Source organism: Paraglaciecola aquimarina (assembly GCF_032464635.1).
Classification (GTDB): domain Bacteria; phylum Pseudomonadota; class Gammaproteobacteria; order Enterobacterales; family Alteromonadaceae; genus Paraglaciecola; species Paraglaciecola aquimarina.
Genome location: NZ_JAWDIO010000002.1, coordinates 2,825,901 through 2,941,243 on the forward strand (window position 1 = coordinate 2,825,901; position 115,343 = coordinate 2,941,243).

The following is a 115,343-nucleotide window of genomic DNA, read 5'->3' on the forward strand; positions in this document are numbered from 1 at the left end:
TTTGCTTGCATGATTTGGATGTTTTAGGAAATAATGTTTTTCATTATTTCTATTTATTCATAAAAAATAAAGCAGTAAATTAGTGACTGGCTACTTTTGAATATTGTCTGTTAAAAAAGCTGTTGTATTTATTGGTCAATCACAACGGCTTAATTTAAGGATCCTACGAGGAATAAAATGATTATTGCAGCATCAACTGATTACCGTAAAGCAGCAAAAGCTAAACTGCCTCCTTTTTTGTTTCACTATATTGATGGCGGAGCATATGGGGAATATACCCTCAAACGGAATACCGAAGATCTAGCTGAGGTGGCATTGCGTCAGCGGGTTTTAAACAATATGTCAGATTTGAGTCTGAACACTAATATTTTTGGTGAAAAGCTGGACCTACCCATTGCGTTAGCACCAGTGGGGTTAACAGGCATGTACGCGCGTAGAGGCGAGGTGCAAGCAGCAAAAGCAGCCGAAAATAAAGGGCTACCATTTATTATGTCGACTGTGTCTGTTTGCCCTATTGAAGAAGTGGCACCCAAAATTGACCGCCCTATGTGGTTTCAACTTTATGTGTTGAAAGATCGCGGTTTTATGAAAAATGTATTGGAACGTGCCAAAGCGGCTGGCGTAACAACCTTAGTTTTTACCGTAGACATGCCAGTGCTTAAGGTGCTCGTTATCGAGATATGCACTCCGGTATGAGTGGTCCTAACGCCGCGACTAGGCGAATTTTTCAATCAATGTTACACCCGCAGTGGGCGTTTGATGTTGGACTGTGTGGTAAGCCACATGATTTAGGCAATATCTCAACTTATCGCGGTGAACCTACAAAGCTTGAGGATTATATCGGCTGGCTAGGTGCGAATTTTGATCCCTCTATTTGCTGGAAAGATCTAGAGTGGGTGAGAGAGTTTTGGGACGGACCTATGGTGATTAAAGGTATTTTAGATGTTGAAGATGCCAAAAGCGCGGTGAGTTTTGGTGCTGATGGTATTGTGGTGTCAAATCATGGCGGACGGCAACTTGATGGGGTTTTGTCTTCCGCGCGGGCTTTACCTAGTATTGCTGACGCGGTCAAAGGGGATATCAAAATATTTGCAGACTCAGGAATTCGAACAGGCTTAGATGTCGTTAGAATGTTAGCTTTAGGCGCTGATTGTACTTTACTGGGTCGATCATATATTTATGCCCTAGCTGCACAAGGCCAAAGGGGAGTTGAAAACTTACTCGATTTATACGCAAAAGAAATGCGGGTAGCGATGACGCTAACCGGCGCCAAAAGTATTGCAGAATTAAATCGAGATTCTCTGGTTAATCTTTGAGCGTAGGGCTAAACATACTTTTGATGGTAGTTTTGATTGATTTGGCCTTTGCCTAATTGTTGATACTACCGTCTTTATTTTTGATAAGTGTATGATTGGAGGCTGTAAACGGAATAATAAATCGTTTAATCTACCCCTTGTGATAACATAAGTGGCAAGCTGAATAGATAAGCTATTTAATAAAAAATATACTAATTAGATTCATGAATTCGATACTTACTTTTGACCCTTTTGGTCGTTACCCCCTTCAAACGCTACTTAATGTTACAAGTTCTGCCCCCCTAAAGATTTTGATGATTTTTGGGCTTGTGCCTATCGAAATGCGCTATGCGAGAAACCAAACGCGGAGTTATTCGACACCGGGCAATCTCATAAAAGTTGGAAAATTTATCATGTCGCCTATCAATCAACTGATTCAGTCAAAATTGGAGGTTGGTTGTTAGTGCCTATTGACAAAGAAGTACGCCAAGCGTTGATCGTGGGACATGGTTATGGTGGCCGAGATGGTCCAGATTTTGATTTGCCTTTTGCAAACGCTGCGATATTTTTTCCTTGTAGCCGAGGTATTTCTCGAAGTGCTGCGCCACCTATATCAGAAGATCCCTATTGGCATGTGATCCACAATATTGATAAGAAGTACCAATATATTTTACGAGGTTGTGTTGAAGATGTGTGGTTGTCTGTTTCTGTGCTCGAAGGCTTGTATCCACATTTAGCCGGCTCAGTGGGGTTATTAGGTATCAGCTTTAGCGGCGGAGTGGGGATGTTAGCGCCTGGCCCAAGATAATAGGATTGCAAGGGCACATTTTAATGTACCTACCTTTGGTCATCATCAACTTCGTTTGCGAATACCAACCAAAGGCAGCGGTCGCTCATTACAAGATTTCTACTGTCGTGAACCCTATAAACTCATGCGGACATTGCCATACTATGATGCTGCTTATGCGGCTTCTAGGGTGACCGCGCCGGTGCATTTTGCCTTGGCGTTACGAGATCCAGTGGTAACACCGCTCTGGTCAATTTGCAATTTATAATCAAGTGAATAGCGAAAAGCACTTATATGTCTTAGAAGCTGGGCATGATAGTTACCCAAGTCAAGAGCGACAGAATAAAGAGTTGATTGATGAACTGTCGCAGTTTTTTCAAGCTAATTAATGTTCGGATAATCAGATAATCCAGTGGATTTTCTTGGCTATGACAAATGTACGATACTCTAAGCGTGGCTATACTAAGGGTTTGAGGAGAAGGAATGTAGCCAACAAAGCTACATGTTTAGTAGTGAAGTGAAAAGAGTCACACTACAAAGATTGAAGATATAAAAAGTGAAGATATAAAGAGTTATTCCTGAAAACTGTCTACAGGGTAAGTGTTCTATGAAACGCGAGTATCATTGTTGGTGGAGTCCTCGTTTACAGCGAGATATGGAAATGTTGGTGTTTGGTCATTCCGGCGCCAGAGTGCTGGTTTTTCCCACTCGATTTGCTCGGTTTTATGAATATGAAGATTTGCGGATCCTCGAGCAAATTCGCGGTAAAGTCGAAGCAGGGCAGATGCAACTATTTTGCGTTGACAGCGTTGATTTAGAAAGTGTTTATTGTGGTGGGGCTTCGCCATATTGGCGAATTCAGCGACACATTCAATACGAAGAGTATATTTTGAATGAAGTGTATCCATTCATGGATCAGCTAAATTCTCATCCTTGTACAATTAGTCACGGGTGTAGTCTTGGCGGATTTCATGCTGCAAACATTGCGTTCAGGCATCCGCACTTGTTTAACAAATTGTGTGTGTTTAGTGGGCGTTTTGATCTCACCTTGCAGGTTGAATATTTCTCTGATTTATTCTCTGGCTTTTATAACGACGATATATACTTCCATACGCCTTCCCACTTCATACTCAGGCTTAGCTTGCCAGCAGAAATTAGAGCAATTGAAAAATATGGATATTGTATTAGTGATAGGTCGAGAAGATCCTTTTTTAGACAATAATTTACATATGAGTAAAATGCTATATGCCAAGGGGATAGATCACAATCTCCACATTTGGGATGAAAGAGCGCATCGAGCGTATTATTGGCGAAAAATGGTCAAGTTGTATTTGTAGTTGGAATGGTATCAATTGCAAGGCTTAAAAAAGGCTAACATTAAAAAAGTTAGCCTTATGCTCACTGTTGATATTGGGGTAAGTGAAGGAGAGTCTTCTGTTGTCTCTACTTTTCTTGCCAATTCATTATGGCATCATCTGCAACACGCTCCAATGGATAAACTACCGCCTCATTATCAACGAAAGGTTTGTTACTTTCGGCACAATAAGCCATGATGATCGTCCAACGAGGATCAGCAGAACGGTTTTGGTTAGACTTGTGCAAAAGGTTACAATGGAAAAATAACGTATCTCCTGGATCTAATTCTACGTTGACCAATTCTAAATGTTTTGCCGCTTCTTCAACAAAAGCCAGCTCAGCTCCTTTTTGGTCTCCGGTTTTATTGTGGTTTAGTCGACCTAAATGATGAGAACCTTTTAATACCTGCAAACAGCCATTTTCGATAGTGGCTTTGTTGATAGCAATCATTGTACTCACGAGCTTGGGGTATAGGTGATAGTTATCATTATGCCAATAACCATAGTCCTGATGCCATTCCCAGGCACCCCCTACAAAGGGTTCTTTCATCATTATTTTAGTGCTTGTATGGTACACAGGCTCACCTAACAACAGATCTACAGAGTCAGACAAACGACGCCCTCGAGAGAACATACTATATAAATCGTCGCCTAATTTTTGCCATAGGCAAACCTTACTTACGGTACCACTAGCATCTTTTTTGTCCCATGCTTTCTCATACAAAGAATCATCGTTAAAGGCTTTATCTTGTAATCTAGCTATTTCAGCGTCACTGTAAAAACCACGAGCAATGACATAGCCGTCACGATGAAAGTCACTGATTTGTTCAGCGGATAAAATTTTAGTTGTCATATTGTCCTCTTTAATTGATTTATTTCTATATGAATTTATTATTCAAATAAGAATATTGGTGAATAATAGATAATCAGTGTTAATTGTCAATAATATTTTTAGGTATTTTTGATTATGTCTCTGTGTTGATTCCCAAGATCATATGGATTATCTTAGTCGGCTTAATATTTAGCTGTGAAATTAGGCTCCCCGCGTGACAGAAACAACCAAAAACAAGTATGCCGTCCCTGCATTAGATAAAGCGTTAGATGTTTTGGAATATTTGGTTAGCCAAGAAATTGCAAAATCACAAACGGAAATAGCACAAGCTTTAGGTAGAGGGCCAAATGAAATTTATCGAGTTTTGGTAAATTTAGAAGGGCGCGGATATTTGGTGCGCGATCAGCTTTCTGGACACTACCGCGCCTCATTGAAAATGTATAACCTCTCTAGGCGGATTTCTCCAATTGACCAATTGCGCCAATGTGCCATGCCCCATATGGAAGATTTAGCCGTTAAGATTGGTCATTCTTGTCACTTAACCATGCTGTATCAAAGTCAAACAATGGTCATAGTGCAAGCGCGAAGCCAAGTGCCTGTGTCGGTGAATGTAACAGAAGGTGCCTTGTTCCCAACTATCTCTACCACTTCTGGTAAAGTGCTATTGGCCAATAGTAATCCAGAGGTTCGAGCTATGGTGTTAGAGCGTAGTGAACGTTACCAGCAATTTTCAGACGAGAAAAAACGGTTAATAGATGAAGAGTTAAGACAAACCCGAGAAAAAGGCACCTTGATCGCGAAGAGCTTCTTCATAGAAGGCGTGTCTGATTATGCGGCTTTGGTGGGAGAGCCTGATGGTAAGGTCATTGCCTGCTTAGTGGTTTCTACCTTAAATACGTATAAATCTGAAAATGAAGATAAAGCGGATATTATTGATTTGGTAAAAGCGACGGCGGAGAAAATAACGGTACAATTAGGCTGTTAAAATTAGCTGATGGCTGAGTTGCTAGCAACGAGACGTGCCGTGATTCATCCCTAGCAAGGCGCTTACAACTCTTAGCCGACTAAAAGCTGGTGATTGATATCTACTTGGTCTTTATTCTAGATAAATAGGCCATGTGATCTAAGGGTTTACTGGCATTGTGCTCCAGCGCTACTTTCGAGCTGAGCAATGCTTGTTCAATTTTTGTAAAATCAGACGAATCAATAACAGGATCATATTCATCGGGGCGCACACCCATTCCTTCGTATACTGAGTACCAACTGTCTGAGGCGAACAAATCATCTGTGTCGTGGTAAAGCTGACCTTGGGCGCGAAACAGTTCGAGTTTAGTCTGTAAAGAATCAGGTATCGCAAGGTTTTGCCACATGCGCCAAAAGTCAGAATCGGTACGTTTAGTTTCGCAATAATGTAAAATAATAAAGTCGCGAATGCAGTTGTATTCGTGATCCATCCTACGATTAAATTCATTGATCGGGGCTTGATGTAGTTTTTTACTGGGCAGAGTTTGCACAAAATTTAGCATCGCTTTCATTATTAGATAAATGCTGGTGGATTCTAGCGGCTCTAGAAATCCGGATGACAATCCAATGGCTAAACAGTTCTTGTGCCACATTTTCTGTCGCTTACCTGTAGTAAATGAAATTGTTCTAGGCTCGGTAATAAACTCACCAACGTGTTTGCTTAATAAATCTTGGGCTGCGGAATCAGTACAGTATTGGTCGCAATATACGTATCCATTGCCAGTTCTATTTTGCAGAGGTATTTGCCATCTCCAGCCATGCTCGTGAGCAACCGAGCGAGTATAAGGTGGTAGTGGGTCAAGCGCTGCAGATTGTGCGGCTACGGCCTTATTGACGGGTAAATAGTGTTGCCAATTCTCATAACCGATACGCATAGCTTTACCCATCAGAATAGATTGCTGGCCGCTACAGTCGATAAAAAAGTCCCCGTTTACCTGTTCGCCATCTTCTAACAGTAAATGGCTAATTTGGCCTTCCGGATTAAGCGCTACGTGCTGAATATGGTTTAGGCTATGTTGCACATTTTTGTCGAGACAATAATGAGTTAAATACTGCGCCACTAGGGTGGCATCGAAATGCAAAGCGTAGGTAGAAGATGATAAATTAGTTGGGTGTTTAGGATCTGGGATAAAAAAGCGATTCTGTTTCGATAAGGCAATGGCTGGTGAAAAATCGGTAAATTCAGTTTGCCCGCCATGTTTTTTGTGTTTCAGCCAGTGTTGGTAAAAAGGTCGGCCATCTATTTTACTGCCCACATAGCCAAAAGGGTGCCAATAGTCCTGTCCTATAGTGTGCCAATCAGAGAATTTAATCCCATACTTAAAGGTGGCATTAGTTTTGACAATGAAGTCCGCTAAGGGAATTTTCAGATATTCCAACATATCCACTATCGAGGGGATAGTGGCTTCGCCCACACCTACAGTGGGGATGTGCGGAGATTCAATTAGGCGAATTTTGCAAGGCATATGAGCCAGTGCTCTTGACAGTATGGATGCGGCAATCCAACCTGCGGTTCCGCCACCCACAATAACAAAAGTATTGATTTGTTGCTCAGTCGACATCTCATTCCTCTTCAAGCCGATGTTATCTTGTATAAGCCAAATAAAAAACAAGCTCTATGCTAACACATAGAGCTTGTTGATTGGTTGGCTGTATCTATATGTTTAGAACTTAGCAGATACACCGAGTTGATAACGACGCCCTGAATAAGCAAGGTTTACTACGCGCTCACGTACATCTGCAAAACGTAAGTTACTTTCGTTAGTTAAGTTGATAACTTCAGCATTAACCGTGATATTTTCATTAATATCGTAAGATGCACTAAAGTCATACTGACCGTAATCTTCGACGTGTTGAGGAATACCATTGCTGCCAAGTACAGGTCCTTGACGATACTCTAAGAAACGTTCTCGCCAGTTATAAGCGATACGTGCTTGGAAGGCATCTTTGTCGTAGAAAGCAATAATGTTATAAGCGTTTTTAGACAACCCTTCTAAACCATTGCTAGGATTCTTAACGCCACCTTGCACAAAGGTATCTACATTATCGTCACTACTGTCTGTAATGGTGTAGTTAGCTTGAATACCAAAGCCACTTAAATAGCCTATGCAGATAATCAAAATAATGTAACGCGGCAACTTCAAAGCCGTTTACTACTCCACCTTTACGGTTACTCTTCTCGGTGATGCTTTCTACAAGTGGCACTTGAATAATGTTGCCGCCAGCATCTAGTTTATCAATCATGAAACGGTCTGTTCTTTGCACAGTCGTTGTTGATATATAAGTACCGATACTTTTACGGAAAACAGCTAAGCTAAACGCATCACCGTTTTCAGCATAATACTCTAAAGACATATCAAACTGGGTCGCTTCGTAAGGCGTAAGGAATGGATTACCACCCGATTGGAATGTATCCGTTGAGCGCACGTAGTTGAAGTTACGGTTAACACCAACATCTTCAATCGCTGGGCGAGTGATAACTTTAGCTGCCCCCGCTTTTAAGAAATATCCATCGCCAAAGTCAAGACTAACGTTAGCACTGGGTAAAAAGTTTGAATAGTCATTGGATTTAGTTAAGAAAGAAGGATCAGAAAACGTCGCTTCGATTAAGCCTCCTTCTGAGCCACCTAATATTGCCTCAACACTAAGTAACTCTACGGCATTACCAACCGAGGCTACTTCCGTCTTCACTTGACGGAAACCCGCGTTACCGGTCCAGGTAAATGCATCGGTTTCACCTTCCATATTCACTTGTACATAAAAAGCAGTAGTATCTTCGGAATTAGAAACGGTTCGCTCGGGACGAGGCAACAATTCATTCCAATCGGGCTGATTACGAATTTGGCCAATACCTTCAATGAATGCATCTAATTGTGGGATTAATACGAAGTCCCGTGGGAAATCTCCGGCGACATCACTTAAGAAGCCGTTGTTACTGTTGATCGCAAAGATGTTGTCGTCGAAATCTATACCTGAATTACAGGTATTGGCATTGGCTGCAATGGCGGCATTACCGTCCTCAAACTGGTCTACATCAAAACAACCATTTGCAATTTGCAATGCATCTTTGGATTTCTCTCGTTGGCTTATTGCAATACCAGCGTCAATTGAAGTAATAACGCCATGTTCAAACTCGTAGTTCGCATCAAATTTGATTGATTTAACTTCATCTTCTAATACATCTTCTGATACGTCATTCCAGTGGGCACGAATTGAAGCTGGATTTGCCCAATCAATAGTTGATTCAACGTTAATCACATCGCTGTTACGGCTATCATAACGAATATAATCTTGTCCTACTATTAGGCCGAACTCTTGGTTAGGTTGATACCCTGGATCGTCAAGGCATGACACTTTGGTCAACGGTATGATTAACAATATGTGGAATATAGGCGCCACGATGCACCACAGAATCTGCTTTTGAATAGGCTAAATCTAGTTCAAATGTCCATGCGTCTTTATAAATTAACGTGTTAAAACCTGTAGCGATTTGTTCAGATTTTTGTCCTTCTACTTGAAAGCGTCCATCGATAGGGCTGGCCGCTTTAGTTGCCGCTAAAGCGGTACCGTATTCGGAAACGATCACGTCAGTAAAACCATCACGTTGGGTAGGAACTTGCAGGCCATTACCAAATGCAGAACGATCTAATTCAGAGTATAAGAAATCAAAAGTGTGGGTGACGTTGTCACTTTGCGCCCACTGCAATGTTAAATTTGCACTTGTTCGTTCTCTTGCTTCGGTGTCCATTGAATACCAAGCTCTACCTGGGAACCATATATTTCCACTAGTGACAGCGTTACCACTTTCGTCGGTGATAGGGCCTTAGTGCAAAAGCCGTATCTGCGGCATCAAAGAATGCCCAGCGGTTTGCGCCAGCGCTATCTATGCGGTTAGTAATGTCTAATACTGACACGCCAAATAACACACCGATAGAATCGTCAGCAAAAGTATTACTGACAATCGCCGATATTTTAGGATCGAACTCTTCTGCCAAGTCATTGTATTTTGCGTTTATTGAGCCAGCGGCTTGAAAACCAGGGTTATCTAACGGCCGCGCTGTGCGCACGTTGATATAGGCTCCCATACTACCTTCAGAAATATTTGCGCGGGACGCTTTCACTACATCAGCCCCAGATATAAGTTCTGATGGCAGGGATTGGAAGTCGAATTCTCGTCCTACATCTGTGGTGGCAATAATGCGATCATTTAAATGTACCGCATTAAATTTAGGACCAAAGCCACGTACTGTGACTTTAGACCCTTCACCATTTGTGCGGTCAATCATTACCCCAGTGATCCGTTGCAAAGACTCTGCTACGTTTTGATCTGGGAACTTACCAATGTCTTCAGCCACAATACTATCCTGAATAGATGAAGCATTTTTCTTCAAATCCATGGACTCAATAAGACTGCTACGAATACCAGAAACTTGGATAACTTCTGTATTGTCTGCTTGTTGGGCAAAACTTGGATTGGCTGATAGTGCGCTAGAGATAGCTAATGCAATAGGTAAAACTTTTGTGTTGTTAAGTGTGTTTTTCAAGTGAAATCCTTAAATATCTATTTTTATCATGCAACATTTCCTGCGTTTGTAGAGCGAGTAAACTTAGGAATGTTATTTTTTCGGGTTTCTAGTTAACAATTCCATTGCGCTTTATTAACCTTGGGTTAACGCTTTTATTAAAGGGCAAACGTTGCCATTTTGCAAGGGTTTATATTTCACTTTTTTAAATTAGAGCAGAGAAAGGCGAAAATCTTGGTTTACGGCAGCTATTTTGGGTTGGTGATAGTGAGCTTGGATGTAGGTCTCTATTACAAATAGAGACTGGCTAACCTAAACTCTGGATAAGCCGAACGTTTTGATAACGCTCCTTTTGTGGATAGCGGTGTTGGATTGTTTAGCAATAACACGTTATTACGTACAACACTCCACCTTACTTTATAGGAAAAATTTCGTTACCGAGGAATATTTTGCGGAGATTATGTAGACAAAAAATTTTAAATTATTGAATTATATTGATATTGTTTATCCAGAACTCAGGTTAGCGACTACTTTTTAGGGCAACAAGTTTGTAATGCTTGAATTCGGTTTTAGCTAGCAGTGTGACGTGAAGTAGTGGAATGTTTACCAATGAAAGGCCTTACCTTAATAAGGCCTTTTAGATTTTTTGCTGATTAGAACTTAGCGGTTAGTCCTAGCTGGTAACGGCGGCCTGAATATTGAACCAGTGTTACACGCTCTCTAACATCGGCGTATTCAAGAATATTTTCATTGGTTAGATTGATTGCTTCAAAGTTTACAGTGAATCGTTCGTTGATATCGTATGAGGTACTGAAATCAAACTGCCCATAAGCATCTACATGTTCAGATAGAATACCACTTGAGCGTGCGCCCTGACGTGCCGATAAGAAGGCGTCTCGCCAGTTGTAAGCTAGGCGAGCTTGGAAGTCTTCTTTTTCATAGAATGCAATAATGTTAAATGCGTTTTCAGAAAAGCCTTCTAAGCCTCCACCTGCAGCTTTCACTCCATCTAATTGTAATTGCTCAGCCGCTGCTTCTTTGTCTTCACTGGAGGTATAGGTGTAGTTCGCTTGCACCCCAAAACCGTCTAGGAAACCGGGCAGGTAGTCAAAATAATGAAGGCCCGCAATTTCAAATCCACTGACCGTACCACCTGAACGATTACCTTTTTCGGTAATGGTTTCGATTAAGTCTCCCCAGCCTTCGATATCAACCAGCGTGTCTTCTCTATAGGTGATTGTTGAGATAAAGCTGCTGATGTCTTTGTGGAAAAAGTTCAATGAATAGGCACTACCAGATTCGGCATAATATTCAAATGATAAGTCAAATTGTGTTGCTTCATATGGGTCTAAGAAGGGATTTCCTCCTTGTTGACTGAAGCTTTCTGCGCGGTCATTAAAGTATGTTCTGTTTACCCCGGTATCTTCCAAAGATGGACGAGTAATCACTTTAGCTGCCGCCCCTTTAATAAAGAAACCATTACGATAGTCTAGGGCTACGTTTAGACTTGGTAAAAAGTGATTATAGTCATAACCTTCGGTTACAGGGCGAGGATCTGTATATTCCACTTCCAGTACTACACCATCACCTGTATCTGGGCGGGTAGGGTCGATGTATTTCTCTACGCTTATTCTATCTTGACGATGACCAGTTGATGAGACCTCCGTTTGTACATAGCGCGCCCCGATATTACCGGTTAAATCAAAGTTTGAAAATTCACTTTCAAAGTTAGCTTGTGTATAGAGCGCTAAAATCTCTTCTGTATTCTCGACTGAAGCCGCTTCATTTAACAATTCTTCCGCCCAATCTGGCTCGTTACGCAGATTACCAATATCGGTGATAAACTGGTCTAGGTCATTAATTGTGCTAAAGTTTCTGGGAAAGTCTCCCGGAACATCCGACAAAAAGTCACTGTCGGTATTGACCGAGAATAAACCTTCACTCATTAGACGGGATGTGCCGCAAGTATTGGTTGCCGCTTGAGCAATAGGATCTTCAATGTTTTGATTGGAACAGCCGTTTTCAATGATATAAGTCACTTGTGACTTTTCACGATCTGTATAAGAAAGACCAAAATCAACGGATTGAATAAAATCGATATCACCCTCAAAATTATAGCTACCGTCAAATTTGGCTTCTAAAATTTCGTCTTTTAATTCGTTGTGGCGTAAGTCATTCCAATGGGCTCGAACACTCGCGGGATTGCCAACATCGATAGTCGTGTCTATGGCAATTACGTCACCATTTGATGAGTCAAATTTAATGTAATCATCGTCGGTTAGTCCTAGCTCTTGTCCTGAGTACACTTTGATCCACAGTATGATTGATATAATGAGGAACAAAAGTATTACCTCTTGGATTAGAACTAGATTTAGAGTAGGCGACATCACCTTCAAAGGTCCAGCGGTCTTTATATATTTGCGCGTTAAAGCCTAGTACTTCAGTGGTTGAATCTTGCCCAACTTGCTTAAATAAACCATCGATAGGGCTACTACCTTTAGTGCCTGAAATAGCGGTTTGATTTTCAGAAATAACCACATCCTGCCAGCCTTCATACTGTAAAGGTATTTGCATACCGTTACTAAACTCTTGACGACTTAAATCAGAATACAAATAGTCAATCGTATAGGTTACATCGTCGCTAGCTGCCCATTGTAACGTGACATTAGCACTAGTTCGATCGCGTTTTTCCTCAGACAAGTTATATTCCGCGCGACCTGGATAGAATATAGAGCCAGACGAGACTGGATTGCCGCTTTCATCGGTAATAGGACCTATAGTGCGTAAACGTCATTGTCTGCTTGAAAGCTAGCCCACAAATTTGTTGCCGCTGAATCTATTCTACTGGTGGACTCAACACGAGAAAAGCCGACTAATAAGCCGATAGTGTCATCCTCGAAGGTGTTACTAAATATACCGGAGAACTTTGGATCGGCTTCTGCTGAAAGATCATTGTATTTCATGTTGACGGAGCCAACGGCATGCATGCCTGGGTTATTCAATGGTCGTGCAGTGCTCACGTTTACATATGCGCCTAAACTACCTTCTTGAATATTAGCTCTTGACGCTTTTATGACATCTGCCCCAGAAATGAGCTCTGAGGGTAATACTTGGAAATCAAAATCACGTCCCCGATCGGTAGTTGCAATCGTTCTATTGTTAACTTTTACGGCGTTAAACTTGGGACCAAACCCACGTACGGTAACCTTTGACCCTTCACCGTTTGTGCGAGAAATCATTACTCCAGAGATACGTTGTAATGATTCTGCCACGTTTTGATCTGGGAATTTACCAATGTCCTCTGCAACAATACTATCTTGAATCGATGCTGCATTTTTTTTGATATCCATAGATTCGGTTAAACTGCTGCGAATGCCAGATACTTGAATGACCTCCGTTCCATCCACTTCTTGTGCAGCAGCAATATTTGAGCAAAGTGCGGTTGATATGGCGATGGCGAGAGGTAAAACGTTATGATTTAGGTTGCCTTTCATTAATAATCCTGTGTAATTATATTTAAATATCTGAGTGTTTATTATTTAGCTTGTAACTGAGGATATGTCAGCTGCTTGTAAGTGATGCTTTAACGATCAAACATGCTGTTAACATCATGTGGGCAGGTACTTGCAGTTTTAAAGTACATAAGTTTCTGTATTTTAAGTATAAATATATTACTCATTGCATTCGTATGGTGAAATTATTTCACATTAATCCGCGACACATCTGCTTTTTGAATTATGTTTACTTAATGTTAACCATTTGATTTAAATGTAATGCGTATGTATTTGCAAGTAAAAATTTCACTTTGCAAGTAAATGATTTGGATAAGGCAGTAACGAGAGTAGTGTAACGATAAAAAGTCAATAAAACACAAATATTGTCGGTTAATAAAGCGACAATATTTGTGTTTATAAATGGGAGCGAGGAATACTTAACTAGATATTAATGTCTCTGAAGTTTAGATTTTTTCTAACTTAATTGGATAGCTTTGATTGGCTCGCCACTGACCCACATAGAGATTATCATCTTTATCGATGCACACTGTGTGGCAATGCTTAAATATATCCCAGGTTGAACACATGGGCTGTAATCTACCATCTATATATTCAGGTTGAGTACCACCTAAATTAACAATCACCTTATTGTCTTTGTCTAGAATGCTGATAAACCCTGAGTCAACAGCTGTGCCGCCGTTCACATGAGACCAACATACAGGAGCGAAGCCATAATCACCTTTTATTACCGGCGCACCAATGTAGGCGCCAGGAGTCGCAATAGTGTCAATGTATTGCCCTTGCATAGTAAATAATTTTAGTGCCATCTCTGCGCGGGAACTAACAATCAAATGGGGCTCTCCAGCGTGGCGTGTGTCTATTCGAATACCATGAGTATTAGATAGGTTTAGATTAGGATCTTGATTATCGTGTCCTCCCCAAGAACGAATAAAACGGCCTTGCGAGTCGTACTGTAAAACGTAGTCAGAGCCATAGCCATCAGTCACATATAAATCACCATTGTCGGCAATAGCAATATCTGTGGGTCTAAAAGGTTGGTCTGGGGTATACACGCCAATTTGTTGTGGATGGCCAATACTATATATCAACCGGCCTTCAATGGTTAGCTTGGCGATAAAGCCGCTTTGTGCGACGACTTTATTAAATGGTGAATCCCAGTCATCGGTAGATACGCCATCCCACTTGGGGTTGACTAGCCATCCACTATCAACAACATATAAAAAATCCTGACCATTTTCGTTGACGACCTTAAGAGAATGCCCGCCAGGGAATTCAGTCCCCCAAGCTTCCAGCAGCTCTCCACTTTGACTATAAATAATTATATTATTTTTAACGTTGTCGGTGATCATTAAAATCCGACCTTGAGAGTCGATGGCCAAATCATGACAATTTTCTACTGGTACTTTTGTTGGGTCTAATTGTCCCCAATGCATATTAACTCGATAGCAAAAATCACCACTGCCGATAATTTTACCATGTGGATCTGATTGAGGTGCGCTCATAGTGGTCTCTCGATTTAATTAGCCAAGTAAATTGTTAGCGTCTAATTTACAGCCAATATGTGACTTTATGTTAATAACTAGCCGAGTTAGATGGCTATATTTTTGACTGAATAGGGGTAGAACGGAATGGCGGAATTGTAGCAAGTTTGAATAGTAAGTAAATGGTAGATTGTTTACAATTTCTTGCGGGTCATCTACCGAACATTATTAGTTTAATTGGATATTTAACGAATATTGGCTTTTAACGCTTTAATTGCCTTACTTGCGTCGTCACTGCGTAGTGCTTCAATAATAGCTTTATGCTCATTTACACAGGCATCACCAGAGGTAATGCGTTTGTAATTTAGGCGCATACGCATAACAAACGGATACCAAATATTAACGAGTTCATCACCACCCGCTTTGAATATCAAATAACGGTGGAACGAAATATCTACTTTAGTGACTTCGGTGAAATCTTCTCTTTCAAACGCACCTTGTAGCTCGTCTAATATTTTTTCTAGCTCAGCAAAATCTTTTTGGGTAAGTGAGTCATGTAATTGTTCAATTGCATAAACCTCAATGTTTCGTCTTAAGCTAACCATCAGTTTCTGCATACTAGTATCTAAAACACAATTAACTGAAGCGCCGACGTTATTCTTAGAAATTAACAAGCCTTCTTTGGTTAATTGTAAAATCACGTCTCGAATAGGACCACGAGATAAACCAAAACGGTCGGCTAATTCTTTTTCGTTCAGCTTAGTATTAGGCGCTAAATCTCCTGAAATTATATCCGAACGCAATTGTTCTGCTATTTGGTCTTTAACAGATAGAATTTTAGTGGGTCTTGGTCCGCTCATGTTTATTCCTATTTTTATTTTGACTCTGGATTCTATGGTGAATCAAATAGTTATTTCAATAATTTTATGATTTATTGTAAACAATATGAAAAAAATTCATATGTGCTATATGTTATTTTTATATGAATAATTATAGAGGGAATTGTGTGTAAACTGGAATAAAATCTAAAATTACTGCATAAATTGTTATAAGAGAATATGGTATCTCGTTAGAACGTTATAAAGCAAGCCTTACAAGTGTATTTGTTGTAGAAATCATACAACGAAAATTTGCTATTTATCATTTTGTTATGAATTAATTGTTAACAATAAAGGTGTTCTAGGATAGTATGCTAAGAAAAATTGTTAAATCTACGTTAGTTGACGAAACAGCCGAATTCTTGCAGTTTACCTATCAATTGGTGGGTAGGGTATGCAAGCGAAGATGATTGTTGCAGGCGGCCTAAAGACAAGCACCATATATTTGATTCAATTAATAAGGTTAATATTGGGTGTAAGGGTAGGCTTATTTTACGCTGCTTTTCGAATAATACATGGTACAGGTATCTACAGTGCACGACAAAGTGTGCATGAGTGAATGGTTAATAAATGATTAAGGTAAAGTGGTATGTCACAAGATAAAATGAGTTTAGCGACTAAAAGAGCCATAGAACGCGGATATGATCAGCAAGGTCCAGAGTGGCTAACTGAATTCGATGTAATGGACTTGAAAGGAGATTTCGCTTTTGAAGAGGGGGTCATTCGCCGAGATCCAACATCCGTTATATTGGTGGATGGTGTGTATCACTGTTGGTACACCAAAGGTCAGGGCGAAACTGTTGGTTTTGGTTCTGATAATCCAGAAGATAAAGTGTTCCCTTGGGATCTAACAGAAGTTTGGCATGCTACCTCAAACGATACTATTACCTGGAATGAGCAAGGGCCAGCCATTCAACGTGGTGCTGGCGGAGAATTCGATGATAGAGCCGTATTTACGCCAGAGGTGTTAGTATACGACAATAAGTATTATTTAGTTTATCAAACCGTGCAGTTTCCTTACACCAATCGCCAATATGAACACGTGGCTATTGCATGGGCGGACTCTCCAGCTGGACCTTGGCATAAGAGTACTGCGCCTATTCTTAGTCCTTCAATGGATGGTGAATGGGATGGGGATGAAGATAATCGTTTTCACGTTAAATCTAAAGGTAGTTTCGACAGCCATAAAGTTCACGATCCATGCGTCGTTGCCTTCAACAATAAGTTCTATCTATATTACAAAGGTGAAACCATGGGCGAAGAAATGAACATGGGAGGCCGTGAGATAAAACACGGTGTGGCGATAGCCGATAACATTTTAGGGCCCTATACCAAGTCTGAATATAATCCAATTTCTAATAGTGGCCATGAAGTGGTTGTGTGGAATTATCAAGGCGGTATTGCTTCATTGATCACCACTGATGGGCCAGAAAAGAATACGGTGCAATTTGCCCCAGACGGGATCAATTTTGAGATCAAGGCGCATGTCAAAGGTGCACCTGAAGCCGTCGGATTGTTCCGCGAATTGAAAGAAAATACACTGCCACCTCCCGGTATCGCATGGGGATTGACCCACAAGTATGATGCCAGTTGGAATTGGAATTACATTTGTAAATTTGTACCACGTAAGCAAGTGCTAGATGCTGGTACATTCCAAAACAGCCATTAATTCAAACTAAGGCCTCCCCATTGACGGCGTTATTCTTGTTGATGGGGTTGTTGTCGTAGATAAATACTTCTAAACGTTGCGACTAATTAGAATGATTAATGGAACGTTTAACTCTCAATATTACTTTTTAATTTAGGGTGCAACAATGATCGAAATTAATCGTAGCAGCATATTACGGCATTTTTTTGGTTGTCTAATGTTAACTGTCTGTACGGCTTCGGCTGTTGCGGCAGAGCAGCCTAGTATTTTGTTCATTTTGAGCGATGATGCGGGCTACGGGGATTTTGGCTTTCAAGGTAGTAAAGAATTTCGTACGCCAAACTTAGATAAACTGGCAAAAGAAAGCGTTAAGTTTGAGCAGGCTTACACCACTGCTGCCGTATGCGGCCCATCAAGAGCGGGGTTGTTAACCGGTAAATATCAACAGCGTTTTGGTTTTGAAGAAAACAATGTTCCCGGTTATATGAGTTTTTCAGGGCGTACCGGTAATGAAATGGGCTTGCCTTTAGAACAGAAAACCATCGCTAATTATTTAAAAGAAAGAGGATATAGTACTGGGCTGTTTGGTAAATGGCACCAAGGCGATGCGTTACAATATCATCCTATGAATCGTGGTTTTGACAAATTTGTAGGGTTTAGAAGTGGTGCCCGTAGCTATTACGAAATGTCAAATGAAGAACAAACCGCTGAGCCTGAAAAGCGTTTAGAAAGAGGCATTGGTCAGTTTGAAGAGCCGACAAAGTATTTAACAGACTTGTTAGCGGATGAAACTATCGCTTTTATGACAGAAAACAAATCCACACCATTTTTTGCCTATTTGTCTTTCAATGCGGTACATACGCCTATGCAAGCAAGGCCGGAACATCTGAAGCTTTATCCGAATCTAACGGGGAAAAGACAAACCTTGGCTGCTATGACACATGCCATGGATTTGGCGATCGCTAGAGTATTAAAAAGTCTACAAGATTTGGGCCTAGATAAGAATACTATCGTGGTTTATACCAATGACAATGGCGGACCTTCAGATACGAATCATTCAAATAATTTCCCTTTAAGCGGCAGTAAAGCTAACCATCTTGAAGGGGGGATCCGAGTGCCTATGTTGATCCGTTGGCCAAATGTTTTGCAGGCCAATTCTACGTATCCCTACCCAGTCAGTTTTTTAGATTTTGTTCCTACTTTTGTTGATTTGGCGGGCGGTGATGCCGACGCTATTAACGGGCTTGATGGGGTGAATCTAATACCTTATCTAACTGGAGAAAAGACAAGTAGACCTCATAAAACGCTGTTCTGGAAAAAAGAGAATCGTGGCGCGGTACGAGATGGCGACTGGAAACTGTTACGTTTTCCAGACCGTCCAGCAGAGCTATATAACATCGCACAAGACCAATCTGAATTGAACAATTTAGCTAACCAATATCCAGATAGGGTTAAAGCTATGTATCAACAATTGTTTAATTGGGAGCTAACCTTAGAACGCCCACTATGGCAACTAAGACGAGAGTATGAAGGCAAGGCGATGAAACGCATGGATAAATACAAGCAAACCAAAGAGAGTATGAGCCAATGATTGACTGTGTCTTTAAACAGGCACTTATTAGTTTAGGGTTTGTTGGACTTTTAAGTTTTTCAAGCCATGTCATTGCCACTGAACGGCCCAATATAGTGGTGATATTCGCCGACGATTTGGGGTACGGTGATCTGGGGTATACTGGCTCTAAAGAAATATTTACGCCAAATATTGATAGTTTGGCGAACAATGGTGTGATTTTTAAAAATGGCTACGTGACTCACCCATATTGTGGACCTTCTAGGGCTGGATTATTGACCGGTCGACACCAAGCTCGGTTTGGAATGGAAGTGAATGCAGCCCATTCTCCAGATGATCCCTATATGGGCTTACCTTTAGAGCAAAAAACCTTTGCTAAACGATTACAAAAGCAAGGCTATCAAACCGCTGTAATTGGTAAGTGGCACGTTGGATCTCACCCGAATTTTCATCCTAACAATCGTGGATTTGACTATTTCTATGGCTTTTTGCCTGACGGCCATAACTATTTTCCTGAATCAGTAAAAGTGAGTTCAAACCCATACGACGCGCCTTTAGTGCGTAATGGTAAACCTGCTCAATTAGAGGAATATTTAACCACCGCTTTAAGCAGAGACGCTGCTCGCTATATAAAAAATAGTGGCGAACAACCTTTTATGTTGTATTTGGCTTACAACGCACCCCATTCGCCTATTCAAGCACTGGAAGAAGATATCGCTAAGTATTCGCACATCAGCGATCTTAAGAGGCGTACTTATGCCGCTATGATTGATTCTATGGATCAAGGAGTCGGTAGGGTGATTGACGCCCTTAAACAGGCGGATAAATTTGATAATACCTTGATCTTTTTCTTATCTGATAATGGTGGAGTGTATCCCGAGGATTGGTGGCCACAGCAAAATTGGGCGAGAAATACACCTTTTAGAAGAGGCAAAGTGGCGTTAACTGAAGGGGGGATACATGTGCCATTTATTGCTCATTGGCCCAAAGGCTTTAGCAACGCTATGGAGTTTGACGGTTTAGTGTCTTCGTTAGACATTGCTGCCACGTCTTTGGCTTTATCTGGGGCCGATATTGCGACTATGCCCCTAGATGGTGTAGATCTCACCCCTTATATTCAAGGTAAATTACAGGGCTCTCCACATAAAGCCTTATATTGGCGTTTAGAAGAAGCCGATCACCTTTGGGCGGTACGCACCCCTCAATACAAATACCTCCACCAACCGTTACTGACTGTGGGAAAAAGCTTTTTTGATATGCAAGACGATCCCTATGAAGCCCATAATTTGTATGGTCAAAAGCCAGAATTACAAAGAGAACTCGCTGAATTATGGAATGAATGGAACGCCGATAACAAGGCGAATGTGTTATTGCAAAACGTGCATTATTTGAAAAGAAGAAAAGCGTTTTATCAGGGCTTATACAACGAATTGGTAGATAAAGCCGCCGTTCGTCCGACTTATACTGTTGAATAAGAACATTAATATCTAAAGTAACTGATTGATTTACTACTACATTTTAGGAGAACACCATGTATCAAAAAAACACTAAGGCTGGTTCTGTGATACTTGTCACTATCGTTAGTGGCTTGTTAACCATGGGCTGCAATGACTCAGATTCGAACGATGTCGTGGTCAAAAACGTGCATGAGGTGAGTTCTGCAAAGCAAGCACAATTAGAAACAATCGCACCCTTATTAGACTTTGAAAGTGCCGATCAGCTGTCTAAAATTAAATTTGAAAATGTTGACACAGAATTTGTCACGTCTGGCAAAGGAGTTACCCAAGGTAAACAAGCGTTAGCATTGACCTTAAGAGCAAAAGACAATTATAAAACGTCATTCGCCTTCACACCAAAAGACAAGTGGGATTGGAGTAATAAAGGATTGTTTAAAGTTGCCTTAGATATTGCTAATCCTTTAGACATGTCAGCGCAGATATACGTGACAGTGACCGATGGAAAAGGTCAAACCCATAATCGCAGTGTAATAGTACCAAAGCGTTCAAACGATACGTACACTATTGAGTTAGCGGGCGGTGATTTAGGCATGGAAACTGGCATACGTTCTAACCCTATAGGTGCAAATGATCCAACCACGCCGGTTACCTGGCGCTGGGGCGTGAAACAACTTGATTTGAGCCAGATTGCCAGTATTAAAATTTCAATGACTAGTTTGCTACACGACAGAAAGCTCATTATCGATAACTTGCGTCTTATCAAAGGCAGTGAATACGGCTTAGACAATTTGACCGGAATAGTGGACAAATTTGGTCAAAACGCCAAAATGGAATTCCCTGACAAAGTACATTCTTTGGCTGAGCTATTGGCCAATAAGCAACAAGAAGAAAAAACCTTAGACGGTAAATTAATGGCTGATCGCTCCAAGTTTGGTGGTTGGAAAGACGGCCCTAGACTAGAAGCTACGGGATATTTTAGAACCAGCAAGGTCGATGGCCAATGGTCTTTGGTGGACCCAGAAGGTTATCTTTTTTCTCACATGGCCTAGCCAACGTACGTATGTCGAATACCTCAACCATTACCGGTTATGATTTTGATAAAAATATGATTGCTCAGCGTGATAAGAATGATCTAACCCCTGAAGATTCTAAAGGATTAGGAACGATTTCGGGACCGGCATTAGACACGCGCTATCAAGCGTCTACCTTACGCAGCAACATGTTTACTTGGTTGCCAAGTTACGATGATCCACTCGCTAACCATTTTGGTTATCGAAGAAGTGTGCATGTTGGTGCAGTAGAGCATGGTGAAACATTTAGCTTTTATCGGGCCAACTTAGAGCGTAAATATGGTGAGTCTTCTCCAGACTCTTTCATGCAAGATTGGCAACAGACCACTTTGGACAGAATGAACAATTGGGGATTCACCTCTTTTGGTAACTGGATAGATCCAAGCTTCTACGCCCAGCAACAAGTACCGTACTTTGCCAATGGCTGGATCATTGGCGACTTTAAAACCGTAAGCAGTGGTAACGACTACTGGTCGGCGTTGCCGGATCCGTTTGACCCAGTATTTACTGAGCGGGCGCGTGTTACCGCCCAAGCCATTGCAGAAGAAGTAAAAGGTAACCCTTGGTGTGTAGGAGTGTTTATCGATAACGAGAAAAGTTGGGGCAGTGCCGGTAGTCTACAAAGTCAATACGGCATTGTCATCAATACCTTGTCTAGAGCAGATAAGGAAAGTCCTACTAAGGCGGTATTTAGCCAATTATTAATGGATAAATACCAGAGTATTGAAGCCTTAAATCAAGTGTGGAAAACAGACTTTGCGAGTTGGCAAGACATTACAGAAGGCGTGCAATTAGCTGAGGTCATTGATGCCATGCAAAGTGATTTCGAAAGCATGTTGTTTACCTATGCAGAGAAGTATTTTGCAATCGTAAAAGCCGAAGTAAAACGTGTCATGCCCAATCATATGTATATGGGCGTGCGTTTTGCCGATTGGGGGATGACTCCAGAAATAGTCAAAGCAGCAGCAAAACATGCTGATGTGGTCAGTTATAACTATTATAAAGAAGGACTGCAAAAGGACTATTGGGCCTTTTTAGAAGAAATTGACATGCCAAGTATTATTGGTGAGTTTCATATAGGTGCAACCGATACAGGCTTGTTTAATCCGGGCTTAGTTCATGCGCAAAATCAAGCAGATAGAGGCCGCATGTATCAAGATTATATGCACTCGGTTATTGATAACCCTTATTTTGTTGGTGCTCACTGGTTTCAATATATCGACTCACCAATCACAGGGCGAGCCTATGATGGTGAAAATTACAATGTGGGTTTTGTAAGCGTGACCGATACGCCATATACAGACATGATAGAAGCAGCGAAGCAGTTAAATGCTGATATATATCCTCGTAAATTTAAAAAATTAGTCGATCAATAAAGACTATTCAACTTGCTCTAATACCTTGTTAGCAACATAGATGCTAACAAGGTTAACTACGCAGTGGTCTCGAAAATATGAGGCGGCTATAAACATAGTGTATAGGTAGTAGCCAAAGGCCGTTTGATGACGCGGCCTTTGTGTCAGTCAAATATTCTGGTGTTAAGCAACCCTGTATTGTGCAATTAGCGCTTTGTTAACGGTATTTAAATGGGAGCACCATTCCTGCACGCCGTCGCCTTGTTCAAAATCACTGGATGCATTCAAAGAGATCAGCTATCAATGCGAATTGGTATTATTCTGCGAAATGAGCCGCATCAAACCAAGGATGATAACCGACTTGTGGTGTTGCAATATCTTTTGCGCAGCGGGCTCTATTCTCGCGATATGCCACAATCCTGTCGAGTTTAAAGTTATCGGACATGGGAGCGATTTGAATACGATTCGCACCAGCAACAAAATACGTACTTGTCTTTGTTGATTGGCTATCGGTCACGCCAAACTCCCAGCCATTTGCTTTGTCATTGTTCGCTGAGTAATAGGCTTTCCAAGGGCCGTCGCTAATCTTCATCCAAAAGCCATTTTGCCTATTTAAGTTTGTATGATCATGACGATGGCGTACATCAAACAACCAGCGGCCCTCAGATGATATATTCATATTGAAAGAAATGAGGCCTTTTTCAGGTTTTTCTGGTTGCGCTCGTAATGCTCGTAGGTAACCTGCTCCAGTAAAACCTGGAATGTGGTTTTGTATTATCCAAGACTCGTCTAACGCAAAGCCGACACTTTCAGCCTCCATTACGACACACCCCGTAAAATCTTCAAACATGTATTCTTTAAGAAAGGCCATACGCTTCGCTTCTCTTGGCATAGTGCTAGGGTCGTAAATTGGATAGGGCTTCATTGCATCAAGCACTGCTTGCAGCGCTAAGCGAACTTTTTTCGTGGTTGCTGAGTCATTTTCAGGCATGATTTCATGCTCTTCGTATAGATCCTTTGCAGGTTGATACATACGTCCGTCTTGATACAGTTTGTAATGCTTATCACGTGCAAATCGTTGTAGAGAAAAACGATCTTTGGCCTTTCCTGCCTAGGATCGTGATGAATATATACCCAATCTCGAGTGAGCCCTTTTTGACCTTTTATTTGTGGTAAAAAGCTCACACCGTCCATGTTTTGTTGTTTGGCTATGGTTGGCTTTCCAGCGATATCTAATAAGGTGGGTAAAAAGTCCGTCGAGTCGATTAGATCATTATTTGTTTGCCCAGCAGGCGTTTTGTTTTTCCAACTTACATACATAGGCACCCGTGTCCCTAGGTCAGTCGTTGAAGCTTTGCCGCCTTGTACCATTTGGCCATTTAAGTCAGATATCACATTCCATTGCGTGCCATTATCGCTATAAAAAATGATAATAGTGTCTTCGCGTATTCCTAATTCATCCACCTTATCGATTAACTTACCTAAGATAAAGTCGGCATATTCCACCATGTCAGCAAAGTATGTTTCTTTCTCATCGAAGCGCTTAGTTTTATCAGCCCAATCCCGACTATGGGGCGTTGGGTTAAAAGGTGAATGGGGTAAAGACATTGCGTAGTAGGCAAAAAATGGTTTGGGATCGTCCTTTTTACGTGTCATATAATCAGCCAAAAAATCAAACCATATATCGGGACCGTACTTACCCTCTGTGTGCTTGATAAATTGTCCATTTTGATTGATCAGTGGATCTGGGTAACGTGAACCTTTATCTTCTGTATGTGCGGTATGCCATAAACTGTATTCGTCAAACCCCGCATTTTCTACGCGCATCCCTTTGTCTCGGCGATTTTCTGCGCCAGTAAAGCCTTCTGGGTCGTAACTTTGCAATTGCCACTTACCAGCCATTGCCGTGTTGTAACCAGCTTCTTGCATATAATGACCAAAGGTTTTCTCTTTAGGATCTAAAAGGCCAAAACCTAGCCAACTGCGAAAATTGTACTTTCCTGTCATTAATTGAACGCGTGTAGGGGAGCATAGCGGCGTGGCATAAGCTTGATTAAATTGCATACCTTGCTCAGCAAGTCTTGTCATATTGGGGGTTTTGTAATCTCGGCCACCATAACTTTCGACAGCCTCAAAGCCCAAATCGTCAGCCATTATTAATAAGACATTGGGCTTTTTAGCATGTAAGTCAGCGCTGAGAATACAGAACAATAGCGGTAAAAAATAATAAGAAAGCCGACACAGGTTACGCATGGTTAGATCCAGTTTAACTTATATTTAAATGGGTGAATTCAAATATAACACATAATATTTCCACTATTATAGATAATAACAATATTTTTACATCTGAAATGCTGGATAATTTATACGCCATTGCATCGACCATTGATGAGGTCATTTCGCGCAATGACTGATAACAGTGCTTGCCCCACGTTTAACTGCGTTTTTCTTTATGACAAGTTTTTACGCTAGGCAATCCCTATCAATATAAAGTAGAAACTGTGAGTAAAAAACTTTGCAAAGTTTCTTTGTTTTAGGCACAGTTCATAGCCTGTTTAACAGGGAATGAGGCGAGGATAAACATGAGCTTAGTTAAATGCGTGGTGTGTGAGTATGAAATATCAGACCAGGCTGCGTACTGCATTAAGTGTGGACACCCATTAAACAACAATCAAACCTCATCTAGCGATATTAGTGGAATTTGGCATACTGTTACCCAAACTCGCACGCCAATAAATATTTTTGCATTAGCGATGATGGCGTGCGCTTCGGTGCTCGGCGCTAGCGCGACGCAAATTTCAAATTGCTATTCTCTTACGGCTTTCACTTATTCTATTCACTCTTTTATTGCCGTTTCAGGGATGTTCTTTTAGCTATTTTATTTTCTCGAAAGGGGATCTATCACCCAAAGGAACTCGATAAAGTGAGCGTGAAAACGTTAGCTGATCTTGGTAAAGATAAGCCGATAATTGCCGCACTTTTGATCGTGACTATGATGTCAGCCTACGGGTATTACCAATACACTATTTCTGATCCATGTGTAGTTGGCACTGCGGCATCTGGCAAATAAATATGCACCAGTAATGGTAAAGGTGGGCTCAAGTAACGGTGAGATGTGTCGTTATGCTTGTAGGGTAGAAGAATTGGTTGGCAGGCAGTGTTGCGCTGAGATGTCAGTGACTTTGTATGAGCACAGTGTTAAGCCTCTTATCAATAGATGGGGTGATTGTTGTTTGATGTCATTTTATTATTGCTAGATGGCTAGTGATTATCATTATTTTTTTGAGGGAAACATGGCTATATTAAAGCGGGTTCAAAAAAAGGATTGTTGTCTATCCGGTTGACCGTAGTCGCGATATTTGTCATTGCAGTATCCTTTACGGCATTTATCGCTATTAGTTTACAGTATTATTTTAGTTATAACATGGCCGTGGAGTCGACCACAAAAGTGTTTAATATAACGACTCAAAATACTTCAGAGAATTTAACTTTACTGAACAGTAATGTAGAAAATACATTGCAAGTTTTGTCACATAATCCAGAACTAAAACAACTGTTTTTTAGCCGCCAAAATAAAAAAGAACTAATTGACGTCATGCTAATGAATCCTAGTTTTTATGCCATTTATATAGGGTTGAGCAATGGTGATTTCAGTGAGATTATTAACTTAGATGCCAGCCCCATTATACGTTCACAAATTGGTGCAAAGGCAATCGACCGATGGGTGGTCATCGATATCGTCAGTGAACAAAGTGGCAAGAAAAAATACACCCATTTTTATAATGAGGCCTTCAAGAAAAGAGAAACTACCGTTGTACCTACTACTTACGAGCCTAAAACGAGGATGTGGTTTTCCCGTGCATCAGAAGATCAGGTATACAAAACAGCGCCTTATCTATTTCAGAACTTACAGGCTCCGGGCCAAACTTATTCTCTCAAACTACCTAATGAAAATAGCGTATTAGCGATAGACATTGCGTTGTCTTCATTATCGTCTTTATTACGTTTTGAAGACCGTCAAGCAACGACTCAATTAGACGTTGAAATGTATTTGTTCCAGCAAGATGGGGAGCTAATTTCGTCAAACCAAGAGCGGCTTGCCGAAGAGATAGCCATCCCTAAACCCGTTGCATTACCACTCACTGATGAGCAACAAGCATTGATTAATAAGCTTAAAACGGTAACGGTGTCTAATGAATTAGATTGGGCGCCAATTGATTTTGCTATATCGGGTAATCCTAGTGGCTACAGTATAGATATTTTAACCTTAGTATCGCAAATGACGGGATTAGAGTTTAACTACATCAATGGCTATACATGGCACGAGTTAGTTGAATTGTTTAAAAACAATAAGATTCAAGTGTTAAACTCCGCTTATCAAAATGAAGATAATCGTCAACTAGGCTTGATGTCGGAACCTTTTCTAAGTTCACCTTTTTCGATTATTACCATGAAAGGCAAAGCGGAAATAACGGCTTTACAACAATTGCATGGTAAAACCTTAGCCATTTCGGCTGATTGGGCTATTGCTAAGCACATTCAACAACAACATCCTGAAATAAAATTGGTGATTTTGCCGTCGGTTAACGATGTATTGCGGTCGGTAAAAAATGAACAATATTATGCTGGCATTGATAATACCTTTATTTTGCAATATTCAGCGAAACAACTTTTTATTGATGACCTTCAATATCATACGAAAGTTACAGACAAGGTCGTTGAGTTGACTGCAAACTTACACTTCGTTTTGGCCAATGATCAACAACAGTTAACAGACATTTTTAATTTAGCAATAAGCCACATCACCCCAGCGCAAAAACAAGCTATCACCAAAAAATGGTTGTATAACTCACAACAATTTTCAGAGTTAGATCATATGGGGGTCGTTCCTTACAAAGAGCTTGTGTCCTATGCAAAAGCAGGGCAGAAACTGGATAGCTTGTATTCGGTGACAATCGATGGTCAAGATAAACACCTTTATTTGAGTAAGTTAAATGGTCATGATGAGTATTTTGCATTGCTCATACCTGATGACGTTTTGTTTAGTGATATTAAAGATAAAGTAAAAATATCCATTATTGTTACCGGTGTTATGTTGTTGATATTACTGCCGCTGTGTTGGTTCTTCTCGATTCCTATCGTGAATCCAATCAAGCATCTCGCCAAACAAAGTACTAGGATCAAAAACCGTCAGTATGATCAGTTTGAAGCAACCAATAGTTATATTTTTGAAATTGATGAGTTGGCAAAATCTATGCAAGAAATGTCTGATTCAATTCAAAGATTTCAGCAAGATCAAAGTAATTTGATTGATGCTTTTATCGAGCTAATTGCGCAAGCTATCGATGATAAATCTCCGTATACGGCAGGGCACTGCAAAAGGGTCCCCGAGCTTGGTATGTTGTTGGCTCAGGCCGCGTCAGACTCGCAAATAGACGCTTTTGCTCAATTTAAATTTACTAGTGAAGAACAAATTAGAGAGTTTAAAGTGGCAGCTTGGCTACATGATTGTGGCAAAATTACCGTGCCCGAACACATTGTGGACAAAGGTACCAAACTAGAAACTATCTATAACCGTATCCATGAAATTCGTATGCGCTTTGAAGTGTTGTGGCGAGATACTGAAATTACTTATCTAACAGCGTTGCAAACTAATCCAGACGCTCAAGCTGAGCTGTTAGTCGCAAAGCAAAACACCCAAAAGCAGTTGCAGGAAGATTTTGCTTTTATTGCTAAAAGCAATGTTGGCGGGGAGTTTATGCATGCAGACGATATTCAAAAATTGACCGAGCTGTCAAAAATTACTTGGCAACGATATTTTGATAATTCGTTAGGCTTATCGCCTTTAGAAGAATTGCGTATTCACGGATCAGATACCTTGCCGGTAACTGAATTTTTGCTGATGGATAAGCCAGAACATATTATTCAGCATGATAAACCTATTCACTATAAATCTAGTTTGGGAATCAAAATAACTCCTCCCGAATATCGCGCCAACATGGGAGAGCTGCATAATTTATCTATCTCTAGGGGGACCTTAACGAAAGAAGATAGGTTTAAAATTAACGAACATATTATTAGTACTATAAAAATGTTAGATAATTTACCTTTCCCAGAAGAGTTAGCCAATGTGCCCAGATATGCATCGACTCACCACGAAACTCTAATTGGTACGGGTTATCCGCGCAAATTGACTGCAACCGACTTAAGTATTCCAGAACGAGTTTTGGTTTTAGCCGATGTTTTTGAAGCATTAACCGCGGCAGATAGACCCTACAAAAAAGCCAAGCCGTTAAGTGTCGCGATTAACATACTGCACCAGATGGTGTTAGATAAACATGTGGATGCAGATATATTCAAACTCTTTTTGCGTTCAAAAATTTACCTCGATTATTGTCAGAAATTTTTGCCAACTGTGCAAATAGACGAAGTAGATATCGGCTTTTACTTGGATCACAATTATACATAGTGTGGCAATGACAAGTCTTACTTTTAAGGAGCGTAGCGAAGGGCTAATTCGCTACGACTTAGAGTGAATAGCGGCGACTATTGCAGTCTATTCGCCGCTCTGCTCATTGCAAAGGCTTGAATTGAGGCTGTTGCGACAAAGCCGCCAGTATCCGGAGAACTCAACTGTGACGGTATTATTTGCCTGCAGATATTCGTAAGGCACGGGTATCTCAATCACACCAAAAAAGTTGTCCCGAGCTTTACCATTTAAGTTTTGGTCATAGCCCCTAAAGTCACTCGGTATTGTCAGAGCGTTACCATTTATGCTCACTGTGGGTTGTAATGACTTTCCATGTTCTCGGCCTATCCCCAAACGTAACATAGCTTCTCCTGTAGAGCCTTTGCTTATGCCGTTTATACTAAAGTTAATGGCCGAATCAGCGGTGATAGCTTGTTTATATGAAGTGGCATAATGCTTGGTCTCGCTGTTGGTTTGATCAATCGTGATAGCTGCATCAAGCGTTAGCTTAATAACCATAGTTGAGCCCCCGTTCAGGGTAATACTGCTACCTAAGTTAGGTAAAGTCGATTCCTCTAGCGTCATCACTTTGTCACTATCAGTCACTAGGTGTTTGATATTTATGGCGTTAATGCTGTTGCCATCAATACCTAGGGTGTGCAAATTAAACTCTGTGTTTTCCACTTCTAGATTATTTAAAATGATATAAGCGGTGTCGTCAGCAACATATGCATCTACCAGAATATCTGCTTCTGCAGACCAAGTGTCGACTCTTGTGCCGTTCACGTCCGACCAAAGTTGATAAAATTTCACTAAGTCAGAGTACACCCAGTCGGTATCACCGGTTTGTTCTGTGGTGCCATCTCGTTCGAACTGTTGGATCATTAAACGTGGGCCATATGGGTGGGCTGTTCGCCCCCATTCCGCTTTGACTACAATAAACGGAATCGCTTTCTCGATGACATCTGGTCGTTCCAAAAAGCCCATTAACATTGAGTTAAAGGCTTGAGTTTGTAGGGTATTACGAGAGGCGGTCCAATCATTATTGAACTCGCAATGCACGGCCGCACCATATTCAGAAATAATCACGGGTTTCACTTCGCCTAGTTTTATCATGCTATAACCTTCTAGCATGTCCATCGTCGCTTCCATATTACTGCCGCGACGGTATTTCTGTTTATTGTCGTGACATGGAAAGTCATATAGATGAATTGAGTAAACATCCATATATTCGCCTGATGTATCAATGAATAATTTGTCTCGTTCTTCCCAGCGCTGAAAGTTATCTTTATCAAAGTCTGGGAACGCCACTGTGTAGCCTGCAATTTTGACATCGTCAAGGGCTCGGACTTTACGCACTTCCTTGGCGACAGTATTGTGAAACTCAAAGATCTCTAGCGCTGGGACTTCATCGGCGTCATCTTCGCGTTCTGTGATTAATGGGTACAGTGGTTCATTCATTACTTCAAAATAGCTAGGCATGGGTTTGCCAATATCACTGCCACTGGTTTTATAAAATGTAGACATAAATTGCGCGGCATAATGGCCTGTTGCGGTACCTAATGGCTCACCTGTTGTGTTGGTTGTAGAAAATATCCAGGGTTAATACCGGTCACTGGATTGTTATCTTTGTCGCCTTCTGGATAGTAAGGGAATTGTTGTAACCCGACTACCATATCTAGCCCTCGAGACTCATGTTGCCTAGCATCAATGTACTTGTCGTTGGTGTTGTTACTGTATATCCACTTATCGTTGTCGCCTCTTGTTTTACTCGCTACTTCATCAACAAATCCTAGTCTAGCAGGATCTTCTGGTAAGTTTCTTAAGGCCCAGCCAAAACTACCGGTATCACGACCAAAATAGACATCATAGTCAGTGACAAAATTAGGCATTAAATCAGGATCTTTATTCTTCGCATGACGAGAATGTGCATCGTTTTCACCCCAACCATTTTCTGTGGTGGATGCATGTATGGTAATAAACTTCTGTCGGTCAAATGTAGCAATGCCACCGACACTGTGTTTCATATCAAGGTTAACTTGCACCATGGGTAAAGTAGGGGCTGGTTGTTCCATAGTGGTAGCTGAAAATGTGTCTTTGATGCCTCCAATCGTGAGCTCGGCCTGAGTCTCTGTGGCATAGTTGTTGGAGGTGGTTAACCTAACCGTTACAGTTTGCCCGTTAATCACTGTGCCTGTAGCACTAGTATAACTGCCGTTAGCTATTTTATATTCACCCCCACTGATACTAATGTTCGACGGGGCATCTATACCGCTGACGACAATACTATTCGATTCTAATGAGGCGGATAGGGCTGAGTGGGTTAAGTCGTTAAAGTGATAACTATTTGGTGTAGTGTCATTCACTATAGGTGGTTTAGTCGTGGCGGGTGTATTACTCCCACCTCCTCCACAACTGGCTAGTCCGGCAACGAATAGGGTACTTGCTAGTGTTTGGCTAATGTTATTTTTATAGAATATCGACTTCATACTGGCTACCTATTAACTATATTCCTACTAGCATGCGCAGAAATTTGTAAATTAATTGTTGCTAGTGTATTACGAATTTATATTTTTATATACAGTTAATTGTTGACAATTCATGTGGTATGGCTATCAGTAGGACATGCTAGGTTACTTTTGGTTTGATAATAGTGTGACGGTTGTTGCTAACAGAGCGATCGTGTGCTGATTATCTTCGCCACTTTGTACTCTAATAATTGCACCGTCAATAGCCATGACAATTGCTTGCGCCTGTGCATGACGAGAGGTTGATGCAGGAAGCTTTGTCATAATTAATGCGGCCACATCCCGTTTATGCTCGGCGACTTTTTGTTTCACTGTAGGCAACGTCTGGGCAATCTCTGACAAGCTATTGATAAAAGCGCAGCCCCTGAAATAGTCTTGGCTAAACCATTCTGTGATGGCGGACTCTATACCGTTGACTAACTCCTTGGCCGAGTTTATGTGCTGGCTAAACCATGTAAGCCAGATCTGATGACGGTAGTCTAAGTAAGCTAAGATGAGCAAGTTCTTGCTAGCAAAGTGGCGGTAAAATGTTGTTTTTGTGACCTTGGCTTGAGCAATGATGAGGTCAACACCAGTGGCTCTAATACCTTTCGAATAAAATAAATCATGTGCTGCAAAGAGTATTCTTTGCTTGGCACTGCTCGGTGGTTGGCTAGCGGTTAGTAGCATTCACTCTACCTTGTGAAATAAATCAGTTAACTAAGTAACCTGAATCTTGGATAAGCCAGAACCTCTGAATAACGCTATTTTTGTGTCTAGTAGTGTTGGATCGTTTAGCTTAAACGATAATTCTTATCCTGAACTCAGGTTAAGTAGACAAGTCGGTCTACTGTGTGTAATCTATTTATGTAGACTGACTTGTCTACATAAGTTTTTGCATTATGGCATTTAATTACTGACCTTAACAAGGATTAAACATGAACCCTACACGCCCACCCCTCCCTCCGTTTACTCGAGAAACTGCGATCCAAAAAGTGCGTATGGCTGAAGACGCTTGGAATAATCGAGATCCAGACAAAGTGGTACTGGCCTACAGCGAAGATACGATTTGGCGAAATCGTAACGAATTTCCAGTGGGTCGTGCCCAAGCTCACGCATTTTTAACTAAAAAATGGGCGACTGAACATGAGTACAGATTGATAAAAGAGCTTTGGGCTTATACAGAAAATAGAATTGCAGTGCGTTTTGCTTATGAATGGCATGATGATCAAGGGCAATACTATCGTTCTTATGGCAACGAGAATTGGCAGTTTAACGAACAAGGCTTAATGACGCATCGTTTTGCCAGTATTAATGATTTGGCGATCGATCAGTCACAGCGAAAGTTTCTTTGGCCACAAGGAACACGTCCGGCAGATCATGCAAGTTTGTCTGATTTAGGATTATAGGGATGTAGGCTTGGCAACCTTATTTGCTCTGTCCTATGGGGAGCTGGCTCACAATCGCTGCCACACCTAAGCCAATTAAAATGGTAATAGTGAAGCTGGTTAGGGTGCCAAGCATTACGTACTCGGTCATTTTTTTGTCTCTGTCTCGACTTAAGTCACCGAACCTAAACACGGATTTAGCGGCTAATAAAAAACCAATGGCTGAAAATTGATTCAACAAAATAAAGGTTATTATCAGTATTCTTTCTAAATAACCAATACGTTTTCCTGCTGATTGTAAGTCGCTATGCGTGGTAGTCGTCGATTGAGTTTGCGTTGTCCCGTCGGCTTGCTGTTTTATTGATGTGCTCCAAGGACTTAACAATATAGTGATGACGATGGATGTGGGTTTGAGGATCAGTAAATAGCCGATGATAACCGCGGCTTGTTGATAACTAATATGGTTAGTAGACAGTAATGACGACACTTCTGATAGCGTGTTGGTAGCCATTGCCCAAATGATGATGAGAATTACCAAGTGGGCCAGTTGATCGAGTATAAACGTCACTGAATTTTGTTTGCTATATGATTTGACAATATCTATGACCAAGTGGCTGCTCATGACGATGAAGCTATACAGCAAGCATGCTAGTACACTTTGTTTACTCAGTAACACAAAGATACATAGGGTAATTACGCCATGTACAGCTACGTGGTAATACAAGTCTGGTGACTTATAATGTTTGGCTAAACGCTGTTTGACCCATACGTTAGGTTGCAAGTAAAAATCGCCCAATATATGGCCGATAATAAGTCCCATCAATAAGGTTAATTCAGACATCTGTAAACTCCTCGGCCAGACAGTTTTCGAAGTGACGAATGTAGTCCACTATTAATTGATATCGGCAGGCATTAAGAAGCCGAGTGACGTTGCTTCGTGTTTTGTTAAGTGTCTTGGCAATGGCGTCATGTGACTTGTCCTCTGATCTTAGATAGCAGAGCAGTACTTCTGATTGAGTCGTGGTTAGGTCGGCCAAGTGATTATCTAAAAACTTAGTGAGTAAGCCTATTTTAGTTTGAAAGTTGGCTTGACTAGTATGTATCGTCAGTAGATTTCCTTTGATTTGATCTAATCCAGTTCCCGACAGTAAAAATGCTTCGCCGGTAGATATTTTCGTTTTAGCTCGAAGAGCAGTGGCTGTGCCAATTCCTATACTTTGTCGAGCTGAAAAACTAGGTTGGCAAATTTTAAGGGCTAACCTGAGTATAATTGCCGAGCTTATTGACATGCTAGGAGTCGTAAATACGGCTTGAAATGCATCGCCTCTGAATAGATCAAAATTAATTTCTGTTTTAGTGGCAAACCAAGAAAAGGTTGTTTCTATGGTCTGTAGCATGGTGTCGTAATACTGCGGAGCTATTTTCTGTGAACCTACTATGTCACCAGTTAAAACAGCAATCAGTTGTTTAGTCACTATCTTTAATCCTACGCTATACAAAATCGAACGATTATCGATGTTGCCAGATTTAATCACATTTAGCAATGTGATTGAATTTAGTAACATTGGTGTATGTTATCCATTTCACTCACATCGAGGGGCTTTAATGTGCAAGTGGGCTGGGCGAATTGTCATCTAAATAACCTGTCATTGTGAGACAACCCGAGGTCACTGTGCACAAAAAGTGCGATAGCAAAGTATAGAGCTAACTATGACGGGATTTCAATTGGCTAATTTCTTGTTGCGCTTTTTTCAATTCACGTTCCATTTCTTGCCGGGCATCGATCATTTCATTTGCAATCATGGCTAAATATTTAAACTCGGCAAAACCTTGTTTGCGTTCATCTATATGCTGATACTCACGTTTGCAGCGATAAAAAAACATCACAAAAGTTGCAAAGGCTTTTTGTAGTGAGATAAAACTCTTAACCAGCAAAATGATCAACGTCACTAAGGTTATGCTCATGATTAAAAAGCTAATTCGTTCGATTTTACTTTCTTCTGTGGCGATACTCTGCTCAATATTCTTGTTAAGTAACGTCAGTTTATTTTCCACTTGATGAGCTTGTTGACGAAATTGACCTCTAAGTCCAGCGTTATGATCGAGGCCGATCATTTTTTGGGTTTCAACCAATTGCATGAACTTTTGCTGATAGTTATCTAATAACAGTAACTCTTTATGTTGATTGTTGGAGGGCTTGGATAACTCATCCCGTAACGTTTGATAAGTCCGTATTTCTTTTGCTACATATTGCATGTCATGGCGCAGTAAAAAGTCTTTTTCGTGGCGTCTAAGTTGCAATAGTAATATCTGTAAATAGCTTTGCTTGCTGGGATCTAGTTGTTGCTCTAATTCATGAGTGGCTTGACGGAACTCACCTTGATACCCTTGATTTTCATCTAAACCTATATCTTGCATTAAAATGGTTAAGTCTTTGAAAAGTCTGGTGTAGCTATCGAAATAAGTTTGTACTTGGGCAAATTCTTGGCTGGTATCGGCTGAATAAGTGAAAAACGCTTGCAGTTGGGTGGTACCTTGATTGAATTGCTCTGCCCGTAACACAAATTTCTCTAGGTACTGATTATTATGTCGCAACAGAAAGTCTTTTTCATGACGCCTTAATTGTAGTAACTCATTGTTTAGACTTAACAATAAGCGGTTTTGGTTATTTAGTTTTATTAAGCGCTGCGTATTGTACAGTTGGTTAGCTGCCAAAATTGACATACCCACAATACACACTGAAATGATTATGATTAAACGGGATTTAATAGAGCCTTGATTCTTCTTCATCACTTTTTCACATTTAAAAAACCATAATATAGCTTGCCATAAAAAGATGAAGGATTTGTTACTATTTAACCTGAATCCTGGAAAAGCCGAACCTCTCGATCATGCTCTTTTGTGTGCCTAGTGGCGTTGGATTGTTTAGCGATAACACGTTGTTATGTACAACACTCCGCCTTGCTAAACACGAAAAATTTCGTTACCGGATAACATTTAGCTGAGGTTATTTACAACCCACGATCCCCAGTCAACGTCTCAGAAATATTGCTCATTTTATGCCGTCTCCATCTTGAAACGTAAAACCAGTGGTGGCTAGCAAAAATAAATTTTTATGACCGAATGACAAGGCACTTGCATTGTGGGGTTATCTAGGCAAAATCGGCAATTGTTATGTTTTGGAGTAGGTGATTAATGTTGTTTAGGTTATGTTTGTTATGTTTAGCGTTGCCCAAATTAGTGTTTGCTCAGCAACATAGTGCATCCACTGAGTCAGAAAAAAGTAACGTAGATGCATGTTTACTAGTGGCGGTGATGCATGCTCGCCCAGAACAAACAGTGGGAGAGCTTAGAGAAGGTTGCGCTAATAACAAAACCAATCGGGTCAAAAAACGCTTGGTTTTAGAAAAAGAAGCGGCGCAAAATCCGTTTGCTATTTTACCTCACAGACCGAATTACTTATTACCCGTTACGTTAACGTCGATTAGACGTGCTCCCTATCAAGATGTAGCAGTGGGGCCTAAGTTAGATAACTTAGAAGCCAAGTTTCAAGTATCAATAAAATACTTGGCTTGGGAAGACTTCATATTTAGAGATTTAGATATGTCTTTTGCTTTTACAGCCACTAGCTGGTGGCAATCTTATAATGACGATATTTCGGCACCATTTCGTGAAACCAATTACGAACCAGAAATGATACTCAATTATAATCACTCTTGGTCGTTAATGGGCTTGCCCGTAGAACAAACCTCCTTGTCTTTCAATCACCAATCAAATGGTCAAACGGGCTTGTTGTCTCGAAGTTGGAACCGCATTATTGGCAGTTTAGTATTTGCCCAAAGTGACAATATAACTTGGGGCGTGCGAGCTTGGTATCGCATACCAGAAGACGAAAAATTAGACCCTATGGCTCCCGAGGGGGACGATAATCCAGGTATTGAAAATTACATGGGATACGGCGAAATTGGCGGTTTGTGGAGTTTGTCAGATAAACACTCGTTAGAATTTATGTGGCGAAACAACATGCGTAGTGATAATCGAGGGGCCGTTGAGTTAGGTTGGTCTTTTCCCATTAACGGCAAATTACAGGGGTATGTGGAGTATTTTAATGGGTACGGTGAAAGCTTAATTTATTTCGATCAGCATACCCAAAGAATTGGTTTGGGTTTCAAATTAACCAATTGGTTATAGCCACTTTTTCCATATCATCAGTACACAAGCAACTAATGCCACTGCTGCCATGCATATCATTAAATGGATAAAAGCGTTGGGCTCTTCCGTACCCGGTAAGCCCGCGACATTCATACCAAATACGCCGGTAAGGAATGACAAGGGCAAAAATATTGCGGTGACCAGAGACAATACGTACATTCTCATGCCTTGCAATTCGGCAATTCTATTACGTAACTCGTCTTGTAACACCATGGCTCGCTCACGGGCTAAATCTAATTCTTCCACATACCGAGTCATTCGGTCGGTTTGATCTCTTAAGTCAAATGCTTGTTGCTGGGAGAGGGATTTATTGAATCGATAAATGGCATCTAAGGCGTCTCTTTGTGGTGATAAATAACGTCTAAGTGCAGCTGATTTTCGGCGCACCAAAGACAGTTGATATCGATCTTGTTGGTTTATACCTTCACGGGATTCAAAGCTGGTTAGGTCTTCATCTAATTCATCTACAGCTTCGCTGATCCGATTGGCTATCTTAGTAATCAGGTCTAGCACTAAATCCATAGGATTATCGGGTATGATACTTTGTTCAATTTCATCTTTTACGTCTTGCACCGAGAGCAATCGACGATCTTTTTCTTCTTGCAGAAATAAGTCTATTTGGCGTGACCCATAGTCGTAATGAGACCATGTCTTCTGGATCGGTGTTAGGGTTGCGATTAATACCTCTAAGATAAATCAACATGCCTTCACCAAACTGCAACGCCTTAGGACGAGTTTCTGTGGTGCACAAAGCGTCAATAATTTCGGGCTGCACATTTAACTGTGTTAGACAGTATTCTGCATCTTGCGCATCAGCTTGTATATGTACCCAATTAAAGCTCTCTGGGGGGATTCTTTGAGCAGCCCTTGCATATCTAGCGATTTTGCGGGTTCATTAGGGTTAAGGCTTAACGCCCATAACAAGGCTTCGTGGTGTGCAACGCTCATCGATTAAGTCTCCTCTTTGGTGTCAGCCTGGTCCGTGGAAATAACTCGCAATTGCCCATCAAGGTGTACATCTCTTTGTGGGTAGGCGATGACAATGTTGTGCTCAGTAAACAATTCGTCAATTCTAAAGCGAATGTTACTTTTAACTAGGCGCATGTCACCTTCAACATTGGCGTTTAACCAAAAATAGGCAACAAACATTAGGGCGTTGTCACCGAAGTCGTCAAATATAATGGTGGGTTTGGGGTTGGTCAGGACTTCAGGTTGTTCTTTGACACTTTGTTCGAGTAGCGCAGCCACTAATTTTACTGGTGAGCCATAAGCCACACCAATGGATAAAGTAGAACGGGCTCTTGTATCGATTAAGGTCCAGTTAATAACGGTGTTTTCCAAAAGTTTACTGTTTGGGATCAGCATATGCACCCCATCAGTACGCCTCACACGGGTAGAACGAGTGTTAATTTCTTCCACTATACCTTTTGCATTCTCTACTTCCAAAAAATCGCCTATTTTAATCGGTCGTTCCCAAATGAGTATCCAACCACTGATAAAGTTATTAATAATGTTCTGTGCGCCAAAACCAAAGCCAATAGCAATTGCACCCGATAAAAAAGCAAAAGCGGTGATTGGCACATTGAGAAAATCTAAAATGGTGATAGTTAATAATATGATGGCCAATACAGAGGCGACTCGTCTAACTAAGTGCACCATATCAGCATTAGATCCATTGCTGATCAGCTTTTTCACTATCATATTAATCAGTATTTTAGTTAGCAATATGCCCGCTAATACTAAGGCTGGGGCAACAATTAACTCACCTAAGGTAAAGTCATGTTCTAAAAGGGTAAACAACTTGAGGTTAAATACATCTATAATTTGTTGCATGTAAAGTAGACACTCTCTGTGCTTTTATGGGATCAGCTAATCATGCCTTTCAATAGAATAATTGCCAATGTAATTTTTCTTTTTACAACGCAGCTTGTTTAGCATGACTCAATGCATCTAACGCTCTTTGTCTTGTCGCCTTTAAATCAACCATTGGCAAAGGATAGGTTTGCCCTAAAATAACATTGGCTGATAACAATGTATCTTGGCTGGCTTCCAGGGACTATGGATATATTTGTTCGGTACTTTGGCAAGCTCAGGACAATATTGCCGCACGTAATCGCCATTCTCATCGAACTTTTGCCCTTGAGTGACGGGATTAAAAATTCTAAAGTAAGGTGAAGCATCGGCTCCAGTGCCTGCAACCCATTGCCAGCTAGCACTATTCGACGCCAAATCAGCGTCTAACAAACAATCCCAAAACCAACGTGCACCTTCACGCCAATCGATTAATAAGTTTTTGACCAGAAATGAGCCCACTAACATACGTACTCTGTTATGCATTGTGCCTGTTTGCCATAACTCTCGCATGCCAGCATCTACCATAGGAATACCCGTTTGACCTAGCTGCCAAGCTTTCAGTGCGTTTGGATCAGATCGCCACTGAAAGTGCGTAAATTTAGGGCTAAAGTTTTGTTCATCAATAGTAGGGAAGTGATACAACAAATAGTAAGAAAACTCACGCCAGCCTAATTCACTGAGATAACAATCTAAGCCGATATGTTCAGTGTTGCCGTTTAATGCGTGGATCGCGGCATACCAAATTTGGTTAGGAGATATCTCCCCAAAATGTAAATGAGCAGACAGTTTTGACGTACCAGACATACTTGGCGTGTCTCTCTTCGCTTTGTATTGGCTAACCGGCTCTGGTAAAAACGCCATCAACTTTTCCGAGGCACCCTGCTCGCCAGGTTGCCACATTGTTTCCATTTGATGATCCCAGCCGATAGTCGGTAGCAGCGATAATCCGTCAATGCCTGTATCGTCTTGTGCATGATATTCGACAGATAACTGACTCGGTGCGGCGATAGGTATTCTAGGCGAAGGCTGAGATAAACAGCCTCTTCGATAGTATGGGGTAAACACTTTGTATGGCGTATCGTCTTTTTTTAATACCTGCCACGGCTCCCATAATAACGCGCCGTTAAAACTCTTTACTTCAATGCCTAGTGCGAGTAAAGCATGCTTAATTTCAGTATCGCGGGTTATTTGCCAAGGCTCATAACATCGATTCCACACGACTGTTTTAATATTATGTTGTATAACCGAAGCTAAGATGAGTTGCTTAGGATCACCCTTTTGACAGTGTAATTTTTGCTCTAATGATTGATTTAATGCCGTTAATGAATGATGCAACCACCATTTGGAAGCACCGCCCAATTGGTAATTAGCCGGGCATGTCTCGTCTAAAATGTATAAAGGTAAGACGCTGCCTTTTTCGGCGGCATAGCTCAATGCCGGATTATCTCGTAAACGTAAATCCTGTCTAAACCAAACGAGTGTTGTACTGTTAATAATTTTGGCCTTTAAAAATGAAAATACTCTGTACTTACGTAATAGCGAAAATTTAGATCACTCATGCTGGCTAAAATTGAGGTGATACATCATTCACAAAACTAGGTTACCATTCACTGTAGTGAAGAATAAAGATTTGAATAACAGTATGAAGAATTATAACGTTGCGATTGCTGGGGCTGGGATAGGTGGGTTATGTGCAGCTATTGCTTTAACCCAACGAGGCAGCAAAGTTGCTGTTTATGAAAAAGCAGAAGTACTGACAGAGGTGGGGGCCGGTTTGCAACTTAGCCCAAATGCGATGCAGGTGTTAGATGAGCTTGGCGTAGCAGATCCATTAAAAGCTTTAGCTTTTGCACCTCAAGCAGCGGTCATGCGACATTTTAGCAGCGGCGATGAATATTTATCGATACCTTTGGGCGCAAGCTGTAAGCAACAATACGGAGCTGACTATTTACATATTCACCGTGCTGATATACATAGCGTATTGCTTCAAGCCTGCATTGATTTAGGGGTTCACATTCATCTTGGGCAAGGTATAACAGGTTATCAAAACCTTGCTAATAAGGTGTCTATTGAGTTTGAAAATGGTGACGAACAGTACGCTGATATTTTGCTTGGAGCCGATGGTATTCGTTCAAATGTACAAGCGTGCATGCTAGGGTCTCAGCCCGCAGATTTTACTGGGCAAGTGGCTTGGCGGGGAACGGTGGCCACCGAGGACTTACCCAAAGACTTAATTAAACCGAATGCTAATTTGTGGGTTGGACCAGGTAAACATTTCGTAAGTTATTATTTACGAGGTGGTGATTTGGTAAATTTTGTCGCGGTTGAGGAGCGCTCTGATTGGCATAACGAGTCATGGCATGAAGCGGGAGATGTTGAACAGTTACGCAATACGTTTAAAGGCTGGCATCCTGAAGTCACGACCATACTCAATGCTACCGACGCTTGTTTTTTATGGGCGTTATACGGGCGTAAGCCGTTAGATAGATGGGTTGACCAAAATGTGGCTCTGTTAGGTGATGCTTGTCACCCCATGTTGCCATTTTTAGCGCAAGGAGCTGCAATGGCAATTGAAGATGCCTATACCTTGGCTCAATGTTTACATACACATGAAAGTCGTCAGCAAGCATTGCTAAACTATCAGACAATAAGGAAAGGCCGTGCCAGTAGGATCCAACAAAACGCAAAGAAAAATGCGGCTATGTATCATATGTCAACGCCTGTAGAGCGAGTAAAACTAGCGGTATTAAGAGGATTGTCTGCGGTAGGGATAAGTCAATTTATAGCGGCTAACAAACTGGATTATATCTATGGATACAATCCAGTTAAGTTATGAAATTAAATGTTATAGGCGGTCTTCTAATGCTGCAAAAAGCGGTGAGCCATTTAAACCATTTTCGGTAGCCCATGCTACGACTGTTTTGCCGTCTTTTTCAGGAGAACCTAAATCACTTTTAGGCATTTTTTTGATCATTAATGTGCCTGTTTCTACCGCGTTATTTAGCATAGCAGTGCGAATTAAACTATTACCTCCGCATGATACACCAGAGTAGTAGTCTTTTATTCGTAAGCTGAAGTCAGATTGAACACGTTTCATTTTTTTCCGCAATTCGCCTTTGTCGTCAGCTTTAACAATGGTGCAAATATTTTGTAGCGCTTCACCTACATTGGCTTGAGCGTTATTCGCAATAACAAAAAGAGTAGTTGCAATTAAAATAGAAGTTTTAATATGTTTTAGCATGATCCCGTCCTCGGTGTTTAAATCGGTATTCAGTATCTCCAGAAACCATGACAGGTTTGTCTGCTTGGTTTCGATGGAACAATTAAACACCGCTTTGGCGAATTAAAAAATCTATCTGTTAATACTTAAGTATATATTGCAATAATTGAAAAACATTAATGACGTATTCTTTACAATTCTTCTGATTTAATTGAGCCTTTGTACTTGCGGCCTAGTTAACCGGAGGTTAAATTCACTAGCTTAGTACTTTCAACTTAAGGAGAACCTGTGTTAAACGCTATTCACCATGTAGCCATTATTTGCTCAAATTATCAAAAATCTAAATTTTTCTATGTGGACATTTTAGGGTTAAAGGTGATTGCAGAAAACTACAGAGAAGCACGTCAGTCGTTTAAGTTAGATTTAGCATTACCCAATGGCAGCCAACTTGAGTTGTTTTCCTTCCCTAATCCTCCTGCCAGACCAAGTACGCCAGAGGCTCAGGGATTAAGGCATTTAGCCTTTTGTGTCGACTCAGTCGAACAAGTCGTCGTTTATTTAGAGTCTAAGAATATTGCTGTAGAACCCATTAGGGTCGATGAATTTACCCAAAAAAGTTCACTTTTTTCAAAGATCCCGATGGCTTACCATTGGAGTTGTATGAAGCGTCAAGTTAGATTGTTGCACTGCAGACTAGTGAGAGAAGACATTGTAAAAAACGTGTAAGGATTATTGCTTATTTGTTAGCTCGGCATACAGTAATATCCTTGTTTTTTTACTCTGAAGAGTGTAAACGATGTCTAGGACCCACGCTTTTATTGCAGCTAATCGTTTTGGATACGGCGCGAATGATAGAACAATTCAGCAAATTAAGGACCAACCGCAAGGGTGGCTGTTGGCTCAATTGAGCGCAGATATCGCAACCCATGAACTACAATCTCTCAATACGCCATGGAGTAGTCAGCTTGCCACCAAGCAATTGAATGTCTATATACAACAAAAAAAACAAGAGAAAAAGTCTCGCCTGTTAGAACAGACAAATATGATGGCATTGGCCAGCCAAACCACGCAAAAAGAAATAGACAAACAAATTCGAACAACGACTAACAATACAATTTCACATCTAATTCAAAGTGACAACCCATTTTTTTGGCGTTTAACCGACTTCTTTTCCAATCACTTTAGCGTAACGGGTAATGGTCCTTGGATGCGGGCGCTGGCACCTACTTTAGAACTAGAAGCCATTGTGCCTAACATTTCAGGTCGATTTGAAAATATGTTATTGGCAGTAGAGAGCCACCCAGCCATGTTAGTTTATTTGAATAACGATCAATCCGTTGGCCCCAACTCAAAAGTGGGTAAAAGAAGTAAAGGTAGGAAAGGCTTAAACGAAAACTTAGCAAGAGAGATCTTAGAGTTGCATACTTTGGGGGTCAATGCTGGGTACAGTCAAACTGATGTGATCGAATTGGCTAGGGCCATCACAGGTTGGGGCATAGTGAGAAATGGCGATGGCAGATTTTCATTCAAATCTGTTTTACATGAACTATAGGTCGTCGTAAGGTGTTTGGCAAAACCTATAAAGCAAGTGGAGTAGAACAGGGGATTCAGATTTTTAAAGATCTGGCATCCAATCCAAACACTGCACAGTTTGTTTGTAAAAAACTGGTCAAACATTTTATTAGTGATGAACCGCCCCAAGAACTGGTCGATGCTATGGTAAAGGTGTGGCTGAAAACCCAAGGGGCGTTACCTCAAGTGTTGGCTGTGATGCTAACAGATCCGCTAAGTTGGTCACACCACAATGCCAAATTTAAAACTCCACGAGAGTTTTTGATTTCAACATGCCGTGCCTGTGGAATGAATAGACTGAGGCCTGATTTTGTCAAGAGCTTAGGGATTTTAGGACAGCAACCTTTTGCCGCTGGTTCGCCAGCTGGATACGAAGATAGTCAAGAGTACTGGGCTGGGCCTCGGGCAATGATGGGCCGAATTGAATGGGCTGAACATGTCAGTAAAATGGCGAAGAAAGCGCCAAATGAGTTAGCACAGCAGGCCTTAGGACCGCTAATGCAAGAGCGCACTAGATTGTCGATTGCTCGGGCGGAAAGCAAGCAACAGGCGATAACATTATTTTTGATGAGTCCGGAGTTTCAAAAAAGATGAGTATGCAAAGGCGAGATTTTATAAAAGCAAGCGTGGCAGGTTGGATTATTTCTCACACAGCGGTGCGACAAGTACTGGCTAAAACACCTGGATCAAATAAACCAAGTAAAAAAATAGTTTGGGTAATGTTAAGGGGGGCAATGGATTCATTGCATGGGGTATTGCCTATAGGTGATCCTGACTTTATGACACATCGTAACTCATTGGTGGCGCCTATTGCCGATCAATTATTGCCTATAGGTAAGGGCTTTGCGTTACACCCAGCTTTAAAAAATTGCCATAGCTGGTATCAAAATAAAGAATTGTCGCCTGTGATCGCTGTTGCATCAGGTTATCGAAAACGCTCACATTTTGATGCCCAAGATCACATGGAAAGTGGCTTAAATACAACAGACTATGATAGCGGTTGGTTGGCCCGGGCAGTTGCCGCATTAAATGGGTATGGTTTGGCTATTTCTCAAACCATACCCATTGGCTTGCGGGGAGAAAATAGTACACAAACCCTGGTTTCCGGCGCATTTTAACTCATCAGAAGATGACATGATTGATCGGTTGCGCTCACTTTATACTGGTAATCAAGAGTTTACTGATTTGTTAGAAAGCGCAATCAGCAACCGAGATATGTTAAGTATGGATAGTGAACGTCGCAAAAGGCCTAATTTTTCATATTTGGCAAAGCATTGCGGCAAAATACTTAGTCGAGACGATTCTGCTAATTGTGCCATGTTAGAGCTAGGAGGGTGGGATACACACAATAACCAAGCGCAGCGTTTGAATAGACAATTCAAAATACTTGATGATGGTTTAGCTGAACTTAAACTTGCTTTAGGCGATACGTGGAAACATACAGTGGTGATGGTGACCACTGAATTTGGTCGCACTGTCGCCGTAAACGGCACCAAAGGTACAGATCATGGCACGGGCTCTACTATGTTTATGTTAGGGGGAGCGGTGAAAGGTAAACAAGTGTTAGGCCAGTGGCCAGGACTCGCTAAAGCCAACTTATATGAGGGGCGAGATTTGATGCCGACCAGCGATGTAAGAAGTTGGATGGCGAGTGTTTTATATCAGCATTGGAATGTGTCCTTAGCGAACATTGAGAAAATTTTTCCTGACGTTAAACCTATTGCTCAGGCTATAATAAGGGCATAGTACAACCGACCGATAAGAGCAATGAACGAACACTATGAGAAAATGTGGCGCCAAGGGATGGCTGCTTTTGAACAACAGAAATTTAATCTAGATAAACAAATTGGCAGTCTGGCTGATACTCGTCGTGGTATTACCTTACTAGCGCGTTTATCTCAACCAGTTAAAAACACCGCCACGCAATTTTTAACTGAGTTGAATGAGATTTGTCCCGCACAGTATTGTTACCCTCAAACCGACATACACTTGACCATTATGTCTATTGTGTCTTGTCATTCTGATTATATTTTTGATGCCGCAACAGCTAATCAGTATTTAGTGGCGCTACAACAGCAGCTAGTCGGTATGCCTATTATGACTGTGGACTTTACAGGTATTACTGTGTCTGATGCTGCGGTGCTGTTAACAGGCTATACCAGCCAAGAATATTTAATGGGGCTTCGTAGCAAAGTTAGAGAAACGGTATTGAATGCTGGGCTGCATCACAGCATGGATAGCCGTTATCGTATCGAAACGGCACACTCAACAATATTTCGATTTTGCAAACAGCCCGAAAACAGTCAAGACCTCATTCAGTTTTTACAACGTAATAAGCATCGCAAGTTTGGGGACATGCGAGTGGATTCGTTAGAATTAGTCTTCAACGATTGGTATCAAACAGAGGCCCACACCAAACTGATTGGAAAAATTAAGCTGTAGCGACGTTGTCGATGCAGCGGTTAATAAACGCGACAAATACTAGGGCATGCTTTAGCATGTTTTATATCACTATGTATTCGCCATTTTCAATTCCGTCAATTGTCCAATTTCCAACACGGTAACGAATTAATCTAAGGGTAGGGAAGCCAATATGGGCAGTCATACGTCTTACTTGGCGGTTGCGGCCTTCGGTAATGGTAATAGTTAGCCATGTAGTGGGAATATTCTGTCGAAAGCGCACTGGCGGTGTTCTTTCCCACACATCTGGGGCATCCATAATATTTACTTTAGCGGGTGTAGTCAGGCCGTCTTTTAAAGTTACCCCTTTTCGAAGTTGTTCAAGGGCTGATTCAGTGGGTGCTCCTTCAACTTGTACCCAATAGGTCTTTGCCGTTTTATGTTTAGGAGACGCTAACTTGTTTTGTAATTTACCATCGTTAGTTAAGACCAATAGTCCTTCGCTGTCTTTATCCAATCTTCCTGCCGCATAAACTTCGGGTACAGGAATGAAGTCTTTTAATGTTTGCCGGCCTGCTTGATCAGTAAATTGCGTTAATACGTTAAAAGGTTTGTTAAATAATATGATTTTACGGGCAAGAGTTGGGGGCTGCGTTTTGTTTGCATCGCTTTTTATGGCTTTTTGTCTAAAATTTTTCGACATCGTCTAATACTAAAAGTAAATTTTTGCTAAAATACCGGCCGACTAGTGTGATTTAGAATATATATTATGCAAGCAAAACTTGTACTTAATAAATTTAGCCATATATTATTTACCACCTATTTAGTCAGATCTTTTAATTTTCGGTACTAAGCTACTATTCATTTTATCGCCATTTATTGATTGATAAATAACGATATTGATGCTTGACCATTAACATGAGGCCCATAATGACGATTTCTAAGTCAAAGATTATCTACACCAAAACGGACGAAGCACCTGCTCTAGCAACTTACTCTTTACTACCGATTGTGCGTAGTTTTGCGGCCAGTGCTGATATTGAAGTAGAGCTTAGCGATATTTCTTTAGCCGCTCGTATACTAGCCGGGTTTGCTGATAAATTACCTGCTGAACAAAAAGTGCCAGATGCATTAGAAGAACTTGGCCAGTTAACGCAAGATGCGTCGACTAACATTATTAAATTACCTAACATCAGTGCTTCTATTCCACAATTGGTTGCGGCGATTAAAGAGCTACAAGCCAAAGGATTTGCGTTACCTGATTTCCCAGAAGTAGCTAAAACAGACGATGAAAAAGACATTAAAGCTCGTTATGCAAAGGTACTAGGTAGTGCGGTAAATCCGGTTTTGCGTGAAGGTAACTCAGATCGAAGAGCGCCGGCAGCGGTTAAAAACTATGTTAAAAATAATCCTCATTCAATGGGAGCTTGGGCTAAAGACTCGAAAACTCACGTTGCACATATGCAAACAGGATGTTTTTACTCATCAGAAAAATCAGTGACTGTTGCCAAAGCTGGCCATGCAAAGATTCAACTGACAGATAAGAGCGGCGCAACGACTGTGCTAAAAGATAAAGTAAATTTATTGGCCGGTGAAGTGCTTGACGCAAGTTTCATGAGTAAAAAGGCTCTTTGTGCGTTTTTTGAAAAAGAAATTGCAGACGCTAAACAGTCAGGTGTTTTGTTTTCATTACACATGAAAGCCACCATGATGAAAGTATCTGATCCGATTATTTTTGGTCACTGTGTAAAAGTATTTTTTAAAGATGTATTTGCAAAACACGGTGATTTGTTTGAAGAGCTTGGCGTAGATACTAAAAATGGTTTTGGTAGCGTGTATGAAAAAATTGCAAGTTTACCGGCTGACAAGCAAGCTGAAATAGAACAAGACATTGCAGCTTGTTACGCAACGCGTCCTGCTATGGCGATGGTTAATTCCGATAAAGGGATTACTAATTTACACGTGCCAAGTGACATCATTGTAGATGCATCTATGCCAGCTATGATCCGTAGCTCTGGTCACATGTGGGGGCCTGATGGCAGTGAAGCTGATTGTAAAGCGACTATTCCCGACACAACTTACGCCACTATTTATCAAGAAACAATTGATTTCTGTAAAGAGAATGGGGCGTTTGATCCAACCACAATGGGGACAGTACCAAACGTTGGTTTAATGGCTCAGAAAGCCGAGGAATATGGGTCTCACGACAAGACTTTCGAGGTTCCTGCGGATGGTACAGTACAAGTTATTGACCAAGACGGTGTTGTGCTACTTGAGCATGAAGTGGAAGAAGGGGATATTTGGAGAGCATGTCAAACCAAAGATGCACCTATTCGCGATTGGGTTAAGTTAGCAGTGACACGGGCTCGTCAGTCGAATACACCAGCGGTATTTTGGCTAGATGAAAACCGTGCTCATGACGCCCAGCTTATTGCTAAAGTAACTACATACTTAAAAGAGCATGATACTGACGGGTTAGATATTTCTATTAAAACGCCAGTTGCTGCGATTCGTTTCTCAATGGAGCGTGCGGCTAAAGGCGAAGATACTATTTCAGTGACAGGTAATGTCTTACGTGACTACCTAACTGATTTATTCCCAATCATCGAGTTAGGCACAAGTGCTAAAATGTTATCGATTGTTCCGCTTATGGCTGGCGGAGGTTTATTTGAAACGGGCGCTGGTGGATCTGCTCCTAAGCATGTTCAACAATTTGTTGAAGAAGGGCATTTACGTTGGGATTCATTAGGTGAGTTCTTAGCGTTGGCTGTTTCTTTAGAAGATTTAGCAATTAAAACAGATAATGCTAAAGCTAAAGTTTTAGCGGCGACTTTAGATAAAGCAACGGAAACCTTGCTGACTAATGGTAAGTCTCCATTACGTAAAGTGGGACAACTTGATAACCGAGGTAGTCATTTCTACCTAGCTTTATATTGGGCAGGTGAGTTGGCATCGCAAAGTGATGATCAAGCATTGGCGGACAAGTTTGCGCCTTTGTTTGAGAAACTAAGTGCCAATGAAGCAACAATTGTTGCAGAAATTGATGCAAGCCAAGGTAAACCCGCTGATATTGGTGGTTATTATTACCCAGATGACACGTTAGCTACTAAAGCAATGTGCCCTAGTGCAACATTAACAAATGCCCTTAACGCTTGATAGGGAGTGTTTGAAAGCACCTTTTAACTACTTAATGGTTAAAAGGTGTAGGTAATAAAAAAGCAGACTGTAAAGTCTGCTTTTTTGGTTTACATACATGGTAAGTTATCTTTCAGGTTCGCCGTTAAAATCGATATTTTCAGCATGAAGCCCTTTCGGACCTTGTTCAATATCATATTTTACTTCTTGCCCAGCTTTGAGTGAACGATATCCTTCCATTTGGATTGTTGAATAGTGAGCGAAGATATCTTCACCACCATCATCAGGCACAATGAAACCAAACCCTTTTGCATTGTTGAACCATTTTACCTTGCCAACTGCCATACTTCTGCTTCCTTAAAATCCCTTGAACTATCACTACTTTGTCCCCACACTAGTGTGTAAGAACAGACAAATTGTCTAACTTCTTACAATCGTCAAATAAAATGTAGGATTTTTAACCTGTTTTTGTCAAGGTTAATTTTATATTTAGTGAAGTGGTAAGATTAGCTCTAGCAATTTTAATAAAGTTAATTGAATATAAAATAGTATTTGAGTAAAGGTAAGTGGCTTATTTATGAGTAAAGACAACACTATTGATATTGAAAAGCAAAAATCAACAGTTAGACAAAAAGCCGTGCCTCCTCCAATGTATAAAGTTTATTTGAATAACGACGACTATACGCCTATGGATTTTGTGATTGATGTGTTGGTTAGGTTTTTCAATTTAGATGGCGAAAAGGCGCAGAATATAATGTTGACTGTGCATTACAAAGGTAGAGCAGTATGTGGCATATATACTGCAGAGATTGCAGAAACAAAAGTTATGCAAGTGAGTAATTATGCAAGAGAGCATCAGCATCCGCTCATGTGTACAATGGAACAAGCATAATTTTTGAGTAGAAATGTACCGAATTTAAAGGTCAGTAGTCAGAGGGTATTCTTATGTTAAATAAAGATTTAGAGCAAACGTTAAACGAAGCGTTTATTTTTGCTAGAGAGCATCGTCATGAATTTATGACGGTCGAACACCTATTGCTTGCCTTGTTAGATAATTCTTCAGCCAAAGAGGCATTAAAAGCCTGTGGTGCAGATATTGAATTAATACAAAAAGAATTAACCGACTTCGTCAAAGATACGACGCCATTATTATTGGATGAAGAAGGCAATGAAAGAGAAACTCAACCCACATTGGGCTTCCAACGAGTATTGCAAAGAGCTGTGTTTCATGTGCAATCATCTGGTAAGGAAGAAGTGACCGGGGCAAACGTATTAGTCGCAATTTTTAGCGAACAAGAGTCTCAAGCCGTTTACTTATTAAAAAAATCTGATGTTACACGCCTAGACGTGGTCAATTATATTTCTCATGGTGTGTCAAAAATTGATGATGAGTCTGTAGAGCATACCGACCAAGATGCCGAGGTATCTGATCAAGAAGAAGCGCAATCAATGTTGGATAAGTATTCTACTAATTTAAATGTCAGTGCTAAAGAGGGCAAGATTGATCCTCTTATCGGCAGAGAAAGTGAAGTAGAACGTAGTATTCAGGTGTTATGTCGTAGGCGAAAAAATAATCCCTTACTCGTAGGGGAAGCGGGCGTTGGAAAAACGGCGATAGCAGAGGGACTGGCTTACCGTATTGTTAATAACGAAGTACCGGAAGTGATTGCTGATGCCACAGTTTACTCGTTAGACATGGGCGCATTGTTAGCTGGAACTAAATATCGAGGGGACTTTGAAAAGCGTCTGAAGGGAATTTTGAAAGAACTATCTGATGATCCCCAAGCGATACTATTTATTGATGAAATTCATACCATTATTGGGGCTGGAGCGGCATCTGGTGGCGTGATGGATGCATCAAATTTGCTCAAACCCAAGCTTTCAAGTGGAGAATTGCGTTGTATTGGTTCAACAACCTATCAAGAGTATCAAGGAATATTTGAAAAAGATCGTGCGTTAGCACGTCGTTTCCAGAAGGTTGATGTAATTGAACCTACTGTTTCGGATACTACTAAAATATTGATGGGGCTTAAGTCGCGTTACGAAGCTCATCATAATGTGCGATATACCCATAAAGCAATGCGAGCGGCGGCTGAATTGTCCGCTAAATATATTAATGAGCGTTTCTTACCTGATAAAGCGATTGATATTATTGATGAAGCCGGTGCCAGCCAAAGGCTGATGCCTGCGTCTAAGCGCAAGAAGACGATTAATGTAACAGACATTGAACAGATTATTTCTAAGATTGCGCGCATTCCAGAGAAGTCTGTATCAGCCTCTGACAAAGAAGTATTGAAAAACATAGACAGAGACCTAAAGTTAGTTGTATTTGGTCAGGATAAGGCCATAGATACGCTTACAGACGCTATTCGTCTTTCCCGCTCTGGGTTAGGTAGCGAATCGAAGCCTATAGGTAACTTTTTGTTTGCAGGCCCAACAGGTGTAGGCAAGACAGAAGTGACAGCGCAGTTAGCGAAAATAATGGGCGTTGAATTAGTTCGTTTTGATATGTCGGAGTATATGGAACGTCATGCGGTAAGTCGCTTAATTGGTGCGCCCCTGGCTATGTTGGTTTTGATCAAGGTGGCATGTTAACAGACGCTGTGATTAAGCATCCGTATTCTGTGGTGTTATTGGATGAAATTGAAAAGGCTCACAGTGACGTTTACAATATTTTGTTGCAAGTTATGGATCACGGCACTCTGACGGACAACAATGGCCGTAAAGTTGATTTTAGAAACGTGGTGCTGGTAATGACTACCAACGCCGGTGTGCAAGAGACAATCCGCACATCTATTGGTTTCAAACAGCAAGATCATAGCCATGACGCGTTATCGGAGATCAATAAAGTATTTACACCAGAATTTAGAAACAGACTTGATTCTATTGTTTGGTTTAATCATCTTGATAAAGATGTGATTTTACAAGTGGTCGATAAGTTCATTGTTGAGCTTCAAGTACAGTTAGATAATAAAGGAGTCTCTCTTGAAGTGACGAATCAGGCACGTGAGTGGTTGTCTGATAAAGGCTATGACAAGAATATGGGAGCTCGTCCCATGTCCAGAGTGATCCAGCAAGAAATTAAGAAAGAGCTGGCGCACGAATTGTTGTTTGGTCGTTTAAGCCAAGGTGGTAGTGTGAAAATCACCTTGAAGAAAGATAAATTGGCATTTGAAATTTTATCTGACAGTAAAGAAAAACCTACTGCGTTAAACTCATAGGCAAAGCGCAGTCAATATAAAACAAAAAAGCCGATATCAATAGATATCGGCTTTTTTGATTTTTACCTTACTGTTTTACAGTGCTATATGTTGATATGTAGGCTGTACGTTTCTAATTTTTACATATAACAAAGCAAATAATCTAATTATCTTGCACGGTAGATGATGCGACCTTTCGTTAGGTCGTAAGGGGTCATTTCTACCGTTACTTTGTCGCCAGTTAAGATACGGATGTAATTTTTACGCATCTTGCCTGAAATATGAGCAGTAACTACGTGACCATTCTCTAATTCAACACGAAACATAGTATTTGGAAGGGTATCCAACACAGTGCCTTCCATTTCAATACAATCTTCTTTCGCCATCTAACTCTGCTACCTCTAATCAATAAATAAGTGTCTAAAAATGCCGCGCAGATTTTGCCCAATAAGGACGCGAGTGTAAAGCTTTACCCTACATTTTTTGCAATTAGTTGCCATTTTTCTGCAAAAAAGCGCTCATGGGGTAAAAAATTCTGTTTATATCGCATTTTTTCACAGGCATCTATTTGATATCCGAGATACAAATAATCTTTGTTTAGCCTCTTAGCTAGTTCAATTTGTTGCAAAACTGCGAAGGTACCTAAAGAGCGTTTGTCTTGGTCTGGTTTAAAAAAGGTATACAGTGCAGAAAGGGAATTGGGTAAATTGTCGGTGACGGCCACAGCAATTAGTCCATTTTCATCGTGTAATTCTAAATACAGCGCTTTATCCCAAGGATTAATGATGAACCCTTGGTATTGTTCTTTATTAGCTGGATACATACTGCCGTCTGCATGTCGCTGATTGACATAGTTTTCATACAAAGGGTAATACTCTGGCTTGTTAGTTTTGCTGACCTTTATATGAAGGTCTTGATTGCGACTGCGTATACGTTTTTGGCTTTTTGAGTATTTAAATGATGTAACAGGTATACGAATCGCTTCGCAAGCTCGACAATCTTGACAATGCGGACGATATATTTGCATACCGCTACGCCTGAATCCAGCAGCAATTAAATAGCCATACTCTACCAGGTTAGGGGCTTGTTCTGGCATAAGGACTAATAGTTGTTCTTGTTTCTCGGGTAAGTAGCTACATGCATATTCTTGAGTTAGACCGAATTTAAAACTCATATTGTTGCCTCTAAAAATCTAGCTTGCCACAGAGCGTGACTAAATTGACGTTGATTCTGTTTCGAAAGCAGACTCAGAAATTGCTCTCTTGTAACTTCGCAACAACCTAAGCTCGCTAGATGGGCATTTTGCATTTGGCAATCGATAAATAAAGCACCATCAGAATTAACTAAGTTAACTAAGTGTAGCATCGCTAATTTCGAAGTGTTAGTAACAGTATGAAACATGGACTCGCCACAAAATACTTTACCAACGGCAACACCATACAGGCCTCCGACTAAGTTTTCATCGTCCCAAATTTCAACCGAATGGGCATGTCCTCTTTGGTGTAAAGCTTTATAAGCTAGGATCATGTCATCTGTTATCCATGTACCAGCGTCATTTCTAGGGACAGTTGCGCATGCATCAATGACCTGTAGTCGAATGCTAAATTTACCGACACCTTAAATCCACAATTTCTAGCAAATTTTCGCAGGCTTTTGCTGCACTTAAATTCGTCGATTAATAATATTCCCCTAGGATCGGGAGACCACCACATGATGGGTTCCTCCTCGCTAAACCAAGGGAATATGCCTTTGCTGTATGCTGCAAGTAATCTTTCTGGTGTTAAGTCTCCGCCAAAGGCTAATAAACCGTTGGGTTCTTCTAACGCGTAATGACAAGGGGGAAACGTTAAGTCTTGATCTAATTGGGTAAGGGTGAGCATAAGGCATAATGTGGTGGCTAATGCTAACAAGTGTAATACCATTAAAATATCGTCTCAATACCTGTAGTCATTTTTTATTATCAATTTTGGCTAATAATTATTTGTTTCTTGTAAATTGTTGACAATTTGGTTAGTTTGCTTGTCTTACTATCGTACATGTCTTTGTTGAATGGAGATGCAGCTATATGAAACAACTGCTTTTGATACCCTTTTTACTTTCGTTATCTTGTACAAATCATAACGAGCAAGTAGCCCTCCCATCTGTACCAACAGGAGATACGTTGCTGCTATTAGATAACTTTGAAAGCAATAGCTTACAAAAAGATATAATCCTGAACCACGCTCGTTCTAGCTTTATACAAGGCAACAGCAGGGCCCTTAAGGTGGAATTTTTATCGAAAGACAATCTACATGCTTCGCTCATGTTAAAACCACAGCAGCCATATGACTGGAGTCAATACTCGGACTTTAATATTGCCTTTGATATCGCTAATTCAGGTCAACACTCGGTCCAGCTATTTTTGGACATTACCGATAAGCATGGCGCCAATTATACTCGTAGTGTAAGCATCCCTGTTGGAGTCGAAAAAACCTACTACGCTAAATTGTCTGGACATGATTTAGCAACACCTGAGGGGAGAGGAGACATAGAGTTGAACTTTTTATCAGGTTTACGCAATAACCCCGAAACCTGGGAGTCAGAAGATGTACAGTTTATCTCTCTGTGGGGTAAGAAAAACCTAGATGTTAGTGGGATTGCTAAAATAGAGCTTAGCGTTCAATACGCGTTATTTGATAAAGAAGTGAGTATAGATAATATTCGTTTACGTAAAAACCCAGAGCAAAATCAACAATTCTTGTCTGCAATAGTAGATAAGTTTGGGCAAAATGCGAAACAAAATTATCCAGGTAAGGTGCACTCGCTTGAAGAATTAGTGGCGGCGAGACAGCAAGAAGCCCGTGATTTACACGGCGAGTTATTTTCTGAACGAAGCAAATTTAGTGGTTGGGAAAAAGGGCCTAAACAGGAAGGCACAGGTTATTTTACAACCGCGAAAGTCAATGGTAAGTGGTCTTTTATCGACCCAGAGGGATACCCTTACTTTGCCACCGGATTAGACATTATTCGATTAGGTGATGCGGCCACCATGACAGGCTACGATTTAACCGAGCCTGGTATTCGTAGTGGTCGGCATGTGGCATTAGAAAAGCGGGCGAATATGTTTGAGTGGTTGCCAAAAGAAGGTGATCCTTTAACAAAACATTTTGGATATATAGGTAATAATCATTCTGGAGCGTTAAAGAAAGGTGAAACTTTTAATTTCCAACGAGCTAACTTAGAAAGAAAATATGGCGACAATTACGAGGAAAAATGGCTTGATACTACGGTTGACCGAATGCTCGACTGGGGTTTCACATCGCTAGGAAACTGGACATCTCCCAAGTTATATAGCAACAACAAGATCCCATATTTTGCCAATGGCTGGATCCGTGGCAAGTTTAAAACGGTATCAAGCGGTCAAGATTTTTGGGGGGCATTACCAGACGTATTTGATCCTGAGTTTGCACTAAGTGCTGAGCAAACTGCTCGCAGAGTGGCGGCTGAGGTGAATAATAGTCCTTGGTGTGTAGGCGTATTCATTGATAATGAAAAAAGTTTTGGTCGTTCGGAAACTAAAAATAGCATTTATGGGATTGTAATCAATACACTGACTCGAGATGGGCGTGACGTTCCTACCAAAGCTCACTTTACCAAGATGATGAAAGCCAAGTATGCGACAATTGATGCGTTAAACCAAGCTTGGGAAAAAAATATTGCCAGTTGGCAAGCCTTCGAAAAAGGTGTTGATTCTAGTCTAGTCAATCAAGTGCAAGAAGCAGACTATTCCGCCATGTTGTATGCATATTCAGAAAAGTACTTTAGTACCGTTAACCAAGCAGTTAAAAAGTACATGCCTAACCATTTATACTTAGGCGCACGATTTCCTGTTTGGGGGATGCCCATGGAAGCTGTTAAAGCTTCGGCTAAACATGTTGATGTGATTAGCTTTAATGCTTATAAAGAAGGCTTAATTGCTAAACAGTGGGACTTTTTAAGCGAATTAGATATGCCGGCGATAATTGGTGAATTCCATATGGGGGCAATGGACAGAGGTATGTTTCATTCCGGTATTGTGATTGCGTCAGATCAAAATGACCGGGCTAAAATGTTTAAAGACTACTTACATTCGGCAATTGATCACCCTAACTTTATTGGTGCACATTATTTTCAATATGCGGATGGACCGTTGACGGGTAGGGCTTATGATGGAGAAAACTACAATATTGGTTTTATTTCAGTCACCGACACGCCTTATACGGAAATGGTAGAGGCAGCTAAATCATTGAATAAAGAATTGTACCCTCGCAGGTTTGCCGAATAAGCAAGTTTTGCACAAATACTGATCGTTAACTAGCTATTAGTACTGAAAAAAACGGGATGAAGCCATGGCTTTATCCCGTTTTTGTATTAATGTATCTAGGGTTATACGCAATTCATTAAATAACCTCAGCTCAATGTTCACTCAGTTAACGTAGTACATAATCCGCTGGGACGTTCTGGCTGAGCGTACATTTATTTATCGGTGTTGGTATTTTACTACTCTTGTGAGTCTAAGAATTTTTCAGCATCTAACGCAGCCATACAGCCAGTACCAGCAGATGTTATGGCTTGACGATAAATATGATCGCTAACATCTCCAGCGGCAAATACGCCGGGTACGCTGGTTTGAGTCGCGTTACCTTCAGTGCCACTTTGCACTTTTATATAGCCATCTTTCATTTCTAATTCACCTTCAAAAATCGATGTATTAGGTTGATGACCAATAGCAATAAATACCCCCATTACATCTAACTCTTCGGTTGCGTCAGACTTAGTATCTTTGATACGCACCCCTGTCACGCCCATATCGTCACCGAGTACTTCATCAAGTTGGCGATCAAAATGAATGGTGACATTGCCATTTTTAGCTTTTTCTAACAAACGATCTGCTAGTATCTTCTCACTTCTGAAAGCATCACGTCTATGAATTACATGAACTTCAGAAGCTATGTTAGATAAATACAATGCTTCTTCTACTGCCGTATTACCACCACCGACAACCGCGACCTTTTGGTTACGGTAGAAAAAACCATCACAGGTTGCACAGGCCGAAATTCCTTTACCCATAAAGGCAGTTTCCGATTCCATGCCTAAATACTTGGCAGAAGCACCGGTGCAAATAATCAAAGAGTCACAGGTATAAGTACCTTGATCGCCAGTTAACGTGAAGGGTCGCTTAGATAAGTCCGTTTTGTTGATATGGTCGAAAATAATTTCTGTATCAAACTTTTCAGCATGTTTTTGCATACGCACCATTAAATCTGGTCCGGTTAGTCCTTCAGGATCGCCTGGCCAGTTTTCTACTTCAGTGGTCGTGGTCAATTGACCGCCTTGTTGAATTCCGGTCAACAGTACCGGCTTTAAATTAGCGCGAGCTGCATATACAGCTGCAGCGTAACCCGCTGGGCCTGAACCTAAAATCAATAGTTTTACGTGCCTTGTTTCAGACATTACATTCTCCAAAAATTAATATTCGAATACTTAAAATAGAAAGAGCAAGTTTCCATAATGGCTAGACATGTGGGCAACTATTTTACTTTCAACATAAAGTGTAAAACTATTAGCCTTTGATGTTTAGTATCGTGACTATGTTGCCGACTTAAGCGACCAATTCCATACAGAAAAAAGAGCTAAGGGCAAGCTTTATTTGGCCTTAGTTATACAATTTAAACAACTACAGCGTTAAACGATTATTGCGCACTGATTATGTAGCTATATGGCATTCAATGTTCGCACTTATTTATGTTTACCGTTAGAATGCCTTTCAAGGTGATAGAGGAGAACCCAATTGGCAACGACAATTACATCTATACTAAAGGACGGTCAGCAATATATGCAGACATGGCCCATGCAAAAGCAACTGTATACTATGTTTCCTGAAGGTCGCGTCATTGCAGCCACTAAGTTGTCAATTACTGTAATGCCGGCGTTAGCGGTACTCACTGTGGCGATGATCCTACATGTGCAAGGTTATGAAAAATTGCCACAAGCGATAGCGATGGGGGCATTTTTTCTTTCATTACCGATGCAAGGTCTGATTTGGTTAGGCCATAGATCGAATCAATTATTACCTCCATCACTAAATTCTTGGTATTTAGATATACATCAAAAAATGCAAATGCAAGGTTGTGCATTGCAAAGCCCCAAGGCCAAACCTAAATACAGAGAACTAGCCAGTTTACTGAAAACAGCTTTTGATGAATTAGACAAAGCATTTACACAACGTTGGTTGTGATACCGATCATTCGACCGACGTCTAGCTTAAAAACCGCTAGGCGCCTTCTGAGAGAGCACTGAACAGTTAGATTGGTATGATTTTGGATATTGGGCTTAGATAGCAGTTAACACAGTCTGGCAGCGGCGGCAGCTATATTGCTGTAGGCCTCTTTTTATCTTGTTATGCCTGCGGATAGTCAGAGATACCGGACCACATAAGCATTGGTAAGGAAATTGGCGCCCAGCCACTTTGCCCACATCCATTTTATGATATGCCTGAGCCTGGTAAATTAAACAGTTGCATCATGAGTGTTTTCCATTCTTTGCCATGGGGACGGACTTTGCCAAATAAAGAAAAAGCGAGTAAGTGGCACACTTCGTGGGGCACCACTTCGTCTAAAAAGTTGGATAAATTGTCTTGCAATAATATTGGATTAAAACGTAATTCGTTGGTTTGTAACCTCGCACTACCTGCTATTTTTCCTTTTTGCGTAAAATGAACCTTTGGTAATATAAAGTTATGTTCAAGCTGAGAAGAAGCGTGAGCAATACAGGCTTCTACTCTATCGATAATAAGTTGTTGGTATTGCTCAGACAAAAGAAAATTGGCACCGAATAATAACTAGCTGACATTCGCGCTAATTTACATAATAATCAATGAATACTCAATCCACAGGATATTTGATGGAACATTTACAACGTCGTTCTCTTAATTTTCGATTTTTAGCAGAGCCAACAGATGTGAATTTTGGCGGTAAAGTGCATGGCGGAATTGTCATGAAATGGATGGATCAAGTGGGTTATGCTTGTGCTGCTCAATGGAGTGGCAGGTACTGTGTCACCGTGTCTATTGGTGGTATTCGTTTTAAGCGGCCTATCTTAGTGGGACAAATGGTAAACCTGAGAGCGAAAATTGTACACACAGGTAAAACCAGTATGCATATTTATATCACCGTTTTAGCGACTGATCCTAAATTAAACGCCATGGTTGAAACAGGTCATTGTATTATGGTGTTTGTTGCGAGTGACGAAGCGGGTTATCCGGTAGAAGTACCTAAGTGGAAACCAGAGACCGATTTAGACTTAGCTTTAGAGCAATATGCAATCCAAGCAAAAGAGTCTGCACAAAATTTAGATAAAGAATTACAAAACGCTGGAACAGAACAGTAGGCTTATACTTGAGGTAGATAATTGTTAAGCGCCTTGCTTATATTCCGTTTTGGCTATAGCGCTATCTACGTCTCCAACCGTGCCGGTTAAATTGTATTTTGTAAACAGTTAGCAATTTTTCTTGCATTTTTAACCATAATGGTTGTAAGTTGGCTGTTCGTTAACCAATAGTGCAATTTAACTATGATAAAAATAATTTCTCTTTCGTTACTTGTATGTTTGTCTTCTTTTACGCACGCTTTTCAATTGCAAGATGCAGTAACCGATATAAAAGAGCCTACAGATATTCTATTTCTGCCTAGTCAGCCCCAGAGTTTGCTAGTGACAGAAAAAACAGGTCGATTGTTACTCGCCAATTTAGCTGATAAGAGCCATATTCCAGTGCATAATTTTGCAGTCGTTTCTGATGTTGAATTGGGGTTACTAGGAATTACGTTGCACCCTAATTTTGCAACTAATGGCTATTTGTTCGTTAATTACAATCCCAAAGAAGGTGAGCTTAGGACTCGCATATCTCGTTTTACTCTGGATCTTGCACAGCAAAATCCATCTCTTAGGGATGAGAAAATTATTCTTGAAGTCGCACAGCCCTATAAAAATCATAACGCTGGTCAGCTATCTTTTGGTCCTGATGGCTATCTTTATGTAGGGATGGGAGACGGCGGTTCGGGGGAGACCCTAAAGGTCATGGTCAGAACCTACAAACCTTATTGGGTACTATGCTGCGATTAAATGTGGACACTGCCAATGACGTACCTTACTCAATTCCAAAGGATAATCCTTTTGTAAATAATGCTGCAGCGTTAGATGAAATATGGGCATATGGAATAAGAAACCCTTGGCGTTTCACTTTTCATCAAGGCGCGCTTATTGTCGCTGATGTGGGCCAAAGCAAGTTGGAAGAAGTTAACATTGTTGAGAAAGGTGGAAATTACGGTTGGAAAATTATGGAGGGAGACACCTGCTTTAAAGACGAAAAACAAAGCTGCGATAAATCACAGTTTGTGGCCCCCAAATTGACCTATCCCAGAAAAGATGGCATGTCTATCACCGGTGGAAAGGTGTATACCCAAGGCAGTGTTAAGGGGTTAGCTAACCGGTATGTGTATGCTGATTTCATACTAGGCAATATTTGGTCGGTTGAGTACCCATCTTTTCAGGACAATAGGCTTGAGTTGGCGTCTGGTTTGAATGTTTCAGCCTTTGCTTTAGACGCAGCAGGTGAACTGTACTTGGCGGACTTTGCTAACGGTAAAATTATCAAGATTATTGACTAAGATCCATTACATTAACGAAATAAATGACTGCTACGGGACGAACCGTAGCAGTATGTCAATAGTGAGTGATAGGTTTAACGCATATCTAAACATCGCTTATTATCTATGGTCTAAATGACTATCTTGATTAAAAATTGTTACCAATATAACTAGCCCCCTCTGTACACCAAAGGCCAATGATTTGACTATCGGCTGCAATAGCAAACCAATTTTCCATTTCTTTCTACCACTTGGTTTGTTGTAAGTCATGATAATGACCTTGCGGAATTAGCATAGGATTATACCAATTCATATTAATAGACCTGAATCCTGAATAAGCCGAACCTTTCGATAACGCTCTTTTTTGTGTCTAACGGCGTCGGTGTGAAGGAATGGTTGTTTTCTTTCAGTTATCGAAAACGCAGGAAATAAGCCACTGGAAAACTTCTTTCAGTTGAGTTGTAAGTATGCCGACTTGGTGTGACTCTTACTCGAAATAGCACTGAATCTTTATAATGACGAGGGCTTGATTCAATGCGCTCATTCAAGCGTCTTGAATAATCCCATGTAAATTGTCGCTAAGTGGATACCTATTATTTCGAATGGCTACGAGTACATTATTCACTTTAATCTCGCCATGAATTATCACTAATTTCTTACATTTTTATGTGTTTTGTTAACAATTAATTGTGGTATTTTACTCATTATGATGGTTATATATGCAGTATGCATATTGTATGTGAAAAATTTGAGACTTTTGCTAATTAAATATTGGCAAAAGCAATGGAGGAGTGATTTTTGTGACGTTAACTAAACAGCTTACCGCGCTATTTTGTCTGGCAACTACTCTGTCAGGAGTAGGGGCAGAAGAGCAAAATGTCAGCTCGGCGTTTCCATATGATTTACCCAAAGAGAAACCCGATATGCCATTGAGCCGCGCTGTTGCGCGTAATTACGATAACTATTTATCACCTCGCCAAGAAGAAAATGAACTTTACTCACTGTTTAAATATACTGAGTTAAAAGGATTTGATTATAATGGCGGCGACGGCACTATTTCTCGTCGCGATCCTTCTAAGGTTATTAGAGAAAATGGAAAATATTATGTTTGGTATACAAAGCGGGATACCGCATCTAAACCTCTCGGTTTAAGTCGTGCTAAGTTAGCGACTGACACCATTCCGTCTGCTGATTGGGATTTGGCAGAAGTATGGTATGCAACCTCTAAAGATGGTTTCACCTGGGAAGAGCAGGGGGTGGCGGTTCCACGTCCACCTAAGCCAACTATTGGATGGCGCTCGGTTGCCACGCCAGATATTTTAAAATTCAAAGGAAAATTTTACTTATATTATCAAGGGTTCAGTGAACCTAGTGGTTTCTCTGATAACGATTGTCCGGTGATCATGTCGGTTGCGGATTCACCAGATGGCCCATGGACAGCGACCAATCAAGTCGTGATCCCGAACGGCAAAAAAGGTGAATGGGATCAAAACGCAATCCATGATCCCCATCCAATTGTTCATGATGGAAAAATCTATCTGTACTATAAATCTGATTTTGACCGTATTCGAGGCAGTAAAGATCGCCCTCAAGCTGTCAGAATGCAAGGACTAGCTATTGCGGATAATCCATTTGGTCCTTTTGAGAAACACCCGTTAAATCCAGTTTTAAACTCAGGCCATGAGACATCATTGTTTCCATTTAAAGAAGGCGTAGCCGCGTTAGTCATTCGTGATGGTAATGAACGCAGCACTATCCAATATGCTGCTGATTGGGTGAATTTTGAAATAGCCTCTGTGGTTGAGTTAATGCCAAATGCGGCTGGCTTCTACGCTGCTGATGCGTTCACCGATACAAAATATGGACGAGGCGTGACTTGGGGAATATCTCATTTTACCCAACCTAGTGGCTGGGAGAAGAACCACTCTATCTTAACCCGTTTTGATACAGACTTAAGTTTGGATATCCATGATCCTGAAATGAAAAAGCACAATAATAAATATTCACCAGAAGTGCATTACCAGTTTGGACTATCAGCTGCTCAGAAAAAACGTATAGCCGAACAGAACAAGAAATAACGCGCTACATAGCGATGTTAAATAGCAAATGTGTGAGTGATTAGGCGTCGCAATATAAAGATTTGAACAGGTAATTTGATGATGGATAATGGCGTGAAGCCGGTACTTTCTGTGAAACAGCTTAGTAAAGCATTTTCAGGAAAAACAGTAGTAAAAGACGTGTCATTTGAGTTGTATCCTGGGGAGATTTTGGCCCTTGTCGGCGAGAATGGTGCAGGTAAATCCACTACAAAAAATATGCTATGTGGGTTATTACAGCCAACCCTTGGGCAAATATTGGTTGATGGCATAGAAGTGCCAGAAATTCGAGGTAGAGAACAAGGTATTTCGGCGGTACATCAGGAGTTAAGCTTATTCCCAAGTTTAACCGTTGCAGAAAACCTATGTATTAATGATTTGCCTATAGTAGTCCAATGAATGTGAATTGGACTGAAACTAAAAAGTTAGCCCTAGAGCAACTAGCATTTTTAGGGGTCGAGATCGATATTTTTGCCAACGTAGAATCCCTCGGCGCAGGAAAACAACAGATAGTTGAAATAGCGAAAGCATCAATGCATGCCAGTAAAATTCTTATTTTAGATGAGCCGACAACTTCCTTAACAGTGCCTGAGCGAGAGAAGTTATTCTCCATCATGCGTATGTTAAAAAAGCGTGGTGTAGCGATGATTTTTATCTCTCATTTTATGGATGAAGTGTATGAAATGGCGGATAAGTTTGTTGCTTTACGTGACGGTGCGCAAGTAGGTGTGGGTTATTTAAAAGATGTGCCCCGTCGTCAGCTAGAAGAGATGATGGTAGGGCGAGAAATTGGAGGAACTGCTTTTGAGTTAGCCCCGTCATCTAGCCAAATTGCATTGCGGGTAGAGAACTTAGGGTCACATCGTTTCGAGCACGTTTCATTTTCTATAGCCAATGGTGAAATTCTAGGCATAGCTGGGCTGATGGGTGCAGGCAGAACTGAGTTGGTTGAGTCTATCTTTGGCATACGCGCAGCCAGTGGTGATATCTACATTGATAATGAATGTGTTTCGCCAGTATCAGTAGCACAAATGAAAAAAGCAGGGATGGTGTATATCACCGAAGATAGACGAAAAAATGGCATGTTTGCCGGTCGCTCTGTAAAAGAAAACTCATCAGCCGCTGGGCTTTCCTATTTTGTTAAGCAACTTGTCAAAGGGATGGGGTTTAGTGGCGAGCGTCATGCCGTTTCAGCCTTGACGAAAGAAATGAATGTCGCCACTCCCAGTATCGATGCATCGGTAAGGCAGTTAAGTGGAGGTAACCAACAAAAAGTATTGCTAGGCCGGTGGTTAGCCACTAAGCCTAAGATCTGTATTTTAGATGAGCCTACTAAAGGTGTGGATATTGGGGCTAAGTTCGAGATCCACAAAAAGATTGTTGCATTAGCTAAACAAGGAGTGGCGGTGATTGTTGTGTCTTCAGATTTACAAGAGCTACTTGACCTGTCTCATAGGATCAAAGTGATGCGTACTGGACATATGGTGGGAGAGTTTTCTAGGGAGAATTTTGACCCAGTGAAAATCATTTCATTGGCTGCAAGTTCTGTACACGAACAAAGTCATAAAGTGGCTAGCTAATATGAAATTGAACAAATCCAAACTTTTTGAACAAAACTGGTCTGCAATTGCTTTAGCGACCATTGTCTTATGTGTGTGTTTATCGATTGCTTCTCCAGCGTTTATGTCATTGACAAACATGCAGTCGGTATTAGTGCAAGCCAGTGTTACCGCAATAATGGCGATAGGCATGACCTATATTATTATTGGTGGCGGGATAGATATATCGGTCGGTGCTATTCTATTTTTCATTTCCTCTGTATTTGCCGAGTTAGTGGTTGCATCGGGCAGTTACCCCTTTGCACTTGGTGTATCGTTAACTGCTGGTGTGTTATTAGGCGCGCTTAATGGTTTTCTTTCGATCAGGTTTAACGTCACACCATTAATAACGACGCTTGCGACCTATACCATTTATCGAGGTATGGCTATTCACTTAACGGGGGCACAGAACATTCCGATCCCACGAGAGATTGGCTACTTAGGTAATGGCAGTATGTTAGGCATTCCGGTGCCAATCTGGTTGATGGTGTTGGTAACCATAATGGGCGTGTACTTGATTAAGAAAACACGTTTTGGTTTATACCTTCGCGCGGTGGGAAGCTCCGAAGAGTCAGCCCATGAATCTGGCTTACCCATTATGCGGGTGACAGTACTAGCCTATCTAATTGGTGGATGCACAGCGGCATTGGCTGGACTTATTTTAATTGCTCGTGTCGGCGGTTTACAGTCTGATATAGGTATAGGTCTGGAGTTTACGGTGATTGCGGCAGTTATCCTAGGCGGCACGAAATTGTCGGGTGGTTCAGGCACGGTAGTTGGCAGTGTGATAGGGGCCATATTTTTAGTGTTAATCGATAATGGCTTAAACATGCTTAACGCCTCTCCTTATGTATACGATACGGTTAGAGGAGTGGTTTTGCTTGTGGCGGTGATTGTCGACCGGCTTTCAGAAGTAAGAACGACTCGCTCGCTAATTAAAAGCAGTGCGATAAAAATGCGTGGAGCAGAGAATTAATCATTATTGGTTTTATTCTACAGTACATTTTCGAAGTTAAATTTATGGGCCTTGTAAAGGAAAAAAATGAATATTAGAAGTAAGATGCGTGGTGTAGTTTCGGTTGTTGCCGTGTTTATATTGTCGAGTATAGCGAGTACCGCATTTGCTGAGAAAATTCGCATTGGTTTAGCCGTTGACCAACTGTTTGAGAGTCGAGTTGCTGAAAATAATGCCATTAAAGTGGCCGCCCAGAAGCTTGGTTTTGAAGTGATTGAAGTGGTAGCCGATGGAGATGCACAAACTCAAAATGCACAGATTCAGTCTTTGGTTGTGCAAAGGGTAGATGCGATATTGGTTTGTGCCGTTGATCAAAATACTATTGAACGGGCATTGATGCGAGCTAAACGAGCTAGAATTCCTGTGATTGCCTATGACAGGGCATTGCCTGATAGTCGTTCTGTCGCCGCCTTTGTAGGCCCAGATTCCATATCGGATGGTCGTGAGGCTGGCAGACACATGGCTGAGCAACTTAAAGGCGCGACAGGTAAAGTACAAGTACTTGAGCTTTTAGGGGCGTTAAATGACCAAAATGGCATTGATCGAAGCAAAGGCTTTAGGCAAGCCATGAAGGCTTTGCCAGATGTTGAGGTCATTTCGGTACCAACCGACTGGGATTCTGCGAAAGCACTAGCCGCTACCGAGAATGCCTTTCAAGCTAACCCTAATATTAAAGGGGTTTTTGCTGCAACGGATACACAAATCCCTGCAATCGAAACGGTTTTATCAAACTTGAACAAAAAACATAGGGTTGGTGAAGAAGAGCATATTGTAGTCACAGGAGTGAATGGCAGTAACGACGGATATACAGCGACCAAAAGTGGTTTTGCTGACGGGATTGTTGTCATGGACTTAACACGTATCGGTGAAAAAGCGGTGCAACTTGCTGCAACGTTAATTGATGGTGGCTCGGTTGATAGACATAATGTGGTCTATAGGCAAGTTTTATTCTCACAAGAATATTGTTGAAAATAAAGCCAATATTTGGGGCGCTAAGTAACTTGAACTCGCAATGATGAGTGTCGTTTCAAATTAAATTTTACATACAATTCAAAAGCTTAAGAATATACCCAGTGATACCTGGGTTAATATTTATTCGATAACAACATTTTTCGTATATAGCAAGGCGGCTTTTTCGTACCTGATAGTGGGCTATGACTAGAAAATCCAACGTAGCTAGGCGCAAAAAGAGCGTTATCGACAGGCTCGAATTATCCCGAGCTTAGGTTAAGTAATATCTCATAATAGAAAGGGTTTAATGGGCATGTCGTCTATCGTTAGATTATTAAAGAGTTATCCGTCGTTACCTATTATTGGCGCGTTGTTAGCTTTGTTTTCGTCCTTGTCGCCATATTTTTTTACGCCAGGCAATGCTGAGTCGATTTTGTTAGCAAATTCTGTGGTGTTGATCGCAGCTGTTGGCATGACTATGGTTTTTCTTACTGGCGGCATTGATCTGTCAATTGCCACCGTGATTAGTGCGACAGCTGTGGTCGCGGGGGTCGTGATGGCATCGACCGATAGTGTGTTTTTAGGCACTTGTGCGGCACTTTTTACTGGCTTAGCCTTTGGTTTGTTAAATGGCATTTGTGTCGGCTTTTTTGGGTTGAATCCATTCATTACTACTATGGGAACGGCGTTGGTTGCTCGCGGTATTGCCTTTACTTTATCAGAAGGGATTGCAGTAAAAGGTACGCCAGATGCGCTCTTAGATTTTGGTTTTGAATTGGCTTGGGGCATACCATATATCATGTTGGTGGGGATTGCTGTGGTCATAGTTTGCGCATTTGTCATGTCACAAACGACTTGGGGTAGGCAGGTTATGCTTTTTGGCAGTAATCGTAATGCTGCGCGTTATTGTGGGATGAATACTCGGTTAATTGAAACCAGTGTTTATGTTTTGTCTGGTTTGCTGGCGGGGATCGCAGGGATGATGAGTATTGCTAATCTAGGCAACGCATTGCCTGGAGTGGGTGACACCTTATTGCTGCTGATCATTGGTGGAGTGGTGTTGGGTGGTACACATATGAATGGCGGAGAAGGGTCTATTATGCGAACGGTATTGGGTGTAACTATTCTTGCTATTTTAACCAGTGGTCTTAACTTAATGGGGATTCCATTTTATGACCAATTGATTGTACAAGGAGCATTGATATTTGTCGGCTACACCCTTGCCATGAAGTTGGGTAATAGCAACGCCAATCAATAAATGTACACTTAGCGAGAATTTTAAAGCACGTAATCAAGACCCTTGAATGAATAATTCGCTTCTTAAAAAAGAAGCCAGTGCTTTTATCAGTTTTAGCCACGCAGAGTATGTGCTTGTGACATTCGCCCACGGGAGCGTCCCAGCGTATTTTTTGCTAGGTTAATGGATTTAAAGTTAAGCCCAAGCAAGAGTAGCGGCCTGGAGCATGGAAACTAGCACAGGTCATAAAATTTGCCTATGCAATTGGCAATGACCTTCGTTTATTTTGTATGCATGTTTGTGACTAGCCGTTGTTCATATTTTGCTTCAATTGGCATCAGCGCAGCCTTGATAGTCTCTCCCCAAATTTTGTTGCCTTTATCATTTAAGTGCAAATCGTCATGGATAAAAATGTCCTGCATAATCTCGCCATTCTGCTTAAGTAGAGGGGTCGCCACATCGATGTAATGTACCAAAGGATGTGTATCGGCGATGAGTTGATATCCGCGGCTGACATCCATAGCCAGTGGCCAAACCGCTCGTCGCGAAACACTGGGTTTGACAGAAAGTAGGTAGATCCGAGTATCTGGCAATACCTGATGCACGTTGCTTATTATGTGTTGTAACTGGCGTAAAATATCGGTTTTAGGTACAGGGGGAGTTAACGCTGTGTCGTTGTCACCTTCGTAAATTAATATTGCTCTTGGTTGATATTTTATGGCTACTCGATCTATGTAGTAGAGTAAGTCATTCATGTTACTGCCACCAAAACCTCTAGGGATAACAGTCAATGGCGCTAAAGCGGCATGGGCTTCATGGTTCCATCTAGCAATACTTGAGCTACCCGTTAATACTATCGCGCCTTTGGGGGGCATCTTTATAGCGTCTTGTTGTTCAAATTTAATGATAGCTTGTTCGAATCGAGTGGGGTCAGGCACCTTCGCCAGTAAGTGAAAACTGAACAATTGCAGTACGAAGACTGCAAAAAGGGGTAAATTGAGCGCTTTTTTTAGATCCATTTTGTTTCTCGATTAAATGTAAATGCTAAAGCCGGCCAACTAGGCTATTCAAAATCTATAAATATATTGCTGGTTAGTCTTCCAGTATTGATATTATCTATCACATCTCGATTAGGGTCGATCAGAGCAGAGTGTAGCAATGCTCCTGGATAAATCACTAATCTATTTGGTTGATAGTCTACTTTGCCAATTAAACTGAAATGATCATCAGATAAATTAAAGTAGGCTTGTCTGGGCAAGCCTTTCTGATTGAAATAATCAACTACCGCTTTATCTAGTATGGGTAACTTTTGTTGATCAATTTTCTCGAACCCAGTGGGGTTGTGCCGGTAAAATCCTGTACCATCAAACTTGCCCTCGTTGATGTAGTGCATTATGGCAAAATGTTTGCTGGAAAGGCTATCGAAATGTGGGATCGCTTGTTTGAGTTCTAGACTGTCTTCTGATTGCGTAACGATAGAATATACCATGGCTTCTTTCACTAACCGAAGGTTAGTGGGTACCTGATAAAATGTATGAATAACTTCTATGGCTTGTTGTAATACCACCTCTGTATATTCTTTGGGTAGTTTTGCTATTTTACCTGGATAAGCTGATTTTTCGGGTTTGGCAAACGTCGCTTGGGTAAGGGCATACTGTTTACATTCGTCTACGTCCGTCATGAAATTGTCGATTATATAGACCGGGGTTTGTTCATTTCCAACAACGGAATAGCTATGTTTGGCTAGAGGATTAACGGTATACATCATTTGTTACTTCTTGTTTTGACAGCCTGTTTTAATCAGCTTTAATAAAAAAGCCCACTGATTCAATATGCAGTAGGCTTAGGACGGCGATTATTTTTCGGTTTGTCCAACCTGCAAACTATAACTCGCAGGGTAGACAGTATGCATAAACGCCCTTTGGATCATTCAATTTGACCATGGTATCTAAGTCAGATGTTAGTTCTCTAATCATGGTGACTAAGTCATGACTTTTTTGTGTCTTAAAGGCTCCGTCTAAACTTACAGCCGCATTTTGGAATAATTCTTTCCAGAACAATTCGCTTTTAGATAAGTTTCGCTCAATGTATTTGGTATCATATTCCGTCAAATTAGCTAGATCAGCCGCAGCTTTTACACCGTCTTGTAAATAGCCCAACTCATCAACCAATCCATTTTCTAGGGCTGTGCTGCCAATCCAAACTCGGCCTTGAGCAATTTGGTCAACTTGAGGCTTACTCATATTACGATTATTGGCGACTAAGGTAATGAATTTATCGTAACCATGTTCAATACCTCGTTGCATAATTTGGCCCATTTTAGGATTTAGGCTCTTCGTTATTCCCATCCCCGCAAACTCTGTGGTGCCAACACCATCAGTATGAATTCCTAAATAGTCCAACGTGTTTTCAAAGGTGAAGAACATGCCAAAAATGCCAATAGAGCCTGTAATTGTGCTTGGTGCGGCAATAATCTTATCGGCACCAGCAGAAATCCAATACCCGCCAGAAGCGGCATAGGTGCTCATGACTGCGACCACAGGTTTACCTGAGTTTTGTAAGTTTTCGACTTCTTGACGTATCACTTCTGAAGCAAAAGCACTGCCTCCTGGAGAATCAACATATAACACGACTGATTTGATGGAGTTATCTAGGCGCGCCTTCCTAAGTAGCTGAGCGGTACTGTCACCACCGATAGTCCCAGGTTTTTGCGTGCCATTTAAGATAGTGCCTTTAGCCACAACTATTCCTACTTTTTGTACGTCGCCTGTGTCAAAAGGAAGGGGTTGGTGATAACTTTCAAATAATTCTTGTAAGAAATTGCATTAAAGCCGGTATTGTTGTCATTTGGACCTACTATCGAGATAATTTCTTGTAACGCTTCTTCTCTGGTTTTTAGTGCGTCGACCCAACCGAAATCTAACGCGTACTTAGCAAAATCCCCGTCAACCTGTTCAAACTTTTGCATAAAGTCATCTAAGGTTTCATCAAAATTAGTGACATCAAGTCCGCGAGCTTGGGCAACATTGGTTTTATATTGTTGCCACATAGCAGTTAACCATGCTTTATTGGCTTCCTTAGCTGCGTCAGACATATCGTCACGAATGTAAGGTTCAACAGCAGATTTATAGGTGCCCACTTTGAATACATGTGTTTGTGCTTTTATCTTTTCCAGTGCTGATTTGTAATAGGTACCAAAACGGCCATAGCCTTCGAATAGCATAAATCCCATCGGGTTTAAGTAGAGATGATCAGCATGACTGGCTAAATAATATTGATTTTGGCTGAAGTAATCACCTATCGCATAAATGGGTTTTTCGCTTTGTTTGAAGTCGTCGAGTGCCATAGCGATTTGTTCTAATTTATCTAAGCCTGCACTACTTAATCCGTGTAAATCTAATACTAGTGCCTTAATGCGACGATCTTGCTTGGCATTATCTAAGGTATGCAGAATATCCTGTAGCAATATTTCAGGGTTTTCAGGTTTTTGTTCAAAGGCTTCAGCCATAAACTCTTCGAAGGGATCGACTATTTGTTTTTCGATTACTACGCTACCTTCAAGTTTCAGCACTAAAGCAGAACCTTTGGGGACGGTTATTTTATTCTCGCCTTTCATGAGAAATGAGAAAATAACAAGTAATAGACCAATAAAGATAAGGTTAAAAAACAATTTTCGACTGAAGTTTAAAGCAGTCCAAATTCCGACGAAAAGCGATTTCGTCCAACTTTTTCCTGAAGACATAAAAAATAAGCACGCGATTTAATTAGTAATACTTAATCCTATCGAAAATCGAAGCAATAAGGTATTAGCAAATGTAATTCTTTGTAACGGCAGAAGCATTCAATATAAGTAGTGTGGGGCATGCTTAGCAAAAACAGGATAAGTACAAACTATCGGTTGAGAATAGTTTGCACTCGTAACATTTTAAAAGTCTGCCTGATTTTAATTGACCGCGACTTGATTGGGTAGCGTTTCGGTTTTGTCCTTATTCCCTTTTAAGTGCTCAACTAATAGGTAATTAATCGGCACTAAAATTAAGGTGATAAAGGTGGCGAATAGTATGCCGAAGCCTAAAGAAACCGCCATGGGGATCAAAAATTGTGCTTGAGTTGATTTTTCGAAGAGCAGGGGCATTAAACCAATAAAGGTGGTTAAACTAGTCAACATGATTGGTCTAAATCTTGATGCTCCAGCAGTTAAAACAGCTTGAGTTAAACTTATGCCCTTCTCAAGTCGTTTCTTATTAATAAAATCAACTAAGACCAATGAATCATTCACCACCACTCCGACTAAGGCAAGCATGCCCAGTACACTCATTATGGTCAGATCCATACCCATTACCCAATGTCCCATAACAGCCCCAATCATACTAAAAGGAATGACGCTCATGACAATAATAGGTTGAATATAGGATTTGAACGGGATGGCGAGTAACCCGTAGATGGCAAAAAATACCATGAGTAAACCCACCCCAAGAGAAGAGAACGACTCTCGTTGTTCACGCGCCTCGCCTTCCATTTTTGACGACACACCTGGATATTGATTCACCAACTCTTGCACATACTCCGTTAGATCCGCTTGTAGTACCGTCATATTGGTTTTAGTTTTCTCTACATCAGCGGTCACACTCACTGTTCTAAAACGGTCAATTCGGGTTATTTGTGACGGGCTCTTGCCTGAGGTAAGAGTCGCCACGTGGGCCAATGGCACAAAGCCGCCCGATGGGGTTTGTATTAAAATATTTTGCAGATCGGCCAACGAACGTCTTTCATCAATAGGCAATCTTACCATTACTCGAATATCGTCTCGTCCTCTTTGGATCCGTTGTACTTGGCTGCCAAAAAGGCATTTCGCACTTGATTTGATACATTCACTCGGGTCATGCCTAGAGCTTTCCCTTGCTTGGTTAGTTCAATCTGCAACTCTTCTTTACCATCAGATAAACTATCAGAAATATCAAATACTGTAGGGTAGGTGGTTAAGCGCTGTTTAATCTTGTCTGCTATTTCTTGCAAAGTCTTTTGCGAATTACCGCTAAGCTGAACATCGATAGGATCAGAGGAACGGCCGGTTTCAGCTCGGTAAGTTACGCTTTCAGCGCCTGGAATGGGGCCAATTAGACCACGCCATTCTCTCACCAGCTCTGCGGATGTCACGGTAGACTTTCGTTGTTCTGGTGGAATAATCTCAAAACGCACAGAGCCAACATTTGACGCTCCACCACGTCCGCCGGTAGACGCTAAAATGTTGATAATCACGCTTTCTTCGGTGTCCGAATTGGTGTACTTAGCTCTTAGTTCTTCTGCTTTTTCAGCCATTTTTTCAATATATTTATTCGTGACTTCAAAGGTTGTACCGGTTGTCATGGTTAGACTGGCTCGTACCGTCTCACTTGGTACGCGAGGAAAAAATACAAATTTGGTCCAGCCGCTCATTAGCAGGGCTAGGATAATTGAAAAAGTACCTACAAAAATAGCGAGGGTGGCAAGCTTATGACGCAAGCTACATTTTAGCAGAGGCTGATAATATTTAAGGATTGCTCGTTCAAAGCCATCTGCAAAACGTTGTTGCCATTGCTCTAAACGATTCCCTGGATTGCCTTTTTCGTTGCGCAATTTAATATGTTTAAGGTGCGAGGGTAAAACAAACTTTGACTCTATTAACGAAAACAGCAAGACCGGAATAACCACTACTGGGATTTGAGAAAAGAGTGCGCCTCGATTGCCTTCGATAAATGCAAACGGCATAAAGGCGGCTATCGTTGTTAAAATACCAAATGTCACAGGGGTGGCCACTTCTTGGGTGCCTTTAATGGCGGCTTCTTCACCAGACTCTGACGTTTTAAGATGGGTGTAGATGTTCTCTCCTGTGACTATGGCATCATCGACCACTATTCCCAGTACTAGAATAAAACCAAATAAACTCATGATATTTAAGGTTACACCAAAAATGGGCATCGCTAGAAAAGCGCCCATAAAAGAAACAGGAATACCGATAAATACCCAAAATGCAATGGCTGGACGTAAAAATAGAGTCAGTAGCAGTAATACCAGTATTCCGCCTTGCAGGGCACTGCCACTTAGTGTTGCTATTCTATTTTTGACAATTTGCGAGTCGTCATCCCAGTAACTTAATTCATATCCTTCTGGTAAAAGGGGTTGCTTTTCTTCGATGTATTGTTTGACTTTGTCGGCCACTTCTACCGCACTTTGTTGGCCAATTCGGTATACATCGATAAAAGCAGCTTGTTTACCATTGAATCGGGTCCGCACAGGAGTTTCCTCAAAACCGTCTTGGATATTGGCAATATCTTTTAAGCGCAGTATGGAACCATCGCTATTGGTTTTGATAGGAATGTCGGTGAATTCATCCTTGCGGTACGCTTGGCCCTTTGAGCGAATAAGTACATCTCCACCATCCGTTTTAATATTACCCGCAGAAATATCACTGCTTGAATTCGCCACGGCTGCAGATACCTGAGCAAGGGTTAGTCCATATTGGCGAAGTTTATCTTGGGGGATTTCTAAGGCAATTTCGTAGTCGCGTACACCGGCAAGTTGTAGTTGAGTTATGCCGGGAATACGTAACAAGTCGTCCCGTACTTGCTCGGCAAATTCGTTTATTTCTTTTTCGCCATAATCGCTAGAAATAGATACGGCTATTACTTCTGGTTCTTTGGGCCAATGAAACCACGGGGTTTTCAGCATCGGCTGGAAAAGTATTAATAGCATCCACTCTAGATTTAATGTCGGCTAACAATTCTTTCGCGTCATAATCAGAGTCAACCTCAATTGTGACGTTTGCTGAACCTTCCGAAGATACACTGGTAACTTGTTCAATTCCTTCAAGATCTTGAACCGCTTCTTCAATAAGGATAGCGACACCTAATTCAGTATCCTCTGGCGTTGCGCCGCGTAAAGTGACAGAAACACTGATCCTATCGGTTTCAAATGACGGAAAAACTTCAAGAGGTATGCGACTAGTAAGACTATAAATTCCAGCAAATAATATGGTTATCATCAGCAAATTTGCTGCAACATGGTTTCGAGCAAACCAAGCAATCATGTCAAATCTCCATTGTTAGGCGAGGGTGAAAATCGAGAGCGAATATCCATTAATTTTGACCTTCAGGTTTACCGAATTGCCCTTCTTTTCTTTTACCTTTTCTGGCAGGCGCACGCTCGCCATCACTGGTGACTCGTGTACCTGAACTGACTTGGCCTAGGGGGTTGTAACTAATCTATCGCCTGCTTTTAGGCCACCTTCGATAACGGCTTTCTTATCATTTTGCCAACGAATATCTATATCCTTGCGCTTTAATACGCCGTTCTCGACTATGTATACATAGGTCCCCTGATAGATAGCGCTATTGTCAATGACAATAGCGCTATCTAGGGTTTTACCTTGAACTTCGGCATTCACATACTGACCAATTTTGATTGAAGCGCCAGGATGTAATTCTGGGTTGTATGGGTCTTCAATTTGCGCCACGATATAAAGTTGCTGAGAACTGCTGTCAATTGCACCTTCGGTACGGGTTATTTTGCCTAGCCATGTTTGCTTTTTGCTTAAGTTAGACGTGAAACGCGCTTCGATAGTGTGTTGTAGATTATTGCTTGTGCGAAATTCTTCCGGAAAATTGACTAAATCGATATCGCTATTATTAATCGGTAAACGTATTTCTACCGTATCGGTAGAATAGATTTCAGCCACTTTTGTGTTGGCCGCTAGGACTTGACCAAAGTCAACTAACTGCTCGAGGATCCTTCCATCGTAAGGGGCTGTTATTGTCGCTCTTTCTAAGGCTAATTTCGCAATGGTTAACCCCGCTTCAGCTGATAACAAGGTGGCCTCTGCGGCAGCAAGTTGAGGTTTGCGTAAGACTAAGTCACTCGGCTCTTCTGCATAGCCTAAGCGTTTCCAATCAATCGCTGCTTGTTTGGAGTTGGCCTTTTCTTCGAGTAAAGCTTGTTCTGCTGACAACAAACCGGCTTCAGCTATTTTAACGTCCGCCATAGTAATCCCTAGGATCAAGTTTGACCAGTATATCCCCTTTGTTAAAAAATCCACCATTTCGAAACTGTGGACTTACATAGATGATTTGCCCTGAGACTTGAGCGACCAAAGCATTCTGTGTTTTAGGCTGCACGGTGCCAAAGGAGTCTACCACTACAGTAAACTGTTGTGGACTAAGTGATGAAACTTCTACGGTTAACTGAGACGCATTCGATGGTCCCCCTCGTTGGGTTTGAGGCGGGTTATCTAGGATGAATCGTGCAACCACCAAAGTGATAATTAAAATTATTAGCGGGATCAACCACTTTCTTACCTTACTCATTGATTAACTCATCCTCTTGATTATTTTGGGGCTCTGAAAAGTCACCACCCAAGGCGACATATAAGGCAACTCTGTTGGCCAGTAATTTATTCTTGAGTTGGATAAGTGCACTTTGCGCGTCAAATGAACGTCCTTGGGCTTCAAGTACGGTAGTGTAGTTGACTAAGCCTTTTTGGTATTGTTCAAACGACAAGGTTTCTGCTTGGCGGGCATTTTGGCTTGCATTTAATGTGGCTTGATAACTTTGCTTGAGGCTGTCTTCAAGTGTCATCCCATTTTCTACCTCAGCAAAGGCATTGTATAAGGTGTCTACATAAAGTTGCTCTTGTTGCTTAAGTTGTAAGCGCGAAATTTCTTCATTGGCTTTTAAGTCCCCGGCACGGAATAGCGGTGCGGTAATGCTGCCTAATATAGACCAAGCGATAGAAGAGCCTGACAACAAATCAGAAAGTTCATTGCTGTTATCTGAAATTGCAGCATTTAGGTTGATACTAGGAAAGCGTTGTTTATGAGCAAAAGCAACAGCAGCATCTAAGGCTAATACCTGATACCAGCTAGCTTGCAGTGCTGGTTTACGGGTCATGACATCTGACGGTAAACCTGTGGGAATAGCCCAGTCAAGTAATGGTAATTCTGCTTGGGCAGCGGATGATACAATCGCACCGCTTGGGTAGCGGCTTAATATTTTTTCAAGATTGCGCGCATTTTGCAGTAATGACGTGTGTTGGTCTGCTAAATTGGATAGTTCACTGTTGAGTTCATTTCTTGAAAGGTAAACATCTAAGGCTCCGTTTAGGCCTTGTTTATAGCCAGACTCAATGATGTCTAGGTTTTGTCTTGCATTTTCTACACGACGCTTTGCCAGTGACTGTAATTGTTTTGATGTGACTAAGTTAAACCAATTCGTCACAACGTCAGCAACCAAGGTGAGTCTACTTTGTTGGTATTGTGCTTTATTGGCTAAGTAAATTAGGTTCGCTTGTTGCTCAGCATTAGATAATTTCCCCCAAATATCTATTTCGTAACCAGCATTTAACTCAATGGAGTGACTATTGGCGGTTACGTCTGTATTCGCATTTTGACTACGCCCAGAGGTTAACTTTAAATCTAGGGTAGGCCAAAATGCAGCGCCACTTTGCACCAGTCGTTGTTCTAATATTTCAGTGTCATAGGCTGCTTGACGTAACGTACGATTCGAGGTCAGGGCTTCATGTACTAATTTCGCTAAAATAGGTTGTTTAAACTCAGCTAACCAATTGTCATTGACGGCTAATTGGGACTGTTGTAACTGCCAATTAGTAGGTACCTCTGGCGAGCGCGTGGCGTCTGCTATTTGGCTATCTGTGGCACAGCCTAATACGGCAAACCCAATCAAGAAAGGAAAATAGAGTGTTACTTTCACTGTAGGGTGATTCTTAATTTAGAATTATTGTTGCCTCAAAGATAATGGATCCTAAGCGTGCAACAAAGAACTTTACCAAACATTTACACTATAATTGGTTGAACGGATAATTTCGTTACTTTGTCGAAAATCAGGGAACTTATCGAATAGTCGATTCAAATTCTTATTTACTTAAATAGGTTGTGTTACGTTTTGACCATTATACTTCAGCCACGATAACGGCGCGTAATGGGGCCGGGTAGCCTTCAATTGTTTTGCTGTGATCAGTGGGATCTAAAAAATCAACTAATGATTGACTATCCATCCATTCGGTTGCTCTTTGCTCTTCAATAGTGGTTTTGGCTATATCAACCACTTTGATATTTTTGAATCCTACTCTTTGCATCCACACCGTTAAGGCAGCGGTACTAGGTAAGTACCAAACATTGCGCATTTGTGCATAACGTTCACCTGCCATTAATACTGTGTGTTCATCACCTTCTACTACTAATGTCTCAAGAACTAACTCGCCACCTTTACGTAATTGATTTTTTAATTGATACAAAAAGTCAATGGGACTGCGTCTATGGTATAAAACGCCCATGGAAAATACCGTATCAAATGCTTTTAGTGCGGGGAGTTGTTCTACGCCTATGGGTAATAAATGAATGTTCGGCACAGGATTGAAATGTTTAATCGCCTGGAACTGCATTAAAAAAAGTTGCGAAGGATCTGCGCCAACCACCATTTTTGCTTTTTCGCCCAGCATGCGCCACATGTGATAGCCACTGCCACAACCTACGTCTAAAACGAGACGATCTTTTAGCGGCTGAATATGAGGTTGTACTCTGTTCCATTTCCAGTCAGAACGCCATTCGGTATCAATATGGATACCGTGTAGATGAAATGGGCCCTTACGCCACGGGGCAAACTGCTTTAGTAAGCCGGAAATTTGTCTTTGGGTATAGTCATTAATATCTGATAATTGACCAAACTCTACTTTATCTTTTAGGTTGATTGACGAGGGGGTTGTTGTTGGTAGTTTACCGAGTAATTTAACCCACTTATTGAAGTCACCATGCAATTGCTCTTTTTGCCAGAGAGCAATTTGCGCCGGCAAAACTTCTAACCAATGACTCAAAGGTGAATCAGCAATTTGTTTGTAAAAATCGTTAAACCAAGTAACAGCCAAGTGGCCTCCTAAAAAAACAGCATCGCACAACGAGTTTTTTAGCCATGCGCTGGTAGTGATATTAAAAAATGATAAATGAGGTACCGATCCATACTTAAATAAGCGATCTCATGTTAACCAGAAGACGTTTGATCTCCAATATAGACTCGTACCCGTCAGCCTTTTATTGCCACCATAGAAGCAAAGTTAAAACAGGTAAACCAGCGAATAACATCAATAAAGCCAGCGCTTGTTAGGCGAGACTGATGCTGTTCAAACGTATCGGTACGCATTACATCTTCAAGTGCAGTGCGTTTTTGGCTGATTTCCAAGTCACTATAACCATTTCGGCGTTTGAATTCATGATGAAGATCAATCAATAATTCATTGCCTTGTTCGGTGTCATGTTTCAATTTCTCTGACAAAATAAGAATGCCACCTTGATCCAGACCGGCGTAAATTTTCTCGATAATGGCTTTTCGCTGTTCTGGGGGGATAAATTGCAAGGTGAAGTTCATCACTACGCAAGATGCGTTTTTTATCTCAACATTTTGTAGATCATCACAAATGACTTTGATTGGGGTGGTTGATTTAAAGGCTTGTACATGTAATTCACAGCGCTTTGCCATCGCTTCTGAATTATCAATTGCGATAATCTGGCTATTTTGGGCCTGCACATATTTGCTGGCAGCCAAACTTACCGCGCCTAGTGAACAACCTAAATCGTATATGCGACTATTGTCTTTAGCATGACGACCACAGAGTTGGCCGATGGCGTCAACAATTGTGCTGTAACCGGGCACAGAGCGTTGAATCATATCCGGAAATACTTCGGCTACGTTTTGATCAAAGGTAAATGCCCCAACTTGTTGAGGTTGTGAATAAATAGCGTCTTTACCAGTGTTCATAATGATTACAATAACTTATGGGATGAAATTGCGGGCAATTCTACCTGTCGATGGCTGCGCAATCAATTTACATTGTTGCTAATAGTACTTTAGTCTTATACCTTATGTAAAAATTAAGAGAACCAGTGTAAAAGGAACTGTCCAAAGATGTTATCAAAACGCTATCCAGTCTCATCTGAAGCCAAAGAAAATGCTCTACTAGATAAGTCAGAATATGAACGAATGTATCAACAATCAGTAGAGGATCCCGACGGGTTTTGGGCTGAGCATGGGAAACGTATAGATTGGATAAAACCCTATACCCAGATATCAGATTGTCATTTTTCAAAATCAGATACCCACATTAAGTGGTACTCTGATGGGGTGTTAAATGCGAGCTATAACTGTATCGATCGTCATGTTAATGCCTCGCCAGATAGAACAGCCATTATTTGGGAAGGTGACGACCCTAGTGTTGACAAACATATCAGCTACCTCGAACTTCATGAGCAAGTTTGTAAATTATCAAATGGACTTAAAAGTCTGGGGGTAGGCAAAGGCGATAGGGTGGTTATCTATATGCCAATGGTGCCAGAAGCCGCATACGCAATGTTAGCTTGTGCCCGTATTGGTGCAGTCCATTCGGTCATTTTTGGTGGTTTCTCACCACATGCTATTGCCGATAGAATTGAAGACTGCGCAGCAAAAGTGGTCATTACCGCAGATCATGCTAGACGAGGTGGCAATCAGTTACCGTTAAAAGACAATGTTGATAAGGCGTTAACCAGAGAATCGAGTGCTTGTGTCTCCCATGTGGTGGTATTTGAAAACACACAAGGGCGAGTTGATTGGTCTGCAAAACGTGATATTTGGTGGCATGATTTAATTGCGCCACAAGCCGCTATCTGCGAACCAGAACCCATGAACGCAGAAGATCCACTATTTATTTTGTACACATCCGGTTCAACGGGCACGCCCAAGGGGGTGGTGCATACAACGGGTGGATATATGGTTTACGCGTCTATGACTCATCAACATGTATTCGCTTACAAACCGCAAGATATATATTGGTGCGCGGCCGATGTAGGCTGGATAACAGGTCATTCATATATTGTTTATGGCCCATTAGCAAATGGCGCAACAACACTGATGTTCGAAGGCATACCCACATATCCAGACGTTAGAAGAATTGGCCAAGTGGTCGATAAACATAAGGTTACGCTTTTATATACAGCGCCCACCGCTATTCGAGCATTAATGGCTAAAGGCGATGAACCAATTAAAGGTAGTACCAGGAAAGTCTACGAGTGTTGGCCAGTGTCGGTGAGCCAATTAATCCAGAAGCATGGCATTGGTATTACGAAAAAATCGGCAATGCTGCATGTCCAATAATGGATACCTTAGGTGGCAAACAGAAACCGGTGGCATCATGATTACGCCCTTACCCGGTGTCACTGACTTAAAACCAGTGCTCGGCCTCTAGACCTTTTTTCGGTATTCAACCCGACTTAGTGTCAAATGAAGGAGACTTGCAAACAGGAGTGGCCGAAGGAAACTTGGTTATTAGCCACTCATGGCCTGAGTCAGGCGAGAAGCGTGTGGGGGGATCACCAACGATTTATTCAAACCTATTTTAGTAGCTACGATGGCTACTATTTTACTGGCGATGGCGCTAAGCGAGACGAAGATGGTTATTTTTGGATAACGGGAAGGGTTGATGATGTGCTTAATGTATCTGGACACCGTTTAGGTACTGCAGAAATTGAAAGCTCTTTAGTGGCGCATCCGGCTGTGGCAGAAGCCGCTGTTGTCGGATTTCCTCATGATATTAAAGGGCAGGGAATATATGTTTATTTGTTCCCTACCGATGGCGTTGAAGTCACTGAAGCGTTATCTAAAACGCTACGTCAGTGGGTGAGAGAGGATTTAAGTCCTATTGCGACGCCTGATGTTATACAATGGACGACTGGTCTACCGAAAACCCGATCCGGAAAAATTATGCGGCGTATTTTGCGGAAAATAGCCGCTAATGAGCATGAGCAATTAGGCGATACATCTACTTTGGCTGATCCAAGTGTAGTTGAGGCACTCATTGCAAATAGGTTTAATAAATAATAACTATAAGTTTATCAATGCTTAACTTACAAAAAGTTAAGCATAGTAACTAGTTTTTTAATACACAGAACGAGAACAAATTAATGGCAAAATTTTTGATAGCAGATGATCACCCTTTATACCGAGAGGCTTTGGTTGGTGCGTTATTTCCGCTATTTGACGATATAAAAATAGTAGAATCCGATGACTTAGACTCTACAATTGTCACGCTAAGGGCGAACACAGATATTGATTTAGCCCTGTTAGATTTAGATATGTCAGGTTGTGAGAATTTGTACGGATTAATCAATATTCTAAAAGATTTTCCTAATATTCCTGTTGCCGTTATTTCTGCGACTGATTCTATCAAGGTCATTCGTCAGGTAATGACACTAGGGGCAAAAGGGTTTATTCCAAAGTCCACTCCCACTAAAGTCATTGCCAATGCGCTAGGAAAAATAGTAGAAGGCGAAACGTGGTTACCAGAAGGCATGGTAATAGACGCAGGTACAGAGGATGCCAGTTTAGATATATTTAGGTTGGTATCAGAGTTAACACCAAAACAATCTGAGGTTTTGAAATTAGTGAAAGAGGGGTTATTGAATAAACAAATTGCCTATAGTCTTAATATTACTGAGGCAACGGTAAAAGCACACATTAGTGCAATACTGCGTAAGCTCAATGTAAATACTCGCACCCAGGCTGTATTGCTGTTACAAGAATTAGAGGCTGAGTAATTTTCACTTTGCAAGTTTTGCAATGTGTTCAGTCGCATTCTATTTTGGAAAGTCAGACGTCTTTCATCGACAATTGGTATGAAGTTTAGCAACCTCTTTGTATGACGCGCTTAATTTCTGACGAGCAGATGCGCTATTGAGCTTATGCCATACAGAGTGAGCCCATGTAGCACGGGTTGGTTTGACACCAAGAGATCTTTTATCAATATATATTGATGTACAGTAAAAAAGCCCTGAATTTCAGGGCTTTTTGCTTTGCTTAAACTATTGCTTAACTTAAACGATACGTCTTATCCAGAACTCAGGGTAAATAGTATTATGTCGCCTTGGCCGCTCGTGGTTTTCTTTTGGGTTTTGCCTTAGCGGCCCCCACTATTATCTCGCTGGGAACAAAATCATCAACATTGATAGTACGTAATCGACCTTGTTCTGTTGTGATTAAAAGTTGTGCTTGTTGTTCGGATATGACGCCTAACTCCAAGCCTAAGGCCGCTATTTTATCTAATTGTGTAAACGGCATTCGCTGATTTGCTGCTTTACAAATTTTGTCGTATATCGGCTCGGCAGCCACTATGTTCTCGAGGGTTTGCTCTAAATCTCCCAGTAAGCTGCCATCGATACGGGCGAGGTATTGACCGGCACCTAGACGAGTTCTTACATCATTAGGAGTTTGTAACAATTGTGCGACTTTGTGATCTAAGCTATCGCTTGGGCGCTTGTACTTTTTGCCCAACGGCATGATCACTAGTTTCAATACTTTACCCAATATTCGGTTTGGAAAATTATCTAATAACTCTTCTAGCGCTATTTCTAATCTATGTAAACTATCTTGCATTGCCCAGTGCATTAACGGACTATCGTCATGTCGGCGCCCGTCATCATCAAAACGTTTTAAGACGCATGAGGCTAGGTATAAGTAGCTCAATACATCCCCCAAACGAGCTGAGACACGTTCCCTTCGCTTTAAATCGCCACCTAAAATACTCATGGCGATATCAGATAACAGTGCCATATTAGCACTATAGCCTTGCATCGCACGGTAATAGCCTTTGGTATCATCTCTAAATGGTGCATGAGCCAAGCGCCCGCGACTGATAGAAAACCAAATGCTTCGGAAAAAGTTACTGATTGCGAAGTTAATATGCCCTAACACCGCTTGATCGAATTGCTGCAAACTTTGTTCGTCATCCTTATTGCTCGCGGCGAGCATTTCTGACAACACATAAGGATGACAACGCATGGCGCCTTGACCATAAATCATCATATTTCGCGTCAGTATATTGGCCCCTTCGACCGTTATCGCAACAGGCGCCCCCTGATAACCGCGACCTAAATAATTTTTGGGGCCAAGCATTATGCCTTTGCCGCCATGAATATCCATAGCATCTGATACAAGTTGACGCATTTTTTCAGTCAAGTGGTATTTGCAAATTGCGGAGATTACCGAAGGCTTTTCCCCTAAATCAACGCCTTTGGTAGAAAATGAAGTGACTGCATCCATTAGGTAGGCATTGCCGCCAATACTCGCTAATTTTTCTTCAATACCTTCCATTTTACTAATGGGTAATTTGAATTGTCTACGTATGCGGGCATAAGCCCCTGTTGCTAGCGCTATAGATTTAGCGCCCCCAGCTGACGTTGAAGGTAACGTGATCACACGTCCTACTGACAAGCACTCTACCAACATGCGCCAGCCTTGACCTATCATTTTTGGACCGCCGATAACAAAATCTAACGGCACAAAAATATCTTTGCCGCGGATAGGCCCGTTTTGTAGAGGGACGTTCAGTGGAAAATGCCTATTGCCAATATCAATACCTTTGGTATCTCTAGGTAACAACGCACAAGTAATGCCCAAATCCTGTTGCTCGCCCAATAAGTTTTCTGGGTCAAATACTTTAACGGCCAAGCCTATTACTGTGGCGACTGGCGCTAGGGTGATGTAACGTTTATTAAAGGTTAAACGCATTCCTATAACTTCTTCACCTTCCCAAGTTCCTTTACAGATGATGCCTGTGTCAGGTAATGAGCCTGCATCTGAGCCTGCTTCTGGTCCTGTTAAAGCAAAGCAAGGGATTTCTTCGCCAGTCGCTAACCTAGGTAAATAGTGATTCTGTTGTTGTTCGGTACCATATAATTGTAGCAATTCTCCATGGTCCCAAGGAGTTGGGTACACCTACGGTACTCGCTAAAGTGGTACTTACCCCAGATAACTTCTGCAATACTCTCGATTGGGCATAAGCAGAAAAATCTAAGCCACCAAATTCTTTTTGATGATCATCGCAAAGAATTTGTTGTCTTTTAAGAATGCCCACACTTCTGCTGATAAATCCGCATCTTTATGGGTCACTTGCCAGTCATCACACATATGACAAACTTGCTCTACAGGACCGTCTAAAAAACGTTGCTCCTCAACCGTTAAGCGGGCTTGGGGGATATTATGTAATGTTTGCCAATTGGGATTGCCGCTAAATAATTCTCCATCCCACCAAACTGTGCCTGCATCAATCGCTTCTTTTTCAGTGTCCGACATTTCGGGCATGATTTTTTTGTATATTTTTAAAATAGGAGCGGTAATGTATTGCTTACGGATTGATTCAATATTTAACGGTACAGCAATAATTAAAAATAAAATCCATGTTAACTCTCCGACAATATCAAAAATATGGCCGATTAAAAACAAGCAGAAAATGGCAATGGAAGCATTGAATAGCTTCATGCGAAAATAACTCACTATACCTATTGATGTAATAACAAACAAAAACCAAATACATATTTGCATAATAAATCTCGTGGAGGTCTGACCAGATTTCTTAAAGGTATATATTTGCTTTACAAAGATCAAGCATATTCAATATTTATTGTTGATAGCAACAGTGGGGGCAGGGCTAAGAAGGGGAAATGTAAATCAACAGCCCCGAACTAAGGCAAGATCGGGATGCAATATTCAACCGTTGATCAGTCTAACAATTGGAAACTTTTAAGGCGTATTTCCCCTTGTTCATCGCCATCTTTAAATTGTTGCAATTTAACTAATTGATAATTCAATTCAGGGGCAAACCAAGCCAAGGTTTCTCGGGAAGAGTTTTTACGATCAAGTTTAACTTTGACGCCTTGTATTTCGCCATAGGGTAAGTCTACTGTTTCTGTGCCTAGCACCCTTAAGTCATAATGTCTTAATTCCCCACGACTGTTAATTAAATCGTAAGAAAAGGTTTTTTGCCCAGCGGCGAGTTTCAATTGAGTGTCAAGGCGGTATAGTTGGTTGTCGAATTGACCGTCCCAAATAATGGGAGCACCATTATTTATCTTTATTTCACTGTCTACGAATTCAATGGATATTTTTTTATCTGCCCCTGTGCCGGTGCGTTCATAGTGATAGATGTTAGGTATTATTTGTCCATTCTTATAGGCGAAGGTGCTAATTTCACTACGTTCATCTGAAAGAAAAAAGCAGAGACTTTTGAGCGATAATCCAGCTGGTAGGTATTGTTGTCTAGAGCTTGCAGAGCAAGCGTCGCGTTGCCTAGGTTGCGACCAAATCGATAGGCTGAATACTCAGCCTTAAAGGTTTTTAGCGATGTAGTGTTCGCACTGGTGCTACTGATAAAACTTAAAAAGATGAGAGAGATTAACCAACGTGTGTTTGAGCTAGCCAAAGGCATAGCCCATTTCAGCGAGTATTTTGTCATCTAACATTGCCTTATTATTTTGCATTTTTAATCTATCACTACAAAACCAACTAATCACAAGAGGGTACATTTGCCTTTCTTGCTGCTGGACTCTTTGCGCTAATTCGTCAGGATCTTGCCTTTCAAATATAGGCACCTTAGATTGTAATACTACGGGGCCTCCGTCAAGCTCTGGTGTAACAAAGTGTACAGATGCGCCATGTTCTACATCTCCGGCATCAATTGCCCGTTGATGTGTATCTAACCCTTTGTACTTAGGCAACAAAGATGGATGAATGTTCAACATTCTAGCAGAATAATAGTCAACGAATTCAGGGGTTAGAATGCGCATGAACCCTGCTAAGACAATCAGATCAGGCGTAAACTCATCAATGCTCTTTTTCAGTGCTTGGTCATAACTTTCACGACTAGCGAAGCTTTTGTGATCGATAAATATGGCGGGTATCCCCGCTTCTTTTGCGCGTGTTAACGCATATGCCGATTGTTTATTAGATACCACAGCAGTGACTTTACCATTAATCTTACCAAGACTTATTTGTTCAAGAATGGCTTGAAGATTCGAGCCATTACCTGATACTAAAACCACGATAGATTTAGCGGGTGTTAAATTACTCACTTAGTTTATCTCAACCTGCTGCTCAGATGTGCTGTTTTCAATATGGCCGATTACCCAAGCGTTTTCACCTAACTCATTTAATATGTCCACAGCTTGATTTGCTTTATCTTTGGGCAAGGCAATAATTAACCCTACACCACAGTTAAACGTGCGATACATTTCGTGCGTTGTGACATTACCTTGTTGTTGAAGCCAGTTAAATATGCCAGTGCCATTGCCAACTTTTACCATCAATCACCGCTTTTGTATTGTCAGGCAGTACTCTTGGAATATTCTCCCAAAACCCACCGCCAGTTATATGAGAAATAGCGTGTACTTCTACTTGTTCTAGTAGTTTAAGAACAGATTTCACATAGATACGAGTTGGCTCAAGCAAGTGTTCTGATAAAGGCTTGCCTTCAAATATTTCGCTGGTATCGCTGCCAGAAACTTCAATGATTTTGCGTACTAGAGAGTAGCCGTTTGAGTGAGGACCGGATGAGCCGAGTGCAATTAGTACGTCACCATCAGCTACTTTTGAGCCATCTATTACATCATCTGCTTCAACTACGCCTACACAGAAACCTGCAACGTCGTAATCTTCGCCGTGATACATTCCCGGCATTTCGGCTGTTTCGCCACCAATTAGCGCGCAGCCCGATAACTCACATCCTTTGCCTATGCCAGTTACGACTTCGGTTGCGGTATCAACATTTAATTTTCCTGTTGCATAATAGTCGAGAAAGAATAGAGGCTCTGCACCTTGTACGATAAGGTCGTTAACACACATGGCGACTAGGTCGATGCCTATGCCGGCATGTTGCTTGAGATCCATTGCCAATCTTAATTTAGTGCCCACTCCGTCGGTACCAGAGACTAATAGCGGTTTTTTATATTTTTCGGGTAAAGAACATAATGCGCCAAATCCGCCCAAACCGCCTTTAACTTCTGGCCGATGGGTTTTTTCGTGACCGATTTAATTCGTTCGACTAACTGATTGCCCGCGTCTATGTCGACCCCAGCGTCTTTGTAACTTAATGATGAATTGTTGTCGCTCACGTCTTTACCTCAAGTTGAATTTGCCACAAAAAAAGAGCGCAGATTTTAGCAGCTTGCTCGCACAATACCAACAACATAAGGTGCTTTCTGCTGTGATTAATATCGCTGGTGCTAGTTTGCTGAGATTTTAATCAGAAAAATAAAACTCAATTGTCCTGTGTGAATGTAGTTTATACGTTTGTTTGTAGATGAAATAAGGTTGACTAGGGAGATAAGTGTTTTATTTCTATCTTTATTTACAAAGAGTTGATGAATTTTTTTCGTCAAATAAAAGACAATAGCCTTTTTGCAATTTCTAACTAGGGAGAATTGGCCCAGATGCCAATAAAATGGTACTCCGTTAATTCGCTGGCATTTTTAATCTTGCTTAGCTTGGGTAGTTTTCAAATTGATGCCGCTGTCATCAATGACCTTTTTGACGCCAAAATAGCAGTCTCTGATCAATCAGAAAAAATCAAGCCAATGCTTTTAAACAAGGGATTAGCCAGGTCTTAGTGAAGGTCAGAGGGAAAGCCGATCTTTTGAAGAACGCCACTATTCGTAAAGGAATGAGTGGTGTCACTCGTTTAGTTAAGTCTTATCGATATGAGAATGATGAAGGACAGTTGTATCTGTTAATTAATTTTGATCGTGAAAGAGTTGAGCAACTCATTAGAAAAGCAGGTTTTCCAATTTGGGATAAAACTCGTGCAGATAGTTTAGTATGGATGGCAATACAAACGACCGATAGGCAGTCTAGGACCATCACCACTGCTGACAGCCACCCTCCATTATTTAGGCAATTAGAATTAAGGGCTAAAACCAGAGGGATTCAATTGGTTTATCCATTATGGGATTTAGATGATGTACAAAATCTAACGGTTTACGATATATGGGGCGGGTTTAGCCAACAAATTATGCGCGCTAGCGAACGGTATGGTGTGCAATCTGTTCTTTCCGCTAGAGTCTACCAAGGTTCACAAGATCCTGAGCAAACTGTGGGCGTGAATGGCAATTTATCTAGCAAGGAATGGGTAGCTGATTGGACACTTATTCAAAATGGTAAATTGCAAGCAGGCCAAGTTAAAGCAGATACTATTGTGCTGTTAGGCAGTCAATTAGTCGATGTATTAGCCGATCAATTAGCGGAAATTTATGCGGTCGATTTAAATGACCTTTATTCATCTACCCAAAATGTTGAAATTACTATTAGAAATATTGATACCTTACAAGCTTATGTGGATGTGTCTAATTTTTTGCAAAACTTAAGCGTTGTGAATACCGCTAGCTTGATCAAACAACAAGGCTCATCCGCTACATTTGAAGTTGATCTGTTAGGTGAATATGACGATCTTAAGAATGCCTTTGAGTTAGGCGGAAAAATCACACCAGTATTAGACCAGTTTGGTCAAGCTAGGTCTGATTCGGAGTTCTCTTGGGGCAAGTAACAAGTCAACTATCACTCCCTGTTAATATTAAAGAAACAGAAACGTTTGAAAGCTATGTTGAAGGGAAAAACAAGCAGCTGTGCGACCACCTAAAACAATTGTTTGTGGCGATGAATGAAGGCGGCATGAAGCACTGGTTGAACTATCTGTTTAGCGATCAAGAAGTGGGTAAAAGTCACTTACTTTATGCCTTATGCCATCAAGCTGAATTAAATGGTGTGAGTTGCGTTTATCTTAACTTCCAACAACATGCTGAGTTAACACCCGATGTATTAATGGGGCTAGAGCATTATGCTATTATTTGCCTAGATGATATTCATCATTTAGAAGGCAGTATTACCTGGCAAGTGGCGTTATTTGATCTAATCAATAGAGTGAAAGAACAAAATACAGCTTGTTTAGTGATGACGGGGAACCAGCCCTCACAAATGTTGCCTTTGGACTTGGCTGATTTAAAGTCTCGGTTATCTTGGGGGATCAGCTTTCAGCTTATGTCTTTAACCGATGAGCAACGTCAGAAAGCGCTGACCGTGCGTGCAGAGCTGCGCGGGTTAAACATGTCAAAAGACGTGGCAAAGTTTCTTGTTAACCATTGGCAAAGAGATATGTCAGCGTTACTTAATTCACTCGATTTACTCGATGAAAATCCCTTCAGCAACAACGTAAGCTGACCATTCCTTTTGTTAAAAGCATTCTAGCTATTTGAAGATAACTTATCGTTTTTTCTATTACCAATGAGTTAGTATTGTTTCCATGCTTTAATTTTGTGTCCTTTGACAGCGTAAAACAAAATGAAACCGTAACAAGGTAACATCATCCAATAAGCGGAATGACTACTAAAATGTTCAGCTAAGATACCGTACACCATAGGTAAAATTGCTCCGCCAGAAATGGCCATTATCAATAACGCAGATCCTCTTGCGGTCAAACTAAATAAGCCATCTAGCGCCAATGGCCATATTGCTGGCCAAACTAAAGCATTGGCAAAACCCAGTATAGCAATTAAGGTAATGGTGTCTGGGAGTAGGTTCAAACCCATCCACCCCCATAGTACAGCAGAGATTTGTATCGACTGACTGTTGGAAAATACAATAGCAATACTCAGAATGATGCCTAAGATTGCAGAGCCAGATAAGGCTTGAGATTGGTTAACTATGCTGGGAATAATGACTAATCCCAATAGATATCCCAACACCATAAACGCCATGGTATAGGAGGTGAGTGTTGTTGCATTTTCAACGCCTAGTTGAGAGCCAAATAACCCTATAGTATCACCGGCTATAACCTCTACACCTACATATAAAAACAATGCAATCACGCCCAAAATTAATTGTGGGTAGGCCGTTAATTTTGTTGGTGCGTCATTTTCCGTGTCAGGTTTCTCTAACACTAAATCGGGTAAAGAAGAAAAATTCAATAATATGGCTAAAACGAATAATACCAGCGCCATTGCTGCGTATGGTTTAACTAAACCATCAGCTAAAGCCGCTATTTGTATCACCTTATCTGCTTCGGATAAGGCAGCAATAGACTGAGCGTTAACCTGAGAAAACTCCCCTAAAACTAACGCTGTAAAAACGATAGGCGCTATAAAACCAGCGAACTTGTTCAATAATCCCATTATGGAAATACGTACTGCCGCGGTTTCTTGTGGACCAATTTTAACGATATAAGGGTTAGAAGCGGTTTGTAATATAGTGAGACCAGTACCTACTAGAAATTGAGCAATCAAGAACACACTAAATTCGCGGCTATAAGAGGCTGGAATAAATAACAAACAGCCTACAGCAATTAAGCCTAAACCTAAGCTCATGGCTTTCTTATAGCCTGTTTTATCTAATACCCAAGCCATAGGTAACGCCATAACAACATAGGCGATATAAAATGAAAAAGCGATGAGAAGGGCTTGGCTTTCTGTGAGTTCGCATACTATTTGTAAAAAAGGGATCAAGGCCCCATTTAGCCAAGTGACAAAGCCGAAGATAAAAAATAGTATGCCGATAATCAACATCGGTATCAAAGCGTTAGGTTGACTGTTCGCTGGATTGCCTGCTTGCATTGCTCACCTTTCTTGTTGTTATCAGGGTCATTAATTCACTTTTTTCCGCCGACGAAAGTGTCGGTGACTTTAAAGTGCTCGTTCAGCACTACCCAATCTGCATCGTAGCCCTTATCGAGGTAGCCTTTATGTTGCAAATCTAAAAATGACGCAGGGGTGGATGACGCCATTCCTAATGTTTGCTCAGGTGAGCAACGTAAATTTTGTATACTATTGCTAACCGCTGTGGCCATATCCAAAGCGGAACCGGCTAACCTCCCACCCGCAATTGTTAACTTATTGCCATCACGAGTTATATTCATTCCGCTGAAATTTAGGTCGATTTGCTCACTGCCTACATGTGACATGGCGTCTGTGACCAACATTATTTTTGAGGGCGATTTACATTTAATAGCCAGTTGGCAACTAGCCACATCGACGTGTTCATGGTCCACAATTAGACCGCAATACGTAGAATCATTAAGTAGCGCTGCGCCGACCATGCCTGCCGCACGACTGTGTAATGGTGACATAGCATTAAATAAATGCGTAAAGCCTTGAGCACCTGCTTCGATCGCTGCCATGGTTTGCTCAAATGTTGCGTTTGAATGACCAAGGCAGACTTTTATATTGGCTGAAACTAAATCTCTGATAATGTCGCAAGGTACGTTTTCTGGGGCCAACGTGACACACACTACACCTAAATCCTGACGAGTAAATAATGCCAACTCTTTGTCACTAATAGGGCGAACATGTTGTTGTGGGTGGATACCTCTTTTAGGCTGACTTAAGTGTGGCCCTTCAAAGTGTACCCCTAAAATGCTCGGCATTTTCATCGCCATCGCCTGCTGTATCGCCTCTGCCGCCAGCGTCATGGTTGAAAAATCATCGGTTATCAGAGTCGGTAACATGGCGGTTGTACCAAATCGCTGATGCGCTTTACTCATGATTTGTAAAGTACTAACAGTAGGCTGATTATTAAATAGCACTCCACCACCGCCATTTACTTGTACATCAATAAAGCCTTAGTGCAACTAAGCCATGTAATTGAAGGTATGAATTGTCTGACGTTGCGGTTTGTACTGTAATAATCTTGCCATTTTCGATAGTGATGACTTGATTGGTTTTTAGTTCGCGTCCATCAAATATTTGTTTTGCAAAATAGCGCATCAAGATTTCCTTTAGCGGGCTTTTGTATTTTCAGGCCTACCGAAGCTGTAGGCTAACGTTCAATTTGTCGAACATTTACAGGCATACTTCATAAGTAACGTAGCTATTGCGCAAAGCCCCAGACCTATTGTGCAAGAGCTTCACAAATTACATTATGCATAATACCTTGCTGAACTTGCTACTACTAGTGTTCTAAAGCAACCTTAATGAAGAGAGACGTTGCAAGTTGGGTTGCCAGAAACCGCTCATTTTGTTGCCGGCAAATAATGCCTAGTACTACTTCGATGTCAACTTAGAGAACAGAATCGCTCCTTGTTCCGGGCTTGCTAAAGCGGGTTGAATAGATGTTTGTATATCAGGCGCTAAATAGGGTATCAAGGCATCGGTGATACCACCAATAAAGGACAAGCGTGGTGTATTAAAAGAAAGTAACTTAGTGCTGAGTCTGTTTATGTAATCCGCTGCTTGGGCAATGATGGCGATAGCTTCCGGTTGCTGGTCTTTGGCCTGCATAAACAGAGTAGGGGCTAATGTAGCAAAGAATGCTGGTTTTGCATTTAAGGTTAAATTGGCAAGTTGCAATGCAGACTGACAATGAAGTTCAGCTAACACTGCGTCACTTAATGGGTTAAGCGGGTGTAATCCATCTAAGGTTTCTAAACAAAAGCTAACGGCTTGCTTGCCTAACCATGCTCCACTGCCTTTATCGCCGGCCACAAATCCATGGCCGCCTAATTCCACGTGCTGATCGCCATTTATCACGACGCCCGAAGAGCCAGTACCAATAATCACAATAGCCCCTTTATCGCTTTGGTGGGCCCCTAAGCAAGCGATATGCAAATCGGTGGTGACATGATAGTCAGCAAAGGGCAGCGTTAGGGCTTGGAACGCTTGTTTTACTTCAGGAATATTAAGGCCCGCTAAACCAATGCCAGCGTTGAGTTGGTTGATGGATAGATCGGCAATATTGGCTTGTTTAATTGCTTGTTCACTGGCCTGAATTATGGATTGAACTGTGCCTGTTAGGTCAAGGGCTGCATTCGCTTGACCAGCAATAGCCTCAGCCAATAGTTGACCGTTAGCATTCTCCAATCGGGCTTTACACTTAGTCCCGCCACCGTCAATACCTATATAAAATTTAGCTTGCTTGCCCACTAAGGGTTCCTTTAAATTTATGCGTCATATGAGCTGTAAATGACCCGTTTCGGTCCGTTGCCTTTGCCGAGTTTGAACAAAATTTGAATTGTTGGCAAACTAGGCTTTCTAGCAATGCAGTTTAACGGGTGTTACTTACGGGGAGGGGGATTACCCTCAAAGGCTTGTTTTTCTTCCTGCAATTCTTCTTTTAATTTTCGAATACCTAAGCCTAGTTCTTTGCCTCTTAAGCGTGCATAAAAACTACAACCAGTAAATAAAGTACAACACAATATTATTTCGATTAACGCATAAAACCATTCGGCCTTAACTGCATAGATAGAGGTTAAACCGTGAAGTAAATAATACATCACCACAAAATTGGTCCATGCATAAGTGTAAGGCTTACCGGCTATCAGGCCTTTGGCTGGCAATAAAATTGGCAGTACCCACAGTAATAGGGTAAATAAGTGGCTGGTCGCTTTGTCTGGCGTTAAAAAGAAATGCCAAACAACGATCCAAATTGTCAGTAGAACATAGCTGACGAGGGCAAGTTTTCGATAGAATTGGGTGGATAAATTCATTTTATTTTCCAAGCTTTGCGGTTAATTGTGCTAAGCGTTTGCCTTGTTCGATACATAAAATTTCTTCATCTTCACTGAGTTTACTTGGGGTTTTACCTTGGGCCAAATGGGTCACGCCATACGGTGAGCCACCTGTAACAGTGGTATGAAGTTGAGGTGCGGAGTAGGGTAATCCACACAGTAACATGCCATGGTGCAAAAGCGGTAACATCATAGATAACAAGGTACTTTCTTGACCTCCATGCATACTGGCCGTCGAAGTGAAAGACACAGGCAGGCTTATTTTCAAGTGAGCCTGCTAGCCATTGTGCGCTAGTCTGATCGATGAAATATTTAAGTGGCGCTGCCATGTTGCCAAAGCGGGTTGGACTGCCTAATGCTAGGGCGTCGCAGTCTAGCAAATCTTGTTCACACACATAAGGATCACCTTGAGCAGGAACAGCTTGCTGAGTGTCGCCAATATTTGTACTGATTTCTGGTACTGTTCGCAGGCAGGCTTCTAGACCTGCTTGTTCAATACCTATGGCTATTTTATTTGCCATAGTTTGGGTAGCCCCATGTCTACTGTAATACAGCACCAAAATTTTTAGACTCATAAAATGTCCAATACCGATTCTGGAGGACGGCCAATTGCCGCTTTATCTTGGTTGATGACTATCGGTCTTTCAATTAACTTAGGCGCCTCAACCATAGCTTGTATAATTTGCTGTTCTGTTAGCTGCGGATTGTTTAAGCCTTTTTCTTTAAAAGCATCTTCACCCTTGCGCAGTAATTGTCGCGCTGAATCAAACCCTAGTTGTGTGACGATTTGTGCGATTTGCGCGCCGCTAAGTGGGGTTTTTAAATATTCTACTATTTCAGGTGCAAAACCTTTATCTTGTAGTAGTTGTAATGTTTGACGACTTTTTGAGCATCGAGGGTTGTGGATTATTGTTAAATTGGGCATAAATTTCTTTTTCCAAAAGGTTTATCCACGTATTCTACCTTCAAATTCATTTTGCGACAGTTAATTTAGGAAAAAGTTACCTTGAAAAAGTCCATGTTCATTTTGATAGCCGTGTTAGCGTTACTTTTTGGTATATGGGCTAATATCGCCACTAAATCTGACTTTACTACTTTGGATAGTCAAAAAAACAGCTGGTCTTCATTGCAAGGTAAATGGGTCGTTATTAACTATTTTGCAGAGTGGTGTGTACCATGTTTACGAGAAATTCCAGAACTAAACAAATTTCACCAGCAACATAACCCGAACATTTTATTGTATGGTGTGAGTTTCGATAAGGTTACCCGAGCACAATTAAAGTGCGTTAAAAAGCACCCATCAGATTCAATTTCCATTAATAGAAAACTTGCAGCTATTACCTTGGGGAAATCCACCCACTAGTTTACCAACTACCTTTATTATCGGTCCTGATGGTAAGGTTAAAAAACAATTGAAAGGCGAGCAAAGTGCAGAAAAGCTACTAGCAGTCATTTACTCTTTACAAGGTTTGTAACTTTTCTTGAGCAGTGCGAAACTGATCGATTCTTGCCCTGATCCTTTGTTTTTCTATTTGTCTATCATTGGCAAAATTATAAGCCGTTTGCAGCTCGTCAATCGCTCTAGGATATGCGGCGACTAACGCATATATTTCTGCTTTGGCTCGGTGCATTTCCAGTTTTTGTCCTGTCGCTAAATACCCATCAGACAATAATTCATAGGCTAAAAAGTGGTCAGGATTAATCAGCAGATAATCTTTAAGTAAGGCGGTGGCTCTTTCTGCTTGGTTGTCTTTTATCAGCACATTGGCCAAATTCAAAGTCAATACCTGATTATAAGGGGTGTGAACAATTTGCCTGCTGAGTTTGTCTATGGCTTGTTGGTGATTGTTCATCTCAATCGACAAATCAGTATACGTATCTAAATAGAATAGATTTCTAGGCTCTTGTTTTACGAGTTCATCAATTATCTCAAAAGCTAGCTCATATTGTTGATTGCCAAAATAAGAGAGGGCGAGTCCATATTGGGCAGCCTGTCTAAATACGTAGTTTTTGCTTGCTAGCAAACCAGAAAAGTAGGCGATATTACGTTCTGGATCTGCATAATAACGGGCTAACACCCGAGATTTGGCCAAATGAAAAATTGATACTTGGTGGGATATTTCTGGGTCTGAACATGGCGGCTCTGGTTCTTGCGTCAGAAACCCGAGACTCAGGTAACGGGTGTGTGAGCAAAAAGGCCATTGGTGCCGATTTTGAACGATTTTTTTCCGCCAATATATTGAAGAATGAACTGGCACCATTTGGATCAAACCCCGCTTCGGCAAGAATACTAATGCCTACTCGGTCGGCTTCTTTTTCATTTTGTCGAGTGTAATTGATAGATGACTGAGTGGATGCGGCATTACCCACAGAAATTGCCGCCATGCCTACTTCAGGGTTCACCGCGGCCAGTAGTATTCCTCCCAGTAAAGACGCTAACTGCAAGGGTGATGATTTTTGTTGGGCTGCAATGCTTCTGGCAATGTGTCTTTGTGTCACATGGCTCACTTCGTGGGCTAAAACAGAGGCTAATTCTGATTCTGTCCGCGCATTAAATATCAGACCGGTATGTATGCCTATATGCCCTCCAAAAAAAGCAAATGCATTTATGTCGGGGCTATTCAGGGTGAAGAATGTATAGGGGAATTTTACATTTTCGGCTTGAGCGACTAAGCGATTACCAATATCTTGAATATATTCGTCTAGCAGTGGATCTCTGACGATTGGCGCTTGTCCTCTAAGTTGACGCATTAACGCATCGCCTATTTGCATTTCTTTGTCTACGCTAATGGCGCTTGATGCTACCACGCCAATTTCCGGCAGGTCATTTTTCTTATTTGCTGCTGTAACTGTCTCACTAGCTATTATTTGTATTAAACAGATAATAGGTAATAATGCTTGAGAAAATCTAATCATAAATTGCAAGTGTTCTATTTTTGTTAATCCATATGTTCATATGAATAGAATGCTAAATAGATAAATAAGTTCATTTATTAACAGCAAAAGTGTTAGGAAATGTCGCTTAATTTACCCGAGATTCGTTTGTTTCAGGTTCAAGTTCAGTAAAAAATCCCTTAACAGAACTACCATTTTGGGTTTCTACTTTTAATTTGTGGGTAAACAAACCTATTAGTTGTTCAGTCATCATGTGGGCATATTTGATTAATTCCATATCTGCATCATCACCTTTTCTATGCATCATGTTAATTAAATCTTGTAGACCGTTAATTTTTAATACCGGACCGAATGTTGCTGGATTATATTCCCTAAAAGGTGAACTAGGCTCATTTGGGATGACAACTGCTTGGGCTTCGTCTCGAATGATAGGAAAACAATGGAGTTCGAAAGCATATTGATCCATGCGAGTTTTCAGTGCGACTTGTGGCTTGCCATCTACTAGTTTTGCTGGGTTCCAGTTTTCTGAATTAAGCAAATATTTAATATTATTGTCAAACCCATCAACAAAGGTACCCTCTAAATCAGCGAGCTTGTTATAAACCGTTTGAAAATTAAGTGACACATCGCCAAAATTGATTGATTTTTTTAACTGCAAAATAGCCTTAACATTGTTAAATCGACAATTCCAATCGCTTATCAAAATAAAACCTCTAATCCATTTTTACTTGAGTTTTGACACCTTTTTAAAAGGCCAAGTGTTTGCGATTAGGAGTAATCATCAAGATGTAAAAAAACCAGCCAAGAATCTAAATTACTTCTAATCAATAGCCAATTAACATGCTATTTTACAATCCTTATATTGTCACACACATTAGCCAAAATAGTAAGATTACATGCCTTTCAAAGCGGCAAAGTTACAAAACTAGCAAGGAGTATAAATGTTAAGCGTTTTTGAACGTTGGTATAAACGAAAATTCTCAGATCCTGATTCCATGATGTTGCTTCTTATGTTGCTTGTCTCATCATTGTTATTAGTGATGTGGGGTGGAATTTTAATGCCGGTTTTAGTCGCGGCTATTATTGCTTACTTGTTAGATTGGCCGGTCACCCAACTTGGAAAATTAGGATTATCAAGAAGTTATACCACGGTATTGGTATTGTTCAGTTTTATTACTATTTGCGTACTGGCCTTTGTTGGGGTTGTGCCAGCAGTGGTACAACAAAGCATCAACTTAATTAAAGAAATGCCACAGATTTGGGCAGAAGGCCAATCTTGGTTGGTTAAGTTACCAGAAACCTATCCAGACTTAGTTGAGGCTGAGCATATTCAAAATATGTTACAGGGTGTAAATGAAAAAGTGGTTACGCTGGGAGAGCAAATACTGTCGGCATCTGTTAGTTCTTTGGGGGACTTAGGAGCCTTACTTGTATATTGCATTTTGGTGCCATTGATGGTTTTTTTCATGCTCAAAGACAAAGACGTTTTAGTTAATAATGTGGCGTCTTTGCTGCCTAATGAACGTCGCTTGATTAAGCAAGTTGGTTCAGAAATGAATACGCAAATAGCTAATTACATTCGCGGAAAAGTGATCGAAATTATTATTGTTGGCACTGTGGCTAGCGTTACTTTCGCTTTCATGGATTTACGTTATGCGCTGTTATTGGGCGTGCTGGTTGGATTTTCAGTATTGATACCTTATATAGGCGCAGCGGTCGTGACTATACCAGTGGCTGCCGTTGGCTTGTTTCAATGGGGGTTAACCTCAGAGTTTTGGTATTTGATGTTTGCCTATGGCATTATTCAAGCACTCGATGGCAATGCATTGGTGCCGATTTTATTTTCTGAAGCTGTTAGTTTACACCCAATATATATTATTGTGGCTGTTCTGTTTTTCGGTGGGTTATGGGGATTTTGGGGGTATTCTTTGCTATCCCATTAGCCACTTTAGTCAAAGCGGTCGCCAATGCGTGGTCGACGCCGGTAAAAATAGCCACTGAAGAAGATAAGCCCAACTAATCTATACGACTAGGTGGGCCCGTGTGCGGTTAACTTTTTTGTAAATAGTCGAGCACAACTTGATGGTGCTCTTTTGTTTTAAATTTTTTAAAAACTTTTTCGACTTTCCCTGATTCATCAATTAGAAACGTGGTGCGGTGAATTCCGTCATATTCACGGCCCATGAACTTTTTAAGCCCCATACGCCAAAGGCATCGGCTAGCGCATGATCTTCATCCGAGAGGAGGGTGAAATTCAAACTTTCTTTTTCAATAAACTTAGGCAAGCGTTTAACCGCATCGGGGCTAACCCCAAGTACTACCACATGTAGATTATTGAGTTCGGTTTGAATATCTCGTAGCCCTTTGTGCTTGCACAGTGCAGCCTGGCGTCATGGCCTTAGGGTAAAAATAGACTAGCACTTTTTTACCTTTAAAGTCGCTAATGGATGTTGCCTGACCATTTTGATCGGGGCACGCAAGAGCAGGGGCGATAGCGCCTTCTTCGAGCATTTGCATATTGGTTTCCTTTGATTGAGTGTATGTCAGTGATTTTGTTTAAATTCACCTTTTAAATTAAGGGGCAGCAGCAGTTTTTGAAAGGCCTGTTCAATTTCCGAGACAATGAGTTGATGGGGGATCGATATCACCATCTTACATTTCATGTCGAGGTTTTCAGCGCTTTTGTTATTTTCATCGTCTATAAACTTGAATCTAAAAGCACTCACCGATATTTTATAGGTAGAGAAAAAATGCGTAATATGATCAATCAGTCCAGGTGAGCTTTTACCCCTTATGACGACATCGACCAAACTCTCCAAATTCTGCTTATTATGCTTTGTGGTGCGTTTCATGAGTGATAGCAAATTATGTTTTTGGCATGTCTGGGGTAATAAACATTCCGCTCGTGAAATGGCCGTTGGACTCCCTTCAATAATCATTGTCAAAGAAAAGTCTTGTCCATAAATTGCTTGTCTACTATCTAAAATATTACATCCGACCCCCGAAACGGTGTCGGCTAACGTGCTTAATACACCAATTTGATCAGCGCCTAAAATAGTAATGATTAATTGTTGATTCATTTTTGACCAATATTGTCCTAGTTAGAAGAATAACTATACCCGATTATCGTCGAGCACGAATAGTTTCTATTCTAATATGCTTATTGTGCTATTCAAAGCTTGTTTTTACTGGGTTGTATCATTAACATTAGGCGCGAAATTTTAATGGAGAATACATGTTTACTGGTAGCTTTGTGGCGCTGATTACGCCAATGTTTGATAACGGGCAAATTGATTACCCTTCTTTAAAGAAGTTGGTTGAGTTTCATATTCAAAATGGTTCTCACGGAATAGTCTCGGTTGGTACAACGGGTGAGTCTGCTACTTTGCCGTTTGACGAACATATTGAGGTGGTACGCCGCACTGTAGAATATGCACAAGGTAAAATACCTGTGATTGCCGGTACTGGCGCAAATTCTACCGCTGAGGCGATATTTCTAAGTGAACAAATTGCCACTACAGGTGTTGCTGGCTTTTAAGCGTAGTGCCTTATTACAATAAACCACAGCAAAAAGGCATAGTGGCGCACTTTACTGCGATTGCCGATGCGACAGATCTTCCGGTTATTTTGTACAATGTACCCAGTCGAACGGTTGCAGACATGCTGCCTGAAACCGTGGCTGAACTTGCTAAACATCCTAAGATTGTTGGTTTGAAAGATGCAACCGGTGATATTGCTCGATTAAAAGCAACGCAACCTTTAGTTGCCGATGACTTTGTCATGTTAAGTGGCGACGATGATAGTAGTTGTGAGTTTTTGTTGCATGGTGGCCATGGCGTGATATCGGTTACTGCTAATGTGGTACCAAAAGAAATGGCTGACATGTGTGAAGCGGCATTTGCGAAAAATGTTACCCTAGCAAAACAGATAAACCACAAAATTGCAGATTTCCACACAAGTTTGTTTATTGAACCTAATCCAGTATTGCCAAAGTGGGCATTATTTAAAATGGGTCTAACAAATTCGGCTTTTTTACGATTACCTTTGGTTGAATCTGAACTTGAGAGCCAAAATACAATCGAACAAGTCATGCGCAGTTCTGGCGTATTATCTTAAGGAGATAGCATGACGCATAAGATACATTTTATTAGCCTAGTGACGTTAGGTTTATTAACCGCTTGTAGCTCGCTTGAAGAAAGAGAAATGGCTAGCGGTAGTTTTGATTATTTGCAAGAAAATCCTGGTCAAAGAATAGATATCCCTGAAGATGTTGATACGCCAAACTTTAGTGATGCATACAAACTTCCTGAAATAGGCGAGCAAGCTCAGAAAGGTACTATGGGCGAAGCATTGAGTATTGCGTCACCAGCTTTAGTGTTGCCCATAGTTACGGGGTCTCATATTGAAGAAGGCTCTAAAGACGCGACGATTTGGTTTGATCAAGTGGATGATAGCCAAGCGTTAGATATTACCATTTGGAATTCGTTAATTGCCTTTCTTGAGAAAGAAGGCATAGGCGTAAAAGAATTTAATAAAGAGCGACAATTTTTAGAAACTGATTGGTTAATTATAGATGAAGCTAGCAATGCTAAATGGTATAGCTGGTCGAAATCAGCAAGAGTCACAGGGCAGCGCTTTAAGTTTGATTTAGAACTCAAACCCCATGGACGCACTGCTGCATTAAAAGCACAGTTGCTAGAATATAAACAACAAGATAGCCCCGATTCCCCTGAAATTACACAATCAACAGAAGAAAGACGTCACGCTGTAGATATTTTGAATGAAGTCGTTAAGCACTATGAGTTTGAAATCAAGCTGGCTGATGTTAAACGTATTCGAGAAATTCGCCAAGGTTTGGCCATGGCACTTGGATTTGATGAAGATGGGGAAGCTGCCTACGTCGTCGATGCTAAGTATGATATTGCATGGCCTAGATTTTTATTAGTACTGAGAAAACTAGGGTTCGATGTAAAAGATTACGATAAATCAACTGGGCTGTTGTTCACTAAATTTAATGGTGTGGATGATGGTTGGTGGAGTGGTATGTGGGGTGATGACAACACCGAGCTCAATTTAACCGAAGAAGAATATCGTTTTAAATTAGGCGATTTAGGTCCTAAAACGTCGGTCACCTTGTTAGACAGTGACAGTAAACCATTTCCTGTCAATAAATTAACCGATTTATATGACGCTTTTTCTAAAGTGATGTCTGCAGAAAATTTAGATATTTAAATTGTTATTGCCACCTAAGTTTACGCGCTAGGTGGTAAAATAACGCATCATTTCCGTTTATATATTCCCTTTCAAGGAGCTGGATAACCATGTCTATTTCGGACTCTATTTTAGCTATTAACAATGATTTACCTATTAGAACAGAACTGCCAGTTCATAGTGGGAAAGTACGTTCGGTATATTGGCTTACTGAGCAAGATAGCCGTCGTTTGATCCAGCAAAAAAATTATCCTGTACCCGACGATACGCCGCTGGCTATTATGGTGATAAGTGACCGTATATCAGCATTTGATTGTATTTGGCATGGTGAAGAAGGTATGCAAGGTGTACTCAGGTAAAGGGGCTGCGTTGAATGCAATTTCTAATCACTGGTTTAGTTTGTTTAAACAACAAGGTTTAGCGGACAGTCATATTTTAGATATACCTCATCCATTTGTTTGGATAGTGCAAAAAGCGAAACCCGTTATGATTGAAGCGATATGTCGCCAATATATTACTGGGTCAATGTGGCGTGCGTATGCGAAAGGTGAGCGAGATTTTTGTGGTATTCAGTTAGAAGAGGGGTTAACGCAAGATAGTAAGCTGAGTAAATTACTCATGACTCCCTCAACTAAAGGTATTTTACAGGGTATTCCAGGTGTACCTGAAGCCGACGATGTTAATATTACTCGACAAAATATTACCGATAATTATGCTGCTTTTAATTTTGAAAGTGAAAGTGATGTGGCGCTTTACGAGCGGTTATTAACCGAAGGTTTTGCCGTCATTAGCCAAGCACTAGATGATATAGGGCAGGTTTTTGTCGATACTAAGTTCGAGTTTGGGTACGTCAAAGATATTGCAGGACACAACAAACTGATCTATATGGATGAAGTGGGTACTCCGGATTCTTCGCGTATTTGGGATGCTGAGCAATATCAACAGGGTAAAGTGGTCGAAAATTCTAAAGAGGGCTTTCGTCAACTGCTTTTAAATCATTTTCCTGATCCGGATATTTTATTAAATAAAAACCGTATGTCAGAACGTCTAGCTTTGGCAGAAAATAATGCATTGCCCGTTGATGTGCTGATGCAAGTATCAAAAACTTATATTGATATTGCTGAAAAAATTACCGGCAGTCAGTTGGTATTGAGTGATAATCCTAAAGCTGAAATTATTAGAATCCTGACTGATGATTATCAGTTGGTAGACTAGCTAATGTTTGGCTAGGCACGCTCAGTGGTGCTGAGAGCATGGGCTAAAAAGCATAAAGGCAAGGTGTGTTGGTAAGCTCAGCGCTCGTTATTACGCTTAGCCTAATTCAATTTTGATATCTGTGGTGGGGAAGCAACAACAAGGCAAAATTTCGTTGTCGTCGATAAATGCCAATGGATCGGATTTGTACTCAACTTCACCTTCTAACAATGTTGTTCTGCACGCTCCACAGTAGCCTTCACGACAGTGGTAATGTACTTCAATTTTGTTAGCTTCGATGCTTTCTAATAAGGTTTTATCTGACTTATGGCAGACAGTATTATGATCTTTTATTTCAATCATAATACTGTTGTTAAACTTGCTCATCGGGACCTATAAATCAAAGTCACCAAAATCATCAGCGTTGACTTCTGCGTCGATCTGTCCAACTAAATAAGAACTGATTTCAGATTCTTGTGGCGCCACTTGTACATTGTCTGAATTGAGATAATTATTCATCCAAGGCAATGGGTTACTTTTGACATCAAAAGGCTGGCCTAAACCAATGGCAGACATTCTGTGATTGGCGATAAACTCAACATATTGGCATAGGATTTCTTTGTTTAGACCAATCATAGAGCCTTGCTGAAATAAGAATTCGGCCCATTCTTTTTCTTGCTCTACCGCGTTTAAGAATATATTGGCGGCTTCTTCTTTACACTCTTCAGCAATTTCAGCCATTTCTGGATCGTCTTTGCCTTTAGCCCATAAGTTGATAATGTGCTGAGTAGAGGTTAAATGTAGATTCTCATCACGAGCAATTAGCCTGATGATTTTTGAATTACCTTCCATTAATTCTCTTTCGGCGAACGCAAAGGTACAGGCAAAAGACACATAAAAACGAATGGCCTCTAAGGCATTTACTGAGTTCATGCATAAAAATAGTTTTTTCTTCAGTTCACGCATAGAAATGGTGTGTGTCTCGCCATTCACGGTGTGAGTGCCTTCGCCCAGTGTTTGCCAAAGTTGCGTGGCAAAAATTAAATCATCGTAATATTTTGATATGTCTGCTGCGCGCTTTTTGATTTCCTCGTTTTCGACTATATCTTCGAATATTTCACTAGGATCACCAAATAAGTTGCGCAGAATATGGGTGTAAGAACGTGAATGTATGGTTTCAAAGAAAGACCATGTTTCAACCCATGTTTCTAATTCTGGTATAGAAATAATAGGCAATAATGCGATATTGGGGCTACGACCTTGAATCGAATCAAGCAATGTTTGATATTTTAAGTTAGAAATAAAAATGTGTTTTTCGGAGTCACTCAACTTTTGAAAATCTACTCTGTCTTTACTGACATCCACCTCTTCAGGACGCCAAAAGAAAGATATTTGTTTCTCAATTAACTTTTCAAAAATTTGGTGTTTTTGTTGATCATAACGAGCCACGTTGACCGGGTGACCAAAAAACATAGGCTCTGTTAGAGGGTTATTGCTAATTTGATTAAAAGTGGTGTATTTCATTAAGTGTCGTTGCCATTAGGTATACGTTATTACGAGTTACAGCCACAAAGGTGGCTGTGTCGATTTGTTATTTTTAGCCGTTATATTTTACAAGCACCGCCTGCGCAGTCGTCATCTTCTTCAACAACAACTTCTTGGGGAGTGAACTTTTGACTGGGAAGCTCTTGTTGAGAAGAGTCTCCAGCACCATCACGAGTGTTGTGGTAATAAAGGGTTTTCACACCAAGTTTGTAGCTAGTTAATAAATCTTTAAGTAGCAGTTTCATTGGCACTTTACCACCTTCAAACTTGTTAGGATCATAACTGGTGTTGGCTGAAATAGTTTGGTCAACAAACTTTTGCATAATACCAGCTAACTGCAGATAGCCGTCGTTTGAAGGTAAGTCCCACAATAATTCGTATTGATCTTTCAATCTTTCGTATTCAGGCACAACTTGTTTTAGTACGCCATCTTTACTTGATTTAATGCTGATATGGCCGCGGGGTGGTTCAATACCATTGGTGGCATTAGATATTTGCGACGAGGTTTCTGAAGGCATAAGTGCTGATAACGTACTGTTACGTAAGCCATACTGTTTTATGTCTGCTCTTAGGGCGTTCCAATCGCAATGTAATGGTTCGTCACAGATTTTATCTAAATCTTTTTTATAGGTGTCGGTAGGCATTAAGCCTTGGAAATAGGTGGTTTCATCAAACTTAGGACAGGCACCTTTTTCTTTAGCCAAATTACATGATGCTTTCATTAAGTTGTATTGCATCGCTTCGAAGGTCCTATGTACTAAACCATTGGCGCTGCCGTCTGAGTATTTCACGCCATTTTTGGCTAAGTAATAGGCAAAATTAATAACGCCTATGCCCAAAGTACGTCGACCCATAGTGGCATTAAATGCAGCGGGAACAGGGTAATCTTGGTAATCGAGTAAGCTATCTAAAGCACGAACAGCTAAGTCAGATAGCTCTGCAAATTCATCTAAGCTTTCTATGGCACCTAAATTGAACGCAGATAAAGTACAAAGTGCAATTTCACCTTCTTCATCGTTTACATGTTTCAAAGGTTTGGTCGGTAAAGCAATTTCTAAACATAGGTTACTTTGACGTACTGGTGCGAGTTTAGGATTGAAGGGGCTGTGAGTATTGCAGTGATCGACATTTTGTAAGTAAATACGACCTGTACTCGCACGCTCTTGCATAAACAAGCTAAATAATTCGATGGCTTTTATTTGCTTTTTACGAATTGATTCATCTTTTTCGTATAATTCGTATAGGCGCTCAAACTCATCTTGGTCCGCAAAAAACGCATCATATAAACCAGGAGTATCTGAAGGGCTAAACAATGTAATGTGCTGATCTTTAATTAAACGTGAATACATTAATTTGTTAAATTGCACACCATAATCCAGATGACGAACTCGGTTCTCTTCAACTCCACGGTTATTTTTAAGTACTAATAGCGATTCAACTTCTAAATGCCATAAGGGATAGAATAAAGTCGCAGCGCCACCACGTACCCCACCTTGTGAACAGCTTTTTACCGCTGTTTGAAAGTGCTTATAAAACGGGATACAACCAGTATGAAACGCTTCGCCACCACGAATAGGGCTACCTAATGCGCGAATTCGTCCAGCATTTACGCCAATTCCTGCACGTTGACTGACATATTTAACAATGGCGCTCGTGGTTGCATTGATTGAATCTAAGCTGTCGCCTGATTCAATTAACACGCAAGAACTAAATTGACGAGTTGGGGTGCGAACACCTGCCATTATTGGAGTCGGTAAAGATATCTTGAATTTAGAAGTGGCATCGTAAAAACGCTTGATATAATCCATGCGCGTTTCTTTTTCATAGTTGGCAAATAAACAAGCCGCGACCAAAATGTATAAAAATTGAGCGCTTTCGTAGATCTCACCTGTCACGCGGTTTTGAACTAGGTATTTGCCTTCGAGTTGTTTAACGGCGGCATAGCTAAAGTTCATATCACGCCAATGATCTAAGTAATCACCCATTTCTTCGAACTCAGCTTGGCTGTAGTCTTCTAATAAATGTTTGTCATATTTGCCACTCGCTACTAGAGATGTAACGTGGTCATATAAAGCTGGGGGCTCGAATGTACCGTAAGCTTTCTTACGTAGGTGAAAGATGGCAAGTCTAGCGGCTAAATATTGATAATCGGGGCAGTCAGTTGAAATTAACTCGGCTGCTGAGCGAATTAAGGTTTCGTGAATATCAGCTGTTTTTATACCGTCATAAAATTGAATATGTGCCTTTATTTCTACTTGAGAAACAGATACGTTATTTAATCCTTTGGCTGCCCATTCGATCACTTTGTGGATTTTATCCAAGTCTATGACTTCGCGTTCGCCAGTACGTTTAGTGACGTATAAATTATTATTCATGTATTTGAGCCGTTAGTTTTATTTCTGGCTATTCAATAGCCTTGATTAAGCATGGTAATGTTGGGTGGTTAATTATCCACCAAACAAGTGTATTAAATTGTTAAATTAGACATTTACTAGATAATTAAAAACAAGTCTAATTATCCCTGTCGTTTTAGGAACCGAACACAAGATAGTGAGGTTTTGATAACTTTGCAACCCAATATGTGGTGGTAATTTGCGCAATCAAAGTAGGGGGGATTTCAGGTTAGTATTGACTAACTTAAAAGCGCTTTTTGAAGGTCGTTTTATGGGAATGCAAGCTATAAATATAGTTATTTTTAGCATTAAATTTTTTTAATGTATAGTTATTAGCTTTTAATCTATATGGATATATAGGGGGTGTCTTTCTTTTTATGCACTATATATCGTGGTTAGGCCATTGTAGCTTTTTTAGCCTACGACTTTATATATGGCAATAAATCTACCGCTTGATGAATGTATAAGTCGGCCTGCTGCAGGCATCAGTTTCGATTCGTTTATCAATGTATCCATAACCCGCTATTACACTTACCATATTGGCAGCGTTGGCTGCTTCAATATCTCGCTGTGCATCGCCAATGTACCATGTGTTTGGCTTGGCTAGGTTTAACCTTTCTTGCGCTTCTAACAGAGGTAAGGGATGTGGCTTTCTCTCGCTTAACGTATCACCACTAATAATGACTTGGCAGTTTTCTAGTAGGGGGAAATACTTGACTAATTGTAAGGTTAAAAACTCTGGCTTGTTGGTCACGATGCCCCAAGGTATGTTGCGTTCATTTAAGGCAATTAACAGACTTTCAACACCAGAGAAATAACACGTATCGAGACAAATATTTGCCTGATAATTATCTAAAAACTGTTGTCTCAGTTGCGCTACGTTTAACGTTTTCAGTGCATCGCCAAACCCTAATTCAAGCATACCTTTCGCTCCATCGGAGGCTATATTTCGATATATGCTGTAGTCAACACTAGGGTAGTCGTGTTCCAACAAGATAGTGTTGAGTGCATGACCAAGATCTTTTGCTGTGTCGAGTAGGGTTCCATCCAAGTCAAATAAAATAGCGTTTGGAACAGATGGCATTAGCTATCTCCGTTTTGACAATGAATGATGTAATTGACATCTACATTTTGCGTGGACAAATAGTAATCTTGCGTTATCGGGTTGAGATGTAAGCCGATCATTCTCTTTATTATTAATGGCGTGCTATCAATCCAAGCCATCAATTCGGATGGTTTAATAAACTTATCATGCTGATGAGTGCCTTTAGGGACAAGGCCAAGAATATATTCCGCACCGACTATCGCCATAAGATAAGACTTAATGTTCCTATTTAAGGTAGAGAAAAATACCTGTCCCACAGGTTTCACTAATTTAAAACAGGCATTGACCACTGACCTTGGATCTGGCACGTGTTCAAGCATTTCCATGCAAGTGACGACATCAAATTGTGCAGGGTGTTGCTCGGCAAATTCTTCAGCGGTAATTTGCTGATAACTAACATCCAGCTCGGACTCCAATCCATGTAATTTGGCTATTTCTAGCGGGGCTTCAGCCATATCGATACCGGTAACATGTGCACCATGCTTGGCCATGCTTTCGGCCAATATTCCGCCACCACAGCCGATGTCCAGTACTTTTTTGTCGTTTAGGCCATGGCTATGTTGATTTATATAATCTGTACGAAGAGGGTTGATTTGGTGTAACGGTTTGAACTCCCCATTTAAGTCCCACCATCTTGACGCTAAGTCAGAAAATTTTTGGATTTCGCCGATATCGACATTTTGCCTGTTGGTCATCTTTTAACATCATTTTTGTTAGCCAGTAAACTAGGCGTATTATAGCCAGCAAGTCTATTCACTAGCTAGTGCAAATAACAGCTAGCTTAATCAATAAAACAGCACATATGCTCAACTGCTGGTTTATTGACCACTATATAAGCTACATGCATGACTTTCGGCTATTTATTTCTTTTTGTAGGTGGTAGTATTGTGCGGTTGAAAAGAAAGATAATATTGTTGAAACTTACCTATGCTTTTTTAAGTCCTAGCTTAAAATAAACCAACTGAGTTTTGACTAAACCAACCACTAATAATAATGACTAGGGACAAGGCTGTATATGACTGATCACGCCCAAGAAATTCTTCCTATTAACATTGAAGAAGAACTAAAAAACTCTTATCTCGATTATGCGATGAGCGTTATTGTTGGCAGGGCGCTGCCTGATGTACGAGATGGCTTAAAACCGGTGCATCGCCGCGTTTTATTTGCCATGAACGAATTAAAAAACGATTTCAATAAACCCTATAAAAAATCTGCTCGCGTAGTAGGTGACGTAATAGGTAAGTATCACCCTCATGGTGATTCAGCTGTATACGACACTATTGTTCGTATGGCGCAGCCATTTTCTTTACGCTACATGCTAGTTGATGGGCAAGGTAACTTTGGGTCGGTTGATGGTGATTCAGCTGCTGCTATGCGTTATACCGAAATTCGCATGGCAAAAATTTCCCATGAGTTGTTGGCTGACTTAGATAAGGAAACCGTCAACTTTGTACCTAACTACGATGGTACTGAGCATATTCCAGAAGTATTACCCACCCGTGTACCTAATTTATTAGTTAACGGTTCATCGGGTATTGCGGTTGGTATGGCGACAAATATTCCACCTCACAATTTAACAGAAGTGGTGAATGGCTGTATCGCACTTATCGACAACCCTCAGTTGTCGATTGAAGAGCTGATTGAGTATATTCATGGACCTGACTTCCCAACTGCTGCATTTATAAGTGGTCGTAAAGGTATTGAGGAAGCTTATCGAACTGGTCGCGGTAAAATCTACATGCGTGCTCGTGCCGAAATAGAAACGGAAGATAGCGGTAAAGAAACCATTATCGTTCATGAGATCCCGTACCAAGTCAATAAGGCTCGGCTAATTGAAAAAATTGCTGAGCTGGTAAAAGAAAAGAAAATCGAAGGTATTTCTGCGCTACGAGATGAGTCTGACAAAGACGGTATGCGTATCGTCGTAGAAGTAAGACGTAATGAGTCGGCTGAAGTGGTATTGAACCATTTATATTCGCAAACGCAAATGCAAACTGTGTTTGGTATTAACATGGTGGCGCTAGATAAGACTCAACCTAAAATATTCAACTTGCTGGATATTCTTAAAGCATTTGTTTTGCACCGCCGAGAAGTGGTAACAAGACGAACAGTTTTCGAACTGAAGAAAGCGCGAGAGCGAGCCCATATTCTTGAAGGCTTGGCCATTGCACTGGTTAATATTGATCCAATTATTGCATTAATTAAAGCCTCTAAAAGTCCGGCTGACGCTAAAGTGTCGTTAACCGCTCAAGGTTGGTCTTTGGGTGATGTAGCCGACATGTTAGAGCGAGCAGGTGATGACGCTGCTCGTCCTGATTGGCTTGAGCCTCAATATGGTATACGTGATGGGTTGTACTACCTGACAGAGCAACAGGCTCAAGCAATTCTTGATTTACGTTTAAACAAACTAACCGGCTTAGAACACGATAAAATCTTGTCTGAGTACAGAGAGCTGCTCGATGTTATTGCTGAGTTATTGCACATCCTTGGTAGCCCTGAACGATTGATGGAAGTTATTCGAGAAGAGTTGGAAATAGTACGTGATGAATATGGCGATGCTCGTCGTACTGAAATTACTGCGGCCTCTCATGATATTGATATTGAAGATCTGATTGAACGAGAAGAAGTGGTAGTGACATTGTCTCGCGAAGGTTATGTTAAGTATCAAAAACTTAACGATTACGAGTCGCAACGTCGTGGTGGACGAGGTAAGTCTGCTACCAAGATGAAAGACGAAGATTTTATCGAGAAACTTTTAGTGGCTAATACCCATGATCACATTTTATGTTTCTCAACACGTGGTCGCTTGTATTGGTTGAAGGTTTATCAGCTGCCGCTAGCCAGTAGAAACGCTCGTGGTCGTCCAATCGTAAATATTTTACCGTTGGAAGAAAATGAACGTATTACTGCTATTTTACCTATTCAAGAATTTGAAGAAGGTAAATACGTATTAATGGCTACAGCCAATGGTACGGTTAAAAAGACCGCATTAACGCAGTATTCTCGTCCTAGAGCTAACGGTATTATTGCGGTTAATTTAAATGATGGCGACGAGCTAATTGGCGTGGACATTACTCACGGTGAAGATGACATTATGTTGTTCTCCGATGCGGGTAAAGTAGTACGTTTCAATGAGAAGCAACGCGATGCTGAAACAGGTAATGTAAAACTCGATCCTGAAACGGGTGAAGAGTTATTAGCGCTACGTCCTATGGGACGAACGGCTACTGGTGTCCGTGGTATTCGTTTACAAGAAGGGCAAAAAGTAGTGTCACTTATTGTTCCTCAAGGTGATGGCGCTATCTTAACCGCCACAGAGAATGGTTTTGGTAAACGTACACCTGTTGCCGATTACCCAGCTAAGAGTCGTGCCACACAAGGTGTGGTCTCTATTAAAGTATCTGAGCGTAACGGAAAAGTAGTTGGCGCAGTTCAAGTTAATGACAGTGACGAAATCATGCTTATTAGCGACCAAGGTACCTTGGTAAGAACTCGTGTTGAAGAAGTGTCAACTGTTGGCCGTAATACACAAGGTGTGCGTTTAATTCGAACGATTGAAGGCGAACATGTTGTTGGTTTACAGCGTATTGATGAAATCGAAGAGCTAGAAGTGGTTGAAAGTGAAGCTGAAGCTGAAGGTGAAGCTGTTGTTGGCGAAGTAAGTGCCGATGGGGCAGCAGTTAATGCCGCAGATGACGTAGATTCAAACGAAGACGAATAAGAGAGTCGTATTTTTTCTATTAAAAAATATGGCAACTAGATAAATTCTAGTTCTTAATGTGAGTTACGTTAGTAAACGAGTGGCCATTGCCACTCGTTTTTTTGTGAGAAGTGTTTAGCGAGAAAATGGTGAAAAAAGAACAATCGAAAGTATACAATTTTTGCGCGGGTCCAGCTATGTTGCCTGCCTCTGTCATGCAAAAAGCCCAAGCCGAGTTTCTTGACTGGCAGGGCACAGGGCGCTCAGTCATGGAGCTTAGCCACCGTAGTAAAGAATACATCGCGTTAGCCGAACAAGCAGAACAAGATTTTCGAGATTTGTTATCTATTCCGAGCAACTATAAAGTGTTGTTTGCTCAAGGTGGCGGACGAGGCCAGTTTTCAGCAGTACCAATGAATTTACAAGGTAGAGGCAAATGTGCAGATTTCTTGTTGACAGGTTCTTGGTCAAACGGAGCGGAACAAGAAGCGCAAAAGTTTTTAGCGACGAATGTTGTATCTGATGTGGTGAGTAAAGAAGGATTGACCGCAGTACCCGACATCGATCCTAGTATGATGAGCGCAAACAGTGCTTATTTTCATTATTGTACAAATGAAACGGTAGATGGAATTGAGATTGACGATATCCCTGATAGTGGAGACGTTCCTTTAGTTGCTGATATGTCATCAAATATTTTATCAAAACCGATAGATGTGTCTAAATTTGGGATCATCTATGCAGGCGCGCAGAAAAATATTGGTCCATCAGGTTTAGCTGTGGTCATTGTCAGAGATGATTTATTGGATTCTGCCATGCCAGAAGTGCCTACTTTTTTACATTATAAAACCATGGACAAGTTTGACTCTATGTACAACACTCCGCCTACCTATTCTTGGTATTTGGCTGGTTTAGTCTTTAAGTGGTTAAAAGAGCAGGGTGGCTTGACTGCAATCGCTAAGAAAAATGCTGAAAAAGCGGCACTATTATACCGTTGTATCGACCAAACGCCTTTTTATATCAATAAAGTCCATCCTGACTTTCGTTCAAAAATGAACGTGACGTTTCATTTACCCTCAGATGAACTAGAGGCCAAGTTTTTAGTGGAAGCTGAAAGTCGTGGTTTAATGGCGTTGAAAGGCCATAGGATTGTTGGTGGGATGCGAGCCAGTATTTATAATGCAATGCCAATCGAAGGCGTTATCACACTCACAGATTTCATGCGAGATTTCGCTAGGAGAAATGGCTAATGAAACAATTGTTACTTTCACCCATTAAAAAAGTTGAAGGTACAGTCAATGTACCCGGTTCAAAAAGTTTATCTAACCGAGCGCTTTTGTTAGCCGCATTGGCATCAGGCGAAACTCATCTAACCAATTTACTCGATAGTGAAGATATTCAGCATATGCTTAATGCCCTAACTAAGTTGGGCATTCAATATAAATTATCTGAATGCAAAACCCAGTGTTGGGTGACGGGTAATGCTGGAGTCTTTAAGGTGGCAACGCCTATTAGCTTATTTTTAGGTAATGCGGGTACGGCTATGCGCCCACTTTAGTGCTGCTTTGGCTTGCAGCCAAGGGGAGTTTCAGTTGACTGGCGAGCCTAGGATGGAAGAAAGGCCGATTGGCGCGTTAGTGGATTCTTTGCGTCAAGCGGGAGCTGACATTGAATATCTAAAAAATACAGACTATCCGCCGCTAACTATTAAAGGGCAAGCCTTGAAAGGCGGAAATATTTCGGTGGATGGCAGTGTATCTAGTCAGTTTTTAACTGCTTTGTTAATGTCTGCACCATTATTTAAAGAGAATTCGACTATTAGCATTAGCGGTGAATTGGTGTCTAAGCCATATATTGATATTACGTTAGACACGATGGCTAAATTTGGTATTGAAATTGAAAATCAAAATTATCAAACATTTGTGGTCAAAGGTAATCAACAGTATCAAGCTCCAGGGCATTTTATGGTTGAAGGGGATGCATCATCAGCGTCATATTTCTTGGCCGCTGGCGCCATTAAAGGTGGTACGGTACGGGTAACTGGTATTGGTAAAAATAGTATTCAAGGTGATATTCGTTTTGCAGAAGTACTAGAGAAGATGGGAGCGAAAGTTGATTGGCAAGACACCTATATTGAAGTACAAGGTGCGCCATTAAACGCGGTTGATTTAGATATGAATCATATTCCAGATGCGGCGATGACCATTGCTACCACCGCTTTATTTGCTAAAGGTACAACGACCATTCGCAATATCTATAACTGGCGAGTTAAAGAAACCGATCGTTTAGCAGCGATGAGTACTGAACTAAGAAAAGTGGGGGCAACGGTGGTTGAAGGGGAAGACTATATTAGTGTGACCCCAACCGAGAACATAGTTCACGCTGAAATAGATACCTACAACGATCACCGAGTGGCAATGTGTTTCTCATTAGTGGCACTAAGCGATACACCAGTGACAATTAATGATCCTGGTTGCACAGCAAAAACCTTCCCTGACTACTTCCAGCGGTTTGCTACTATCTGTTTTTAATTGTTATTAGCGGAGTAAAAAACTCCGCTAATTTTTTGTTACAAGAGACCAACAGATTGCTATTCCGCTCATTTGTTCTCCTTGCCTTACTAAGCTACTTGTAAATTTTCCTTCCTTTGCTCATAAGTTAATGAATT

Annotated in this window: 95 protein-coding genes and 17 pseudogenes (1 of these 112 only partly in view); 47 read left to right on the forward strand and 65 right to left on the reverse strand. The window is 41.0% G+C overall.

The window, feature by feature from the left end; all coding sequences use genetic code 11:
• A protein-coding gene (locus RS130_RS14060) for a LysR family transcriptional regulator (RefSeq protein WP_316026451.1) crosses the window boundary here: on the reverse strand, positions 1-11 show its 5' portion. The gene continues 895 nt to the left of window position 1, outside the view; only the first 11 of its 906 coding nucleotides appear in the window; the start codon lies at positions 9-11; its stop codon lies off the left edge, out of view.
• Between the two features lie 166 nt (positions 12-177).
• Between RS130_RS14060 and lldD the strand changes: the two are divergent.
• From lldD to RS130_RS14075, 3 genes and pseudogenes are all read left to right on the forward strand, one after another.
• Positions 178-1,316: pseudogene (gene lldD, locus RS130_RS14065) on the forward strand (FMN-dependent L-lactate dehydrogenase LldD).
• A 340-nt stretch (positions 1,317-1,656) separates the two neighbouring features.
• Positions 1,657-2,103, forward strand: a pseudogene (locus RS130_RS14070) (acetylxylan esterase family protein); the annotation flags it as partial.
• Positions 2,104-2,689: 586 nt separating this feature from the next.
• Positions 2,690-3,304 carry an alpha/beta hydrolase-fold protein gene (locus RS130_RS14075; RefSeq protein WP_316026452.1) on the forward strand — a complete coding sequence of 205 codons (615 nt, stop codon included), beginning with the start codon at positions 2,690-2,692 and terminating at the stop codon, positions 3,302-3,304.
• 221 nt (positions 3,305-3,525) lie between these two features.
• Here the strand turns inward: RS130_RS14075 and RS130_RS14080 are convergent, their stop codons facing one another.
• Complete coding sequence (locus tag RS130_RS14080; protein WP_316026453.1) at positions 3,526-4,290, reverse strand: phytanoyl-CoA dioxygenase family protein; 765 nt, start codon at positions 4,288-4,290, stop codon at positions 3,526-3,528.
• 193 nt (positions 4,291-4,483) lie between these two features.
• Here RS130_RS14080 and RS130_RS14085 point away from each other — a divergent pair, with 193 nt between their 5' ends.
• Positions 4,484-5,254, forward strand: a complete 771-nt coding sequence (locus RS130_RS14085) for an IclR family transcriptional regulator (RefSeq protein WP_316026454.1) — start codon at positions 4,484-4,486, stop codon at positions 5,252-5,254.
• A 100-nt stretch (positions 5,255-5,354) separates the two neighbouring features.
• Here RS130_RS14085 and RS130_RS14090 read toward each other — a convergent pair whose 3' ends face one another.
• The 10 genes from RS130_RS14090 to RS130_RS14135 all read right to left on the reverse strand — a co-directional run bounded on the left by RS130_RS14090 (position 5,355) and on the right by RS130_RS14135 (position 15,671).
• The gene (locus tag RS130_RS14090; protein WP_316026455.1) at positions 5,355-6,854 is read right to left on the reverse strand and encodes a tryptophan halogenase family protein; all 1,500 of its coding nucleotides are present in this window, start codon (positions 6,852-6,854) and stop codon (positions 5,355-5,357) included.
• Positions 6,855-6,956: 102 nt separating this feature from the next.
• Positions 6,957-7,412, reverse strand: coding sequence for a TonB-dependent receptor domain-containing protein (locus RS130_RS14095; RefSeq protein WP_316026456.1), 456 nt, complete (start codon positions 7,410-7,412; stop codon positions 6,957-6,959).
• Positions 7,366-8,691, reverse strand: coding sequence for a TonB-dependent receptor domain-containing protein (locus RS130_RS14100; RefSeq protein WP_316026457.1), 1,326 nt, complete (start codon positions 8,689-8,691; stop codon positions 7,366-7,368). Before RS130_RS14100 ends, RS130_RS14095 begins: the two co-directional genes overlap by 47 nt.
• Positions 8,633-9,040 carry a hypothetical protein gene (locus tag RS130_RS14105; RefSeq protein WP_316026458.1) on the reverse strand — a complete coding sequence of 136 codons (408 nt, stop codon included), beginning with the start codon at positions 9,038-9,040 and terminating at the stop codon, positions 8,633-8,635. Before RS130_RS14105 ends, RS130_RS14100 begins: the two co-directional genes overlap by 59 nt.
• A 49-nt stretch (positions 9,041-9,089) precedes the next feature.
• Positions 9,090-9,836: a TonB-dependent receptor plug domain-containing protein gene (locus tag RS130_RS14110; protein ID WP_316026459.1), complete on the reverse strand. Its 747-nt coding sequence runs from the start codon at positions 9,834-9,836 to the stop codon at positions 9,090-9,092.
• A gap of 632 nt (positions 9,837-10,468) precedes the next feature.
• The gene (locus tag RS130_RS14115) at positions 10,469-12,121 is read right to left on the reverse strand and encodes a TonB-dependent receptor (RefSeq protein ID WP_316026460.1); all 1,653 of its coding nucleotides are present in this window, start codon (positions 12,119-12,121) and stop codon (positions 10,469-10,471) included.
• Positions 12,084-12,515, reverse strand: coding sequence for a hypothetical protein (locus RS130_RS14120; protein WP_316026461.1), 432 nt, complete (start codon positions 12,513-12,515; stop codon positions 12,084-12,086). The genes RS130_RS14115 and RS130_RS14120 overlap by 38 nt, the downstream gene beginning before the upstream one ends.
• A gap of 74 nt (positions 12,516-12,589) precedes the next feature.
• Positions 12,590-13,309 (reverse strand): TonB-dependent receptor plug domain-containing protein, encoded by a 720-nt coding sequence (locus tag RS130_RS14125; RefSeq protein ID WP_316026462.1) that lies wholly within the window; start codon positions 13,307-13,309, stop codon positions 12,590-12,592.
• 464 nt (positions 13,310-13,773) lie between these two features.
• A complete protein-coding gene (locus tag RS130_RS14130; RefSeq protein WP_316026463.1) occupies positions 13,774-14,832 on the reverse strand; it encodes an NHL repeat-containing protein in 1,059 nt (352 codons plus the stop codon).
• Between the two features lie 224 nt (positions 14,833-15,056).
• Positions 15,057-15,671 carry a GntR family transcriptional regulator gene (locus RS130_RS14135; protein WP_316026464.1) on the reverse strand — a complete coding sequence of 205 codons (615 nt, stop codon included), beginning with the start codon at positions 15,669-15,671 and terminating at the stop codon, positions 15,057-15,059.
• A gap of 607 nt (positions 15,672-16,278) precedes the next feature.
• On the opposite strand from RS130_RS14135, the gene RS130_RS14140 reads away from it, so the two are divergent.
• The 5 genes from RS130_RS14140 (at position 16,279) to RS130_RS14160 (ending at position 22,810) form a co-directional block, all read left to right on the forward strand.
• Positions 16,279-17,358 carry a glycoside hydrolase family 117 protein gene (locus RS130_RS14140; RefSeq protein ID WP_316026465.1) on the forward strand — a complete coding sequence of 360 codons (1,080 nt, stop codon included), beginning with the start codon at positions 16,279-16,281 and terminating at the stop codon, positions 17,356-17,358.
• Positions 17,359-17,503: 145 nt separating this feature from the next.
• The gene (locus RS130_RS14145; RefSeq protein WP_316026466.1) at positions 17,504-18,928 is read left to right on the forward strand and encodes a sulfatase; all 1,425 of its coding nucleotides are present in this window, start codon (positions 17,504-17,506) and stop codon (positions 18,926-18,928) included.
• Positions 18,925-20,382, forward strand: a complete 1,458-nt coding sequence (locus RS130_RS14150) for a sulfatase family protein (protein WP_316026467.1) — start codon at positions 18,925-18,927, stop codon at positions 20,380-20,382. The genes RS130_RS14145 and RS130_RS14150 overlap by 4 nt, the downstream gene beginning before the upstream one ends.
• Before the next feature lie 56 nt (positions 20,383-20,438).
• Complete coding sequence (locus tag RS130_RS14155; protein WP_316026468.1) at positions 20,439-21,413, forward strand: hypothetical protein; 975 nt, start codon at positions 20,439-20,441, stop codon at positions 21,411-21,413.
• Positions 21,365-22,810 (forward strand): beta-galactosidase, encoded by a 1,446-nt coding sequence (locus tag RS130_RS14160; protein WP_316026469.1) that lies wholly within the window; start codon positions 21,365-21,367, stop codon positions 22,808-22,810. Before RS130_RS14155 ends, RS130_RS14160 begins: the two co-directional genes overlap by 49 nt.
• Positions 22,811-23,105: 295 nt before the next feature.
• On the opposite strand, the gene RS130_RS14165 is transcribed toward RS130_RS14160, so the two are convergent.
• Positions 23,106-23,780: a hypothetical protein gene (locus RS130_RS14165; RefSeq protein WP_316026470.1), complete on the reverse strand. Its 675-nt coding sequence runs from the start codon at positions 23,778-23,780 to the stop codon at positions 23,106-23,108.
• The gene (locus RS130_RS14170) at positions 23,738-25,042 is read right to left on the reverse strand and encodes a sulfatase family protein (RefSeq protein WP_316026471.1); all 1,305 of its coding nucleotides are present in this window, start codon (positions 25,040-25,042) and stop codon (positions 23,738-23,740) included. Before RS130_RS14170 ends, RS130_RS14165 begins: the two co-directional genes overlap by 43 nt.
• A 329-nt stretch (positions 25,043-25,371) precedes the next feature.
• Between RS130_RS14170 and RS130_RS14175 the strand changes: the two genes are divergently transcribed.
• The 3 genes from RS130_RS14175 (at position 25,372) to RS130_RS14185 (ending at position 29,258) form a co-directional block, all read left to right on the forward strand.
• Positions 25,372-25,662: a zinc-ribbon domain-containing protein gene (locus RS130_RS14175; RefSeq protein ID WP_316026472.1), complete on the forward strand. Its 291-nt coding sequence runs from the start codon at positions 25,372-25,374 to the stop codon at positions 25,660-25,662.
• A 50-nt stretch (positions 25,663-25,712) separates the two neighbouring features.
• Positions 25,713-25,859 (forward strand): hypothetical protein, encoded by a 147-nt coding sequence (locus tag RS130_RS14180; RefSeq protein ID WP_316026473.1) that lies wholly within the window; start codon positions 25,713-25,715, stop codon positions 25,857-25,859.
• Between the two features lie 258 nt (positions 25,860-26,117).
• Positions 26,118-29,258 carry an HD domain-containing phosphohydrolase gene (locus tag RS130_RS14185; RefSeq protein WP_316026474.1) on the forward strand — a complete coding sequence of 1,047 codons (3,141 nt, stop codon included), beginning with the start codon at positions 26,118-26,120 and terminating at the stop codon, positions 29,256-29,258.
• 87 nt (positions 29,259-29,345) lie between these two features.
• On the opposite strand, the gene RS130_RS14190 is transcribed toward RS130_RS14185, so the two are convergent.
• The 3 genes from RS130_RS14190 to RS130_RS14200 form a co-directional block, all read right to left on the reverse strand.
• Positions 29,346-30,785: a hypothetical protein gene (locus RS130_RS14190; protein ID WP_316026475.1), complete on the reverse strand. Its 1,440-nt coding sequence runs from the start codon at positions 30,783-30,785 to the stop codon at positions 29,346-29,348.
• Positions 30,786-30,817: 32 nt separating this feature from the next.
• Positions 30,818-31,747, reverse strand: coding sequence for a hypothetical protein (locus RS130_RS14195; protein WP_316026476.1), 930 nt, complete (start codon positions 31,745-31,747; stop codon positions 30,818-30,820).
• Between the two features lie 144 nt (positions 31,748-31,891).
• The gene (locus RS130_RS14200; RefSeq protein WP_316026477.1) at positions 31,892-32,455 is read right to left on the reverse strand and encodes a TetR/AcrR family transcriptional regulator; all 564 of its coding nucleotides are present in this window, start codon (positions 32,453-32,455) and stop codon (positions 31,892-31,894) included.
• Between the two features lie 248 nt (positions 32,456-32,703).
• On the opposite strand from RS130_RS14200, the gene RS130_RS14205 reads away from it, so the two are divergent.
• Complete coding sequence (locus tag RS130_RS14205; protein ID WP_316026478.1) at positions 32,704-33,174, forward strand: nuclear transport factor 2 family protein; 471 nt, start codon at positions 32,704-32,706, stop codon at positions 33,172-33,174.
• 19 nt (positions 33,175-33,193) lie between these two features.
• Here the strand turns inward: RS130_RS14205 and RS130_RS14210 are convergent, their stop codons facing one another.
• From RS130_RS14210 to RS130_RS14220, 3 genes are all read right to left on the reverse strand, one after another.
• Positions 33,194-33,994: a DUF3307 domain-containing protein gene (locus tag RS130_RS14210; RefSeq protein ID WP_316026479.1), complete on the reverse strand. Its 801-nt coding sequence runs from the start codon at positions 33,992-33,994 to the stop codon at positions 33,194-33,196.
• Entirely contained in the window at positions 33,987-34,718 is a 732-nt protein-coding gene (locus RS130_RS14215) for a MarR family winged helix-turn-helix transcriptional regulator (protein ID WP_316026480.1), read from the reverse strand. Before RS130_RS14215 ends, RS130_RS14210 begins: the two co-directional genes overlap by 8 nt.
• Positions 34,719-34,857: 139 nt before the next feature.
• Positions 34,858-35,943 (reverse strand): hypothetical protein, encoded by a 1,086-nt coding sequence (locus RS130_RS14220; RefSeq protein WP_316026481.1) that lies wholly within the window; start codon positions 35,941-35,943, stop codon positions 34,858-34,860.
• 405 nt (positions 35,944-36,348) lie between these two features.
• Here RS130_RS14220 and RS130_RS14225 point away from each other — a divergent pair, with 405 nt between their 5' ends.
• Positions 36,349-37,344, forward strand: a complete 996-nt coding sequence (locus RS130_RS14225; protein WP_316026482.1) for a phospholipase A — start codon at positions 36,349-36,351, stop codon at positions 37,342-37,344.
• On the opposite strand, the gene RS130_RS14230 is transcribed toward RS130_RS14225, so the two are convergent.
• The 4 genes and pseudogenes from RS130_RS14230 to RS130_RS14245 all read right to left on the reverse strand — a co-directional run bounded on the left by RS130_RS14230 (position 37,339) and on the right by RS130_RS14245 (position 40,716).
• Positions 37,339-37,938: a CorA family divalent cation transporter gene (locus RS130_RS14230; protein WP_316028064.1), complete on the reverse strand. Its 600-nt coding sequence runs from the start codon at positions 37,936-37,938 to the stop codon at positions 37,339-37,341. The two genes, RS130_RS14225 and RS130_RS14230, sit on opposite strands and share 6 nt — an antisense overlap.
• Positions 37,919-38,248: a CorA family divalent cation transporter gene (locus RS130_RS14235; RefSeq protein WP_316028065.1), complete on the reverse strand. Its 330-nt coding sequence runs from the start codon at positions 38,246-38,248 to the stop codon at positions 37,919-37,921. The genes RS130_RS14230 and RS130_RS14235 overlap by 20 nt, the downstream gene beginning before the upstream one ends.
• Positions 38,249-38,316: 68 nt before the next feature.
• Positions 38,317-39,198 carry a mechanosensitive ion channel family protein gene (locus RS130_RS14240; RefSeq protein WP_316026483.1) on the reverse strand — a complete coding sequence of 294 codons (882 nt, stop codon included), beginning with the start codon at positions 39,196-39,198 and terminating at the stop codon, positions 38,317-38,319.
• Positions 39,199-39,280: 82 nt separating this feature from the next.
• A pseudogene (locus tag RS130_RS14245) lies at positions 39,281-40,716 on the reverse strand (cryptochrome/photolyase family protein).
• Positions 40,717-40,861: 145 nt separating this feature from the next.
• Here RS130_RS14245 and RS130_RS14250 point away from each other — a divergent pair.
• A complete protein-coding gene (locus RS130_RS14250; RefSeq protein ID WP_316028066.1) occupies positions 40,862-42,055 on the forward strand; it encodes an FAD-dependent monooxygenase in 1,194 nt (397 codons plus the stop codon).
• Positions 42,056-42,064: 9 nt separating this feature from the next.
• Here RS130_RS14250 and RS130_RS14255 read toward each other — a convergent pair whose 3' ends face one another.
• Entirely contained in the window at positions 42,065-42,460 is a 396-nt protein-coding gene (locus tag RS130_RS14255) for a DUF3718 domain-containing protein (protein ID WP_316026484.1), read from the reverse strand.
• A 267-nt stretch (positions 42,461-42,727) separates the two neighbouring features.
• On the opposite strand from RS130_RS14255, the pseudogene gloA2 reads away from it, so the two are divergent.
• From gloA2 to RS130_RS14285, 6 genes and pseudogenes are all read left to right on the forward strand, one after another.
• Positions 42,728-43,116: pseudogene (gene gloA2 / locus RS130_RS14260) on the forward strand (SMU1112c/YaeR family gloxylase I-like metalloprotein).
• A gap of 119 nt (positions 43,117-43,235) precedes the next feature.
• A complete protein-coding gene (locus RS130_RS14265) occupies positions 43,236-43,991 on the forward strand; it encodes a DUF1800 family protein (protein WP_316026485.1) in 756 nt (251 codons plus the stop codon).
• A gap of 11 nt (positions 43,992-44,002) precedes the next feature.
• A complete protein-coding gene (locus RS130_RS14270) occupies positions 44,003-44,605 on the forward strand; it encodes a DUF1800 family protein (protein ID WP_316026486.1) in 603 nt (200 codons plus the stop codon).
• Between the two features lie 2 nt (positions 44,606-44,607).
• Positions 44,608-45,129: a DUF1501 domain-containing protein gene (locus RS130_RS14275; protein WP_316026487.1), complete on the forward strand. Its 522-nt coding sequence runs from the start codon at positions 44,608-44,610 to the stop codon at positions 45,127-45,129.
• Between the two features lie 16 nt (positions 45,130-45,145).
• Entirely contained in the window at positions 45,146-45,757 is a 612-nt protein-coding gene (locus RS130_RS14280) for a DUF1501 domain-containing protein (protein WP_316026488.1), read from the forward strand.
• Positions 45,758-45,778: 21 nt separating this feature from the next.
• Positions 45,779-46,453 carry a hypothetical protein gene (locus tag RS130_RS14285; RefSeq protein ID WP_316026489.1) on the forward strand — a complete coding sequence of 225 codons (675 nt, stop codon included), beginning with the start codon at positions 45,779-45,781 and terminating at the stop codon, positions 46,451-46,453.
• A gap of 61 nt (positions 46,454-46,514) precedes the next feature.
• On the opposite strand, the gene RS130_RS14290 is transcribed toward RS130_RS14285, so the two are convergent.
• On the reverse strand, positions 46,515-47,114 hold the full coding sequence (locus RS130_RS14290; RefSeq protein ID WP_316026490.1) for a pseudouridine synthase: 600 nt from the start codon (positions 47,112-47,114) through the stop codon (positions 46,515-46,517).
• Positions 47,115-47,341: 227 nt separating this feature from the next.
• Between RS130_RS14290 and RS130_RS14295 the strand changes: the two genes are divergently transcribed.
• The gene (locus tag RS130_RS14295; protein ID WP_316026491.1) at positions 47,342-49,567 is read left to right on the forward strand and encodes an NADP-dependent isocitrate dehydrogenase; all 2,226 of its coding nucleotides are present in this window, start codon (positions 47,342-47,344) and stop codon (positions 49,565-49,567) included.
• Positions 49,568-49,672: 105 nt separating this feature from the next.
• Here RS130_RS14295 and cspD read toward each other — a convergent pair whose 3' ends face one another.
• Complete coding sequence (gene cspD, locus RS130_RS14300; protein ID WP_158969774.1) at positions 49,673-49,891, reverse strand: cold shock domain-containing protein CspD; 219 nt, start codon at positions 49,889-49,891, stop codon at positions 49,673-49,675.
• A gap of 232 nt (positions 49,892-50,123) precedes the next feature.
• Here cspD and clpS point away from each other — a divergent pair, with 232 nt between their 5' ends.
• Positions 50,124-50,438, forward strand: coding sequence for an ATP-dependent Clp protease adapter ClpS (gene clpS / locus RS130_RS14305; RefSeq protein ID WP_316026492.1), 315 nt, complete (start codon positions 50,124-50,126; stop codon positions 50,436-50,438).
• Between the two features lie 53 nt (positions 50,439-50,491).
• Positions 50,492-52,767 (forward strand): annotated as a pseudogene (clpA, locus tag RS130_RS14310) (ATP-dependent Clp protease ATP-binding subunit ClpA).
• A 146-nt stretch (positions 52,768-52,913) separates the two neighbouring features.
• Here the strand turns inward: clpA and infA are convergent.
• The 4 genes from infA to RS130_RS23845 form a co-directional block, all read right to left on the reverse strand.
• Positions 52,914-53,132 carry a translation initiation factor IF-1 gene (infA, locus tag RS130_RS14315; RefSeq protein ID WP_008844395.1) on the reverse strand — a complete coding sequence of 73 codons (219 nt, stop codon included), beginning with the start codon at positions 53,130-53,132 and terminating at the stop codon, positions 52,914-52,916.
• Between the two features lie 83 nt (positions 53,133-53,215).
• Positions 53,216-53,920 (reverse strand): arginyltransferase, encoded by a 705-nt coding sequence (locus RS130_RS14320; RefSeq protein WP_316026493.1) that lies wholly within the window; start codon positions 53,918-53,920, stop codon positions 53,216-53,218.
• Positions 53,917-54,345, reverse strand: coding sequence for a leucyl/phenylalanyl-tRNA--protein transferase (gene aat / locus RS130_RS23840; protein WP_428982862.1), 429 nt, complete (start codon positions 54,343-54,345; stop codon positions 53,917-53,919). Before aat ends, RS130_RS14320 begins: the two co-directional genes overlap by 4 nt.
• Positions 54,282-54,668, reverse strand: coding sequence for a leucyl/phenylalanyl-tRNA--protein transferase (locus tag RS130_RS23845; protein WP_428982782.1), 387 nt, complete (start codon positions 54,666-54,668; stop codon positions 54,282-54,284). The genes aat and RS130_RS23845 overlap by 64 nt, the downstream gene beginning before the upstream one ends.
• A gap of 143 nt (positions 54,669-54,811) precedes the next feature.
• Between RS130_RS23845 and RS130_RS14330 the strand changes: the two genes are divergently transcribed.
• Positions 54,812-57,049 (forward strand): beta-galactosidase, encoded by a 2,238-nt coding sequence (locus RS130_RS14330; protein ID WP_316026494.1) that lies wholly within the window; start codon positions 54,812-54,814, stop codon positions 57,047-57,049.
• Between the two features lie 215 nt (positions 57,050-57,264).
• Here RS130_RS14330 and trxB read toward each other — a convergent pair whose 3' ends face one another.
• Positions 57,265-58,218 carry a thioredoxin-disulfide reductase gene (gene trxB, locus RS130_RS14335; RefSeq protein ID WP_316026495.1) on the reverse strand — a complete coding sequence of 318 codons (954 nt, stop codon included), beginning with the start codon at positions 58,216-58,218 and terminating at the stop codon, positions 57,265-57,267.
• Between the two features lie 337 nt (positions 58,219-58,555).
• Here trxB and yfbV point away from each other — a divergent pair, with 337 nt between their 5' ends.
• Entirely contained in the window at positions 58,556-59,002 is a 447-nt protein-coding gene (yfbV, locus tag RS130_RS14340) for a terminus macrodomain insulation protein YfbV (RefSeq protein ID WP_316026496.1), read from the forward strand.
• 95 nt (positions 59,003-59,097) lie between these two features.
• On the opposite strand, the gene RS130_RS14345 is transcribed toward yfbV, so the two are convergent.
• Both RS130_RS14345 and RS130_RS14350 read right to left on the reverse strand, forming a co-directional pair.
• The gene (locus RS130_RS14345; protein WP_316026497.1) at positions 59,098-59,247 is read right to left on the reverse strand and encodes a zinc ribbon domain-containing protein; all 150 of its coding nucleotides are present in this window, start codon (positions 59,245-59,247) and stop codon (positions 59,098-59,100) included.
• Between the two features lies 1 nt (position 59,248).
• Positions 59,249-59,581 (reverse strand): SprT-like domain-containing protein, encoded by a 333-nt coding sequence (locus RS130_RS14350; RefSeq protein ID WP_316026498.1) that lies wholly within the window; start codon positions 59,579-59,581, stop codon positions 59,249-59,251.
• Between the two features lie 86 nt (positions 59,582-59,667).
• On the opposite strand from RS130_RS14350, the gene RS130_RS14355 reads away from it, so the two are divergent.
• The 9 genes from RS130_RS14355 (at position 59,668) to RS130_RS14395 (ending at position 68,327) form a co-directional block, all read left to right on the forward strand.
• The gene (locus tag RS130_RS14355; protein WP_316026499.1) at positions 59,668-60,153 is read left to right on the forward strand and encodes an acyl-CoA thioesterase; all 486 of its coding nucleotides are present in this window, start codon (positions 59,668-59,670) and stop codon (positions 60,151-60,153) included.
• 183 nt (positions 60,154-60,336) lie between these two features.
• On the forward strand, positions 60,337-60,885 hold the full coding sequence (locus RS130_RS14360) for a PQQ-dependent sugar dehydrogenase (protein WP_316026500.1): 549 nt from the start codon (positions 60,337-60,339) through the stop codon (positions 60,883-60,885).
• Positions 60,873-61,430: a PQQ-dependent sugar dehydrogenase gene (locus tag RS130_RS14365; protein ID WP_316026501.1), complete on the forward strand. Its 558-nt coding sequence runs from the start codon at positions 60,873-60,875 to the stop codon at positions 61,428-61,430. Before RS130_RS14360 ends, RS130_RS14365 begins: the two co-directional genes overlap by 13 nt.
• A 779-nt stretch (positions 61,431-62,209) precedes the next feature.
• On the forward strand, positions 62,210-63,487 hold the full coding sequence (locus RS130_RS14370; protein ID WP_316026502.1) for a glycoside hydrolase family 117 protein: 1,278 nt from the start codon (positions 62,210-62,212) through the stop codon (positions 63,485-63,487).
• Positions 63,488-63,565: 78 nt separating this feature from the next.
• A complete protein-coding gene (locus tag RS130_RS14375) occupies positions 63,566-63,904 on the forward strand; it encodes an ATP-binding cassette domain-containing protein (RefSeq protein ID WP_316026503.1) in 339 nt (112 codons plus the stop codon).
• Positions 63,901-65,085 carry a sugar ABC transporter ATP-binding protein gene (locus RS130_RS14380; RefSeq protein WP_316026504.1) on the forward strand — a complete coding sequence of 395 codons (1,185 nt, stop codon included), beginning with the start codon at positions 63,901-63,903 and terminating at the stop codon, positions 65,083-65,085. Before RS130_RS14375 ends, RS130_RS14380 begins: the two co-directional genes overlap by 4 nt.
• 1 nt (position 65,086) lies before the next feature.
• Positions 65,087-66,079 carry an ABC transporter permease gene (locus RS130_RS14385; protein WP_316026505.1) on the forward strand — a complete coding sequence of 331 codons (993 nt, stop codon included), beginning with the start codon at positions 65,087-65,089 and terminating at the stop codon, positions 66,077-66,079.
• Positions 66,080-66,145: 66 nt separating this feature from the next.
• Positions 66,146-67,087, forward strand: a complete 942-nt coding sequence (locus RS130_RS14390) for a sugar ABC transporter substrate-binding protein (RefSeq protein ID WP_316026506.1) — start codon at positions 66,146-66,148, stop codon at positions 67,085-67,087.
• Between the two features lie 295 nt (positions 67,088-67,382).
• Positions 67,383-68,327, forward strand: a complete 945-nt coding sequence (locus RS130_RS14395; protein ID WP_316026507.1) for an ABC transporter permease — start codon at positions 67,383-67,385, stop codon at positions 68,325-68,327.
• Positions 68,328-68,587: 260 nt separating this feature from the next.
• Here the strand turns inward: RS130_RS14395 and RS130_RS14400 are convergent, their stop codons facing one another.
• The 10 genes and pseudogenes from RS130_RS14400 to cmoA form a co-directional block, all read right to left on the reverse strand.
• Positions 68,588-69,325, reverse strand: coding sequence for a GDSL-type esterase/lipase family protein (locus tag RS130_RS14400; RefSeq protein WP_316026508.1), 738 nt, complete (start codon positions 69,323-69,325; stop codon positions 68,588-68,590).
• A gap of 44 nt (positions 69,326-69,369) precedes the next feature.
• Entirely contained in the window at positions 69,370-70,074 is a 705-nt protein-coding gene (locus RS130_RS14405; RefSeq protein ID WP_316026509.1) for a DUF6445 family protein, read from the reverse strand.
• 115 nt (positions 70,075-70,189) lie between these two features.
• Positions 70,190-72,048, reverse strand: a pseudogene (gene sppA, locus RS130_RS14410) (signal peptide peptidase SppA).
• Between the two features lie 201 nt (positions 72,049-72,249).
• A pseudogene (locus RS130_RS14415) lies at positions 72,250-75,038 on the reverse strand (efflux RND transporter permease subunit).
• Entirely contained in the window at positions 74,950-75,372 is a 423-nt protein-coding gene (locus RS130_RS23850) for an efflux RND transporter permease subunit (RefSeq protein WP_428982785.1), read from the reverse strand. Before RS130_RS23850 ends, RS130_RS14415 begins: the two are co-directional and overlap by 89 nt.
• A gap of 156 nt (positions 75,373-75,528) precedes the next feature.
• Positions 75,529-76,323 (reverse strand): efflux RND transporter periplasmic adaptor subunit, encoded by a 795-nt coding sequence (locus tag RS130_RS14420; protein WP_316026510.1) that lies wholly within the window; start codon positions 76,321-76,323, stop codon positions 75,529-75,531.
• Positions 76,310-76,645, reverse strand: a complete 336-nt coding sequence (locus RS130_RS14425; protein WP_316026511.1) for a hypothetical protein — start codon at positions 76,643-76,645, stop codon at positions 76,310-76,312. The genes RS130_RS14420 and RS130_RS14425 overlap by 14 nt, the downstream gene beginning before the upstream one ends.
• The gene (locus RS130_RS14430) at positions 76,638-78,047 is read right to left on the reverse strand and encodes an efflux transporter outer membrane subunit (RefSeq protein WP_316026512.1); all 1,410 of its coding nucleotides are present in this window, start codon (positions 78,045-78,047) and stop codon (positions 76,638-76,640) included. Before RS130_RS14430 ends, RS130_RS14425 begins: the two co-directional genes overlap by 8 nt.
• Before the next feature lie 199 nt (positions 78,048-78,246).
• Complete coding sequence (cmoB, locus tag RS130_RS14435; RefSeq protein WP_316026513.1) at positions 78,247-79,218, reverse strand: tRNA 5-methoxyuridine(34)/uridine 5-oxyacetic acid(34) synthase CmoB; 972 nt, start codon at positions 79,216-79,218, stop codon at positions 78,247-78,249.
• A gap of 155 nt (positions 79,219-79,373) precedes the next feature.
• A complete protein-coding gene (cmoA, locus tag RS130_RS14440; protein WP_316026514.1) occupies positions 79,374-80,105 on the reverse strand; it encodes a carboxy-S-adenosyl-L-methionine synthase CmoA in 732 nt (243 codons plus the stop codon).
• A gap of 147 nt (positions 80,106-80,252) precedes the next feature.
• Here cmoA and acs point away from each other — a divergent pair.
• A pseudogene (gene acs / locus RS130_RS23575) lies at positions 80,253-82,199 on the forward strand (acetate--CoA ligase).
• An 83-nt stretch (positions 82,200-82,282) separates the two neighbouring features.
• Positions 82,283-82,915, forward strand: coding sequence for a response regulator transcription factor (locus tag RS130_RS14455; RefSeq protein WP_316026517.1), 633 nt, complete (start codon positions 82,283-82,285; stop codon positions 82,913-82,915).
• A 316-nt stretch (positions 82,916-83,231) separates the two neighbouring features.
• On the opposite strand, the pseudogene fadE reads toward RS130_RS14455, so the two are convergent.
• The 5 genes and pseudogenes from fadE to purM all read right to left on the reverse strand — a co-directional run bounded on the left by fadE (position 83,232) and on the right by purM (position 88,261).
• A pseudogene (gene fadE, locus RS130_RS14460) lies at positions 83,232-85,697 on the reverse strand (acyl-CoA dehydrogenase FadE).
• A gap of 176 nt (positions 85,698-85,873) precedes the next feature.
• On the reverse strand, positions 85,874-86,341 hold the full coding sequence (locus RS130_RS23855) for a DUF3108 domain-containing protein (protein WP_316028067.1): 468 nt from the start codon (positions 86,339-86,341) through the stop codon (positions 85,874-85,876).
• Complete coding sequence (locus RS130_RS14470; RefSeq protein ID WP_316026518.1) at positions 86,308-86,574, reverse strand: hypothetical protein; 267 nt, start codon at positions 86,572-86,574, stop codon at positions 86,308-86,310. Before RS130_RS14470 ends, RS130_RS23855 begins: the two co-directional genes overlap by 34 nt.
• Positions 86,567-87,223 (reverse strand): phosphoribosylglycinamide formyltransferase, encoded by a 657-nt coding sequence (purN, locus tag RS130_RS14475; protein WP_316026519.1) that lies wholly within the window; start codon positions 87,221-87,223, stop codon positions 86,567-86,569. Before purN ends, RS130_RS14470 begins: the two co-directional genes overlap by 8 nt.
• Positions 87,224-88,261 (reverse strand): annotated as a pseudogene (gene purM, locus RS130_RS14480) (phosphoribosylformylglycinamidine cyclo-ligase). It abuts the gene before it with no gap.
• A 494-nt stretch (positions 88,262-88,755) separates the two neighbouring features.
• Here purM and RS130_RS14485 point away from each other — a divergent pair.
• Positions 88,756-89,688: a DUF2066 domain-containing protein gene (locus RS130_RS14485; protein ID WP_428982786.1), complete on the forward strand. Its 933-nt coding sequence runs from the start codon at positions 88,756-88,758 to the stop codon at positions 89,686-89,688.
• Positions 89,676-90,359, forward strand: coding sequence for a DnaA regulatory inactivator Hda (hda, locus tag RS130_RS14490; protein ID WP_316026520.1), 684 nt, complete (start codon positions 89,676-89,678; stop codon positions 90,357-90,359). The genes RS130_RS14485 and hda overlap by 13 nt, the downstream gene beginning before the upstream one ends.
• Positions 90,360-90,427: 68 nt before the next feature.
• Here hda and RS130_RS14495 read toward each other — a convergent pair whose 3' ends face one another.
• From RS130_RS14495 to arsC, 7 genes and pseudogenes are all read right to left on the reverse strand, one after another.
• Positions 90,428-91,747 carry a sugar MFS transporter gene (locus RS130_RS14495; RefSeq protein WP_316026521.1) on the reverse strand — a complete coding sequence of 440 codons (1,320 nt, stop codon included), beginning with the start codon at positions 91,745-91,747 and terminating at the stop codon, positions 90,428-90,430.
• A gap of 35 nt (positions 91,748-91,782) precedes the next feature.
• Positions 91,783-92,715 carry an N-acetylglucosamine-6-phosphate deacetylase gene (gene nagA, locus RS130_RS14500; protein ID WP_316026522.1) on the reverse strand — a complete coding sequence of 311 codons (933 nt, stop codon included), beginning with the start codon at positions 92,713-92,715 and terminating at the stop codon, positions 91,783-91,785.
• 25 nt (positions 92,716-92,740) lie between these two features.
• Positions 92,741-92,896: a hypothetical protein gene (locus RS130_RS14505; protein WP_316026523.1), complete on the reverse strand. Its 156-nt coding sequence runs from the start codon at positions 92,894-92,896 to the stop codon at positions 92,741-92,743.
• 276 nt (positions 92,897-93,172) lie between these two features.
• On the reverse strand, positions 93,173-94,051 hold the full coding sequence (locus RS130_RS14510) for a glucosamine kinase nucleotide-binding domain-containing protein (RefSeq protein WP_316026524.1): 879 nt from the start codon (positions 94,049-94,051) through the stop codon (positions 93,173-93,175).
• Positions 94,052-94,182: 131 nt separating this feature from the next.
• On the reverse strand, positions 94,183-94,614 hold the full coding sequence (locus RS130_RS14515) for a DUF2069 domain-containing protein (protein WP_316026525.1): 432 nt from the start codon (positions 94,612-94,614) through the stop codon (positions 94,183-94,185).
• Position 94,615: 1 nt separating this feature from the next.
• Positions 94,616-95,210, reverse strand: a pseudogene (gene wrbA / locus RS130_RS14520) (NAD(P)H:quinone oxidoreductase).
• Positions 95,207-95,560, reverse strand: a complete 354-nt coding sequence (gene arsC / locus RS130_RS14525) for an arsenate reductase (glutaredoxin) (protein WP_316026526.1) — start codon at positions 95,558-95,560, stop codon at positions 95,207-95,209. The pseudogene wrbA and the gene arsC overlap by 4 nt, the downstream one beginning before the upstream one ends.
• A gap of 81 nt (positions 95,561-95,641) precedes the next feature.
• On the opposite strand from arsC, the gene RS130_RS14530 reads away from it, so the two are divergent.
• Positions 95,642-95,998 carry a TlpA family protein disulfide reductase gene (locus RS130_RS14530; protein ID WP_316026527.1) on the forward strand — a complete coding sequence of 119 codons (357 nt, stop codon included), beginning with the start codon at positions 95,642-95,644 and terminating at the stop codon, positions 95,996-95,998.
• A 97-nt stretch (positions 95,999-96,095) separates the two neighbouring features.
• On the opposite strand, the pseudogene bepA reads toward RS130_RS14530, so the two are convergent.
• Positions 96,096-97,551: pseudogene (gene bepA, locus RS130_RS23860) on the reverse strand (beta-barrel assembly-enhancing protease).
• A gap of 106 nt (positions 97,552-97,657) precedes the next feature.
• Positions 97,658-98,188, reverse strand: coding sequence for a hypothetical protein (locus RS130_RS14545; RefSeq protein ID WP_316026530.1), 531 nt, complete (start codon positions 98,186-98,188; stop codon positions 97,658-97,660).
• Between the two features lie 283 nt (positions 98,189-98,471).
• Here RS130_RS14545 and RS130_RS14550 point away from each other — a divergent pair.
• Positions 98,472-99,550 (forward strand): annotated as a pseudogene (locus RS130_RS14550) (AI-2E family transporter).
• A gap of 29 nt (positions 99,551-99,579) precedes the next feature.
• Here the strand turns inward: RS130_RS14550 and bcp are convergent.
• Both bcp and RS130_RS14560 read right to left on the reverse strand, forming a co-directional pair.
• Positions 99,580-100,047, reverse strand: a pseudogene (bcp, locus tag RS130_RS14555) (thioredoxin-dependent thiol peroxidase).
• A 26-nt stretch (positions 100,048-100,073) separates the two neighbouring features.
• Positions 100,074-100,610, reverse strand: a complete 537-nt coding sequence (locus RS130_RS14560) for a glycine cleavage system transcriptional repressor (protein WP_316026531.1) — start codon at positions 100,608-100,610, stop codon at positions 100,074-100,076.
• Positions 100,611-100,765: 155 nt separating this feature from the next.
• On the opposite strand from RS130_RS14560, the pseudogene dapA reads away from it, so the two are divergent.
• From dapA to RS130_RS14575, 3 genes and pseudogenes are all read left to right on the forward strand, one after another.
• Positions 100,766-101,646 (forward strand): annotated as a pseudogene (gene dapA, locus RS130_RS14565) (4-hydroxy-tetrahydrodipicolinate synthase).
• Between the two features lie 9 nt (positions 101,647-101,655).
• On the forward strand, positions 101,656-102,762 hold the full coding sequence (gene bamC / locus RS130_RS14570; protein WP_316026532.1) for an NlpB/DapX family lipoprotein: 1,107 nt from the start codon (positions 101,656-101,658) through the stop codon (positions 102,760-102,762).
• An 89-nt stretch (positions 102,763-102,851) separates the two neighbouring features.
• A pseudogene (locus RS130_RS14575) lies at positions 102,852-103,956 on the forward strand (phosphoribosylaminoimidazolesuccinocarboxamide synthase).
• A 96-nt stretch (positions 103,957-104,052) separates the two neighbouring features.
• On the opposite strand, the gene yfaE reads toward RS130_RS14575, so the two are convergent.
• From yfaE to ubiG, 5 genes are all read right to left on the reverse strand, one after another.
• Positions 104,053-104,322, reverse strand: coding sequence for a class I ribonucleotide reductase maintenance protein YfaE (gene yfaE, locus RS130_RS14580; RefSeq protein WP_428982788.1), 270 nt, complete (start codon positions 104,320-104,322; stop codon positions 104,053-104,055).
• Positions 104,323-104,328: 6 nt separating this feature from the next.
• Positions 104,329-105,459, reverse strand: coding sequence for a class Ia ribonucleoside-diphosphate reductase subunit beta (gene nrdB, locus RS130_RS14585; protein ID WP_316026533.1), 1,131 nt, complete (start codon positions 105,457-105,459; stop codon positions 104,329-104,331).
• Positions 105,460-105,539: 80 nt separating this feature from the next.
• On the reverse strand, positions 105,540-107,855 hold the full coding sequence (gene nrdA / locus RS130_RS14590) for a class 1a ribonucleoside-diphosphate reductase subunit alpha (RefSeq protein ID WP_316026534.1): 2,316 nt from the start codon (positions 107,853-107,855) through the stop codon (positions 105,540-105,542).
• A 463-nt stretch (positions 107,856-108,318) separates the two neighbouring features.
• The gene (locus RS130_RS14595; RefSeq protein WP_316026535.1) at positions 108,319-108,957 is read right to left on the reverse strand and encodes an HAD family hydrolase; all 639 of its coding nucleotides are present in this window, start codon (positions 108,955-108,957) and stop codon (positions 108,319-108,321) included.
• Positions 108,957-109,673, reverse strand: coding sequence for a bifunctional 2-polyprenyl-6-hydroxyphenol methylase/3-demethylubiquinol 3-O-methyltransferase UbiG (gene ubiG / locus RS130_RS14600; RefSeq protein ID WP_316026536.1), 717 nt, complete (start codon positions 109,671-109,673; stop codon positions 108,957-108,959). The genes RS130_RS14595 and ubiG overlap by 1 nt, the downstream gene beginning before the upstream one ends.
• A 320-nt stretch (positions 109,674-109,993) precedes the next feature.
• Between ubiG and gyrA the strand changes: the two genes are divergently transcribed.
• The 3 genes and pseudogenes from gyrA to aroA all read left to right on the forward strand — a co-directional run bounded on the left by gyrA (position 109,994) and on the right by aroA (position 115,206).
• Positions 109,994-112,699, forward strand: a complete 2,706-nt coding sequence (gene gyrA, locus RS130_RS14605) for a DNA topoisomerase (ATP-hydrolyzing) subunit A (RefSeq protein WP_316026537.1) — start codon at positions 109,994-109,996, stop codon at positions 112,697-112,699.
• Between the two features lie 125 nt (positions 112,700-112,824).
• Positions 112,825-113,925 (forward strand): 3-phosphoserine/phosphohydroxythreonine transaminase, encoded by a 1,101-nt coding sequence (gene serC, locus RS130_RS14610; protein ID WP_316026538.1) that lies wholly within the window; start codon positions 112,825-112,827, stop codon positions 113,923-113,925.
• Positions 113,925-115,206: pseudogene (gene aroA, locus RS130_RS14615) on the forward strand (3-phosphoshikimate 1-carboxyvinyltransferase). The gene serC and the pseudogene aroA overlap by 1 nt, the downstream one beginning before the upstream one ends.
• Positions 115,207-115,343: the final 137 nt, after the last annotated feature.

Coding starts and splice junctions, on each gene's coding strand:
- RS130_RS14495 (WP_316026521.1), bottom strand. CDS start 91,747: ATGCAAGCAGGCAATCCAGCGAACAGTCAACCTAACGCTTTGATACCG.
- RS130_RS14345 (WP_316026497.1), bottom strand. CDS start 59,247: ATGGATGTGGGCAAAGTGGCTGGGCGCCAATTTCCTTACCAATGCTTA.
- RS130_RS14375 (WP_316026503.1), top strand. CDS start 63,566: ATGATGGATAATGGCGTGAAGCCGGTACTTTCTGTGAAACAGCTTAGT.
- nrdB (WP_316026533.1), bottom strand. CDS start 105,459: ATGAAATACACCACTTTTAATCAAATTAGCAATAACCCTCTAACAGAG.
- RS130_RS14125 (WP_316026462.1), bottom strand. CDS start 13,309: ATGAAAGGCAACCTAAATCATAACGTTTTACCTCTCGCCATCGCCATA.
- RS130_RS14225 (WP_316026482.1), top strand. CDS start 36,349: ATGTTGTTTAGGTTATGTTTGTTATGTTTAGCGTTGCCCAAATTAGTG.
- RS130_RS14265 (WP_316026485.1), top strand. CDS start 43,236: ATGTCTAGGACCCACGCTTTTATTGCAGCTAATCGTTTTGGATACGGC.
- cmoA (WP_316026514.1), bottom strand. CDS start 80,105: ATGAACACTGGTAAAGACGCTATTTATTCACAACCTCAACAAGTTGGG.
- RS130_RS14425 (WP_316026511.1), bottom strand. CDS start 76,645: ATGAGTAAGGTAAGAAAGTGGTTGATCCCGCTAATAATTTTAATTATC.
- RS130_RS14355 (WP_316026499.1), top strand. CDS start 59,668: ATGGAACATTTACAACGTCGTTCTCTTAATTTTCGATTTTTAGCAGAG.
- RS130_RS14330 (WP_316026494.1), top strand. CDS start 54,812: ATGAAACAACTGCTTTTGATACCCTTTTTACTTTCGTTATCTTGTACA.
- RS130_RS14595 (WP_316026535.1), bottom strand. CDS start 108,957: ATGCCATCTGTTCCAAACGCTATTTTATTTGACTTGGATGGAACCCTA.
- RS130_RS14405 (WP_316026509.1), bottom strand. CDS start 70,074: ATGATGTATACCGTTAATCCTCTAGCCAAACATAGCTATTCCGTTGTT.
- RS130_RS14255 (WP_316026484.1), bottom strand. CDS start 42,460: ATGCTAAAACATATTAAAACTTCTATTTTAATTGCAACTACTCTTTTT.
- yfaE (WP_428982788.1), bottom strand. CDS start 104,322: ATGAGCAAGTTTAACAACAGTATTATGATTGAAATAAAAGATCATAAT.
- RS130_RS14210 (WP_316026479.1), bottom strand. CDS start 33,994: ATGTCTGAATTAACCTTATTGATGGGACTTATTATCGGCCATATATTG.
- bamC (WP_316026532.1), top strand. CDS start 101,656: ATGACGCATAAGATACATTTTATTAGCCTAGTGACGTTAGGTTTATTA.
- RS130_RS14360 (WP_316026500.1), top strand. CDS start 60,337: ATGATAAAAATAATTTCTCTTTCGTTACTTGTATGTTTGTCTTCTTTT.
- RS130_RS14290 (WP_316026490.1), bottom strand. CDS start 47,114: ATGTCGAAAAATTTTAGACAAAAAGCCATAAAAAGCGATGCAAACAAA.
- arsC (WP_316026526.1), bottom strand. CDS start 95,560: ATGCCCAATTTAACAATAATCCACAACCCTCGATGCTCAAAAAGTCGT.
- serC (WP_316026538.1), top strand. CDS start 112,825: ATGGTGAAAAAAGAACAATCGAAAGTATACAATTTTTGCGCGGGTCCA.
- RS130_RS14240 (WP_316026483.1), bottom strand. CDS start 39,198: ATGCAACAAATTATAGATGTATTTAACCTCAAGTTGTTTACCCTTTTA.
- RS130_RS14145 (WP_316026466.1), top strand. CDS start 17,504: ATGATCGAAATTAATCGTAGCAGCATATTACGGCATTTTTTTGGTTGT.
- RS130_RS23850 (WP_428982785.1), bottom strand. CDS start 75,372: ATGATTGCTTGGTTTGCTCGAAACCATGTTGCAGCAAATTTGCTGATG.
- RS130_RS14295 (WP_316026491.1), top strand. CDS start 47,342: ATGACGATTTCTAAGTCAAAGATTATCTACACCAAAACGGACGAAGCA.
- clpS (WP_316026492.1), top strand. CDS start 50,124: ATGAGTAAAGACAACACTATTGATATTGAAAAGCAAAAATCAACAGTT.
- RS130_RS14505 (WP_316026523.1), bottom strand. CDS start 92,896: ATGCGCTATTTTGCAAAACAAATATTTGATGGACGCGAACTAAAAACC.
- cspD (WP_158969774.1), bottom strand. CDS start 49,891: ATGGCAGTTGGCAAGGTAAAATGGTTCAACAATGCAAAAGGGTTTGGT.
- infA (WP_008844395.1), bottom strand. CDS start 53,132: ATGGCGAAAGAAGATTGTATTGAAATGGAAGGCACTGTGTTGGATACC.
- RS130_RS14170 (WP_316026471.1), bottom strand. CDS start 25,042: ATGCGTAACCTGTGTCGGCTTTCTTATTATTTTTTACCGCTATTGTTC.
- RS130_RS14560 (WP_316026531.1), bottom strand. CDS start 100,610: ATGAATCAACAATTAATCATTACTATTTTAGGCGCTGATCAAATTGGT.
- RS130_RS14385 (WP_316026505.1), top strand. CDS start 65,087: ATGAAATTGAACAAATCCAAACTTTTTGAACAAAACTGGTCTGCAATT.
- RS130_RS14390 (WP_316026506.1), top strand. CDS start 66,146: ATGAATATTAGAAGTAAGATGCGTGGTGTAGTTTCGGTTGTTGCCGTG.
- RS130_RS14200 (WP_316026477.1), bottom strand. CDS start 32,455: ATGCTACTAACCGCTAGCCAACCACCGAGCAGTGCCAAGCAAAGAATA.
- RS130_RS14395 (WP_316026507.1), top strand. CDS start 67,383: ATGTCGTCTATCGTTAGATTATTAAAGAGTTATCCGTCGTTACCTATT.
- RS130_RS14130 (WP_316026463.1), bottom strand. CDS start 14,832: ATGAGCGCACCTCAATCAGATCCACATGGTAAAATTATCGGCAGTGGT.
- RS130_RS14135 (WP_316026464.1), bottom strand. CDS start 15,671: ATGAGCGGACCAAGACCCACTAAAATTCTATCTGTTAAAGACCAAATA.
- RS130_RS23845 (WP_428982782.1), bottom strand. CDS start 54,668: ATGGTATTACACTTGTTAGCATTAGCCACCACATTATGCCTTATGCTC.
- RS130_RS14105 (WP_316026458.1), bottom strand. CDS start 9,040: ATGGACACCGAAGCAAGAGAACGAACAAGTGCAAATTTAACATTGCAG.
- ubiG (WP_316026536.1), bottom strand. CDS start 109,673: ATGACCAACAGGCAAAATGTCGATATCGGCGAAATCCAAAAATTTTCT.
- gyrA (WP_316026537.1), top strand. CDS start 109,994: ATGACTGATCACGCCCAAGAAATTCTTCCTATTAACATTGAAGAAGAA.
- RS130_RS14215 (WP_316026480.1), bottom strand. CDS start 34,718: ATGTTACTAAATTCAATCACATTGCTAAATGTGATTAAATCTGGCAAC.
- RS130_RS14365 (WP_316026501.1), top strand. CDS start 60,873: ATGCTGCGATTAAATGTGGACACTGCCAATGACGTACCTTACTCAATT.
- RS130_RS14380 (WP_316026504.1), top strand. CDS start 63,901: ATGAATGTGAATTGGACTGAAACTAAAAAGTTAGCCCTAGAGCAACTA.
- RS130_RS14190 (WP_316026475.1), bottom strand. CDS start 30,785: ATGTCTACATTTTATAAAACCAGTGGCAGTGATATTGGCAAACCCATG.
- RS130_RS14195 (WP_316026476.1), bottom strand. CDS start 31,747: ATGAAGTCGATATTCTATAAAAATAACATTAGCCAAACACTAGCAAGT.
- RS130_RS14140 (WP_316026465.1), top strand. CDS start 16,279: ATGTCACAAGATAAAATGAGTTTAGCGACTAAAAGAGCCATAGAACGC.
- RS130_RS14420 (WP_316026510.1), bottom strand. CDS start 76,323: ATGGCGGACGTTAAAATAGCTGAAGCCGGTTTGTTGTCAGCAGAACAA.
- RS130_RS14250 (WP_316028066.1), top strand. CDS start 40,862: ATGAAGAATTATAACGTTGCGATTGCTGGGGCTGGGATAGGTGGGTTA.
- RS130_RS14205 (WP_316026478.1), top strand. CDS start 32,704: ATGAACCCTACACGCCCACCCCTCCCTCCGTTTACTCGAGAAACTGCG.
- RS130_RS14220 (WP_316026481.1), bottom strand. CDS start 35,943: ATGAAGAAGAATCAAGGCTCTATTAAATCCCGTTTAATCATAATCATT.
- RS130_RS14515 (WP_316026525.1), bottom strand. CDS start 94,614: ATGAATTTATCCACCCAATTCTATCGAAAACTTGCCCTCGTCAGCTAT.
- RS130_RS14275 (WP_316026487.1), top strand. CDS start 44,608: ATGCAAAGGCGAGATTTTATAAAAGCAAGCGTGGCAGGTTGGATTATT.
- RS130_RS14285 (WP_316026489.1), top strand. CDS start 45,779: ATGAACGAACACTATGAGAAAATGTGGCGCCAAGGGATGGCTGCTTTT.
- RS130_RS14090 (WP_316026455.1), bottom strand. CDS start 6,854: ATGTCGACTGAGCAACAAATCAATACTTTTGTTATTGTGGGTGGCGGA.
- RS130_RS14155 (WP_316026468.1), top strand. CDS start 20,439: ATGTATCAAAAAAACACTAAGGCTGGTTCTGTGATACTTGTCACTATC.
- RS130_RS14320 (WP_316026493.1), bottom strand. CDS start 53,920: ATGAGTTTTAAATTCGGTCTAACTCAAGAATATGCATGTAGCTACTTA.
- RS130_RS14075 (WP_316026452.1), top strand. CDS start 2,690: ATGAAACGCGAGTATCATTGTTGGTGGAGTCCTCGTTTACAGCGAGAT.
- RS130_RS14175 (WP_316026472.1), top strand. CDS start 25,372: ATGAGCTTAGTTAAATGCGTGGTGTGTGAGTATGAAATATCAGACCAG.
- RS130_RS14165 (WP_316026470.1), bottom strand. CDS start 23,780: ATGCCTGAAAATGACTCAGCAACCACGAAAAAAGTTCGCTTAGCGCTG.
- RS130_RS14400 (WP_316026508.1), bottom strand. CDS start 69,325: ATGGATCTAAAAAAAGCGCTCAATTTACCCCTTTTTGCAGTCTTCGTA.
- trxB (WP_316026495.1), bottom strand. CDS start 58,218: ATGTCTGAAACAAGGCACGTAAAACTATTGATTTTAGGTTCAGGCCCA.
- RS130_RS14455 (WP_316026517.1), top strand. CDS start 82,283: ATGGCAAAATTTTTGATAGCAGATGATCACCCTTTATACCGAGAGGCT.
- RS130_RS14280 (WP_316026488.1), top strand. CDS start 45,146: ATGATTGATCGGTTGCGCTCACTTTATACTGGTAATCAAGAGTTTACT.
- RS130_RS14150 (WP_316026467.1), top strand. CDS start 18,925: ATGATTGACTGTGTCTTTAAACAGGCACTTATTAGTTTAGGGTTTGTT.
- nrdA (WP_316026534.1), bottom strand. CDS start 107,855: ATGAATAATAATTTATACGTCACTAAACGTACTGGCGAACGCGAAGTC.
- RS130_RS14160 (WP_316026469.1), top strand. CDS start 21,365: ATGGTCTTTGGTGGACCCAGAAGGTTATCTTTTTTCTCACATGGCCTA.
- RS130_RS14080 (WP_316026453.1), bottom strand. CDS start 4,290: ATGACAACTAAAATTTTATCCGCTGAACAAATCAGTGACTTTCATCGT.